Below are 113,176 nucleotides of genomic sequence, written 5' to 3' on the forward strand. Positions count from 1 at the left end.
AAAGTAGAGTCCTGAGCCACTAGACGAAAGGGTCATAAACCCAAAAATGGTGTCCTGCGTTGGATTCGAACCAACGGCCCCCTCATTAAAAGTGAGATGCTCTACCGACTGAGCTAGCAAGACATTTGTTTAAAAAAGAATTGAGATTATACAAAAAACATTATTATATGTCAAGAAAAGATCATTTAAATTTTAAAATAAGTCTTTGATTTGATTTATTCATATTATTTTAAAATAAAAAATAAATTCTAAAAAATTTATTTTATATAGTTGTCTATTTTTTACAAAATTTTGAGTTATAATCCATTTTAGTAACAACAAAGGAGTAAGGATGATCATTATAAATTCACGCCTTCCAACTCAAAATTTAAAAATAGCAAAGTCTCTATCCAAACTCATACAAGGCTATATTTATAGCTATTTGCCAAAGGCTGAACATGACGGATACAAACATAAAGAGAGCGGTAAAAATTTTAAAAGATCAAATTTTGATTTTAGATTAAATGGCTTAAGTTTAGAGATAAGATTTAGCTCATTTGTGCCAGAATTTGAAAAAACGATCGCTTTTGCTGTGCTAAAAGATGGATTAAAGCTTGGCAATATTTATTTGCTTGATACGTCCGTGTCAGTAAAAGAGCATAGAATTTCACAAAATGAGGCTACTTTTCAAGGATGTGTTGCGTGTTCGGTTATTGGGCTTTTGGGATGCAAAGTGCATCTTGAGCCGCAAGACTCCAGGCATCTTGAAATGATGAAAACCAACGCGCTTCAAAGATTTGAAACACTTATGGGGTATAAATATGAGGGCGAGTTTGAGCTAAATTTACTTTGGCAAAATTTACAAAAGCCTTTTTATTTTTACTACGGTAACAACAATATGCCAGTCAGAGCATGGCCTGCAAAATGGCACATCAAAGCAAAGCCAGAGCTTATAAATTTGATCCTTGATACAGGAGTTGGTAGTGGATGTATGAACTGCGGACTTGGATTTTTAGAAGTAGTGGAAGAAAAGCAAGTTGAATAAAATATAAATTTCAAATCCTACAAGGAGACTACCATTTGGCTTGCTTTTCGATTGGATTATTGTACAACAAAATAGACAATAGATCAAAATATCATTGTATAAAATATAATAACTTGACTTTTAAAAATATTTGGAGTAGAGTAACACTTACTTAGTTTAAGGAGCATGTTTTGGCTGATATAGTTAAAATTCTTGCTGACATAGGCGAGGTATATGAAAAAGAAGAGCTTAAGCTCAAAAATGGCGCTCACAAATACGACAAGATCAAAGTCTATCTTTGCGACATAGCGACCAAGCAGATCGAGCCAAATTTAAACATAAGCAAAGACGACCTAATAATATGTAGATTTGGCGTTGGAGCAAATTCTGGCAATCTTTTCCCAAATTCTCAATTTTTATCCAAAGAAATAAATAAAGACGAAGCTAAATTTATAAGAGGCATTTTAAAATCTATTTCAAATTTACTCTCCTTTTTTGAGCCAAGCATTATAGAAAAAGACGCTATTTTATCCATACTATCAAGCATAAACGAAGAGTATTTTGTTGGTATTATAGATGAGATCAAAGGTCTTGATGAGCTAAAAAACGAAAAAGGCAAAAAAGTCGCTACTTTTTTCTCGCTCTCATATAATGGCAAGCCGGTTTCTGCATATTTTAAGCAAATTTTTGAAAATCATATCAGCGTAAAAGAGCAAAAATCATCTTACGGGTACGATATTTTGACAAATGAAAAGGGTATCGGCGGCGATGCAAATTTAGCGTTTTGCTCGGTAAATGAGATGCCTGCTAATATGCAATTTATCAAATCAAAGCTCCTGCCACTGAGCGCCAATAGCGCAAAAAAGGTAGAAAATGGCTTTAAAGCGATAAAAGATAAGCTATCGCATAATTTTTATGGTATGAAAATGGCGATTTTACCGACTATTTTGAGTAGCTCAGTAAATTTAGAAGAGATTGTAAAAATACTTGAAGAGACTTCAAAGAACGACATAAAAAACATTGAAATCGCCGAGGAAGCCATAAAATTTAGCATAGATTATTATCTCGAGGCAACAGCCAAAAAGCAGGAAAATTTGCCTGTTTTAAATACAATTTTATTTTACACGCAAAGCAACGCTGCTATCGATTTAAAGCTTGCGATAGACGATGTTTTACCATCTTTTATCTCTCGCATCTCAAATTTAATGAGCCGTTTTAACATAAAAGCCTTCTATGAAAAAAATAGCGGCACAGATGAGACGATCTATCTGCAAAATTTATTTGAAAGCAGGCTTAGCGTGATGAGCTTTTTGCTATCAAGAAATAAATTTGATTTAGAGATTATGATAGAAAGATATAGCGATCTGATTTATTATGGTAGCGTCAATAAAAGTTACGCAAAAAAGTTGGAATGGAGCAAATACTTTAACGATTTTTACAAAGAAAGAAAGTTTGAAAATATTGCAAAATATCAAAATTTCTTTAATGAGACCAATGTCTTAAACAAAAAACTAGTCTTTCAAAAGGAGTGCGATTTGGAAAATTTAACCGATAAAAAAGAACTGATCAAAGAGCTAATCAAAAATAGCGAGTTTTTAAATCAAAACGATGCGCTCATTAGCGCTTATTTGCTCGGTATGCTAAGCGCAGCCCTGATAAACTGGCAGCTTGGCGTGAACGGCGGCGTATCTTTTAGCAACTGGCTCAACGACTGCGGATCGATAAGTATGGAAAATTTGGAGCGAATTTGGACCAAGTGCGATGAGATGATTAGAAAGCTTAAGGCCGCTTCTGGCAAGCCAAATACTAACATTGAAAACATAAAAGAGTGTTTGATCGAAATTTTACCGCAGGTCTTTTCTAACGAGAAAAAGATAGTAAAAACCTCGCATACTACGCTTGCTTTTGCTATAGGCGGAAGCGACTATCGTAAATTTATAAAAGACAAAACAAAATAAGGAGAATAAAATGCAAAAAAAAGAGATACTTTTTTTATGGGACGGAGAGAACTGGAACCCAAACGGAGATATGCTAAAGGATAACGCTCCTAGGCGAGATGATGAAACTGGCGTAGCTGAGGTAACGGACGTGCGTATAAAAAGAACTATCAGAGATGAGATCATGAAAAAAGATGAGGCGTCGATTTTTATAAAGGAGTATAGGATAGAAGACGCCCTGCTAGACGCTAAAACGGCTATCAGACAGAGCATAAACATAAAGCAAAACAAAAGCGAACTGCAAAAAGAAATTTTGTCTAAATTTATCGATATCCGCGCATTTGGCGGAGTTTTGCCTATTTCAGATAAAGACGAGATGAAACAAGACAAAGAGATAAAAACCGCAGGCGTTCAATTTACTGGACCAGTGCAGTTTAGACTAAGCAAATCCCTAAACAAGGTCGAAGTAGAACATGTTAAAGGAACTGGCGCTTTCGCTAGCGACTACGATCCAAATGATCCAAAAAAACAAAAAGATCAAGCGACTTTTAGAGAAGAGGAATTTATAAAATACGCTATTTTTGCTACTTATGGCATCATAGATAACTATAATGCGGCAAAAACAGGCTTTAACGAAGCCGATGAGGCTAAAATTTTAAAAGCTTTATGGCACGGCACTAAAAACCTAACAACTCGCTCCAAAATCGGTCAAACTCCAAGATTTATGCTAATCATCACATACAAAGACGATACGTTTGCAGGCGATCTAAACAATAACATAAGTCTAAAAAGCGAAAAAGAAGATAGAGTGATAAGAAGCATCAATGAATACACTATCGACTTTACAAATTTAAAAAATAAACTCGCAAGATACGCTGCAAATATAGAAAAGATAGAGTATATGAGCGATTATGATTTTGAAACGATAAACAAAGAAAATTTTGACAGCAGTTGGAAAAAGATAGAGGCATAAAATGAGCATTGTTGCTTTTAGATTATTTGGCGATTACGCTCATTTTTCGCATCCAGCGACGATTTATTCTAGCTTAACCTATCCAGTGCCGCCAAAGACCACTATAATGGGCTTTTTAGGCGCCATTATAGGTGAAGAAGAATATTTTAAGCTATCAAGCATCCAATATAGCGTAAAAATAGATAGGCAAATTTTAAAAAAGAGTTTTGTTTTTAACGGCATAAAATTTGCCCTATCAAGCAATATGCACATAGAGGAAGGCTATCAAAACGCAAAAGAGAAAAAACAGTTTTACAGAGAGCTAATCTGCTCGCCATCTTATGTCGTATTTTTAAATTTAGAAAATTTAGAGCAAAGTTATCAAGACAAGATAATCTCAAATTTAAAAGAGCATAAAACCGCCTTTACGCCCTATCTTGGGATAAATTTTTGTATAGCTGATTTTAGCTGGATCGATATAAAAATTTGCGAAAAAATATCGCAAGCTGAAAGCTTTATAAATACATTTACGCTTATGGATGATTTTGTTTTTGAAGGCATTAATGAAAATGCGAAATTAACTACGGCAAGAATGCCTTGTGGCTGCGAAAATGGACGAATTTTTAAAGATTTTAAAGACTTTGTGATGGAGATAAACGGCAAAGAGCTTATAAAATCTAAAAATCATGGAAATATTTATCAGATAAACGATGAAAGAGTCTATTTTATTTGACGAGTTTTGGTCGCATCCAAATAAACTTTTAGAAAATCATATAAAAAATATGACCTCGCCTGACGACGATGAGCTGGGTAAGCAGGTCAAACTCTACCACGACATCGCAAAACTGAAGAATAATTTTCAAATTTACATCAGAGATACTTCAAACGACAAGCTAGATAAAAACCACTCGCTTTTGTCGGCATATTTTTTCTTGCTAAACTCAAAATTTGATGAGATACCAACCCTGTTTGGCTTTCTTGCCATCGTTTCGCACCATGGCAACGTGGTAAATTTAATGACGCTAGCCAGAGAAGCTAATAAATTTTTCAAAAACCAAAAAGAGCTAGAGCAGTGGGATGAAGTGGCTGGCGCTGCTAAAAACATTAAGATTTATTCGGGATTATCTACAAAAAAAGATGAGTTTTTAGATAGAGCAGAAAAGCTTCGTCAATACTTAATTTTATCGCAATACAGGCACAAATTTACCTATGAGGACTTTATAAATTTCAAAAGCCTATATTCAAATTTGATTTATAGCGATAAATTTGAAGCTATCTTTAGTATGCCAAAGCAGCAAAGCAAAGATATACCGATAGATGTTTTAGAGAGTGATATCAAAAATTTGCCGCCAAATAAAAAGCGAGATGCGTTTAGAAATTTCGTCTTAAACAACTTTGACAAAGAGCGCAAACTTTTTACTTTGACTGCGCCCACTGGCTATGGCAAGACCTTAACGGCATTAAATTTTGCATTGAAATTTAATAAACCTCGCATAATTTATGCACTTCCTTTTACTTCTATAATCGATCAAACCTACGATATAGTCGCGAAAATTTATAAAAATAGCGATATTTTGGTCAGCAAGGCACATCACAAAACGACGATAGGCGAAGAAAATCTAACCAAAGAGGATAGATACTCAAAGATTAAATTTCTAATGGAGTCTTTTAGTGGTGAGATAAACGTAACTACGCTTTATCAGCTGATATTTGCGCTATTTGGCAATAAAAACAAAGATAATGTTAAATTTAATCAACTCAAAAATAGCGTCGTTATCATCGACGAGGCCCAAGCGATCCCATATAACTTTAGAAAAGATTTTATCCTGCTTTGCGAGATCATTTCGCAGAGGCTTGGTACTATTTTTATATTTATGTCGGCGACGATGCCAGTTATCAAAAGCGAGAAATTTAAAGAAATTTCAAATTTAGACTATTTTTCAAAGCAGGATAGATACGTCATAAAATGGCTTGATATAGGCGGCGAAGATGAGCTTTTGGGAAAAATTTGCGAGGCTGCAAGCGATAAAAATACTCTAGTCGTCGTAAATACTATCAAAAAAGCGCAGGAGCTATTTGCTAAACTAAGGGATAAATTTAGCTGCTTTTGCCTAAACGGATATATGTATGATGATCACAAGCGCGCCACTATAGAGGCTGTAAGGTGCGCGGTAAATAAAAACAAAATTGATCCACTCGCAAGCAAAATTTTACTTATCTCCACGCAGTCGATCGAGGCGGGAGTGGATCTTGACTTTGACGTTGGATTTCGCGAAGTCTCGCCTATTAGCTCTATCATACAAACAGCAGGGCGTGTAAATAGGCATTTTGGAGCAACAAGAGGTGAGCTATACGTCTTTCCTGAAATAAGTAAATTTACAAATTTGATTTACGGCGATCTATATAAAGTAAGTGGAACTATTTTGAGCGATCTTAAGCAAAAAGAGGTGCAAGAGAGCGAAATTTTAGAAATTTCAAATTTGTATTTTCAAAAGATAAGCAATCAACTGGAAAATTTGCATATAAAAGGCGAGATAGAAAAGCTGGAATTTGAAAATATAAACCAAAAAATCGAAGATATCATGAACGACAACTACAAACAAACCATAATAATCGAGCCTGAAGAAAATTTCATTAAAGATTTTGAAGCTAAAATTTTTGAGATCAAAAATAGTCCGAATGAGAAATTTACCATAAGAGATCTTTTTAAAAACCACATCAGAAAGTTGTCTAAATTTAGCATAAACGTAGCGTTAAAAGATATGAATAAGCTAATGCCAAATTTAAAACAGATAAACGGACTAAAAGATATGTTTTATCTGCCGTTTGGCTCGTCTTATTTTTATAGTGCCGAGTGTGGCCTTAAAAAAGATACAAATTTAGACATCACAGACGAGGTATTTGACTAATGTTCTCAAAAGATCAGATCACCGGTACGCTTGTGAATTACTACGTCACCTGTAAGCGCGAGGCGTGGCTTTACGCGCATCAGATCCACGCGGACCAAGAGGATGAAAACGTGCTAGTGGGCAGGGCTTTGGCTGATATCAAAGAGCAAGATCTGCAAGAATTTGCCTTTGGCAACCTTAAATTTGACAAACTCTCAAAACAGCACGGTCACTACCTCATTACAGAGTATAAGAAAAGCCTAAAAAACGAGCTTGCAGGCAAGATGCAACTACTTTTTTACATCTATCTTTTAAAAACTGGCTTAAATTTAAAAGAGGTAAAAGGCAAACTAATAAGCGGTAAAAAGGTGATATTGGTGGAGGACACCAGCGAAAATTTCGCTCTAGTAGAGAAAATTTTAAGCGAGATAAGCGTGCTTGCAAATTTAGAAAAGCCGCCCAAATTTACGCAGGGTAAATTTTGCCAAAACTGCGCATATCACGACTATTGCACTGCTTAGGAGACAAGATGTATGTGATACTTTTTTACGACATCGCAGGGCGCGAGCAAAAAGAGCGAAATAACGCAAATCGCATCAGAAAAGCGGTCGAGAAATTTCTGCCTCGCGTGCAGTTTTCGGTCTATGAGGGCGAGATCCGCGAGAGCGACTTTAAAAAGCTAAGCAAGACACTACAAAAAGAGTGCGTAGACGAGCTTGACTCCATCGTGATCTACACATTTAACTCACTAAAATACTCCGAGCGCATCGTCATCGGCGTAGACAAAAATAGCCCAATATTTAGCTAAGGAGCAAATATGCAAAAGAGCGATAGGACGCACTTTATACTTAGTCCAGGCAGACTTTATAGGCAAGATAACAATATCTATTTTGAAAAATTTGACGAGACAGGCGAGCGAGCTTCGTGCAAGATCCTGCCGATAAACGCGATCGATGAAATTTACTTGCTGGCAAAGGTACAGACAGATACATATACTATCGCGTTTTTGGCGGATAATAACGTCCTTTTGCACATCTTTAGTCCGTATCAGAGCTTTCGCGGGAATTTCTACCCAAACACGCCAAATTCTGTAAATAAAAGCGGCTTTGTGTTGCTATGTCAGCTCCGCTCATTTGATGATCCGATCAAACGTGCATATATCACGCGCGAGATAACTAGAGCCCACATCATAAATGACGCTGCAAACTGCAAAAGGCATGGCGTGAAATTTGACGTGCAGCCACACTTAAAGGCACTAGATGCAGCCACCAACGTACCTGCGATAATGGCGGTAGAGGGCGCATTTCAAAAGCTCTACTACGAGAAGTGGAACGAGATCATTGCAGATCAGCGAAGCTTTAAATTCACCGTCCGCTCAAAACGCCCGCCCGCTGATAAGATCAACAGCTTCATAAGCTACGTAAATACGCGCATCTACAACATCTGCCTAAGCGAAATTTACAAGACCGAGCTTGATCCTCGCATCGGCTTTTTACACGAGCCAAACTACCGCGCGCTAAGCCTTCACCTCGATCTAGCGGAGATTTTTAAGCCGATCTTGGGCGATACGCTTATATTTAATATGCTAAATAAAAAGGAGATCACCGCAAAGGACTTCCAAACGGACGCTGGTAGGATAAAATTTAGCAATGACGCCGTGTAAAAGATCGAGCTAAAAATGATCTCACACCTTTGCGAGACGCTCACGGTGGGTGGCAGGGAGCTAACGTGGAGGCAGGTGATCCGCCGCGAAGCGAATAAGCTTAAAAAGTGCATCTGCGAGGACGCGCCTTATGAAGGCTTTAGGTGGGAGTGAAATCGCATTTTAATAAAGCGTTTTTTAAGATTTTAAAAAGCTTGAAATTTAGGGCTTTGCGTATTTACACATGGCTAAATTTTAGTCAAATTTAAGGCGAAAAAATATAGACTTCTTGCACTAGAATGCCTATAAAATAGGCTTTTTGGCGCTATTAGAATTTACTCCGTTGGAGTTTGAAACTATTTTCATTAAATAACGATAGGGCGGATACAACATATTAGAATTTACTCCGTTGGAGTTTGAAACCGTTAAATGGCTGTTTTAGGGGTGCTTTAAATGGCGAATTAGAATTTGCTCCGTTGGAGTTTGAAACTTCCAAAAATAACCACGCAAAGAACCAGCATAAAAATATTAGAATTTACTCCGTTGGAGTTTGAAACCCACTGAAAGCCAGTATAAGATTATTGATAATCTTAATTAGAATTTACTCCGTTGGAGTTTGAAACATGCTGCTATTATGAATTTTATATCTAATGGCGATATTAGAATTTACTCCGTTGGAGTTTGAAACAAAGCTTGTGTGTAGTTCATTTTTCATCTCCTATATCATTAGAATTTACTCCGTTGGAGTTTGAAACAAAGTAGTAAAGCGTAGCCCACTAGAGCTAATAAATTAGAATTTACTCCGTTGGAGTTTGAAACGAAATTTGCTTGATATTTCAATGTCAGCAAACTTTAGCATTAGAATTTACTCCGTTGGAGTTTGAAACAATGTTACTTGTTCTAAGCTTTTATCTATCTTAGATTAGAATTTACTCCGTTGGAGTTTGAAACCGCGTATGAGGGCAATGAGCAGCCGATACAAAAGGGGATTAGAATTTACTCCGTTGGAGTTTGAAACGTTGGCCGCTAAAATTTACGACATAAAGCCCATCGCCATTAGAATTTACTCCGTTGGAGTTTGAAACTCACCGAACATGATTGATGATAACCGCAATCACTCTTTTGATAGTCGTTTTTTCGGGACAGTTCCATATAAATTTTTAGTTGGCAAAGTTAGATGGTAGCTATTTTGACACAATTTAGAAAAACGTCTTGACCAAAGATAAAAATGAAGCAAATTATCAGATCAATGAAATTTTAAGAAAATTATGAAAACTTTTGTCAATTATAATTAAAACAAAAAAATATATGAATTTATAAAACCCACTTGTAAAGATAAGCAGGTTTTAAAATGTTTTATTTCTCTAGTTTTTCTTTAAGTTTTTCTTTTTTAGATTTAGCTTTTGAAGCAGCTTTTTCTTTCTTTTCTTTTATTTTATCAACAACCTTATCTTTTTCATCTTTTGCTTTTTCACTTATGCTAGTTTCATCTTCTTTGTTAGAAGTTAGCTCTTCTTTGGTTTTAGAAGCTTTCTTTTTAAATTTATCTTTTTTATCAGAGATTTTTTCTTTCATCTCATCTTTTGCCTCATCCATTTTCTTCTTACCAGCTTTTGCTTTTTCGCTTACTTCGCTTTTACCAGTCGTAGAAATTTCACCTTTTAGGTTATCAAAAGTTTTATCGCCGATACCATTTACATTTTTGAGATCGTCGATTGAGTTAAATTTATTTGCTTTTCTATACTCGATGATAGCATCTGCTTTTGCACTGCCAATACCATCAAGACTCATAAGTTCCTCTTTTGTAGCTGTGTTTAGATTGATTGCTGCCATAGCCAAAGATGCAATAGCTGCAAGCGAAACCAATATCTTTTTCATTTTCATTCCTTAAAAGTAAATTTGAGGTAAAATTCTAGCAAAGAGTGATTAATGAAGTATAAATATTGAGTAATATAAAAATTATTTTACAATAGTTTAGAGAAGAAAATCCCTGAAAATTTCAGGGAAAAAGTTTTATTTTCTAAGTTCGCGGATCTTAGCTGCTTTACCACGTAGTTCACGTAGGTAAAATAGTTTAGCTCTTCTAACACGACCTTTTCTAAGAACCTTAATCTCTTCAATAGAGTCACTAAAGATTGGGAAAATTCTCTCAACGCCAACGCTGTTAGCACCAATTTTTCTAATGATAAATGTTTCGCCAGTGCCGCTACCACGTCTAGCTATACAAATGCCTTCAAAATTTTGAATTCTTGTTTTGTCGCCTTCGTGAATACGAGTAGCCACACGCAATGTATCTCCTGCACGGAAGTCAGGGATATTCTTACCAGCAATTTGAGCATTTTCAAACGCTTCAATGTATTTATTTCTCATGTTTTTCCTTATTTATGTGGCTTTAGCTTTTGATATAAATCAGGGCGAAAGTACCTTGTTTTGCAGTGAGCCATCTTGTTTTTTAAGTTGTGGATTCTAGCATGATTACCCTTTAAAAACTCTGAAACCACAAAGAGAGACTTAAAATTATCAGGTTTTGTAAAAGCTGGAGCTTCAAGCAGATTATCCTCAAAACTCTCTACTTCAAGGCTCATGTCGTTTCCCAAAACCCCAGGCACGTTTCTTGATATCGCGTCGCTCATACAAAGTGCAGGCAGCTCTCCGCCAGTTAAAATAAAATCACCTACGCAAAAAACTTCGTCCGCCCAAAGCTCAATAACTCTCTCATCAAGCCCTTCGTATCTACTACAAACAAAACAAATATGATCTTTCTTTGAGAGCCTCTTTGCATCATTTTGACTAAATTTTTTACCAGCTGGTGTCAAAAAAATCACATGGGTGTTTTTATCTTTTTCTTTTAGAAATTTGATTGACTCATCCAAAGGCTGTGGAAACATCAAAAGCCCTGCTCCGCCTCCGATCATATAATCATCAACTTTATTGTGCTTATCGTTGGTAAAATTTCTTGGATTTATAAAATCAATTTCTATAAATTTATTACTAATCGCACGTTTTAAAATAGAATCGCAAAAATAAGGCTTAACTAAATTTTCAAAAAGTGTAATAAATGTAAATTTCATGAATTTTCTAAGATGTCTTTAGCGCCTTTTACCAAAATCTCCCCGCTTTCCAAATTTACAGTTTCGATAAAACGCCCCAAATATGGAATGTAGAAATTCTTTGGTTTGCCGGCTACGATAAGCTCTTCGTCTGTTTTTATGTATAAAAGTGAATTTGCAAAATTATCTTGGATATCTTCTACAATGCCCAAAATTTCACTATTTTCTACTACTTTTAATCCAATAATGTCAAACTGAAAAAATTCATCTTTTTTTAACTTGCAGTTTTTTCTAGTGAGCTCTTTTGTAGTGTAGATAGTCCTATTTACAAGTGTTTTGGCAAGGTCTAAGTCATCAAAATTTTCAAACAAAACCAGCTCTTTTTGTCTGTTGTAGTCTTTTATGATGAGCTGATTATCGTTTTTATCAAAAAAGGTTGTGCCTTTTTTAAATTGTTCTGGGAAGTCGCTCTTGTTATGAAGCTTTAAATAGCCCTTTAAACCAACACATCTCCCGATGGTAGCGACTTCAACAATATCACTATTCAATAGCTTTTACCGTTACTCTATAACTTGTATTGTCTTTGGCTTTACAGCCAATAATAACGGTCTTTATAGCATTTATCATTTTGCCGTCTTTACCGATAAGCTTTCCGGTATCAACCTTATCGGCGCTTATGATGATCTCGACAAAATTTTCGCCAAGCTCTTGACGTTCGATAGTTACCTTTTCAGGAAAATCAGCTATCAGCTTGGCGTATTCGTATAAAAAATTTTCAACCATTATTTTGTAATTTGCGCAACTCTGTCGCTAAGTTTAGCACCGACGCTTTTCCAGTAATCCAATCTCTCTTTGTTGAAATTTATAACATTTGGCTCAACCATAGGGTTGTAATAACCAATGCTCTCTATCCAACCGCTATCGCGTCTTTTTCTGCTATCTGTAACAACTATACGATAAAAAGGTCTTTTTTTACGTCCCATTCTTGTTAGTCTTACTACTGTTGCCATATTATATTCTCCTCTTGTTTTTAAATAAAGCTTAAATTTAGATAACAAATATCCAAATTTAAACCCTTTTATCAAACAGGTCTTTTTAAATTTGCTTGAGAAAGCATATTTGCAAGTCCTTTTGCTCCGCCCTTTCCTGAAAATTTCTTAGCAAGCTTTGAGGCATTTTCAAACTGCTTTAAAAAGCGATTTACCTCTATTTGAGATAGTCCAGAGCCAGCTGCTAGACGTCTTTTTCTGCTATTGTTTAAAAGGTCTGGATTTTCACGCTCTTTTTGCGTCATAGAATTTATCATAGCCTTAATATGCAAAATTTCTTTTGAATTATCAATGTCTATATCTTTTATCTGATTTGCAAGTCCTGAAAGTCCAGGTATCATCCCCATCAAAGATTTCATACTACCAAGCTTTTTAACGCTTTCCATTTGATCTAAAAAGTCGTTAAAGTTAAACTGTCCTTTTTTTATCTTTTGATTTAGACGTTTCGCCTCTTTTTCATCGATAATAGTCGATGTTTTCTCGACCAAAGTGGCTAAGTCACCCTCGCCCATTATACGGCTTACGATACGATCTGGTATAAAGCTCTCGATATCAGCTACTTTCTCGCCGGTACCAACAAATCTAAGTGGGATATTTAGCTGTTTTGCGATGCTAATAGCTACGCCGCCCTTTGAATCAGAGTCAAATTTAGAAAGGATAACTCCAGAAATTCCTAAAATTTCATTAAAACTTGTAGCTGTCTTTACGGCGTCCTGACCGCTCATGGCGTCAGCTACGTAGAAAATTTCATGTGGATTTATCGCATTTTTTACATCTTTTATCTCTTGCATCAACTTTTCATCAATCGCAAGACGACCAGCGGTATCCACTAAAAGTACATCATAAAGGCCACTTTTTGCCTTTTCTAATGCCTCTTTTGCTACTTTTATAGGGTTGTTTTCATTTTCTATATAAAAAAGATCTATCTCATTTGCAAGGCAGAGCTGTCTTAGTTGCTCAACCGCCGCTAATCTTTGCAAATCACAAGCCGCAACTAAAACTTTTTTCTTTCTTAATTTTAGATAGTTTGCAAGCTTGATAGTTGTCGTAGTTTTACCACTACCTTGCAAGCCAGCCATCAAAACAATGGTCGGTGCAACTGGTGCATAGACAAAGCCTTGATTGCCAGGAGCTGTTAAGATAGTCGTTAAATTTGACTTGATCGCATCCAGGAAATTCTTTTGTCCAACGCCAGTTTGCTTTAGTTCGCTTTCGATAGACGCGAGTAGATCTTTGGTGACTTTGTGGTGAACATCAGCTTTTAAAAGAGCTTTTTTGAGCACGTCAAGTGCGTTTTTTAGAGCTTTTTCATCATCTACAAAACGTATCTTGTTAACGGCTAATCTAAAAGACTCGCTAATTTGTTCGAACACTAATCACCTTTCTAAGTTGTTATTAAAGGGCGTATATTACTAAATAATTTCTTTATTGCTCTTTAAATTTCAAATTTATTAGATATCTCAAATCCAAGAGAGTTAAATTCTCTTGGAATCGGTGCTTTAAATTTATAGTTTAAAAGCGCGATAGAGTAAGCATGCAAAAACATTCTATTTGCTCTATTTTTGCCGTATTTCTCATCGCCAACTATCGGTAAATTTAAGCTAGCCAAATGCACCCTTATCTGGTGCGTTCTGCCTGTTTTTATGGCAACTTTTACCAGCGTTTTTTTGCCCACAACCATGAGTGGTGAAATTTCACTAATCGCCTCTTTACCATCTTTTGATATCTTTGAAATGGCGCCATTTTTATTTTTTATCGTTAAGATCGGCTCATTTACGACCACTTCTTCACTCATGATACCCCTAACTGCGGCCACGTAAATTTTCTCAACCTTCATCTTTTTAAACTCATTTATGGCAAGGCTCGCAAATTCGTCATTTTTTACAAGAAGTAGCACGCCGCTTGTGTCTTTATCTAGCCTATGAAGGAGTGGAAATTTATACATTTGGCTGATTTTTTCACTAGTTACGGCGGCTGGTTTATTAATGGCTATTAAATTTTCATCTTCAAAGATAACGCTTGGCTTTGGCATCTCTTCGACACTAAATTTGGTATTTTCGCTCATCAAAGCACGAGCTATCATTACCTTTTGCCCCTTGGCATAGACTAGCCCGCTGTCGATTAGCTCCTTTGCCTCGTTGTTTGAGATATTTTTTTGTTTGGCTAAAATTTTATACGCTTTTTCTTCACTCATAAAGTGCTCCTTATATCTTCTATGATCGCATCAGCGCTGGCCTGCACGGCGATCTTGCTCTTTTTGGCGTTACCATCTATTGTGCCACCGATCTCGCTGGCCTTTGCGATGTAGATGTTTTCAACTAGGCCAAATAACGCCTTTTGGTTAAATATAAACTCACCGCTAATTATCACTGGGTTAAATTGTGCGCACTCGATTGGATTATGCCCACCGATATTTGGCACAAAACTGCCTCCAAGCACGACTATATCGCTAATAGCATAGACATTTACAAGCTCGCCTAAAGTATCAAGTAAATTTACCTTAGCATCAAATTTATGTGTTTGGCTAAATTTAGCAAAGCTAAAGTCATGCTTTTTAGTGTAATCGCCTGCAATCTTTTCAACCTCTGCAAATCTCTCAGGGTGGCGTGGTGCGATGATTAATAGATCGTTTTCTTTTAAATTTAAATTATCTAAAATCATCTCTTCTTCGCCCGCATGCGTGCTTGCCAGCACGATCACTCTAACTTTTGGCTTTTCATAAATTTTGCTTACACTTGGCAAAAATGCAGCTTTTATGTTGCCAACGACCTCTATTTCACCTGCTCCAAGCGACTTTAGCCGCTCTTTATCAAGTTCGCTTTGGGCGTAAATTTTATCTATAAATTTAAAAAGATATCTGTAAAAAAAGCCAAATTTCAGGTAGCTTTTATAGCTTCTATCTGAAATTCTACCGTTTATGAGTATCACGCGGCTGCCTTTTAGCTTTGCCATGAAAACTAGCATAAGCCAAAGCTCAGCCTCAAAAATGACTAAAATTTTGCTCTTTTTTAGCCAAAATGGCAAGAAAATTTCAAATGGCAAAAATCTTGTGTTAGAACAAATTTTGCTTGCCGCTTCAAATCCCGTATTTGTCACGACACTTATGGCTTTGCTATCAAATTTTTGCATCAAAGGCTTAAGCGATTGCACCTCGCCAAATGAGCAAGCGTGAAAATGCACATCTGCGTCTTTAAATTTAGGATTATTAAAGAGAAAGAAACGTGCTGGGATTGATCTATGGTATTTTTTTTTGAAACTTAATAAAAGTAGAAAAATAGCCCCAAAAAAGTAGAGTATTGAGGCTAAAAAATAATATATTATTATCACGAAACGTGTTATTGCTCTTGTTTATACAAAATTCTGCCACAATGCGGGCAAGTAACGATATCTTCGCCTTTTACAACCGCAGAGAAAGTTTTATCATTTATCTGCATGAAGCAGCCATAACAAGCTTGTTTTTTAACAGGCACAACGGCTGTGTTGTGAGCCCATTTTCTGATCTTTTCATAAAATGCTAGGATTTTTTGGTTCATCGCAGCGACAAGCTTATCTTTTTTAGCATAAACCTCTTTGCGCTCTTTTTCGATCTTTTCAAGCTCAGATGAAACCTCGCTTTTTATCTTTTCTAAATTTCCTTCAAGCTCTGTTTTTTTAGCATTTAGCTCATCTTTTTGAGCATTTTTATTGTCTATTAGTTTTTCAAGTCTAGCGATCTCTTCGTTTGCTGCTTCAAGCTGCTCTTTTGCGATATCTTCTTCAAGACCTAGAGCTTTTATCTCTTTTTCGCTTTTAGCGCTCGAGCTTTTTTTAGCTACGTCTTTGATCTTGGCGCTAAATTCTGCGATATGGGCGTTTGTGCCTGATTTTTGTGATTTTAGATCATTTACCTCTTCGTCAAGTCTTTCTACATTAACCGCTATAGTTTCACACTCTTCTTCTATGCTTTTATAAGCTTTTTCTACTTCTTGTATGCGCGGTGTGAAGCCGTCTATTTGTTTGTCAAGATCAGATAATTCAACTAATTGTTGCAAATATTTATTCATAATGTTTCCTTTTTTGTTAGCAATATGTAAATGGATTTTTAGAATTGCTTATTATAACTTCAATTTTTAGATTTTGCAAATATTTTGCTAAAAAATCACTAAAATAACGCTCGCTTTCATAGTGGTTTATGTCGATCAAATTTAGTCCATTTTCCTTTGCATAAAGGGCTTGGTGATACTTTAGATCGCCCGTTAAAAAGGCGTCTGCTTTGACATCTTGGATGAGATCTGCGCCGCTTCCAGTGCAGATGCAAATTTTAGAAATTTCATCTTTTGCATGAACTGCTCTTAAATTTTCTAGCCCAAGTTTTTCTTTTACAAATTTACAAAGCTCGCCAAATTTCATCTTCACATCAGCGTAGATCAAAAAGCCCTCTTTGCTTGAAATTTCAAGCCCCAAAACCTGCGTCACAAATTTTTCATTTAAAAATGCAAGATCGGCATTTGTATGAAGTGAGATGAGCGAGATATTTTTTATCACCATCTCTCTTATGAGCGAGCTTGGATAGAGGCTGTAGTCTAGGCACTTTAACCCCTTAAAAATGAGCGGATGATGGGTGATGATGAGCGAGTTTGGCAAGACATTTTGTAAAAGCTCGCTATCAATATCAAGGCTTAGATAAATTCGCTCAAATTCGCTGTCAAATGAGCCAACCTGCAGGCCGCTATTGTCCCAAGACTCTTGGCTTGCAAATGGGCAAATTTCATCTAAGATTTTATAAATTTCAGCTATTTTCATCAAATTTTACTTTTGCTCTAAGCTCTCTTTATATGTTAGCGCGCAATCTTTTGCAAGCTCGCGAATTTTTAAGATGTAGTCTTGTCTTTGCGTCACGCTTATCGCTCCGCGCGCATCAAGGACGTTAAACGTATGAGCTGCAAGCATGCAGTAGTCGTAAGCTGGCAGTGAAATTTTAGCCTCCAAGCAGCGTTTGCACTCGTTAAATGCGTTTTCAAACTGGTTAAAAAGCATATCAACATTTGCTACTTCAAAGTTATATTTGCTCCACTCATACTCGCCTTGTTTATGCACGTCGGCGTAGGTTACGATGCTGCCATTAGAGTCGTCCCAAACGATGTCGTAGACGCTATTTACGTCCTGCAAGTACATCGCTAAGCGCTCAAGGCCGTATGTTATCTCGCCAGATATGAGCTCGCATGCGATGCCGCCAACTTGTTGAAAATAGGTAAACTGCGTCACTTCCATGCCGTCTAGCCAGACCTCCCAGCCAAGCCCCCAAGCACCAAGTGTCGGGCTCTCCCAGTTGTCTTCGACAAAGCGGATGTCGTGATTTTTCAAATTTAGGCCAAGTCTTTCAAGGCTTTTTAGATAAAGCTCTTGGATATTTTCTGGACTTGGTTTTATGAGCACTTGAAACTGATAGTAAGCGCCAAGGCGGTTTGGGTTTTCTCCGTATCTACCATCAGTCGGACGGCGGCTTGGAGCTATGTAGGCAGTCGCCCAAGGCTTTGGTCCGAGGCTTCTTAAAAATGTCGCCTGATGATATGTGCCCGCACCTGCTGGCATGTCGTATGGCTGAAGTATGACGCAGCCTTGCTCTTGCCAATAGTTTTGAAGCGTTAGTATTATTTGTGAAAATGTCATTTTTTGCCTTTTATTTTATTGATATATAAATTTCTATTTTATTTTTTAGGTATTTTTCAAAGTCTGTTTTATAGGTTCTTTCTAGCTCGCTACTTTCAAAATATCTCCAAATTTCATCCCAAAATTTTGCAACATTTTGTGGCTCATTTGCAAAGCTAAAAAGAGCGTACTTTCCGCTTTGTATATTTAAATTTTCACTATCTTTTTGGCGTGATATTGTGCCGATGAAGTTATCGTAATGTCCATTAAAATCACTTTCGTAGTTACAGTAAACACTATAAATTTCACTCTTGCCATCATAGTATTCATTCATAAATTTGGACCATAAAGCTGGAATTTTGCCGTTGCCGTCCATTTCATCTTCATTTTTAGTGCGAGTTTTTACTCCATAAATTTCAAAGCTATTTTCTAAATTTATAATCTTCATAAACTACTTTTGTCCGTTAAAATTTTCAACCGCTTGGTTCCACATGAGCTTGTATTTTCGCTTTAGAAATTCAACTTCATCTTGTGAAATTTTAAGCTGTTTTGTAAGTGTTTCGACCGTTTTTCTATCCTCGTCATAGAGCTCTTGCATCGAAATGAGCGCCTCTTTTAAAAATTTATTCTCATTTCTTAAGGTCTCAAGCGTCTCATCTTTTGCGTCAAGCACCTTTTCGTGCAAATTTAGTATCGTGCCGATCGTCTTTTCAACAAAGCTAAAACCATCTTGGCTTTGCGGCTGCAAGGATAAATTTTGCGAAACACTAGGCACCACGCTCATCGTTCCCTCGCTCGCTTCTATCAAAATTTCTCCATTTTCCTCTTTGGTTTTTAAAACGCCACGATTTATCATATCCTCGATAACTTCGCGCTCCAAGTGCACAAGTTTGCAAAATTCATCAACTCCAAGATAGGTCTGCACCGCTTCTCCTTTTATAGTATCACTTCAACCTTTGAAGAATCATCCTCTAAAGCCTTTATCTTTGCCTCTCTGTCAGCTTTGAGCACATTTGCTAGCCCCTCATCTTCAAGGGCTAAAATTTGCACCGCAAGATAGGCTGCATTTATCGCGCCAGCCTTGCCGATAGCTAAGGTCGCCACTGGCATGCCACTTGGCATTTGCACAGTTGAGTAAAGCGCGTCTACACCGCTTAGAGCTGAGCCGGCCATTGGTATGCCGATCACTGGTTTTGTTGTGTTTGCAGCTATCGCTCCAGCTAGGTGAGCCGCCATACCAGCAGCTGCGATGAAGACTTTTGCGCCCTTTTTCTCGGCATTTGCGACGTATTCGCTAGTTCTTTTTGGGCTTCTGTGGGCTGAGCTGATTATCAGTTCATATTTTACGCCAAATTTCTCCAGAGTCTTTGCCGTCTCACTAACGATCTCATAGTCACTTTTACTTCCCATTATAATAGAAACAAATTTCATATTTTCTCCCTTAAAAAACTAAATTTTGGCAGCTTAACGCCGAGGTTTATCTCATTTTCATTGCCGCTGTGAATTTCGCTCATGATCTTGCCTTTTTTAGTGACAAGCTGCTTAAATTTGATAAATTTCTTGCCATCTTGCGAATAGACCTTTGAAATTTCATTTTCACTATCATCTATGTGTGAGCCAGTTGGCGCCACGATCTCGTAGCTCTTATCTGGGAAAATTTTATATTTGCACTTAAAAAACTCACCGTCTTCACTTATAGCATTTACCTGATGAGTGCCCTCTTCTAGGCTGCTCGTGTGATTTTGCGTATCGGTTCGCTCATAAGGTCTATGCACCAAGTAGCCGTCCGTAAAGCCACGATTTTTCAGCGTATTTATCTCATTTTCATAAATTTGCGCGTCAAATTTATCATCCATAGCGTCATCTATTGCCATTTTATAGGCTCTTGCCGTGCAGGCTGCGTAGTATTCGCTCTTTGTGCGGCCCTCTATCTTGAAGCTATCAATGACACCGCTATCAACGATCTCTTTGATGTGTGAGATAAGGCAAAGATCCTTTGAGTTCATGATGTGAGTGCCATTTTCGTCCTCTTCTAAGCGAAAAAGCACGCCACTCTCTTCGTTTTTGGCGTAGAGTTCATACTTAAACCTGCAGTCATTTGCACAGCTACCGCGGTTTGACATACGTCCGCTTTGCACTGAGCTTACTAAGCACCTGCCAGAGTAGGCAAAGCACATCGAGCCATGGACGAAAATTTCGATATCAAGGGTCGGAATTTCCTCTTTTATCTTTATAACATCTTTTAAATTCATCTCTCTAGCCACAACAATGCGTTTTGCACCCATGTCGTGATAAATTTTAGCGTCCAGTACGTTCATAACGTTTGCCTGAGTTGAGAGGTGTATCTCGATATCTGGAGCGATCTCTTTTGCTAGGCTCATAACGCCTGGAGTTGCGATGATAAAGGCGTCTGGCTTCATCGCTGAGATGGTTTGTAAGTGCCTTTTTAGCGGCTCTATCTGAGAGTTAAAAGGAAAGGCATTTATAGTCGCATAAAATTTCTTTCCCTTTTCGTGTGTGTAGTCTATCGCCTCTTTGAAAGTCTCAAGGTTAAACTCCCTTGCCGATCTAGTCCTTAGTGAAAAGCTAGCCACCGAGCCATAAACAGCGTCGGCTCCGTATTCAAGGGCGATTTTAAGTTTTGTTAAATTTCCAGCTGGAGATAAAAGCTCAGGCCTTTTTAGCACTATTTTTTACCCAGACTTTCTATCAAGGCTTCGATGTCGTCGTTACTGACAAGGTTTTCAGTCGTTGTGTCACCTGCGATATGAACAGCAGATCCCACGCGCTTATCGTCATCGATACGACCTTCAAACAATGTATTCATATATTTGCTAAGTGCCCTCATAACGTTGATAACACGCTCGATCTTTTGTCTGTGGATGTCTTGATACTGCATCATATCCATAGCCATCATGATCTCATCTTGTCCCATTTGTAAATTTGAGATGATATTATCGATCGTGCCAAGAAGCGAGTTGTTTTTCTCCAAAGCCTCGCTAAATGCGGCGATATTTGGAAATTTCTCACTTAGCGTTGTAAATAGCTCAACGTTTGAGTTTATCGCGTCTTTTAGGCTATTTGAGTCGCTCTCAGCATCCATAAAAAAGTTATTTATCGTCTCAAGCTTGTCAAACATCTGAGTAGCTTTCTCTTCGCTATCTCTTGTCACATCGTCAAGCTGATGCACCATTTTATGGTCTTCAGTTGGTGGTGGTGGTGGCCAAACGCCGTCTGCGCTCACTCTGTAGTTTTCGCTCTGTTTTGAGCTACTCTCTGACTTTGCTTGTGGCTCATCTGCTTTAGCACTCATTGCCTCTGCAACTTCTGCTACCTCGTCTGTTTCCTCTTTGACGTCCGCGACCTCTTGGCTGGCATCTTTAGTATCACCTAAATCATCCTCTAGTCCGCCTGCCATAAGCGCGTCAAGTTCCTCTTGGGTCATAAAAGCTCCTAATAAAATTTGCCTTGATTATATAGGATTTAAATAAAAAGAAAGTTTAAAAAGTATGCGTTTATCTTTAAATTTATCAAATTTTAGGTAGCATTTTTGAAAAATAAACGACTTTAAAAGGCTAAAAATGACCGTCGATCTTCACAACCACACACCTCTTTGCAACCACGCAGTTGGCGAACCGCTAGAATTTGTGAGATGCGCCATAAAAGCCGGCACAAGATACTTTGGCTTTAGCGATCACGCACCGATGAACTACGATGAAGCTTATAGGATGAAATTTGAAGAGATGCAAAGCTACGAAGACGAAATTTTACGTTTAAGAGAGGAATTTAGCGGTGAGATAGAAATTTTACTTGGCTACGAGATGGACTTTTTAGATGGTTTTATGGACGAGCGAGTTTTTGCTAGAAAGGTTGATTATCTAATAGGCTCTGTGCATTTTTTTAACGGCTGGGCGTTTGACAACCCTGAATTTATCGGTGGTTACGAGGGCAAAGACTTGGATCAAATTTGGCAAGAGTATTTTGACCACATAGAAAGATCAGCCAAACTTTGTAAATTTGACATCATGGGGCACATCGATCTTTTAAAGCTATTTAAATTTTTACCCAAAAAAGATGTCAGGATCTTAGCCAAAAACGCGATAAAAGCGATAAAAGAGGCAAATTTGGTAGTCGAGATAAACGCAGCTGGCTTTAGAAAACCTATCGGCGAGCAATATCCAAGCGTAAATTTACTTGAGCTAATCGCTGAAAATGACATCACTATCACCTTTGGCTCAGACGCTCATGCCAAAGAAGATATCGGTAAAAACGGCGAAATTTGCGAGCAGATAGCTAGAAATTTGGGATATTCAAAGTGTGCGATATTTAAAAATAGAGATAGAGAATTAGTAAAATTTTAGTTTGGGGTCAAATAAAATATAAAGATAATCTTAAATATAAAATTTTGTGATACAATACGAAAATTAAAAACCAGAAGGAGATAAAAAATGGGAAAATTTGTCCAAAACATCGATCATTTTTTTGATTTTTGCAAAGAAAATGAAGTTAAATTTGTAGATTTTAGATTTACCGATCTAAACGGCGCTTGGCACAGCATAAGCTACAACATAAAAGCTGTTACAAAAGAGAATTTCACAAACGGCATCCCAATGGACGCTAGCTCGATGAACGGCTGGCAGCCAATCGACAAGAGCGATATGATAATGAAGCCAGAAGCGACATCTGCGTTTTTGGACCCATTTACCTCTGACATCACAGTCGTTGTTTTTTGCGATATCTACGACATTTACAAAGGTCAAATTTACGAAAAATGCCCTCGCTCGATCGCAAAAAGAGCGATGCAATATGTAAAAGATAGCGGACTTGGCGACGAGGCATATTTTGGCCCTGAGAATGAATTTTTTGTATTTGACAACGTCAAAATCATCGACAGCCCAAACTGCGCGATGTATCAAGTAGATAGTGAAGAAGGCGAGTGGAACGACGCTGCGGACTTCAAAGATAGCTACAACACAGGTCACCGCCCACGCAGAAAAGGCGGCTACTTGATGACTCAGCCAATCGATAGCATGGTCGATCTAAGAGCTGAAATGATGCAAGTTTTAGAGCAAGTTGGCCTTGAAGTATTTTTAGGACACCACGAAGTCGCTCAAGGTCAGGGCGAGATCGGCGTGAAATTTGGCAACTTAGTCGAGGCTGCTGACAACGTTCAAATCTACAAATATGTCGTTCGCATGGTCGCTCACCTAAACGGCAAGACAGTTACTTTTATGCCAAAACCACTTTATGGCGACAACGGCAGCGGCATGCACGTGCATCAATCAGTCTGGAAAGATGGCAAAAATTTATTCTACAAAGAGGGCAACTACGCAAATTTAAGTGACTTTGCAAGGCACTACATCGGCGGAGTTTTAAAACACGCAAGAAGTGTCGCAGCCTTTACAAACCCTAGCACAAACAGCTACAAACGCCTAATCCCAGGCTTTGAAGCGCCATCTATCCTCACATACTCTAGCCAAAACCGCTCAGCGAGCATCCGCATACCTTACGGCGCTGGCGAGAAGTCAGTTAGAGCTGAGATGAGATTCCCTGATAGCACGGCAAACCCTTATCTAGCCTTCTCAGCGATGCTAATGGCAGGCCTTGACGGCGTTAAACACAAATACGAGCCAGTTGGTCCGATGGATGAAAATTTATTTAAACTTCACCTTGATGAGATCAGAGAACGCGGCATCGAGCAGCTCCCACACACGCTTCGTGGCAGCCTTGAAGCGCTTATCCGCGATAACGAATACCTAAAACCGATAATGAGCGATCTTTTCATCGACACTTATCAACACATGAAATTTGAAACTCAGGTTTGGCCTTACGAAGCGCGCCCAACCGCTTATGAGTTTAAGACTTGCTTCTCTTGCTAAAACGCAATCTCCAAGCTTTTTTGGGCTTGGGGATTTTTTTTAAATATAAAGTCTATATAGTTAAATTTTGATCTAAATTTGGCTTTACGCACAAGAATAAATTTTAAATTTAATAAGCCCAAACTCATGCAAATTTAGAAATTTAAGCTCATATCCAAAAAAGCCATGGCGGATAAATTTAAGACTTCAAGCTTTAAACATAAAAACAAGAACACCTATCAAAATTTTGGCTACTTTTGTTTAGAAATTTTGTCCAAAAGGATAAATTTAAAAATCAACAAGTCATAGCCATTGTAAATTTGTTTTTTAGTTTAGAGATTTTTCCAAGCAAAAATGGTCATAGCAGATAAATTTTGGCTTTAAATTTAAGCATCAAAACAAAACAACAAGCTAAATTTGACTAATTTTATTTAGAAATTTTGCTTTAGAAAGGTTAAATTTAATAAGCCTAAGTTCATGCAAATTTAGAAATTTAAGTTTATATCCAAAAAAACCGCATCGGATAAATTTTAAACTTCAAATTTGAAATATAAAATCCTACGGTGGTTAAAAATAGAATTAAATTTTATTTTGCAGACAGGGAGTAAATTTGCCAAAGCTTTAAACTTATCTGCCTAATTAAAAGGTCAAATTTAACAAGCCCTGGCTCTTTTAAATTTGCAATATAAATTTAGAGCCAATATTGCCACAGCAGATAAATTTATTAAAAAAGCTAAATTTGACCACTTTTGTTTAGAAATTTAGATCAAAAAGTCAAATTTACAAAACAGCCAAACCCCTAGCTATTTTGCACTTCAGGCTGTCCAAAGAGCCTATTTGCCTCTTTTATCACGCCCTCTTCCCTTTGCTTTTTAAGCTCCTCTGGACTTTTGCTCTGACTTAGCGACATCAGCTCTTTTGCAAAGTCATTTTGCGGCTGAGATAGCGTATTTACGCTAGTTTCAGGCGCTACCTCGGGCTTGCTTACTGGCTCATCTTTTTGCTCGTCTTGCTGTCTAGCCTTTATCTTAGCGATCTCCTCGTCAAGGTAGCTATATTTATCCTGTGGCTCTTGTGGCGGAGTTTGCGGCTCAGGCTTTGGGGCTGAAATTTGAGTTTTAGCATTTACGATCTTTATTTTTTTACCAAAAATTGTATGTAAAATTTCATGCATTACGCCCCAGCTTTTTTTGAAAAATGCCAGCTCGTCGCCAGTTGCATTGACGACTAAGCCAAGCTCATTCTCATTTAAAAAGCTAAAACTTATGTGATTTTTAAAAATTTCTCCAAGCTCAAAGCTTCTATCATAAATTTTTGCCACAAACTGCTCGTACGGAGACTTTGGCGCTTCTCTTACGGCTAAAATTTGCTCACTCACGCCAGCTTTTGGCTCTATAGCCACGCTAGGCTCGCTCTTAGCAAGCTTTATGGCTTCATCGATATCTTGTAAATTTAGCGCCTCTATCATCATAAAAAGCATAAGCATCAGCACAAAGCCATTGTCGCTTGATACGCTTAGCATCGACTTTGCCTGCGCCAAAATCCTAAAAAATCTCTCATATATAAGAAGTGAAAATTTTGGGTCATTGTCTAAAAATCTCTGCTTTAAATTTGCCAAAATTTCATCTATGATCATATCTGGCTCATAGGTCTCAAGCTCGGTTACTAGCACCCTAATGGCGTTTTTATCGGCATTTGCAACGTGCTCGATGATCTGCTCGATCCTACTTGGATCAAGAAGTCCGAGCATCGCTGCCACGCTTGATTTTGTGATATTGCCAGCGCCATAAATGATAGCTTGATCAAGCAGCGTTAGCGTATCTCTTAGCGAGCCGCCGCCACTTCTAGCTAGTATCTCAAGCGCCTCCCTCTCGTAGCTCACGCCCTCTTTGCTAAGGATAAATTCAAGGTGTTTTACGATCTCATATCTGCTTATCTGCTTAAATCTAAAATGCTGCGTCCTTGAAAGCACCGTTGTTGGCAGCTTAAGTGGGTCGGTAGTCGCTAAGATAAATTTAACATAGCTTGGCGGCTCTTCAAGCGTTTTAAGAAGGGCATTAAACGCCTCTTTTGTTAGCATATGCACTTCGTCGATGATAAAAATTTTATATCTAGCAGCCGTCGGAGCGTACTTTGTCTGCTCGATAAGCTCCCTTATGTCGTCGATCTTTCTGTGGCTGGCTGCGTCCATCTCGATGATGTCCATGTGGCGCGACTCGTTTGCCATCACGCACTGCGCGCAGACCTCGCAAGGCCTAGAAGTTGGCCCTTTCTCGCAGACCAAAGCCTTTGCAAATATCCTAGCGCTCGATGTCTTGCCACTTCCCCTAAGGCCTGAAAACAAATAAGCATGGCTCACTCTGTTCTCATCAAGTGCGTGGGTTAGGCTCTTGCTTACGGCTTCTTGTCCGATGAGCTCGTCAAAATTTTTTGGTCGATATTTTAGGGCTAGTGCTTGCAACTGCTTTCCTTTTTGCAATTTTAATTTGCTGATTTTATAAAAAAAGGCATAAATTTATGGTTATGATAAAGTTAAATTTTGCTAAATTTAAGCCAAACTTTAGCGGAAAGGATAAATTTGCAAGCATTTATATCTGGATTTTTCACCTCTTTATCACTCATTTTAGCTATAGGCGCGCAAAACGCATTTGTGCTAAAACAGGGCATCAAAAGAGAAAATATCTTTATCATCTGCCTTATTTGCGCTATTAGCGATGCTGCCTTGATCTTTGCAGGAGTTTTTGGACTTGCTAGCCTCGTGCAAAATTTTTCTATCATCAAGCAAATCGCCCTATATGGTGGCTTTTTATTTTTACTATTTTACGCACTAAAGAGCTTTCACACGTGCTTTTTTAAGGACCTTAGCATGGATACCAGCAGCGATTATGCCAGATCAAATTTAAAGAAAAATATCCTTTTAACGCTCGCTTTTACCTGGCTAAATCCTCACGTCTATCTTGACACGATGATACTAATAGGCTCAGTTTCTACTAAATTTAAAGATGAAAATTTGATATTTGGCGTGGGTGCTAGTCTTGCCTCGTTTTGTTTTTTCTTCACACTTGGCTATCTGGCTAGGTTTTTAGCGCCCATTTTTGCAAGGCCCATCTCTTGGAAAATTTTAGAGTTTTTTGTCGGTCTCATAATGCTCTCCCTTGCTTTCATGCTCATTTTTGCTAGCTTCTAGCCTCTTTTTTAGCGCCTCTTTTTTGCGAAGTTCGAGCGCATAAGCTTCATTTAGCGCGTCTTCGCCATCTAAATTTGCTCCGTCTAAAAATTTGCGGTAGTCTTCAAACTGCCTATTTTTTATCCCCCAAAGCACGCCAAAAAGCAAGGCCGCCCCCATCAAAACAGAGACCAAAACAAGCATCGCAAGAGTCGTTGTATCCACTATCTATCCTTAAATTTTCTAACTATAAAAAGCGAGTTTAGTATGACGCTTAGCGAGCTTGCCGACATGAAAAGCGCGGCAAATAGCGGCATGACGTAGCCACAGACAGCAAATGGCAGGCTAAGGGCGTTATAAAGCAGGCAAAAGAGTAAATTTTGCTTTATCGTTTTATAGGTAAATTTTGAAATTTTCACCGCTTTTGCAAGACTTTGCAGGCTATCATCAAGTAGCACCACGTCGCTTTTCTCTAAGCTCACCGCCGCGCCACTTCCCATACAAATAGCCACGTGAGCGAGGCTAAGCGCGGCTGCGTCGTTTATGCCGTCTCCAACCATCAGCACCTTTTTGCCCTGCTGTTTGAGACCAGCTATAAATTTAGCCTTCTCATCAGGCAACATCCCTGCTCTAAACTCGCTCACACCAAGACCATCTGCCACATTTTTTACCTCATTTTGCACGTCGCCACTTAGGATAAAGGTCTCTAATCCAGCTGCTTTTAGCTCATCTATGAGAGCCTTTGCTTCGGGCTTTACGCTATCTTTTAGGTAAAATTTAGCCACCAGCTCGCCCTGCTTGCCAACAAAAAGGCTCACATTTTCTTCGCTCTCATCAAATTCCACCCCATTTTCAGCCAAAAAGCGCTTGCTCCCAGCGACAAAACGCTCACCCGCAATATCAGTGCTAACTCCCTTTGCCACGCTTAAATTTGCATTTTCAAGCTCAACTTTTTTTGCACCCTTTTGTTTTAAAAACTCGGCCACCGCAACGCTTATTTGGTGATTTGAGATGAGGCAAAGCGAGTAAATTTTATCTATATCCACGCCCTCTTTTATAAAAAACTCGCCAACTTCAAATTTAGCCTTTGTGAGCGTCCCAGTCTTGTCAAATACCGCCACATCGCACTTTGCTAAGCTTTCAAAAAATTTAGCCTCCTTAAAAAGCACCTTGTTTTTAAAGGCAACCCCAAGGGCGCAAACGCTGCTAACTGGCGTGGCAAGGGCAAGCGCACAAGGGCAAGCGATCACGATGACGCTCACAGCTGTCACTACCGCTTCTGAAAAGCTAAATTTAAAGTACCAAAACCAAAATGTAAAAAACGCTAAAGTTAGCACACTAAGAGAGAATTTCGAGGCGATTTTATTGACTGCTAGCTCGATATTTGGCTTTTTTAGCTCTGCATTTTGGAGCAAATTTATAAGCTTATTAAGGTATGAGTTTTTAAAAATTTGCCTTGCCTCATAGACGATCTGCCCGTTTAGACAGATGACACCGCTTTTAACCTCGCCACCACAGCTTAGCAAAAGTGACAAACTTTCGCCTGTTAGGCTTGAGCTATCGATACTTGCCTCACCGCCAAGCACCACTCCGTCAATCAGCGCTCTTTCGCCAGCTCTTAGCACGATCTTTTCGCCTAAATTTACATCCTTTGGCTCTTTTAAAATGTCCTTACCATCCTCCAAAACGCACACTTTTGCAAGCAGCATATCGCTTAAGAAATTTGATGTTTCAAGTGCCTTTTTCTTGCCTAAAATTTCTAAAAATTTACCGATAAAAACAAAGGTTATGATCATAGCAACCGAGTCAAAATAGCTCTCGCCGCTTCTCGTAAACATCGCAAAGATCGAGTAGATATATGTTATGCTAGCCCCAGTGATAACGAGCAGGTCCATATTTGGCGAGGCGTTTTTAATGGCTATTTTCGCCCCTTTAAAAAACTCGCTGCCAGTGTAGAAAAGCACTGGCGTTGCCAGCACAAACTGCGCAAAGCTTAGCAGATCCTTCACGTCGCTTCTAATGCCGCTAAAGTAGCCGCCATACTGCGCGATCGCCAGCCACATGATATTCATCGTGGCAAAGACGCCAACAAGCGCTTTTGCGTAGAAATTTCGCCTTTTTTTGACTAGTTCGTCCTCTTTTTGGCTCGCTGCGTAGGCCTTTGGAGTGTAGCCAACGGCGTAAATTTTCTCAATTATCTGTTCCACCAAAAGCTCTTGCTCGTCAAAAACGATGACTGCCTTTTGGCTAAGCGAGTTGATATTTACCTCCAAAATGCCAGGCAGACTAAAAAGCGCCTTTTCAAGCAGCCAGATGCACGCTGAGCAGGTTATGCCGTCAATGAGAAGTGAAATTTTAGAAAACTCGCCCTCTTTTGTCACTAGCTCGCTAAAATTTGCCGCTAAATTTTTGACATTTGCGCCGCTACTTGCAGGATTTAGCGTATTTTTGCCAAGTCGTTCATAAAACTCGCCAAGACCACTTTCATTTAAAATTTCATAGACACCTTTGCAGCCAGCGCAGCAAAACTTAAGCCCGTCACTAGCCTCTATCATCGCGCTTTCATCAAAGCTTTGCTTGCAGTGAGCGCACCTACACTTCACGGGCGCTTCTTTTTAAGCTGGTCTAAATAGCCGTATATCGTGATCTTTGAGACGTTTAGCTTGGCTGCCACGACCTCGATAGCGCCCTTTATGTTAAAAATGCCCTTTTCGTTCATAAAGCCCACTAGCTCTAGCTTTTGCTCCTTTTTGAGCTTTTTGCCCTCGTTTTTGGCGATGATCTTGTCGATCAAATTTAAGACGATCTGCATCACATCGTCGTTTTGCTCGCTCTTTGGCTCATTTTCACTCGTTTTTAAGAAATTCCCAGCCATTTCAAAAAGGCTCTTTGCCACGCTTGCATCGACATTTACGCATATCGCTCCGATGATCTCGCCGAGCTCGTCTCTTATGAAGGCGGTTGAGGACTTTACCAGTTTTTCATCCTTTGTAAAAAAGTAGTTTGCCACGTAGTCGTCTTTGAAATTTTTGCTGTTTAAGACCTCGCTTACAAGGTGGTCAAAGCTTTGTCCGACCTTTCTGCCAGTGACGTCGCCAGCCACGTAAACGACTGAGCGCTGTGGGTTTGAGAGATCGTGCAGGACGACTTCGCAGGCAAATGGCGAGCTTTTTTGTATGAGATTTGCCGTTGGGATAAATGCCTTTAATATAGGATGCATAAGGCGCCTTTTGTTTTTGTTTAAGTTTAGCCAAAATATTTTTAAATTTTCGATAAGAAAAATATAATTTTTTATGAAAATTTGTGAAATTTAAGTGGTAATAATAATTTTTTATCTATAATTTTTTAAATTTTTAAGGAGAAAATATGAAAATTTACGAGACTGAAATTTCAAAAAAGAAAAAGGCTCACTACTCTTTAGCAACCGAGCACAACGGCATCCTCTACATCTCAGGACAGCTTAGCATGGACCCAGAGACCAGGCAAATTCCAGAAGGACTAAAGGCTCAAACAAGGCAGGCTTTAAAAAACCTTGATAACGTGCTAAAGCTGGCAAATGCGACAAGAAACGACATCTTGATGTGCCGCGTCTATACGCCAGATATCGACTTTTGGGACGAGATAGACGACGAGTATGCGCTATTTTTTGGAGATCACAAGCCAGCTCGCGTCGTAGTACCTACAAACAAACTTCACTTTGGCTGCCTGCTAGAGATCGAAGCCACAGCGATACTCGATAGAAAAATTTAAAAGGAGCAAAAATGCCTAAATTTATCTGCTCAAAGTGCGGCAAGAGCGCAGATTTTGAGACGCCTATATTTGCGTGCGAGTGCGGTGGGCTTTATGATCTAGAGTTTAAAGCAGCCAAATTTGATCTAAATTTGATCGATCAGCGCGAGTTTAGCTTATTTAGATACAAAGAGTTTTTCCCTATCAAAAACGAGCTTTGGCGTGACATCAGCCTTGGCGAAGGGCTAACAAAAAGCGTGAAATTTGATGACGCACTCTATCTTAAAATGGACTATGCGATGCCAACGCTCTCTTTTAAGGATAGAGGTGCTGTGATGCTTATTTGGTTTTGCAAAACTCATGGCATCAAAAAGATCTTGCAAGATAGCAGCGGAAACGCTGGAAATTCGGTCGCCGCATACGCTGCTAGAGCTGGCATAGAGTGTGAAATTTACGTCCCAAAAGGCACGAGCAAAAAAAAGATAAAGATGCTTGAGTACTACGGCGCAAAGGCGGTTGTCTTTAACGGCACGCGCGACGAGACGGCAGATGCTTGCAGAAAAAGGGCAAAAGATGAGGGCATATTTTACGCAAACCACGTATTTAACCCGCTTTTTTACCAAGGCACCAAAACATATATATATGAAATTTACGAGCAGCTTGGCTTTGTCCCTGAAAATCTCTTTTTGCCAGTTGGCAACGGCACCTTGCTAATAGGCTGCGAGATCGCTTTAAAAGAACTTTTTGAGGCTGGAGTGATCAAAAAGCTACCTAAAATTTTTATAGTCCAAAGTGAAAAATGTGCGCCGTTTCTAGGGGCAACAAGCGAGCCTATCAAGATCAAGTCAGAGCCGACTTTGGCTGAGGGCATAGCGATAGCTAAACCTGCTCGTGGCGCTGAGATATTAGCTAGCCACTATGCAGGAGAGCGCGAGGTGATCACGATAAAAGAAGAGGATATTGAGCCAGCTAGAAATTTCCTAGCAAGCCGTGGCTTTTACGTCGAGCACACCACAGCAGCCATCTACGCCGCCTATGCAAGCTACGCAAAATCGCACAAGATAGAGGGCAAAAGCATCATCTCGATGTGTGGCGCTGGTCTAAAAAGCGAGCACTGATTTAAATTTGCAGGTCATTTTGCCTGCAAATTTGCCTATTTTAGCGACTTTGGTTGTGGCGTTTCTTGACAACAAAGTTTTATTTTTATAAAATGCCAAAACTTTCAAAAAACTTTTGAAGCCCAGAATTCTACAATCTTATCCCCGCATTTAAAGAGGAAAAATGGAAAACAACAACCAAACCGAGCAAAGTGCTGCTCAAAGCGCAAAAACTACAAAAAAACATCAAGCATCAAGAACCCACGTACCAGTCGACGGACACAAGATCGAAGAGCTAAGAACACTTAGCTTAGATGAGTTAGTGCAGATCGCAAATGGCGTTGGCGTCGAAAATCCACGTGAATTTCGTAGACAGGATTTGATATTTGAGATACTAAAAACCCAGACAAAACAAGGCGGCTTTATACTATTTACTGGAATTTTAGAGATCACAAACGAGGGCTACGGCTTTTTAAGGGCTGTTGATGCAAATTTAAGCGACAGCTCAAACGACGCTTATGTTTCAAACTCTCAGATCCGCAAATTTGCACTTCGTGTGGGCGACATCATCACCGGCCAAGTAAGAGAGCCAAAAGATCAAGAAAAATACTACGCCCTTTTAAAGATCGAAGCGGTAAACTACATGCCTTTAGCAGACGCAAAGGAGAGGCCATTATTTGACAACCTAACCCCACTTTTCCCAACTGAAAAGCTAAATTTAGAGTATGATCCGATGAAGCTAACGGGCCGTGTGCTTGACCTTTTCACGCCTATTGGCAAGGGTCAGCGTGGCCTCATCGTCGCACCTCCAAGAAGTGGTAAAACTGAGCTTATGAAAGAGCTAGCTCACGGCATCGCTAAAAACCACCCAGAAGCCCAGCTCATGGTGCTTCTAGTAGATGAGAGACCAGAAGAAGTTACAGACATGCAGCGCTGCGTAAAAGGCGAGGTATTTAGCTCGACATTTGACCTACCAGCGCTTAACCACGTCCGCGTAGCAGAGCTAGTCATCGAAAAGGCAAAACGTCTAGTTGAGATGGGCAAAGACGTCATCATCTTGCTTGATAGCATAACCCGTCTAGCACGCGCCTACAACACAGTGACCCCGCCAAGCGGTAAGGTGCTAACAGGCGGCGTGGACGCAAACGCACTTCATAAGCCAAAACGCTTCTTTGGTGCAGCTAGAAACATAGAGCACGGCGGCTCTCTAACCATCATCGCAACAGCACTTATCGACACTGGCTCACGCATGGATGAAGTGATATTTGAAGAGTTTAAAGGCACTGGAAACAGCGAGATCGTGCTTGACCGCAACATCTCAGACCGCAGAATTTACCCAGCTATCAACGTACTAAAATCAGGCACCAGAAAAGAAGAGCTACTTCAAAAACCTGATGAGCTTCAAAAAATTTGGGCTATCCGCTCTGCGATCGCGACAATGGACGACGTCGAAGCGCTTAAATTCTTATACGCAAAGATGCTAAAAACAAAAGACAACAAAGAGCTTCTCTCTATCCTAAACGAGTAAATTTAACTGAGCTTGAAGCGCTTGCTTTGAGCTCAATTTTCCACTTAAAATATAAACTCTAGCTTTTCTAGCCAAAAATATCTTAGAAATTTTAAATTTTCAAGCACTTGCAACTATAAAAGAGATTACGATTTTTAAACGATTATTTACTAAATTTTTCTATATCTTGATTGATTAAATTTTCATATTCGCAAAGCTCGTTGCAAGTTTTCTTGCTCTGCTCGATAAGCTCATCAAATTTAAATCCAAGCATCACGATACGATAAAGGTTGGGCTTGTGTTTTCGCCAGTTGTAAAGCGTTGCGACATCAACGTCCAAATGATAAGCCATATCACGTTTTGTCATCTTAGCCACTTTACACTCCTTCTTTTTGAGTGATTTTATAAATTTTATTCTGATAAGAAAACAATTGAATTATTTTATATTTTTTATTAATTTAATTGAATATTTAAACTTTATTTAATATAAGAAAATTTAAAATAGCCACGTAACATTTTTTAAATAAGGAGTAAAAATGAAAAATGTAGTTTTAAAAGTTGCTTTGGGTTTAAGCCTAGCTAGTGCCGTTGCTTTAGCGCAAGGAGCCTTTGTTGGAGTTGAAGGAGACTATTCTTTTAATTCAAATTTAACAGCAAAAAGCGACAATGGCAAATCAAAAGCTAAAAAAGCACAACCAGGTCTTGGCATAAAAGCTGGTTATGACTTTGAGGTAGCTAGAGTTTATGGAGCTTATATTTACGACTTTCAAGCCAAAAAGTCACTTGGCAATGAAGATGGCACAATAGTAAAATGGAATACACATAAATTTATAGTTGGAGCCGACTATACTCCGAGCGTAGCAAAAGATCTTAAACTAATTCTTGGTGGCTACACTGGTTTTTCAAAACTTAAATTGGATGTGTTTGACATATATGATGGTTCTGAAAAAGGCAACGCAACTGGCTGGATACTAGGTGCAAAAGTCGGTGCAGAATACTCTATCAATGAAAATAATGCGGTTGAGTTTGGTTTAAAAGCTGATAGAACCGACTATGGTAAGATCAATAAATTTAATTTAGTCGATATTAAAGAGACAAACCTCGGTCTTTATATGGGATATACATATAAATTTTAATAATTTGCAAGCTCAAATTTCAAAGCAAATTTGAGCTTTTACTAGAAACTATAAATTTACCAGTTTTTCTAAATTTTCGCCGTCTAAGCGGTAGGTTCTCCACTCAAGAGATTGATTTTTAGCGCCCATGCTTTCATAAAATTTGATACTTGACTCATTCCAGTTTAGGCAGCACCACTCAAGCCTTTTTAAATTTTCATCCTTGCAAATTTGAGCTAGAAATTTAAAAAATGCCTTGCCGATGCCTTGATTTCTAAACTCTTTTTTGACATAGATGTCCTCAAGATAGATCCCGCCAAGCCCTAAAAATGTAGAAAACGTGTAAAAATAGATAGCGTAACCAATAGCCCTGCCCTCACTCTCGCAGACTAGGGCTTTTGCGTGATTTTTATTAAAGATGGAGTCTGCGAAAATTTCATTTGTAAAAGTGACTTGATCGCTCATCTTTTCATAGCTCGCAAGCTCTCTTACAAGCTCACAGATCGCGTCTATATCGCCTCTAGTCGCTTTTCTTATTTGAAATTTCATTAGTTATCACCAAAAAGAGCTTTTAGATCTTTAACCATTTCGCCATTTTCGCCGCTACTGCTAGTTTTTGAGCCAAGCTCATTTAGCTCGATCTCATAGCCAGTTAGCATGCTTGCAAGGCGGATATTTATGCCATTTTTGCCGATCGCCTTACTCTTTTGCTCGCTCGCAAGTGTCACGATCGCCTTGTTTTCTTCGATCTTTACAGATGTGATGATCGCAGGTGCCATAGCGCGAGCTACCAAGATCGCTGGCTCGGTGGTGTATTCGATCGCATCGATGCTCTCGCCGTGAAGCTCTTTGCTTACGGCATTTATCCTAACGCCCTTTGTGCCGACAGTTGCGCCGACTGGATCGATATTTGGAGTAGTTGAGATGAGCGCTACTTTAGCTCTTTCACCAGGTATCCTTGCACTTCCTTGAATGATGATGCCACCATCTTTTATCTCTGGCACTTCTGAAGTTAGCAGCGCCTCAAGAAATTTAGGTGAAGTCCTTGAAAGCTCGACCTTTATGCCTAAATTTTTATCTGTAAAAACTTTTCTAATGACCGCTTTTACCACATCGCCTACTTTAAATTTCTCACCTTTTATGCGGTTTTTACGTGGCAAGATGGCACGAAGCTCATCTATCTCGATAAAGGTGTTTTCGTCGTTATCAACCCTAACAACCGGACCAAATACCATGTGGCCGCTCATCTCATTATATTTTTGTAAAATTTTCTCTTCAACTAGGCGCTGGATGTGATACTCAAGCTCCTTGTGAAGCGTTTGAGCGGCTGTTCTACCAAGGTTATCAAGGCTTAGCTCGTAAGTGAGCTCATCTCCGATCTCTACGCCACTATCTATCTTTTTAGCCTCTTTTAAGCTTAAAAAGTGCTCATTGTCTTCAGCAAGCCTCTCATCGTCGTTTGCTACGATTGAAATTTTTTGATAAAGCTTTAAATTTTTATTTGCATCTATGCTCACGTCATATTCATAATTTTCGCCATAAACCCTTTTTGCAGTGTTTATCAAGGCTCTTATGACGCGCTCTTTTACATCTTCTATCTCTAAATTTTTCTCATTTGCAATTGACTCGATGATATCTGAAATTCTTTCCATTTTTTCTCCATTGTGACGATAAATTTCGGGGATTTTTCGTGAAGTTTTGAAATTATACATAAGCCATACTTTTAATAACTTTAAGCTTGTTATTAACTTTTATTTAATCCTTTTTTTATGATGATTTGGGTATATTGACCGATTAAAATTTAAGATTTTGAAAGGATTAAAAATGGAGCTAAAACTTGCAAGAGCCGAATTAGACGCAAAACCAAAAACGATTTCACTAGAAAAGATAGAGGCAGCTGTCGAAAAAGAAGGTCAGAAAATTTTCTATTTTGATAAAGAAAACACGCACAAACAACTAATCGCCTTAGTCGAGCACTTTGAAGAAAAAGGGCTAAGCGTTTATCACAGAACCGTAAAATACGGCCTTGATGATAGCGATTATATGTATGAAGTGCATATACTTTAATGAGTAAAAAACTCTTTATCCAAACTCTAGGTTGTGCTATGAATGTTCGTGACAGCGAGCATATCATAGCCGAGCTCTCACAAAAAGAAGACTACTCCTTAACACAAAACATCGAAGAAGCTGATTTAATCCTTATAAATACCTGCTCAGTTCGTGAAAAGCCGGTTCATAAGCTCTTTAGCGAGGTCGGAGCCTTTGAAAAAGCCAAAAAAAGAGGTGCAAAGATAGGCGTTTGCGGCTGCACTGCAAGCCATTTGGGTAGTGAAATTTTTAAGCGCGCACCTTATGTTGATTTTGTCCTTGGCGCAAGAAATGTTAGCAAGATCACAAAGGCGGTAAATACGCCTAAATTTATCTCAACCGACATCAACCACGACGAGAGCGAATATGCATTTGGCGAATTTAGAGGCTCGCCATATAAAAGCCACATCAACATCTCGATCGGCTGCGATAAAAAATGCACCTACTGCATCGTCCCACACACCAGAGGCGATGAAATTTCTATCCCTTCAAGCCTCATCCTAAAAGAGGTAGAAAAGGCCGCAAAAAGCGGTGCAAAAGAGATATTTTTACTAGGGCAAAATGTCAATAATTACGGCAAAAGATTTTCAGGCGTGCAAGAAAATATCGATTTTAGCGACCTGCTAGTGAAGATAAGCGAGATAGATGGCGTTGAGAGGATAAGATTTACAAGCCCACACCCACTTCACATGGATGATAAATTTCTTGAAATTTTCACTAATAACCCAAAAATTTGCAAGTCTATGCACATGCCACTTCAAAGCGGAAACACCAAAGTTTTGCGTGAAATGAAACGTGGATATACAAAAGAGTGGTTTTTAGACCGCGCGCTAAGACTTAGAAAGATGTGCCCGGACGTGAGCATCTCAACTGATATCATCGTCGCATTTCCGGGCGAGAGCGATAGCGAATTTGAAGATACGATGGACGTGCTTGAGCAAGTTAGGTTTGAGCAAATTTTTAGCTTTAAGTATTCGCCTCGTCCGCTTACAAAGGCAGCTACTTTTACAAATCAAATAGATGATAAAACCGCTTCAGCAAGGCTAACGCGCCTGCAAAATCGCCATAGCGAAATTTTAGACGAGATCGTGGCGGCGCAAAAAGATAAAATTTTTGATGTGTATTTTGAAGAGCTAAGGGCAAATGGCGGAGTTGCTGGACGAAGTTTTAACAACTTTTTAGTTCAAGTTGATGGCAGCGAAGAGCTTCTTGGCACTACGCAAAAAGTAAAGATCACAAACCCAAAACGAATGGTTTTGTATGGCGAGCTGCAAATTTAAAAGCGCCCTTGAAAAGCTCGCTATGAGCGTTGGCGTCTTTTTCATCTACATTTTGATGTGGCTCATTTTTCTAACCTGCAAAAAGAGCTACACTCCAAATTTCTTGCCACAAAATGGCTGCGTCGTCGTCTTTTGGCACGGCAGACTTAGCTTTATGAGCTTTGCTTACAGACGCTGGTGGAGCAGTCAAAACAGAAAACAAGGCAAGGTGATAATAAGCGACCACAAAGATGGCGAGCTAATCACCAGAATAATCAAATTTTTTGGCATCGGCACCATTAGAGGTAGCAGCTCAAAAGGCGGTGCAAGGGCGCTCATAGAAGCCCTAAGAGAGATAAAACAAGGCCACGACGTCATCATCACACCAGATGGCCCACGCGGTCCAAGACACAGCGTAGCAGACGGAGCTGCGGTGATCGCACAAAAGTCATCTTGCGAAATTTATGCTCTAAATTTCGAAGCAAACTCGTTTTGGGAGTTTAAAAGCTGGGATAAGATGATACTTCCAAAGCCATTTTCAACTATAAATTTTAGCCTATCAGCTCCTTTTAGCGTGGCAAATTTAGAACAAAAAGAGGCAAAAGAGAAGATACAAAACGAGCTTTGGCAAGCCTCGCAAAATGACGGCGGCAAGAGCGTGCTACAAAACAAAGAGGACTTTAGGTCAAATTTAAAAATTTGGTGGAAAAAATATGCTCACAAAAATCCGCAAATAAGCGATGAGATAAGAGAAATTTTGGACGAAATTTATGAAAAATAAAATTTCTATCTTTATAGCCATTTTTATAATAGCTTTCTTTGGACTCTTTTTTTACAGCGACAACTCCTACAAGCTCGCTCTTGAAGCGAAATTTTACTACGAGAGTAAAGAGTATGAAAAGGCTATAAATTTAAGCCAAAAAGCCCTTGATCTTGATGCCTACAACAAAATGGCCGCCACCACGCTTAATCAAAGCAAGGCAGCTATGAAATTTAGCTCATACATAAAAAACGGCAAAGAGTATCTTGAGCGCATCAAAAAAATGAGCCAAAGTGGCGTCAGTAAGGCCGATAAAGAGCGCATCAAAATGATGTGTGACGTTATGATAGATGATTTTGAAAGCTTAAGAAATTCTGCGCTGCTTGATGAGGAACTAAAAAGCGAAGCTCTGAAGATGAAAGAGGCGTTTGCAAAACTAAAAAACGAGCTGTTTTAAACTTATTTAATCCCTTTTTAGCTAACATACCAAAAATAATGCACTAAATTTAGGAGAGTTATGTCTTTTAGCATCAAAAAGCTTTTTTCAAACCTTTTCTTAAGCGCCGTGATCGAGGGCAATGAGTGCGTTTTTTACGGTCAGGTTTTTAGAAATGGCAAGCTTATAAAAACCATAAATGCTAAATTTACAGACATAAGCATCGATAGTGTCGATGAAAAAGTTTTAAAATACATAGAAGAGCAAGAAAAGACCTATTTTGGCGTCTATGTTTCGCTCTTTTTTAACGACGACTCACAAGGTGCGCTGCCTACTGCTAACTTTGACGAATACAAGAAATTTAACATCAACACGCAAAATTTAACCAGCCTTGTGATGCAAGATAGCTGGAGCATATATGCAAATTTAAACGCTATAAGAAGATATAAAAACATCTTTGGACAAGGTAGTGTCGATCTTATCTACTCGCCTATCGCCCTGCTCTTTCACGAGCTTTTAAAGCGTGGAATTTCACCAAAAACCACGCTATATCTCTACATCCACTCGCACTCTTTTGCACTTGCGATATTTAAAGACAAGCAGATGAAGCTCTCTACATTTTTAAATATGAGCGACGCTGAAGAGGGCAACGAAGAGATCGAAAGCCTAAAAGAAGAGGATATAACAGACATCGACAATCTCATCGTCAAAGAAGAAGATGGCGCAACGGCGCTTGATGATTTTAAGAGTTTGGATGATTTCTTAAGCGACGATAAGCCAAAAGAATTTGAAGATCTAAACTATGAGTTAAATATGCCAGCTTCGACAAATGTCGAGAAATCAGTAGCGATCTTTGGGCGCGATATGAAGATGTTTGACTACATTGCAAAGGCTATGAAAGAATTTTATGAAAATCCAATCTATGGCGGTGATTTTATCGAGCAGGTCATCGTTTTTGAAAACACAAAGACAAGCGCGACCTTTTTACAATACCTGCAATCAGAGCTATTTGTGGAGACATCAAGCTATCCGATCAACACAAATCACATCATGAATGAGATCATGCAAGAAGAGATAACACTATGAAATTTAGCTTCATCACTCCAGAACCAAGACCGCTTCTATCTATCTTTAGTAAGCTCTGGCTAACGCTCATAGGCTTTGTATTTGTGGTGCTTTTGGTGGCAAATTTCTTCATCGTTTATAAAAACTACTCAACTAAGAAAAATATAGAATTTCTAACAAACGAGCAAAAAGAGCTTAGTCAAAAGATAGTCACCACGGATGAAATTTCAGCCAAACTTGCCGTGCAGATAGACTCAGCAAACGATATCTTTACGTCAAATTCTATCCTAAAGCAAAGCTTGCACAACCTTTTTGACCTTGTGCCTGATAGCATCACGCTTGAAGAGGTTTTTATGGATAAAAACTCGCTCATCATCCGTGGCATAACACCAACAAAGGATGTCTTTAACCAGCTCTTAGCCTCGCCGCTAAGGTCGATTTTTACCACGTCAAACACTAGCTTTTATCAGAGCAAAAACGGCTGGTACGGCTTTATAAGCACAAATAAGATTGATAATTCTGAGGGATATAATGAGTAAAAAAGATACGAGCTTAGAAAAAATCGACCCAGTAAAGCTTTTACTTTTTATATTTGCTTTTATCATAGTTTGCTTCATTATGATATTTGGCTTTATCGTGCCAAATATAAAAGAATTTAAAAGCCTCTCAAGACAAAACTACTCGCAAACCTCATCATACACGAAGGTAAAAAATGAATTTGAAGCTAAATTTAAAGCACTTGAAGCGACAAGACAAAAAGATGGCGCTATCATCTTGGCTTATGATACAGCTTTTGATAAGGATAAATTTATAAATTTCGCATCGCAATTTTTTAGCGAAGTGAGCCTTAGCAAGATAGAAGAAAGCGAGAATAACGCAACTGAAAAGTTCTTTAGATACCGCCTAAATGTCACTAGCTCGCTTAAAACCCCACAAAAATTTTATGACTTTTTAGATGCGCTTAGTAGCTACAATAGCATCATAAAAGCCGAATTTCCTATCGTTATGAAAGGCGAAAACGACAAGATCCACACAACCTTTAACATAAAAGTTTTTGGGTTGAAGTAAGAACTTAAAGTTTACCAGTAAGATAAAGTTTGACCAAAAACTCGCTATATCTTTTTCTGCCAAGATAGTTTAAATGCTCCCAATCAGATATCTCATCATCATCAAATTTCATATTTGTTAGATCAATGACTTTGGCATTTTTGATGGCTGATGTTATTTCGTTTATGTTATATTGAAGTCTTGTTCCATCAAATATTGGCTCAAATAAAACAACTACTTTCACACCATTTTTAGCCAATGGATCTATTATATAATTTTGCATGTATTTTAATGTGTTTAAATTTAGCTCTTTTAAATAAAGTACTTTTCCGTAATTCACTCTCGGTAATGTGTTTGCAAAAAGTATATTGTCACCATTGCTGCATTTTGCAACAATAATTTTTTTGCTTTTTGTAAAATTTGAATTTGCTTCACTTGTGTTAATTAGTTCGCAATCGCTATTTGCTTCAACATTAAAAGAATTTTCTACACTAAAATCATTTGCATTAGTCGCGGTCTTTGGTGTAAATTTATCATAAGCAGCAACTACTCTATTGTAGATAGCTTCGGAGTATCTTAAAAACAAATGCAAGCTTGCTAAATAATCTGGCAGTGTCTTTAAAAACACCATCTTATTTGTGCCAAAATTTGCCATCAGCTCATCAGTAGTATAAATTTTGATACCTCTCTCAATATAATCCTCAAAAAGATCGCTAACTCTTAGACTAACAACAACTTCTTTTGCGCCAACTTTTTTAATAGCATTTACAATAAAAGGATAGTCGCCTATAAAATTTCCAGAAACGCCAAAATTATAAACACTAATATTATTTTCCTTAAAAATATTTGTTGAAATATGATTAAACGTTCTACTGCTTCCAACAAAAACTATATCATTTTTATCAACACTATTTAATTCAAAATGCTTAACCTTTGAAGTTTTTATATCAATAAATTTTGTTTTACTTGTGTTAATATCAGCAAAAACAAAAAGCACAACATCAAGCCCAACCATAGCAAAAGCCACTAAAAACAGGCATAGAAATATTTTTTTCTTAAAATCTAAAGTATAAAAATTCGCTCGCATTGTTAAGCCTAATTGCTAAAATTGATATAAATAAAAAGAAAGATGTTGCAAAAATTTGCCAGATAGTAAATTTAAATTTCTTATCAAATGCCATTTGCATAGAGTTTTTAAAAAGCAAAACAACCAAAAAAGTCAAAACGATAAAAAACATCTCAAGATAATTAACGTCTATTTTAAACTCACCAAAAAACATCCCTCGGATCACTTTCATGGCATCTTCAAAGCTTTTTGCCCTAAAAAATATCCATGTAAAATTTACAAAGTTAAAGGTGATGATCCAAGCAATGATTTTATTTAATTTAAAATTTAACTTTTGCCAATATCTGTGAATAACAATAGCAACACCATGTAAAGCACCCCAAACAACAAATGTCCAAGCAGCCCCATGCCAAAGACCGCCTATCAAAAATACTAAAAACAAATTTAGATAGGTACGGCTCTGCCCCCCCTATTTCCTCCAAGTGGGATATATATGTAGTCTCTTAAAAAACGTGATAGTGTAATGTGCCACCTATGCCAAAAATCCTGAATATTTAAAGCCTTATACGGGGAGTTAAAATTTATAGGAAGTCTTATGTTAAAAAGCAGTGCAAGACCTATTGCCATATCACAATAACCACTAAAATCAAAATAAAGCTGAAAGGTATACGAAAGTGACGTCGCCCATGCTTGCAAAAAAGTCAAATTTCTCTCCACATCAAATCCAGCATTTGCAAAAATAGAAAAAGTATCTGCAACCACACTCTTCTTAAATAGCCCCATGCTAAAAACAAAAAGCCCAAGGGCTATAAATTTATAGTTTTTTATAAGATTAAATTTATTTGCAAACTGTGGCATCATCTCTTTGTGATGCACTATCGGACCAGCTATAAGCTGTGGAAAAAATGTTATAAAAAGGCAGTAGTTTAAAAAGCTATTTTCTTTTGTCTGTTTATTGTAGCTATCGACTAGATATGCTATTTGTTGAAATGTGACAAAACTAAGCGCAAGCGGCAAAGCGATATGAAGTAGACCCAAATTTGTATTTGCTATAGCGTTTAAATTTGAAATTAAAAAATCAGCATATTTAAAATATCCAAGTAAAGCGAGGTTGCAAACTATACTAAAAACCAAGATAGCTTTACTTTGATGTTTTGCAAGAAATTTTGAAATAAAAAAGTTAAAAACAATACTTCCTAACAAAATCGGCAGATAATAAACACTCCAATAAGCATAAAAAAATAAACTAGCACTCACCAAAAAAGCTTTTGCAAGAGTGCTTAGTCTCTTTTTGTTTAGAAAAAAATATACAAAAAATACAAGCGGCAAAAATGCAAATATAAAGGCATATGAGTTAAAAAGCAAGCCTATTCCTTACTTTTTATCCACGCATTTGCCAAGTTGGCAGGCTCTTTTGTAAAGTGCGTCTGCCTTTGCTTCATCGCCGCTTAGCTTTGCAAGCAAGAAGCATGACTGAGCATACTCAAGCTCGCAGCTCTTTGCCAAAAGCCTTAGCACCCTTGCCTCAGCCTTGTTTCTATCTATCTTATGAGTTTTTAAATTTTCGCTTTCGATGTATGACTTTAGTCCCATTGCCTCATTGTAGCAGCCAACGCCGTCGCCACTATCGCAAGCTAGTTTATAAAGCTTTAGAGCCTTTTCGATATCTTTTTGCTCATCAACTAGCCCTTGCTCATAAATTTGACCCAAATTTGAGCAAGCAGTCGCAAGCCCAGCGTTGCAAGCCTTTTCGTAGTAGCCTTTTGCCTTTACGAAGTCCTTTTCGTTACTAAAATTTACAGCTAGATTGTTGCAGTCGATGCTATTTCCGCTCTCGCAGTTTTGCACCATCTTCTCTTTTTCAAGCTCAAGACGCTCCGCCCTAGCCTCCTCATCACTTTGCCAAAAGCCAAAGCTCACCATCTTTTGCCACGACCAGCAGCCACTTAGCATAAAGCTAGCAGCTACGATAATCCAAAAATTTAAAAATTTTTTCACTTATTTTCCTACTTACATGCCAAGCTTTGCGCCTAGTCTTTTCATCTGTGGGCACGCCTTGTTTAGACCGCGAAAGCAAGCGACTTTGTAAATTCCATAAGCTCTCTTTTCATCCTTGTTCATGCCAAGCCCTAGCTCATACATCGCACCGATATTTGCGCAGCTTGGCAGATCTCCGGCGTTGCAAGCGTTTGTGTAGGCCTCCATCGCTAGGTAGTAGTCTTGTTTGACGATCTCGCCCTTGCGGTAGGCATTGCCTAGATGATAGCAAGCTTGCACACCGCCACTGTTGCAGCTATCTTTGTAAATTTCGACCGCTTTTTTTGGATCTTTTTTTACGCCAAGACCGTTTTCATAGAGCGTACCAAGGTTTGAGCAAGCAAGCTGCACCTTCGCATCGCAAGCCTTTTTGTAGTTTGCATAAGCGTTGTCATACTCTTTCATAAGCTCAAAATTTACGCCCAAGTCGTTGCACGCTTCAGCATCGCCGCTCTCGCACTTTGGTGTTAAAAGATCGATAGCATTTTTTGAAATTTGCTCTTTGTTTTGCACCACCTTTTCGTCCTTTGGCTGCTGCCATGAGTCATCTTGTTTTGGCGTATCCCCGATGCCGATGACATTTAAGCAGCCTGTGAAAAATAGAGCAGTTAAAAGTAGTAGATATTTTTTCATTTTTGTCCTTTTAGTATTGTCCAAACAAGTCATTTAGGGCTTCGCTGATGCTTGGGTGAGTGAAAATTTGGTTTTTAAAGAAATTTGCATTTGCTTTTAAATTCATAGCGATCGCGATCTCATTTATGATCTCATTTGCGTAGATACAGTGAAAGCTCGCCCCCAAAATCTCGCCGCTACTTGCTTCAACGATCGCTTTTAGCATGCCCACATCGTGATTTAGCACCTTTGCTCCTGGCACTGCCGCCATGCTAAGCTTTAGCTCCTTGAAATTTAGCCCAAGCTTACTAGCTTCTTTTGCATTTACGCCAACTCTTGCTAACGGAGTGTCGGTAAATAGCACATTTGCGTGGATGCTTCTGTTTTGTGTGGTGCGTTTTTTATCGCCAAAAATTTGTGAAAAAACTATCCTAAAATCATCCAAACTAGTGTAAGTAAAAAGCTCTCCGCCACGCACGTCGCCCACTGCGTAGATGTTTGATACATTTGTTTGAAGGCGCTCATTTGTCTTTATGAAGCCTTTTTCGTTTAGCTCAACACCAGCTTCTTTTAAATTTAGATCATCTAAATTTGCCACCCTGCCAAGCGCCACCAAGAACGCATCTGCCTTGATGATCCTGTCTTCACCGTCTTGTTTGAAATTTAGCGCATTGTCTTTTAAGCTCTCTATCTCGCAGCCCTCTAAAATTTCTATGCCTTGCACTTTTAGAGCCTCTTTTACGCTGCTAGCTATATCATCGTCCTCGTTTTTAAGAAGCGCTGAGCGGCCTACTATGCTTACTTTTGAGCCAAAGTTAGCAAACATCGAGGCAAACTCTATGCCGATAAATCCGCTACCAACGATGACTATATGCTTTGGTAAATTTTTTAGATCAAGCAATGTTGTGCTTGAAAAAACGTTTGAATTTGCTATTTCAAACGGAGCTTTTGCCTCTTTTGAGCCAGTGTTTATAATGATAAACTCGCCCTCTAGCAGCTTTTTCTCGCCACTTGATGTTGTAACTAGGACGCTATTTTTATCTTTAAACGAGCCAACACCATCGATCACATCGATGTTTTCTTTATCATTTAGCATCGCGTAGTTTTTAGAATTTAAAGCTGAGATTAGCTTATTTTTGTTTTCGATGCTAAGCGTGTAATACTCGTTTTCAACGCTATTGTCTGCATATATCGCCTCTTTTGAAGCTGTGATTAGACGCTTTGTCGGTATGCAGCCCACGTTTATGCAAGTGCCTCCATACATCTTTGGCGATCTCTCGATTAGCGCGACCTTTTTGCCAAGTGCAGCAGCCTTTACAGCTAGCGTTTTGCCAGCCTTACCAAATCCAATAATAACAATGTCATATTTCATTTAATTTTTCCTATTATGTAGTATGTAGTTTCGTTTATCTTTTTGATATCCATTTTGTATTTATTTGCCCAGCTTTTGATGATCTCATCAACCCGCTCTTTTATCTCTTTGACGGTCGCAACGTTTTTTATCTTTAACCTATCCTCGCTCCCGCTCATCGCTACAAAGCAAAGGTGTGGCTTTAAATGATCGTTTAGCTCGATCACACTCTTTGGCAAAAGGCCGTCAGTGTTATTTAAAATTCTACGCATATGCTCAGTGGTCGTTTCATCTATGTTGTAGCCAAGCTGTGTCAAAAGTGCGTTATGATCCATATCGTTCCTTTTTGCTTAAAATTTGCGATCATTATAAGATAAAATTCGATAAAATCGCCTAAATTTTCAAGGACAAATATGAAAAAATTTATCATTTTTCTATTTAGCATTTTACTATTTTGGGGCTGTTCGGTAGAGCAAATTTCGCAAAATTTAGGTCTTAGCGAGCCACCACTTGATCCTGAAGTAGAGCAGATAGCAGACGCCATCTATCTATACAATGAAGGCAACTACTCAAAGGCTTGCAAGAGATTTTACGACTACGCAAAAGATGGCAATGTCCTAGCCATGCAGCAAACTGGCGTTTGTTTTCGTGATGGCAAAGGCTTTAGCAAAGATATCTTAAGGGCACTTTTTTGGTTTGAGACAGCTGGCAGATACGGCAATATAGACGGGCTAAGAAGTGCTGGATACATCTACGAGTACGGCCTTGGTGTCAATCAAAATTTAGAAAAAGCGATATATTTTTACGAAAAAGCCACAAGCCTTGGCTCAAGCGAGGCCAGTTACGATCTAGGGCTTATATATCTTGGCAAAAACGACTATAAAAAAGCGAAAATTTATCTTGATGAGGCTTGCTATCACGGCAAAGAAGAGGCTTGCACGAAGCTAAAAGAGATGAAATTTTAGCTCTTAAACTTCTATTTTAAAAACTATTGTTATTTATATTATTCGTTTAAAATAATTTGTTTTTGAGCTTTATATTCATCTTCATCAATCAAACCATCATTGAAAAGCTCTTTTAGTTCAAGAAGTCTTGATTTTTTATCTATTTTTTTAGAATTATTTTCAACAATATGGTTTTCAATATTATTAGTATGCAATAAATTTTGAAGTTCGGTTATAAATCTTTTATAGCTATCCATGGATATATTATTCATAAATGGCTCATCATCCAATCCATTTTCGTAAATATCAATGGTATTAGGTACATATTTGTCCTTTTTATATTGAAATTCTGCAACATCTTTTAATTTAAACTCAGAGCTATCTTCTTTATCTAAATTTACGTACAATACTTTATTTTCTACAAGCACCAATGCTTTTTTATCACAAACAGTATTTTTGACAACAGAGCTAACAGCATCTTTTATAGTTCCAAAGAAATTTCCCAATAAATTTGACGCAGTCTTTGAAGCAAATTCACCAAAATTATTTCCTATATTTTCAATCGCATCAGCATCTGAGACCACAACACTATAAATATTCTCTTCGCTAATCAATTTTTTATCTCTGCAAAGCAAAAACAATTCTGGATTAAGCAAAAAATCATTAATATTTTTAAATATAAATCCAAACACCTTATTATTTTTGCCAAGCATACCGCTTTGTCTTACATCTTCTTCAAATTTCTCAATATCATTAAAATAATTAGAAATACATACTATTAATTCATTGGTTGCAACTATATAGCAGCTGTTATCAATATTTGTTTTTAAAAAAGTTATTTCATTAAAGTCAATTTTCTCTAATTCATCATTGCTATTTACAGTAAATATACATCCTTCTTTCATATTATCTCTATCATAATATGCGAAAACAGGATACAACTCTTCATCATCTGATTCAAATTCTCCAAGTATTTTTAAAGAAGCGCTACACCACTCATTACACACACTCTCATCTTCTTTTGGATCTATTTTTAAAAATGCCTTACAAAAGGACAATAAACACTCTAGTTCAGCTATGTCTTTAGAAAAACTAAAATCAATTCTATTAAATATTATTGGCAATTGTTTTTTAAGAATAAATTTTGAAGCTTTTAAAGAAGAGCGCAATACTTCATCAATGTCATCTATTAGCCAAATCAAACTCTTACATATTTCTATAGTAAAAGAAGTTTTTACTTCCAATATATTCAAAATTTCATCACATTCTTGTTTTGGACTTTTACTACAAAAATTATGAAAAATTTTATTGTCTACTTTTTTAAAATATTTACTATCCTTAAAAGATTCATATTTTATAAAACTACGACCTTCATCTTCACAGTATTTTATATAAATTTTGTCTTCTAAAAAATCTATATTAATTCCTTTGTCACAATACCATCCAGCCAAAACTTCTGTATCGTTCATCAAGTCATCTTTTTTAACCAATTTTTTTAGAAATTTTAAGATACTCATATTTTATATTCCTTTTTTAATGATTCAAAAAATAGATAATTCCAATAATTATTGCTATAGCCAAATAAAGTGGTTTATTATCTGTACCGCCATATTTTTCACAAGCTCGTTTTCCACAGTTATAGGCAAATGCTAATAATATTTGTTCGTCACTTAAACTTTTATCCTTAAGTCTTTCTTTAACTTCTTCAAAAGATGTTTGCTTCATGCCTTTTGAAATACCTTTTGCAATCGTTAAGCAAAAACCATTTAATACCGCAAAATACCCAAAGGCTCCAGAAAAAATAAAACTAGGAAAAAAATAAAAAAACATAGCAAGCATAGAATAAACCATCATTTCATATTGCTTTCTATACCAAAAAAATAAAAATCCACTTAAAAAAGAGCCCCAGTGCCACGATATTCCAAAAGCTTTTTCATCTGGATCAAAATGCCCTTTTTCCCTTAAATTTTCATATGCTTCATAATAGCGATTTATAGTATTTTCACTTTTTGTGTCGAGATATATTGAAAGAAGTGTCTTGCAAGCATTTTCATCCTCAAGCAAAGCATTTACTATATCTATAATATCTCTTGATTGATAGGAATTTAGTCGCATAAGTTATCCCTTCTCATGTGATTTTTAGTAGTTTTAATATCATTACTAGATTTAACCATTATTACACTCCTTGTAATATTCAAATAAAATAGTAGTATTTAAAATATTAAATTAAAATAAAATATAAAATAAATTTAATTGTAGTTTTTTTTAAAAAATCACTTAATAAAAATTGAAAAAAGTTTTAAAAACTACATATAAAACAATCAAATCTTAAAACTTAGGCTTTTACTACGCCTCAGCCTTTTGAGCGATCAAGACGCCCTCTATCATCTTTTTGATATCCCCATCAAGTATCGCGTCAGTTTGTGAGTATGCCTCGCCGCTACGGTTGTCTTTTACCTGCTGATATGGAAAAAGCACGTATGATCTTATCTGGTGTCCCCAGCCGATCTCGCTCTTTTCTACGCTGTTGCTCGCCTCTTGTTGCTTCATCAGCTCAAGTTCGTAAAGGCGTGACTTTAGCATCTTCATCGCTGTGGCTCTGTTTTTGTGCTGACTGCGGTCATTTTGACACTGCACGACGATGCCAGTTGGTATGTGCGTGATACGGATGGCTGATTCAGTCTTATTTACGTGCTGGCCGCCAGCGCCACTGGCTCTATAAGTGTCTATCTTTAGATCTTTTTCTTCGATCTCGATCTCGATATCATCATCTATCTCAGGGCTTACCATAACGCTAGAAAAGCTTGTGTGGCGGCGTCCTGCGCTATCAAATGGGCTTGTGCGAACGAGCCTGTGGATGCCATTTTCTGCTTTGAAATATCCATAAGCGTTTTCACCCTTTACGATAAAACTCACATCCTTTAGCCCTGCCTCTTCGCCCTCTTGAAAGTCCAAAGTCTCAACCTTAAAGCCCTCACGCTCGCAAAATCTAAGATACATCCTATAAAGCATGCTCGCCCAGTCGTTGCTCTCAGTGCCGCCAGCTCCTGGGTGGATCGATACGATCGCGTTTTTGCCGTCATCCTCGCCACTTAAAAGCATAGAAATTTCTAAATTTACTATCTTTTCATCTAAATTTTTAGCATCTTCAAATAAAGAATTTATAGTCTCCTCATCATTTTCAGAATTTGCTAGCTCAAAGAGCTCCTTTGCGTCGCTAACTGCTTGGTGAGCGTCGCTAAATTTAGCAAGCATATTTGAAATTTTTGTCTTTTCTTTATTTAATGCCCCAGCTCTTGCGATATCTTGCCAAAAGCTAGGGTCTTGCTCTATGGCCTCGATCTCTTTTAGCCTAGCCTTTATCTCGTCAGGCTTTACGATAGAGCCTATGTTTTCAACTTTTGTTTGTAGCTTCTTTAAAAGCTCGTTGTATTCGTAACTATCCAAGTTTTTCTCCATAAATTTTTGCCGATTTTAGCCAAAAGTTGCTTACATTTTTAAATTTACGCCCTTTTAATCCTTTTTTGTTACAATGCCAAGTTAAAATTTAGATAAAAAGAGTTAAAAATGCAGATCATAAGAACTATAAAAGAACTTGAGGAATTTGTCTCAAACGCAAGCGGTAAGATCGGTTTTGTCCCAACAATGGGCGCACTTCATGACGGACACGTTAGCCTTATAAAAAAATGTGTGAGCGAAAATGAGATAAGCATCGTCTCAACTTTTGTAAATCCAACTCAATTTCTACCAGGCGAAGACCTAGAAAAATACCCAAGAAAAGAGCAAAGCGACATCCAAATTTGCGAGCAAAACGGCGTTAGCGCTATCTTCATCCCAAACGAAAAAGAGCTTTACTTTGAAGATGAGCCTCTCATCGTCGCTCCAAAGAAGCTTTCGACCATTTTAGAGGGCAAAACTAGGCCAGGACACTTTGACGGCGTCTTAAGAGTGCTAAATAAGCTATTTCGTCTAACTCGTGCAAATAGCGTCTATATGGGCAAAAAAGACACCCAGCAGCTCATCATCGTGCAAAACATGATAAAGACATTTTTCCTAAACATCGAGCTAGTTGCCTGCGATATCGTTAGAGAGCCAGACGGCCTAGCACTTTCAAGCAGAAACGTCTATATCTGCGACGAAGATAAATGCAACGCGCTAAGACTTTCAAGATCACTAAATAAAGCACAAAATTTGATCCAAAACGGCGAAGAGGACGCGAGCGAGGTCAAGGCAAAGATGCTTGAGGTGCTTGAGCCACTAAAGGTTGATTACGTCGCGGTTACGGATAGAAATTTAAATGAAATTTCAAAGGTAGAAAAAGGCAACACCATCATCTTAGTAGCCGCCTATGTTGGCAAAACTAGGCTAATAGACAACATCTGGATCTAAAAATGCCAAAACTTCATCTTATCTCGCTTGGTTGTAATAAAAATTTAGTTGATTCTGAGATCATGCTAGGACGCTTGCAAAACTACGATATCACGGACGATATCAGCGACGCCGACGTCATCATCGTAAATACCTGCGGCTTTATCAAATCCGCCAAAGAAGAGAGCATCCAAACCATACTTGAGATGCACGAAGCTCGTAAAAATGGCTCTTTGCTGGTAGTTACTGGCTGTCTTATGCAGCGCTACAAAGATGAGCTTATAAAAGAGCTACCTGAAGTCGATCTCTTTACCGGCGTGGCGGATTATGACAAGATCGACGAGATCATCTTGAAAAAGCAAAATTTATTTAGTCCAGAAACCTACTTGCAGGCAAACGAAGAGCGCGTGATAACTGGCTCAAACTACCACGCCTACATCAAAATTTCAGAGGGCTGTAACCAAAAATGCAGCTTTTGCGCGATACCGACATTTAAGGGCAAGCTAAAATCACGCTCGCTTGAAAACATCGTAAATGAGGTCAAAAATCTAGTCAAAAAAGGCTACTACGACTTTAGCTTTTTGTCCCAAGACTCAAGCTCATATATGCGCGATCATGGCGTTAGCGACGGGCTAATAAATTTAATAGACGAGATAGAAAAGATAGAGGGCGTAAGAAGCGCTAGGATACTTTACCTCTACCCAAGCACGACCAGCAAGGAACTCATTTCGCGCATCATCGCTTCGCCTATCTTTCACAACTACTTTGACATGCCTATCCAGCACATTAGCGAAAATATGCTAAAGATAATGAAGCGTGGAAGTGGCGCTAAAAAGATAAAAGAGCTTTTAAATTTGATGAGAAATGCCGAAAATTCATTCTTACGAACTGGCGTCATCGTGGGACATCCGGGCGAGAGCGAGGAGGATTTTGAGGAGCTTTGCGAGTTTTTAGAAGAGTTTAAATTTGATAGAATTTCAGCCTTTGCCTACTCAAAAGAAGAAGACACAGCCTCTTTTGAAATGGAGCAAATCCCAGCTAAAATCATCTCAAAAAGGCTAAGCAAGATAGAAAAGATCACTAAAAAAGCGATAAATGAGAGCTTACAAAAAGAGCTTGGCAGGCAAATTTATGCTTCTCTTGAGGGTGAAAGCAGCGAGGGCGAGATGTTTTACGCAGCCAAAAAAGATATCTGGGACAAAGATATAGACGGCGAAATTTTGATCAATGAAAGCGACGTAAAAGAGCTTGAGATCGGCTCGCTCTATCTTTGCGAGGTCAGCGATGTGGTTGATCAAAAACTAGTCGCCACCATCATTAAAAAAACAAAATGATAAGCCAAAATGTGCTTGATAGGCTAAGCTTGGGCGCAAACCTGCTTGCCTTCTCGCACGGCATCGATAGCACTGCACTTTTTTACATTTTACAAGAGACTGGGGTTAAATTTGATCTAGCCATAGTCGATCACAACGCCAGAGAGCAGAGCAAATTTGAAGTTGAAAGCGCCAAAGAGCTTGCCAGTAAATTTGGCAAAGAAATCTACATAAAAAGCGTAAATTTGGGTAAGTCAAATTTTGAAAAAAACGCGCGCGAGGCAAGGTATGAGTTTTTTGGTGAAATTTGCCAAAAATATGGCTATGAAAATTTGATCTTGGCACATCAATTTGACGATAAATTTGAGTGGTTTTTGATGCAGCTTGGCAAGGGCGCCGGACTAAAAGAGCTCTTTGGCATGAGCGAGCTTGAGAAGAGAGAGCACTTTTGGCTGGTTAGACCGCTTTTAAATTTACGCAAAAAAGAGCTTCAAAACTACCTTGACGAGCGAGGTTTGCGCTACTTTGTCGATGAGACAAATTTAGAAGGCAAGCTTAAAAGAAGCTTTGTGAGGCTAAATTTTAGTGAGCCATTTTTGGACGAGTACTTTAGCGGCGTGAAGAAAAGCTTTGAGTTTTTGGAGGCTGATAGACAAATTTTGCTGCCAAATATCACAAAGATAGATGATGAAATTTTCATTATAAAAAATGATAGCAACGTGGTGCGAGGCGTCGATATGGCGGCAAAAGAGCTAAATGTGCTTTTAAGCAAGTCTCAAAAAGATGAGCTAAGCACAAATTTAGCAAAGCAAACAAGCGTAGTGCTAAGCGGCAAGATCGCCGTTGGCTACGCTGATGAATTTGTTTTGGTGACGCCATTTTGCAAAGCCGTAATGCCAAAAGAATTCAAAGAAAGAGCTAGAATTTTAAAGCTCCCAGCGATAAATAGAGGCTACTTATTTACAAGCGGCGTTCAAATTGAAAACCTTTCTAAATTTTTTTAGCAAATAGAGTTTTTTAGTCTGTAAATTTTGATCTACCAAAGGCTAATTTAAAACTAAATTTTGCTCCAACTCTTAAGCAAGCACTCAAGAACAAATAGAGCAAAACTACAAATTTGGTTTTAGCTATTTTTGCTTTGTCATAGCTGCTTTTGAAGTTAAATTTGAAGTGGCAAAAACTAGAAATTTAAAGTCAAATTTATAGCTCTATCTTAGCAAAATGCGGCACTAAAGCTGTAAATTTGATCTATCAAAAGCCAAATCTAAATCATAAACGAATAAAATTTAATTTTATTTAAGCCACAGCCAAAGAGTCATCTGTGGTATAAATTTCCAAACAATAAAACTCTAAATTTTATCTACAAATCTTTATTGCTAACCAACTAAAATTTAAAATTTATAACGATCTTACGGCGTTAAATCTTAAATTAAATTTGATCACATTGCCTACAAGCCATTAAACAAAATTATAAAAGTTTAAATTTGATATACGAAACTAAATTTTATAAACGAGATAGTGATTTTTTGCAGCTTATTAAATTTAGCTAGTCTGCGGTGCTAAATTTAAGAAACGTGCAAAAGTATAATTTATCAAAGCTTACAGCAAAAAAGCTAGCCCATAAAACAAATTTAAACAAGCTATCAGCTTAAATTTACCTCATCAAAGCCATTTGCATAAAATAATGCGTAAAATTTTATTACGCACTAGGCGAGGATTTTTTCTATCAGCTCTCTTTTTAGCACAAAGTCATAGCCAAAAGCATCCACCACGACGCCAGCGTAACTACTCTCTTTTAGCATCGCAAGATACTCTTTTAGCCCTATTTCGATGCTCTCTTGCTCGCTGTCGTTTCGCCAAAGCTTCATCGCCTCTTTGCTAGTAAATGCCGGAAAATAGCTAATCTTCTCGCCCTCATCTTCAAGGAGGATAAATTTGATATTTGAGCCCTCTTCTTCATAAACTACGCCACCATCAGGCTTTGCAAGCGCTTGGTTTAAAAGCACCGGAGCAAAAAATGTGGCCTTTTTCAAAGCCGATATTAAATTTATCTCATTTTTCTGGCAAGGATCATTTAAAAATTTATCCATCGCTTCTTGCATTTTAGCCCCTAAAAGCCTCATCTACGGCCTGACAGATCGTGTGTATAAAAAAGATGTGCGACTCTTGAATTCTTGCTGTATCGCTTGAGCTAACGACTAAATTTAGATCACATCCTTCATTCATAGCACCACCGCCTTTGCCGCTAAGTCCAAGCACCAATGCGCCCATTTTCTTGGCACTTTTTATCGCCTCAAGGACATTTTTGCTGTTGCCGCTTGTTGAGATAGCAACGAGCAAGTCGCCCTCCTGCGCTAAAGCCTCAAACTGGCGTGAAAAAACATAGTCAAAACCGTAGTCGTTGCCAATGGCCGTAAGAGCCGAAGTATCGGTGGTTAGCGCAATACCTGGTAGTGGCTGGCGCTCGCTTTTATATCTGCCAGTTAGCTCGGCTGCAAAGTGCTGTGCGTCCGCCGCAGAGCCGCCGTTGCCACATATCAGCACCTTTTTGCCATTTTTTAGCGTATCGGCCACCATCTGACAAGCGCGCTCCAAGCTACCCAGCAAATTTACATGCTCGCTAAAGGTCTTTTGGTGAGCCTCAAGCTCATTTTTTATCATCATTTTTAGCATCTTTTATCCTTTTTATTATCCCTGTTGTGCTTTTGCCCTCGACAAAGTCGATCAGCCTGACCTCTTTTACGATATCGCTGCCAACGACCTCTTTGCCCTTATAATCAGCCCCCTTTACAAGCACGTCTGGCTTTATTTTGGTGATCAAATTTAAAGGCGTATCCTCATCAAATATCACGACATAATCGACAAATCCAAGCCCGCTTAGCACGCAGGCTCTATCATCTTGCGAATTTATAGGACGCTCATCGCCTTTTAGTCTCTTAACTGAAGCGTCAGAATTTAGCCCGACAACCAAAAGATCGCCAAGCTCCCTTGCGCGCGCTAGGTATTTTACGTGTCCAGCGTGCAAGATATCAAAGCAGCCATTTGTGAAAACGACCTTTTTCTTGCCCTTTTGGCTCAAAATTTCTTCTAACTCCTCGACGCTTTTTAGCTTGTGCTCGAAATTTGCCCCAAATGAGCTATTTAGAAGCTGCTCGATCTCGCTAAAGCTAGCCGTTGCGCTACCGATCTTTGCCACGACGACGGCTGCTGCGAGATTTGCTATCTTTATCGCCTCTTTTATATCAGCTCCGTTTGCTAGCATGTAGCCAAGTGTAGCAAGCACCGTATCTCCAGCGCCAGTGACGTCAAAGACCTCTTTTGCCTTAGCAGCAAAGATGTGTAGCCTGTCATCATATAGCGCGATGCCCTCTTCTGAGATCGTGATGATCGAATAGGTCAAATTTAGCTCGTCTTTTAGCTGTTTTATCGCCTTTTCAAGCTCGGCCTTGTCTTTTATCTTTAAATTTGTAGCCTCGCTCGCCTCTTTTTTATTTGGTGTTAGAAGGGTTGCGTTTTTGTATTTTGAGTAGTCGCTGCCTTTTGGATCTATGAGCACTGGGATATTTAGCCTCACGCACTCATTTATGATCTCTTGGCAGACCTTTTCGCTAAGCACGCCTTTGCCATAGTCACTTAGCAAGACGGCCTTAAAATTTGCAAGGTTTTCTTTGATCTTTAAGACAAGCTCATCTTCTAAATTTATCTTGACAACGCTCTCTTTATCGATCCTGACAACTTGCTGATGAGATGCCATGATACGGCTTTTTATCGAGCTTTCACGCCCTTTTTCAGTAAGGATCAGCTCATCTTTTACATTTAGCTCAGCAAGCTTCTCTTTTATCTTTTTGCCAGCCTCATCATCTCCTAAGACGCTAGCCACGCTCACATTTGCGCCAAGAGAGAGTAAATTTCTCACCACATTGCCAGCGCCACCAAGCGTGTAGGTTTCGTTATTTATCTTTACGACTTGCACTGGCGCTTCAGGCGAGATGCGATCACAACTACCCCAGATGTAGTGGTCCAGCATGAGGTCGCCGACGACTAAAATTTTAACTCTCTTAGCCATTTAGCTCTTCCTTGTAAATTCTCTTTATCTCTGGCAAGTAGTCTTTTATCGCCTCTTCCAAGCTCCAAGTAGCGCTAAAGCCAAATGCCTCGCGAGCTGGGGCCACGTCAGCCTCTGTGTGAAACTGATATGAGCCGATAAATGGGTTTTTGATATATTCGTTACCTAAATTTACGCCGATCTCGCGTTGTAAGATATCAGCGATATCTTGAAAGCTTCTTGCCTTGCCAGTAGCTGCGTTATAGACGCCACTTGGTGCGTCAAGTGCTTTTATGTTTGCCTCAATAATATCTTTTATATAGACAAAGTCACGCTTGATCTGGTCGCTACCCTCAAAGAGCCTTGGGGTCTTGCCAGCTAAAATTTGCAGTCCAAACTGCAGCACCATCGAGGCGGTCTTGTTTTTGAAAAACTCGCCTTTGCCAAAGACGTTAAAATACCTAAGTCCAACCACGCTCACACCGCGCTTTGCGTAAATTTTATTGATATTATCCATGCTTAGCTTGCTAAAGCCATAGACATTATTTGGTGCTTCGCACTCGCCAACTGTTTGTGGGCTCTTTGCGTTGCCATAAGTCGCACCTGAGCTAGCGTAGATCATCTTTGCGCCCAAACTCTCGCAGATATCAAGCAAATTTACAAAGGCATTTACATTTATTTTTATAAGCTCGTCTTGCTCTTTTACGGTCGTGTCTGAGATCGCTGCCTCGTGATAGATGACGTCTGGGCGAAAGCTTTTTATCTTTTCAAGCGTGCTGCGATCGTTGATGTCGCCAGCGTAAATTTCACCCTTAAAGCCAAGTAAATTTTTAAAATGTCCAAAGCTTTTTAGGTTGCCGTTGCTAAATGTCTCGTCGTTTCTAAATTTATCCACGACAAGCACGTGAGCGTCTTTATAGTTTTCATCAAAATAATGCGCCAAAGCTGAGCCGATAAAGCCAGCGCCGCCAGTTATAACTATCTTTTTTCCGTTTAAATTCATAGTGATTTTTCCTTTTTTAGCTTATTTAAAACATCTCTTACATCTTTAAAATTTATCCCATCAAGCAAGAAATTTTTGCCCACACCTGCTCTTTTGCCAGCCTCAACGTCGCTTGGCTTATCGCCTATCATGATCGAGTTTTCAAGGTCTATATCAAACTCTTTGCAAGCATCAAGTATCATTTTTGGATTTGGCTTTCTGCAGGTGCATTTTTGCTCTGGAGCGTGCGGACAAAAATAGACTTTTGTGATAAAAATTTGCTCTTTTTTAAAGCTTTCTAGCATAAATTTGTTTAGAGCGTCAAACTGCTCCTGCGTGTAGTAGCCCCTGCCGATGCCTGATTGATTTGTCACGACAAAGAGCTTGTAGCCAGCCTCAGCAAATTCCCTCAACGCATCAAAAATGCCATCAATAAATTTAAAGTCTTTGATCTCGCAAACGTATCCAGCGTCCTCATTTATGACGCCATCTCGGTCTAAAAAAAGTGCTTTGTTGGCTGTTTCTTTTATCATTTGGTGATTATAGCCAAAATATTTTAACCCACCCCTTGCAAATTTACATTTTTGTATTATAATGCCAGCACGTTTTTTAAAAAAGGATGACAAATGAAAAAACTACTAATCGTTTCAAGTGTTGCAGCACTACTTTCAACTGCTGCTTTCGCTGCAGATGGCGCTACTATCTATAAAAAATGCGTTGCCTGTCATGGCGCTAAAGCTGAAAAAGTTTTCAATAACAAAGTTCCAGCTTTAACATCACTTGATGCAGCAGCTATCGAAGCAGCTCTAAAAGGCTACAAAACAGGAGCAAATAAATTTGGTCTTGGTGCTATGATGAAACCTATCGCTACTCCAATGAGCGATGAAGATGCAAAAGCAGTAGCTGAATACATCCAAACTTTAAAATAATCACAGGGGCGCTCGCCCCTTTTTCTATAAATTTAAACTCACACAAAATTTAAAAAGCTCTTTTGGCAGATAGTCATCGATGTTGTTGATTGTATTGTTGTCTATTTCTATTAAATTTAGATTGTATTTTTTATAAAGCTCTATCTTTTGCTCTTTTCTTTTTATATACGCTTCGTCATCTTCCAAGCCCCAAAACTCAACATAGACCTTACCTTTTGGTATGTAAAAATCACAATATATGTCCTCTTTTATCGGCACTCTTTTTTCATAAGCGTAGGCTATACCCTCAGCAAAAAGCCAGTTTGCGATGACTAGCTCTGCCCTGCTTCTTACGTAGTGGCCGTCGTTAGTTCGGTATTCAGCCTTAAATTTCTCTCTAAAATCTTCTTTTTGCTCTTCTTTGGCCGTTTTTGCGGTATTTTTCATTATCTCATCTACGAAATTTTCGTTATAAACTATCCTCTCATTCCACCTAACGCTAGCCCTACCCATGTAGTAGTTTTGCATGCCACCATAGTATTTGCCAACATCTGTCACGTTGTAGCCGTTGTCACATTTTTTTATAAAGCCCAAATTTATCAAAGCCAAATTTACATCTTTTGCCTTTTTGTCAAATTTCTTCGCTATCTCTTTTGCGCTAAATGTATCAGCTATATTTCTTTGATTAAATTTCACATAAGTTTTTTGGCGCAGTTTTCGTCTTATAAATTTTGTTATCAAATTTACTAAAATGACAAATATTATAATAGGTAACGCAAAGCTAAAAAATGCTGGCAGCATAGTGGATAGTAAATTTGCCGTATCAAAAATTTGCATTTTTATGGTGTGGCAAGAGTAAATTTAAATTTTAAATGATAAATTCTGGCTCAAATTTTGTCCCATTTACCCTGACAACCCTTGCTGGTATGCCAACGACGGTTGCGTTTGCTGGGACGTTTTTTAGCACGACTGAGTTTGCGCCGATCTTGGCATTTTCGCCGATCGTTATAGCCCCAAGTATCTTTGAGCCAGCAGCGATAGTCACGCCATTTTTAACGGTTGGATGGCGCTTGCCACACTCTTTTCCAGTGCCACCAAGTGTCACTTGATGATACATCATCACATCATCACCGACCTCAGCCGTCTCGCCGATAACCACACCCATGCCGTGATCTATGAAAAATCTCCTACCGATCTTGGCCCCTGGGTGGATCTCGATGCCTGTTAGAAATCTTGCTATTTGCGAGATGAGTCTAGCTAGAAAAAACCACTTTTTCTCATATAAAAAATGTGAAATTTTATGAAACAAAACCGCATGAATGCCTGGCGTGTTTATAAGTATCGCCAAAAAGCAACAACTATGCACCGATGGGTCTTTTTCACGGACGGTTTGAACTAGCTCTTTTAGACTCTCCCACATATTTTTACGCTCCGTAAAGCTCTGTACTTAGGTATCTCTCGCCGTTATCTGGAGCTATGAAAAGCACTTTTTTGCCAGCGCCAAGTCTTTTAGCCACTCTTTTTGCAGCCACGTAAGAAGCGCCGCCGCTTATGCCTATCATCAAACCATCGCTCTTTGCGATCGCTCTAGCTGCGTTTAGTGCGTCATCGTTGCTTACTTTTTCTACTTCGCTCACTAGGCTCATATCCATTGTATTTGGTAAAAATCCAGCTCCGATACCTTGAATTTTATGTGGTCCTGGGTTGCCGCCACTTAAAACCGGTGATGCCTCAGGCTCTACTGCGATGATCTTAGTGTCATAGCCTTTTTCTTTTAGAACCTTTGCCACGCCGCTTATCGTGCCACCTGTGCCAACGCCTGCTACAAAGGCATCAAGCTTGTTAAAATCAGCCACAATCTCAGCAGCTGTTGTTAGCTCGTGAGCTTGTGGGTTGTACTTGTTTTCAAACTGGCTTAGCATTACGTGATTTGGCTGAGAAGCTAGCTCAGTAGCTTTTGCGATCGCTGCTTTCATACCGCCAGCTGCAGGAGTTAGCTCAAGATGAGCGCCATAAGCTGCAACGATCTTGCGTCTTTCGATACTCATGCTCTCAGGCATACAAAGGATCACTTTAAAGCCAAGTGCAGCACCGCACATAGCTACCCCGATACCTGTATTGCCGCTTGTTGGCTCAACGATAGTATCGCCATGTTTTAGCGTGCCATCAGCTAGCATTTTAGTGATCATATTAAACGCGATCCTATCTTTTACAGAGCCGCCTGGGTTAAAAAACTCTAATTTTACGTAAATTTCAGCCTCGTTGGCACCTGTTTTAACCTTTACGATAGGTGTATTACCGATCGTTTTTACGATGTTATCGTAGATCATCACTTCTCCTAAAATAAATTTCTTGTAAATTTAGCATAGAATTTAAAATAAAACATAAAAAGTCCTAATTTGCGCTAAATTTAAAATAAAAATTTAGTTTTTAATGCTATCAAGCACCTCTTGTCCGTTTTGGCTTAAAATTTTGCCTTTGAAATTCTCTTTGCAAAACTCTAAAATAAGTGCATGATAGAGTTTTAAAACCTCACTCTCGTCAAATCTCTCGCTATCAAGAAATTTGTAAATTTCATCATAATCAAGCGAGCTAAACCACTCAGCCGCCTCGTCGTAACTCTCAAAAATGTAGTCAAAATATGCCATTATCCTAAGTGCATAAGCATCAACAACCATGTAAGGCTTACCGCAAGCATAAGCAAGTATCGCGTCGCAAGTCTCTGCACCAACGCCCTTTACACTTATAAGCCACTCGCGGCTTGCGTTTTCTTTGAAATTTTCAAAGCTCTCAAATTCATTTTTTATAGCTAGGCAAAGCGTTTTTAGCCGTTTTGCCTTTGTGTTGTAAAAACCACTTGGCTTTATGAGCGTAGCAAGCTCGCTGTTTTCAAGCGCGCAAATGCCTTGCAGGCTATCTTTGCTCGCTTTTTTTAGATTAGTTAGTGCTTTTTCTACGTTTTTCCAGTTGGTATTTTGCACCAAAATAGCTCCTAAAATAACCTCAAAAGTGCCCTCACCCGGCCATTTTAGCTCATCTAAATTTCTACTTTTGTGATTTAGCAGAGCTAAAAATAGATCAGTTGATCTCATTTTAAATTTTCTTTAAATGTTAGATAAAACTGCTTTGCTGTCCTGCCACTTCTGCTGGCTCTTAGGGTGGCGAAATTTTTAGCAAGCGTGTGAAGCTCATCTTTGTCGCCAGTGTAGTCTTTAAAGTAAAAATCAACCATTTTTAGATACTCGTCGTAGTTGCCTTGATAAAAGCTGATCCAAAGACCAAAGCGGTCTGAGAGAGAAATTTTCTCCTGAGCTGCGTCACTGTAGTGAATTTCTCCGTCTATTAGCTCTGAGTTTTCATTTTCACTCTTAAACTCGCTTATTAGGTGGCGGCGGTTTGATGTGGCGTATAAAAGGACGTTTTTAGGCGGCTTTTGGATAGAGCCGTCCATGATAGGCTTTAGAAATTTATACTCATTGCTACCATTTTCAAAGCTTAGATCGTCGCAGAAAATGATAAATTTAAACTCGCTCTTTCTGATCTCATCGATGATGTCGCCAAGGTATTTTAGATCCTCGCAGCCGATCTCAATGATGCGAAGTCCCTCTTTATAAAATTTAGTAAAAACAGCCCTTACAAGGCTTGACTTGCCACATCCTCTCTCGCCCCAAAGAAGTACGTGATTTGCCTCGTCGCCAGCTATAAAATTTCTAGTATTTTTTAGCAAAATTTCTTTTTGTTTCTCTAGTCCATAAAGTGAGTCAATATCGACAAAATCGATATCCTCAACCGGCTTTAGCATCCCTTTTGTGCTCTTATAAATCGCTGCGTACTTCATACCCCAATCTATCATTTCTTATCCTTTCTTAGATAGACCAAAATTTCAGCCAAAACATCGTCGTCGTCCTTGTTATGTGACTTTAGCCTGATCTTCTCGTCATCATTTTTTGTTATTAGTATATTTTGCTCGCTGTTTGAGATAGTCTTTATACCAGCTTTTAGGGCCAAAATTTTGATGATGATAAGGTCTAAAAACTGCTTTGTAAATGTATCTATCTTGCCAAATCTATCCTCAAGCTCGCTTTGTATCTCATAGACTTCACTCACCTCTTTGCACTTGCTAAGGCGTCTATAAATTTCAAGCCTGAGCCTATCTTCTCTTATAAATTCTTGATTTAAAAAGGCACTCACACTAAGTTTTAGATCGATCTTATCAAGCTTTGCGGAGTCTTGATTAAGAAGCTTGTTTATCTCATCTTCTAGCATTTTTAGATATAGTGAGTAGCCGATAGCCTCGATGTGACCGCTTTGCGCCTCGCCGATGATGTTACCCCCACCCCTTATCTCAAGGTCGTGATAGGCTAGCACCGAGCCAGCGCCCAAAAATGAGTTGCCCTCAAGGGCGACAAGGCGTTTTAGCGCGTCCTTGCTAATGGCGTTTTTATCCTCCACCAAAAAGTAACAGTAGGCCTGCTTGTCGCTTCTGCCCACGCGTCCGCGGAGCTGATGCAGGTCAGCCATGCCAAATTTATTGGCATTTTCTACGATTATGGTGTTTGCATTTGGCAAATGGATGCCGCTTTCAACGATGCTGGTGCAAAGTAGCAAGTCATACTCGCCCCGCTCAAATTTCATCATCTCATCTTCAGTGACTTTCGCATTTATCTTTGAGTGAAGTATCAAAATTCTAAGCTTTGGCAAAATTTTTCTTAGATCATTTGCTGTCTGCTCGATGTCTGCGATGTGATTGTGGATGTAAAAGGTCTGACCGCCGCGTCTTAGCTCACGCATGATAGCCTCTTTGACAACCTTTTCGTCCCACTCTCTCACGCTTGTTCTCACATCCAGCCTCGAGCTTGGCGGAGTGGCTAAAATGCTATATGTTTTTATCTTGCTAAGCGCCATATTTAGGCTTCTTGGTATCGGCGTGGCGCTCATGCTTAAGATGTGTGAATGCTGAGAAATTTCTTTTAATTGCTCTTTTTGTTTAACGCCAAATTTATGCTCTTCATCAACCACTATAAGCCCTAAATTTTCAGCCTTTACACCAAGAAGCGCATGCGTACCCACGCAAACTATGGGCTCATTTTCTTTTAGCGCTTTTTGTAAGCTTGCCTTTTCTTTAGCACTTGAGAAGCGATCCAGCCTAAAGACCTTTATGCCAAATTTGCTAAATCTTTGGCTTAGCGTCTTGTAGTGCTGCGAGCTAAGTAGTGTTGTTGGCACGAAGAAAAATGCACTAAAGTCTGATTTTATGCAGGTAAATATGGCATTCATCGCAACTTCGGTCTTACCAAAGCCAACATCCCCGCTAAGCAGCCTATCCATCACCTTGCCGCTTTTTAGCTCATCTTTTATATCATTTACCGCTTTTTGCTGATCACTCGTGTATGAAAAACCAGCGTCCTGGACGAAATTTAGATAAGAGATATCCTCTTTTTGTAAAATTTTGCCTGCGATTAGCTCCCTTTTTGCTGCCATCGCCACGATCTTTGAGGCGATCGCAAAGAGTTTTTCTCTAACCTTCTCTTTTATCTTGGCAAAATTTGCCTTGCCTAAGCGGTCCAGCACCGCCATAGAGCCATTTTGTGCGATGTAGCGATCGATTAGATTTAGATGCTCTACTGGCAAAAGAAGCTTGTCGTCATTTTGATAAGCAATGACCACAAATTCTTTCGTCGCACCCAAAACTTTGATCTTTTCAAGCCCCAAAAAACGGCCTATGCCATACTCTTCATGCACGACATAGTCATTTACTTTTAGCTCATCCACCACGAGGCTTGAGCGTTTAACTCGCCTTTTTTTCTCAAATTTATTTAGTGAAACGACTATCTTGTCGCTTGAAGTTATATTTACTACAAGGGGCGAAATTTCAAGCTTTACGTTGGCAAAGCCATCAAGCTCATAGCCCTTAAAAAGTCCCTCATTTCTTGAAAGAACGGTTATGCTTTTGCTCTTATTTAGCTCAAAAAAGTCAAAATTTAAAGTAACTTCTAGGTCCTTATAAACCTTTGGCTCAGGCAAAATTTCAATGCCCTTAAATTTCTCCTCAGCCGCATCATAAATTTCAAAATCGATCTTCTTAACCAGCTTTGAGTCAAATTCTTTTAAGTAGTCGCTAAAGCTATCTATCGCCCAAAATCCAAGAGAATTTAGATCGCTCACCAAGGCGTCGCTTTGCATATCCTCGATCTTTTGGCTAACTTTTTCAAACTCATCTTTGCTAAGATTTGCGATAAATGGCACGATCTCGGCTTCGCTTAGCTCATTTTTGTTGCTAATTTGCGTGGCGGTGTTGTAGTTTCTAATGCTCTCCACCTCATCGCCAAAGAGCAAAATCCTAACAGGATCATCCATATTTACGCCGTAAATGTCAATCACTTCGCCACGTATGCTAAACTCGCCAACGCTCTCAACGATATCGACGCACTCGTAGCCAAAGCGTATGAGCAAGTCGGCAAATTCGTTTAAATTTAGATTATCTTTTAGCTTGATCGTTGAGCTTTCTAGGTTTTTTTGCGTTGGGAGTGGGTTTAAAAGCGTGCTAAATGGGCTTATGATGATCTTTTTGCCATCAAATTTATAGTATTTGCTAAGGACTGATGAAATTTCAAAAAGCTCTTCGTTAAAGCTTCTTAGATCATCGCCCTTTTTAGCTCTAAAATCAGGTAGTTTAAAGGCGCTAAAGCCGGCAAAACTGGCCGCATCAGCGCAGAGCGCCGCCTCTTTATCATCTTCGCAGATGAGAATTTGTGGGGCGTGCGTTAAAAGATACTCATAGACCTTTGCTTGCATAGTACTCTTTTAAAAAGGCTTCGGCTAGGTGAAACGAGCCAAATGCTAGGTAAATTTTGCCGTTTTTTGCCTCTTTTATATCGTTCATATCGCTTGGCTCAAACTCTCTATGCGAAATTTCAAGCTCATTTAGTGCTTTGTTTATGAGCTCTCCGCCAAGCTCCCTGCCCTCGCAGTGGTAGTGATAAAGCAGCACGCCATCAATGACTGGCTTTAGAGCTGCCAAAACTGCCTTGAAATCTTTATCTAAAAATGAGTTATAAATTAGCGTTAGTTTTTTGCCGCTAAACTCTTCTTGGCTAAATTTCTTAGCCACAGCCTTTGCGCCAAGCTCGTTGTGACCGACATCAACGTATAAATTTAAATCGATCTTTTCACATCTACCACGAAGCGATAAAGCGCCAAGCTTTTTGATATCTATGCTGCTATCTAAAATTTTAGCCGCGGCGTAGGCTAGAGTTAAATTTGAGCGCAAAAACTCTGGTAGGTTAAATTTATCTGCATAGTTTGCGATCTCGTTTAAATTTTCTTTGGTTAAAATTTCTCTTGGAAAACTTAAAGTAGCACCTTTTTCGCTTGCGATCTCTTTTGCGATAGCGATACTTGCCTCGTTCATATCGTTACTCAAAACCGCTCTTGCGCCCATGGCTTCAAATTTGGTGCGTGAAATTTCTTCTATGCTATTTCCCAGTATCGCCGTGTGATCAAAGCCGATCGGAGTAAAGATGCTTAGCTCTTTTTCAAAGACATTTGTAGCATCCAGTACACCGCCCATGCCAGCCTCGCAGACAAAGTAGTCGCAACCCTCAAAAAGCACCGCAGAAAGCAGCGTCATATACTCAAAATAGCTCGTTTTTATCTTGTATTCGTCGCTTAAAAGAGCTTGTAAGCGCTCGTGAGCCACCTCTAAAATTTCATCGCTAGCGACCTCGCTATTTAGCCAAAATCGCTCGTTAAATTTAAATATATGTGGGCTTGTGTAGTGCCCTACTTTTGCCCCTTTTTGGCTTAAAATTTGTGCTAAAAAGCGGCCCGTGCTACCTTTGCCATTTGTGCCGATGATGTGGATTATCTTAAAAGGTTTTAGATGACCTTTGATCGTATCATAAGCCCTTATGATCCTGCCATAGTCGATCTCTTTGTAGTAAAGTGGCTTGCCGTCAAGAAATTTCGCTAGGCTCATTTTTCCTCGATTATCTTTGGCATGACTTGGTTTCTGCCGCCCTCTTTTGAGAGATAGAGCATCTTATCAGCGCCCTCAAGTGTCATCGTGTCACTTAAATTTGCACTTCTTGTCGCCACACCAGAGCTAATGGTAACTTTGATGCGCTCATTTTTATAGATAAATTTAAAATTTTCTATCATACTTCTTAGCTTCTCGCCAAATCTAACTCCATCTTTTAGGCTCGTGCTTGGCAGTAAAATAACAAATTCCTCGCCGCCATATCTACCGACAAAATCAACCTTTCTAGCATTTTTCTTAAGCACTTGAGCCACGGCTGAAAGGATCACATCGCCAGCTTCGTGGCCGTAGGTGTCATTTATCTTTTTAAAGAAGTCGATATCAACAAAGCAGATCGAATAGTCCGTGCCGTAGCGCTTATAGGCTTCTTCGATACGCTGAATTTCACTCATCAAAGCTCTTTTTGTGGCCACTTTTGTTAAAAAGTCCTCTTTGCTCTCAAGCTTAGCAGCTTCAAGCTCTTTTTCTAGGCTTGTGACCCTGTTTTGAAGCTCAGAAATAGTCGCTTGCTTGCTGTTCATCTCAAGGCCAAGCTCCTTACTCTCGATCTCCAAAGCACTAGCGATCTCAATGAGCATGTTTTTTACATGATCTATGCTATTTTCATTTAAATTTACCTTTTTAAGGTCGTTTTTGATGCTTTGCGCCTTAGCCGAGCTACTTTTTGAGCTAGCTGCGATGTCAGAAATTCTATCGCCTATGTTTTGCAAGATGTTATTTATCGAGCCCACTTTTTCGATGATCTCGCTTCTATCCTCTTCGATCCTGCGATCGACAAAGGTTTTTATCTTCTCTTGAAATTCTTTACTATTTAGACTTTGTGGATTTTGTTTTAAAACGCTTCTAATGATGCTAAGCTCTTCGCCAAGCTCTTTTGTGATAGAAGGCTCAAGGGCAAAATTTAAAAGCTCAACTAAAGCGTTTTCTTCGCCGCTCTCATTTTTTTGAGAGAGAAATTTCTCAAGCTCAGCGCTCATAGTCTTTAGATCGTCAAAGTCTCTCACACCATAATATTTCAAAAAGTCCAAAAATTCAGTGTCGTAAGAGCTTACAAAGTCAAACCATTTAAGGCACATCTCTTCAAGATTTTTCTCATCATATCTTCTAGCAAGTAGCTGCATGCCCTGTTCCGCTAGAGCTTTTGCGTCTTTGTTATGAAGCATAGAGATGGCTTGAAGGATTCTTCTTGCAAAGGCGTTTAGTGACTTTAACTTTTTATCATCGACCACTTGGGTTGCGCCATTTTTAGCACCATGAGAGAGCCTAGCGGTCATAAAAGCTACAAACTCATCAACCGTTTTTATATGAAGACTTATAGCTTGCGCCTTGTAGTCATCAGCGAGCCTTGAGATATATTTTTCTATCTTTTTGCTCTCTTCGGTTGTAAAGCCATATTTTTTAGAAATTTCATTATAAACTTCGGTGTAATTTTCTGGCGTTAGCATCAAATGGCGATCTTTTATCTCGCTTAAGGCTTCCTTGACTATTTGACTAACGGTTACTGCTGCCATTTTTATATCCTTTTACAGCTAAATTTGCGATGTACTCATCAAACGCCTCTTTTGAGGCCTCTTTTATAGCTTCATACTTTTGAGTATCACTAATAACACTATCTGCATATCTTACGCTCTTTTGACGTCTTGCCACACTAAAATCATACTCGCCAGTAGCAGGTATATCTATGACACGACCGTCTTTAAATTTGGTTTTATAATTTAGAGTTAAAAGAGCTTTATAAGATGTGATATAGCCATATTCATCATAGATTATCGCTTCATAGGTTAAATTTTGCACTGAGACAATTATCGAAGTATCAGCGCTATCTTTGCTTGATAGTGATTTATGCAGCCTTGCGACCATGCCCTCTTTTACTGCATCTTTTATCCAGACACTATTTTTTGGCTCTTCTTTGCTGATGATAACATCAACATAAACTCTATCTCCAACCAAATCCTGCGAGATCTTTGAAACTGGTTTATAGCCACATCCGCAGATAAATATAGCAATAAAAAACGCTAAAAAATATCTCAAAATTTATCCTTTAATGACAAAATTTACTAATTTGCCTTTTATATAAATCTCTTTTAAAATTTCTTTTCCTTCAAGCCACTTAGCTACGTTTTGCTTAGCTTGTTTTAAAATTTCACTCTCACTTTCGCTCGCTGCCACTTCAAACTCAGCCCTTTTTTTGCCATTAACTGTAACTGCAAGAGCGATGCTATCTTTTACAAAGACCTCTTCTTTTACAGCTATCTTTGTGAAATTTTTTCTGCCAAAAAGCTCTTCGCTAAGCTCATTTGCTATATGCGGCACGATAGGCTCTAGTAAATTTAAGATGATGAAAAAGCCCTCAGCATTTACGTCGTCATTATCCTGCGCATTTATAGCGTTTAGTGCCTCCATACAAGCAGCGATTAAAGTGTTAAAAGCAAATGTATCGCCAAAAACCTCAGTTGATTTTTTAAGCGCTTCATAAATTTTAAGCCTTGCAAATTTTTCATCTTTATTTAAGCTTTCGTGATCTATCTCAGGCAGCTTGTCTATCTTTTTGATAGTTTGTGCCTTCTCCCAAAGCCTATTTAAAAACCTAAATGCGCCCTCAACTGCGCTGTCGTTCCACTCAAGCTCTTTTTGAGGAGGAGCAGCAAAAAGGATAAAAAGCCTTGCCGTATCGGCGCCGTATCTATTTATGATATCATCAGGATCTACGACATTGCCCTTGCTTTTACTCATCTTTTTGCCATCTTTTAAGACCATGCCTTGAGTTAGTAAATTTTCAAACGGCTCATCATCTCTTAGATAGCCAAGGTCTCTTAAGACCTTTTGGAAAAATCTAGCGTATAAAAGGTGTAATATCGCATGCTCGATACCGCCGATGTACTGATCTACATTCATCCAATAATTCACGCTCTTTTCATCAAGTGCTTTTTGCTCCCACGTCTTCTCATCGCTTGCAAATCTAGCAAAATACCAGCTGCTCTCCACAAATGTATCCATCGTATCAGTCTCTCTGATCGCGTCTTTGCCGCATTTTGGACACTTTGTAAATTTCCAAGTTGGATGTTTATCAAGTGGGTTGCCCTCGCCTGTGATCTCGACATCTTCAGGCAGTGCGATAGGTAAATTTTCGTCTTTTTCAGGCACTACGCCGCAGCATTTGCAGTGCACGACAGGTATTGGCGCACCCCAGTATCTTTGGCGAGAGATTCCCCAGTCTCTTAGTTTGTAGTTTGTGATCCTTTTGCCAAGGCCATCTTTTTCAAATTTCTCTATTATAAAGCTTTTGGCATCCTCTGAGCTAAGGCCGTTTATAAGCTCAGAATTTATAGAAATACCATACTCCGAATATGCCTTAGAGTCGTCACTCTCACCCTCAAGCGGCTTTACGACTGGTTTTATAGGTAGATTAAATTTGCTTGCAAACTCGAAGTCTCTTTGGTCATGTGCAGGAACAGCCATGATGGCGCCACTGCCATAGTCAGCTAGGATGAAATTTGCAACCCAAACTGGGATCTTTTCATTTGTGAGTGGATGAACGACGTAAATTCCTAAAAATTCTCCGTCTTTATCGCTTGCCTGACGCTCTCTTGGGCTTTGATTAAGTATTGCTTTTATCTTTGCCTTCTTGCTTTCATCAAATTTATCACTTTCAAGAAGCGTTTTTACGATAGGATGCTCTGGCGCAAGAGCTGTGTAGCTAACGCCATAAATCGTATCAGGTCTTGTCGTAAATACCTCAAAGCCATCAAATTTACCGCCCAAAGTCTCTTTTGAAGCCTCATCAAGGCTAAATTTAAACTCCAAGCCATAGCTTCTACCGATCCAGTTTTCTTGCATTGTGATGACTTGATTTGGCCATTTGCCCTCAAGAAGCTTTAGATCTTCAAGTAGCTCGCTAGCGTATTTTGTGATGTTGAAGTAGTATCCTGGAAGCTCTTTTTGCACAACATCATTACCGCATCTCCAGCATTTACCGTCTTCAACCTGCTCGTTTGCAAGCACAGTTTGATCGTATTCACACCAGTTTACGATGGCATTTTTTCTATAAACAAGCCCTTTTTCAAACATCTTTATAAAAAAGCTTTGCTCCCACTTTGTGTAAAGCGGGTCAGATGTGGCTAAAATTCTCTTTTTAGAGAATGAAAAGCCAAGGCTTGCAAGCTCCTTTTTCATATAGTCGATATTTTCATAAGTCCAAATTTTAGGGTGAATTTTATGTTTTATGGCTGCGTTTTCAGCTGGCATACCAAAGCTATCAAATCCGATAGGATGAAGCACGTTAAAACCACTTTTTCTATATGATCTAGCCAGAGCATCGCCGATAGAGTAGTTTCTCACATGCCCCATGTGTATGCGTCCGCTTGGATATGGAAACATACTTAGGATATATTTTTTTGGCAAGCTTAGATCGTCTTTTGGCTCAAATTCCTCATTTTTATCCCAAATTTCTTGCCACTTTTTTTCTATCTTTAAAGGCTCATATTTTCTCTTTTCAGCCATTTTTTCTCCTAAAATTCTTCTTGTGATTTGCTTGATTCTATTAGTACCAAGGCTAGTGAAAATATATTTGCAATGACTGCGCCAATAGCTAATGAATAGCTAAGCGTTGCATTTTCAGATACTTGCAAAATAACAAAAGCTGGTATAAGGTGCAAATCAGCAACCAGCGAGCTAGCAAAAAGCTCAGCTGAAAGTAAATTTTTAACACCGATCTTAAGTAAAGTTGAAACCAAATTTATACTAGCTGCCACAAAAAGGGCGATCTCATTTTTATCATATAAAAACTCCGCCGTAGTCGTAAGACTCATCAGCGCAAAAAATATGTAGATAACTTTTCCCCAGTTCATTATCCCTCCTTACACAACGCCTTTTTCAAACATAGCACGCTCTTTATCACGCTCTTTTTTGATCCTTTGCTTCTCAGCCTCTCTAGCTCTAAAATGCTCGATGCTAAATTTAAACCAGATAAGAAATGGTGATGAGATGTAGATCGAGCTGATCGTTCCTATAACGATACCAACGATAAGGATAAATGAAAATCCATGTATCATATCTCCACCAAATAAAAATAACACAACAACAGTCATCATCGTAGTGGCTGAAGTTAGGATAGTTCTTGAAAGTGTGGCTGAGACTGACTCATTGATAACGCCCTCGATATCAGTTCTCTTGCTCTCTTTGATGCCTTCTCTGATCCTGTCAAAAATGATAATCGTATCGTTTAGCGAGTAGCCAAGCACCGTTAAAACAGCAGCTAGTGTGTCTAAATTTACATCAATATCAAATAGCGAAATAGCGCCAACAGTTATGACTATATCGTGAATTTCAGTTGCGATCGCAGCTAGCGCAAATCTCCACTCAAATCTAAATGTGATATAAAGAAGCACGCCAATTAGTGAAATTCCAAGAGCCATCAAGCCCTTTTGCCTAAGCTCGTCACCAACCTTTGGACCAACGATATCAACACGTCTTACTTCAAAATTTCCAGTATCTTTTAAAATTTGCTTTATCTCAGTGCCGATGTCACCAGTTAAATTTGAGCTTGATCCAGAAAATCTAATAACAGCCTCATCTTCGCTTCCAAACTCAGTAACAGAGGCGTTTTTAAGCACTTCATTTGTGCCAAAAGCGTCGCGGATTTTATCAAGTGGCGCTTTGGTGTCGTATTTTAGCTGTATAAGCGTGCCACCAGAGAAGTCGATGCCGTAGTTTAGACCCTTTGTTGCTAGCAAAAAGATCGAACCAACAAATAAAAATATAGAAAGTGCTAATGAAGCAAATCTAAACCGCATAAAATCATAAACTTTTGCCTTAGTAAAAATTTGCATCCCTAGCTCCTTTTATAACCAAACCAAAGTCTGGTATTTCCGCTTTTTTCTATCTTGTCCATGACTGCATCAAACATGCCATGTGTGCCTAAAATAGCTGTTAGCATCGAAGCCATGATTCCTATCGCCATAGTTACTGCAAAGCCCTTAACCGGACCCGTACCATAAGCATAAAGCACAGCAACCGTGATGATAGTAGTTAAGTTTGAGTCGATGATCGCACTCATAGCGTGCTCGTAGCCCTTTTGAACGGCTGTTCTTATCGCCACGCCTTCACGTAAAAGCTCACGGATACGTTCGTTTATGATGACGTTTGCATCGACAGCCATACCGATAGTTAGCACGATACCAGCCATACCTGGAAGCGTTAGTGTCGCTCCAAAAAGCGCCATGACAGCAACCAATATAACGACGTCTGCAACTAGTGCGATATTTGCAAAAATTCCAGAAATTCCATAATAAACTAGCATAAATAGCACGACTAAAATAGATCCAGCAGCAAGAGCAACCATGCTTTGATTGATGCTTTCTTGGCCTAAAGATGGCCCAACGCTTCTTTTTTCTAGCATCTTCACAGGTGCTAAAAGTGCGCCACTTCTAAGTGCGATCGCTACGTCGTGAGCTTCATCAAGGGTAAAACCACCGCTGATCTGGCCGCTACCGCCACCTATTCTTTCGTTTATAACTGGAGCTGAATAGACCTTGCCGTCAAGCACGATAGCAAGCCTTTTACCCACATTTGCGCCAGTAAAATCACCAAAAATTCTAGCGCCTTCTGAATTTAGTGTAAAATTTATGATCGGTAGGTTATTTTGCTGAGAAAATGCAACCTTTGCATCAGTTAGCATCGAGCCATCAAGCACTGGGATATTTTTAACGACGTATTTTACGCGGTCATTTTTAGCATCTTTAAAGATCACATCACCATAGCTTTCAGCCTCAGCCTCGCTCATCGTATTTGCCTGATCTTGTCTTTTGTCATCAACTGCCATAAGCTGCAAGTGAGCAGCCTTTGCGATAAGATCTCTCGCTCTTTGCTCATCCTCTTCAGTCTTTATGCCAGGAAGTTCGACTAGGATATTGTCTTTACCTTGTCTAGCGACTGTTGGCTCAGCTAGACCAAACTGATCAAGTCTGTTTCTAATGGTCTCAACAGCTTGAGAGATCGCATACTCGATCGTATCAAGCCTCTCTTGCTCTGTTAGAGTGATGTGATAGTTTAGACCATCTTTTTTGATATCAAGCCCTTTTATCTCAGCAAGTGCCTTATCAACTTTTGGAGCCTCGTCACTATCAAGCAGCGCAAAATCAACACTATCTTCTTTTATCTTAAATTTATCAATAAGCACATCTTCTTTTTTAGCATAATAATTTATGCTTCCAGCGATTGACTTGATCTTAGAGTGGATGGCTTCGTTAGTTTCAACACCAAGAAGCATATGAAGACCGCCTTGAAGGTCGAGTCCTAATGAAATTTTAGCTCCACTTTGAGTCTGAAAAAAAGATGGCACCGAAAAGCCAAAACCAAAAATCAAGGCTAATATTAAGATAATCAGCCTATATGTAACTCTTGCGTTACGCATTATTTATCTTCGATCTTTTTAGCTACAAACTCGCGTGCTATACGAACGATTACATCATCGTTAAGTTTAACTTTGATAAAATCATTTTCGGCTTTAATCACTTCGCATATAAGTCCGCCATTAGTTACTATCTTATCGCCTTTGTCAAGAGCTGCAAGCATTGCTGCGTGGGCTTTTTGTTGTTTTTGTTGAGGTCTGATAACCAAAAAGTAAAATATGGCGAAAAGCACAACAAGAGGTAGTAATGATGTTAAAAAATCAGCGTTTTGCATGGATTTCCTTATTTGTAAGATTTTTAAACGGACATTTTAGCACTAAAATTATAATAAAAGCCTTTGTCGGTGCTTTTTTGCTTTCTAATTTCATTTTTTTAGCTATGGCTGAAAATCAAATTTTAAATTTCATCTCACCTTTTCTTACGCTAGCTGGAATTTTCATCATCATAAATTTAAGCAGAGCTGGCTTTTTTGCAGCTGGCTTTTTCACTGGAATTTTGTGGTTTTACTGGATTGGCTTTAGTTTTATCTACTACGAACTAGTCTGGCTTATACCATTTGTCATCCTCTTTGTAGCCCTTGTTTATGGACTTTTATTTTGGATAGCCTCTTTTCCAAGCTTTGTGGCGCTAAGAGCCGTTTTGCTATTTTTAATAAGCTACGTGCACCCATTTGGCTTTAACTGGTTTAACCTTGAAGCAACGCTTGTTTTAGGCGCTTTTGAGCCAAATACTAGAGGGCTTATATTTATATTTTTAGCAGCCATTTCTTTGAGTTTAAAAGGTAAAATTTTAAAATTTATCCTATCTTTTATCTGCCTGATCGCCGCCTTGCAGTTCAAAAGTAGCGATGCAAGGACTCTGCCATTTGACGTGGAGCTAGTAAATACTAATGTCGCTCAAAGGGTGCGCTGGGATAAAAGCTTGCGCATGAAATTTACAAATGAAAATTTAGACCTGATAAGCAGCGCCATAGCCGAGCAAAAACGCCTTATCGTGCTGCCTGAGAGCGCATTTCCATTATTTATGACAAATGAGCCACTGCTTGTTGATGAGTTAAAAGAGCTTTCAAAAAAGATAACCATCGTAGCTGGCGCACTTGCTTATGAAAATAAGCAAATTTATAACTCTGCATTTTTGTTTCAAGGTGGCACTCTTAGACGAATGGATAAGAAATTTTTAGTGCCATTTGGAGAAGAAATTCCTTTGCCAAATTTTATGCAAGATGCGGTAAATAAGCTTTTTTTTGGCGGAGCTAGTGACTTTAAAAAGGCTGAAAATTTTAGTGACTATGAGATAGACGGGGTTAAAATCAGAAATGCTATCTGCTACGAGGCAACAAGAGAGGAGCTTTATAAGGGTGAATTTGACGTGGTCGTGGCTATCACAAACAACGGCTGGTTTGTACCAAGTAGCGAACCTGTGCTTCAAAGAGTGCTTATAAAACACCTTGCTACAAAGTATAATAAAGCGGTCTATCACAGCGTAAATGGTTCAAAAAGTGAGATCATAAAGCCTAAAAAAGCGTTTTGGGATGAGTTTTAAAAGAAATTTTAAAGTGGCTTTTAGATAAAGCCACTTTTTTGATTATTTTTTTAGTAAAGCCTTGAAAGTATCAACCGCATCAAGCTTTTCCCAAGGGTATTTTGCATTTCCCACTTGACCTTTTGCAGCTACTTTTGCATATAAAAATGTCTCTTTACTTGGTTTATCAAGACCAAATTTATTTGTTATCCAGCGAGGTGTTAGAGAAAAATGCTCGCTTACAAAATTTGAAAGCATATCGTCATTTACGCCGTTTGCGTGAGTTCCCATAGTATCAACGCTAACTGAAGTTGGCTTTGCAACGCCTATTGCATAGCTTATCTGAACGATACATTTTTTAGCAAGGCCAGCAGCGACTATGTTTTTAGCTATCCAGCGCGCTGCGTAAAGTCCGCTACGATCAACCTTTGTGTAGTCCTTACTTGACTGGGCACCACCGCCTATCGGGCTATATCCACCAAAGCTATCAACGATTAGTTTTCTGCCTGTTAGGCCGCTATCGTGAAGTGAGCTGTGATTTACATATCTACCTGTTGGGTTTATATAAATGATCGTTTTTTCTTTATTATATAGCTCTTTTGGAAGGCCAGTTTCGTCTATTAAATTTTGAATTAGTGCGCGAAGCTCTTCTATCTTCATGCTCTCTACGCAAGGTGCAGAGACGACGATAGTGTGGATGCTTTGAGGTTTGCAGTTTTCAAAGTTATCTTTGCTGCCGTAATCAATCGTAACTTGTGTTTTTATATCAACACCAAGCTTATCAGGGTTTGCTTTGGCAAATTTATAGACTTTTTCACAAAGCATTCTTGCATAAGTTATAGCTGCTGGCATAAATTCTTTCGCTTCGCAGCTCGCAAAGCCAAACATGATGCCTTGATCACCTGCTCCGATCTCGCCATCACTTTGATCAACGCCTTGATTTATATCTGGACTTTGTTGATTTAAGCAGACTTTGACCTCGATATCATCTGGGTGCAAGCACTGCTCTTTTGTAAAGTTGCTCTTTCCGTCATATCCAATATGTGCAAGAGCATCTTTTACGATCTTTTCGTAGTCTTTATAAGAGAGTTTTACCTTTGAGTTTATCTCTCCGCCTATTACTATGTTTTTTCCAGCGACAAAAACTTCGCTTGCAACGCGTCCATTTGGATCTTGCGTTAAGATAGTATCAACAATGCTATCAGCGATAATATCAGCGCATTTATCTGGATGACCTGGACTTACAACTTCAGAAGTAAATAGATACATTTTAGTCCTTTTCCTTGGTTAAATTTTCGTGCAATTGTAACAAATCTATATAAAAAGCCAATTAATCTTTTTAAATTTCTTTATATTTAAAAATCATTTAGCTAGAATCAACAAAAAACTAATTTATTAAGGTGTCAAATGAATATGTTTAAAAACATTGCAAGAAGATACGCCGACGGAAATTTGATCGTTCAAATTTTAGTTGGTATCGTCCTAGGTGCCCTAGTTGGCTTTTACACACACTATCAGGCAGCCCCTTACAACCAAATCTCAGCTAAAATTCAAACCATTCAAAAAGAGAGTGGCTTAAGCGTAGATGAAGTTATAAAAACTCGTCTTAGCCAAGATGAAGCAAAACAGCTTGATGAAGCCAAAGAAAAGGCTAGTTCGGCTGATTCTATCGCTGCTTCGGCTTCAGTTTTAGGAGATTTGTTTAAAGGCGCTCTAAAAGCGATCGCGCCTATTCTTGTATTTGTTTTAGTTGCAACCTCTATCATTTTAAAGGATTTTGGTCATACAAAAGGTATGCAAAAAATCATCACACTCTACCTTGTTGGCACCTTTTTAGCAGCTGTTGTAGCAGTCATTGCTAGCTTTTTATTTCCTATCGAGATACCACTAAAAGGTCTGCAAAGCGCTGATATGTCTGCCCCACAAGGCATCACAAACGTGCTAAAAGACCTTATCTATAAAATGGTCGAAAATCCGATAACCGCCCTAGCAAACGGCAACTATATAGGCATCATCACTTGGGCGATAGGTGGTGGTATCGCTATGAGATATGCTACACCTGAGACCAAAAAGGTATTTAAAGATATAAGCGACGGCGTAACTCATATCGTTAAATTTATCATTAGACTAGCTCCATTTGGCATATTTGGCATGGTTGCTATTAGCATTCATGACACTGGATTTGAGGCACTGGCAGGATATCTCAAACTAATCTTAGTTCTTGTTGGTGCTATGCTTGTAGTAGCATTTATCGTCTATCCAGCGATGGTTTTTGCACTAACTAGGAAAAATCCTTATCCACTTGTGATGATCTGCCTAAAAGAGAGCGCGATCTCAGCGTTTTTTACAAGAAGCTCGGCTGCAAACATCCCTGTAAATATGGCGCTTTGCAAAAAGCTTGGACTAAAAGAGGAGCTCTACTCGATCTCTATCCCACTTGGAGCTACTATAAACATGGGTGGTGCAGCAGTTACCATTAGCATCCTAGCGCTTACTGCGGTAAATTCTATCCCATCTATCACGGTTACATTTGGCGATGCACTACTTCTATGCTTCATCTCAGCCCTTGGCGCATGCGGCGCTTCAGGCGTGGCTGGCGGCTCACTACTTCTAGTGCCATTAGCGTGCGGACTTTTTGGCATCGGCAATGACATCGCTATGCAGTTTGTCACAGTTGGCTTTACGATAGGCGTCATCCAAGACTCAGTTGAAACTGCGCTAAATAGCTCATCAGACGTGCTTTTTACAGCCGTGGCATCAGAGACTTCAAACTAACCTTCATAAAATTTCAGCTAAATTTTGGCTGAAATTTTACTTTTATCCATTTTTTTGTAAAATGTCCCAAAAATTTAAAGGATAAATATGCAAATTTGGGATCTAAAAGCACTTTTTGCAAACGAAAAAGAGTGCGAGCAAAACGCACTAAATTTACAAAAAGAGTGCGAAAAATTTAAAGATAAATACCTTGAAAATTATGAAAATTTAAAAACAGACCAGTTTTTAAAGGCATTTGGCGAATATGAAAGTTTGATAGCTAAAATTTCAAAAGTAATGACCTATGCTTTTTTAAATTTTGCCAAAGATACAAGCAGGGGCGCATTTTACGCGAAAATCGATGATATAGCGACAAAAGCAAATGAAAATTTGATATTTTTTGAGATTAAATTTAATGAGTTTAGCCCTAAAAAACAAGAAGAGATCATAAAAAGCTCTAAAAAATACGGCTATTATCTAAGCAATCTCGCCAAAGCAAAACCGCACCAACTTAGCGTTGCCGAAGAGAGAGTACTACTTCGCACGGCAAGCACCGGAGCAGAGGGCTTTTCAAGGCTTTTTGATGAGAGCATGAGCAAGATGAGGTTTAAATTTAAAGGCGAGCTTTTAAATGAAGAAGAGATTTTAGCCAAGCTTCATGAGAGCGACCAAAGCGTGCGAAAACTAGCCGCCAAAAGCCTTTCAAGCGAGCTTAGCAAGCACCAGCACCTTCTTGGCTACATATATAATATGATAAAAACTGATCTAAAAACGAGCTGCGAGCTGCGAAATTTCAAGCTTCCTGAAGAGCCAAGACACCTTGAAAATCAAATCACTAAAAAAAGCGTTGATTCGCTAATTGCCGTAACGGAGAAAAATTTTGATTTAGTTGCTAAATTTTACGAGCGAAAAAGAGAAATTTTAGGCCTTAAAAAGCTTTATGACTACGATAGATACGCGCCTCTTAGCAGTGAGGGCGAGTATAAATTTGATGAGTGCAAAAAGATAGTTTTAAAGGCGTTTGGGACATTTTCACCTAAATTTGGCGATATAGCCAAAAGCGCCTTTAATGACGGCTGGATCGACGTTTATCCAGCGCCAAACAAGCGAGGTGGCGCATTTTCTCACTCAGGATCAAGCGACACGCACCCTTATGTTTTGCTAAATCACACAAATCAGCGAAGAGACCTTTTCACGCTTGCTCACGAGCTTGGTCACGCTGTGCATCAAAAGCTCTCATATAGCGTAAGTTACCTAAACTCAGACACTCCGCTAACCACGGCTGAGACGGCTTCAGTCTTTTGCGAGATGCTAGTTTTTGACCACGTAAAAGAAAACCTTAGCAAAAAAGAGAAAATTTCACTGCTTGCTGGCAAGATCGAGGATATATTTGCCACGCTTTACCGCCAGATAAATTTCACCACCTTTGAAAGGGCTGTGCATGCACACGAGGGCGAGATCAGCCTAGATGAGCTAAATAAAATTTGGCTAAAAGAGAGCAAAAAGATGTTTAGCAAAAGCGTCACGCTAAATGACTACTATAAAATTTGGTGGAGCTACATCCCGCACTTCATCCACACGCCATTTTACTGCTATGCCTACTCTTACGCGCAGCTTCTTGTGCTTGCACTTTTTGGGCTTTACAAAAGCGGTAAATGCAAAAATTTTGTGCAAATTTACACCGAGTTTTTGAGCCTTGGTGGGAGCCTTAGCCCAAGGGAGCTTGTGGGTAAATTTGGCTTTGATATAGATGATAAAAATTTCTGGCAGATCGGCATAAACGAGGTTAAAAAGCTAGTAGATGAGTTTTTAGAAATTTCAAAGGATTAAGATGTTAGACGAAATTTTAGACGATGAGAAATTTGCACTTTTGATGAAGATGCACGTCTATGAGTGCATTGATTTTTTGCTTGAAAAGGGGGTAAATTTCTCAGTTATGGCAAATTTACCGCTGGTTAGCTTTGAGCCTAGCTTGCCAGATGAGATAAGTAGGAGCTTTAGTATGCCAGTCATTATGTTCTCACTTGGTGGCTACACGCTTGAGAGTACCATGCTAACGCAAGATGAGCTTAGCTTTGAGGCTGGCTTTGGTAGTGAAAATTTCGCCTCAGTGGTCTCTTTTCCACTTGGAGCGGTGGTTCAAATTTTGGTTGAAAATAGCCCGATCCTTGTAAATTTCTCTATCTACAAGCCAAAAGAGAAGCAAGTCGATCACGCTAAAAAATCAGCCTCAGTCTTTTTGCAAAACCCAAAAAATAAAGATATATTTAAGAAAAAATAGTAATTTTAAGCATTTTTGGCTAAAATCAAAAGAAAATTTAAAAAGCGAAAAATGGAAAATTTACTATCAAATTTAAACGAAGCCCAGCGCGAAGCAGCCACTCACATAGACGGTGCGATGCTCATACTTGCAGGCGCTGGCAGCGGCAAGACAAAGACGATCACGACTAGACTTGCCTATCTCATCGGCGAGGTCGGCATAGACGCGGCAAACACGCTAACTCTTACTTTTACAAACAAAGCCGCCAACGAGATGCGCAGCAGAGCCATGGCGATGCTGAGTCAAAGCGGCAAAAACTACTCGCCGCTACTTTGCACATTTCACAAATTTGGACTTTTATTTTTAAAGCTCTACATAGAAAAACTTGGCAGAAAAAACAACTTCGTCATCATCGACACAGACGATAAAAAGCGCATCATCAAAAGCTTTGAAAGTCCGGTCGCCACGGCGATACTCTCAAGTGAAATTTCAAACTATAAAAACTCGCTTTTAAGCGTAGAAGAGGTCTATAAAAACGCAAATTTCTCCTCTTTTGACAAGAGCAAAGACAACTTTTACAAGCAAGCAGCGCAAATTTATGAAAAATACGAGGACTATTTAAAGGCAAACAACCTCGTTGATTTTGATGACTTGCTAGGTCTTACATATAAAATTTTAGACGAAAACGAAGAGCTAGCCAAAGATATCTCAAACCGCTACAAATACATAATGGTCGATGAGTATCAAGACACGAACGATCTTCAGTATAAACTGCTAAAAAAACTCTGTCTATGCCACGAAAACATCTGCGTGGTGGGCGATGATGACCAGAGTATTTATGGCTGGCGCGGTGCGAAGATCGATAATATCTTAAATTTCAAAGACCAGTTTAGCAACGTAAAGATTATCAGACTTGAACATAACTACCGCTCGAGTGAAGCGATACTAAAGGCTGCAAACGAACTGATAGATCATAACCGCAACCGCCTTGGCAAGAAGCTTGTAGGCACAAAGGGCGAAGGCGAGGCTGTAAATTTGATAGAGAGTTTTGATGAAAATTTAGAGGCTGGCAAGATAGCAAAAAATATAAAAGAGCTTTTAAGCAAAGGCGTGCAAGCCAAAGATATCGCTATCTTATACCGCATAAACGCACTTTCTCGCTCGCTTGAAGATGGACTAAACAAAGAGCAGATCGCCTATAAAATGGTTGGTGGCGTAAAATTTTATGAAAGAGCCGAGATCAAAGATATCATAAGCTACCTAAGGCTGATAAACAATCCAAACGATGACTTTTCAATAAGACGTATCATTAATCGCCCAAAGCGAGGGCTAGGCAAAGTAAGCCTTGATAAGCTCGAAAAAATAGCCTTTGAGGGTAAAATTTCCATTTTTGAAGCAATCTCAAACATATCTGATAACGACGAAGCCTTTAGTAAAAAGGTAAAATCAGCCCTTCTTGAGTTTGCAAACAACCTAAAAGAGCTTCAAGAAAGCAGCTCGGTTTTTGACCTCATAGATAAATTTGAAGCTAAATTTGGCGTGAAAAAATACTACGAGAGCTTGCCAGATGGTGCTGAGAGAGCAGCGAACATCGACGAGTTTTACGCTGTTTTAAAAGATCAGATCAAGCAAAATCCAAGCTTTGATCTGGAGGAGTTTTTAAACGAGATCACGCTAACAAGCGAGCAAGACGGCATCAGCGACGAGGCTATTAGTATCATGAGCGTGCATGCGAGCAAGGGGCTTGAGTTTGAGCACCTTTTTGTGATCGGCCTTGAAGAGGGATTTTTCCCGCTCATTGGCGATGGTAGCGACATCGAAGAGGAGCGCAGGCTCGCTTATGTAGCGATAACAAGAGCCAAAAGGACACTTAGTCTAAGCTTTGCAAATTCGCGCTTTTACAAAGGTCAGCGTACAAGGTTAAATAAGAGTAGATTTTTAAGCGAGAGCGGTATCACGCATGGCTCACTAGTTATAGAACAGAGCAATGAATTTAAAAAAGGCGACCTTGTTAAACATAAAATTTTTGGTATCGGCAGGGTGAGCGCGGTTAGCAAGATCAAAAAAGAGTTTAAACTGACTATAAATTTTGGTGGCAATGTAAGAGAGATCATGTCAAGCTTCGTGGAAAAGGCCGTATGAACGCCATTTTCGTGGCAAACAAGCCTGCTGGCATGAGCTCAAACCACTTTTTAGGACGACTAAAGAGAAAATATGGCGTTAAAAAAGCTGGATTTTCAGGTACGCTTGATCCATTTGCGAGTGGCTGTCTGATAGTCGCTTTTGGCTCGTATACGAAATTTTTTAGATTTTTAGACAAAAGCCCAAAGGTCTATGAGGCGACGATCTGGCTTGGAGCTAGCAGTCCTAGCATGGATAATGAAAATATCACTGAAATTTCAAATGTAAAAGAGCTAAATTTAGAAAAACTTGAAGCCATAAGAGGCGAGCTAATGGGCAAGATAAGCTATATCCCGCCAAAATTTAGCGCCAAACATATAAATGGCACAAGAGCTTACAAACTAGCAAGAAGCGGCGAAGAATTTGAGCTAAAGCCAGAGACAATGGAAATTTACGAGAGTGAAATTTTGAATTATTCACACCCTTTTTTGACACTTCGTTTAAGTGTAAGTGAGGGGAGTTACATCCGCTCTTATGCAGAAATTTTTGGGCAAAAAGTTGGTTATAATGTAACTTTAAGCTCATTAAAGAGGGTAAGCGAGGGTAAATTTCGCTATGAAAATGAAAAATTTTTAAATATTTGCAATTTTTTAAATATTGAGCAAAACACGTATTTTGGGGATATTAATAACATACTTGATGGCAAGAAATTAAAAATTAACGATTTTGAAACACAAACACAAGGAATTTATTTGCTAAATTATGATAAATTTATGAGCGTAATCCAAATCATGGATGATACTATAAATTACACTTTAAACAAGGTAGAAAAATGTTAATCTTAGCAAGAAAAGAAAACGAAGAAATTTTACTAGGTAACGACATAAAAGTCGTCGTAGTAAGTATCTCAAAAAGCACCGTTAAGCTTGGTATCGAGGCCCCGCGTAACACAATGATACTAAGAAGCGAGCTGGCAAACGATATCAAAAACGAAAATATCCACGCCACTAAAAAAGCAAGTGAAGCCGATATCCACGAGCTTGCGAAAAAAATCGAGAAATGAAAAGCTTTGCAAAGATCAACGTATTTTTAAAGGTAGTTGGCACCAGAGGCAACTACCACGAAATTTTGTCACGTTTTGTTCTTTGCGAGCAGCTTTTTGATGAAATTTATTTTGAGAGGTCAAATTCTTTTGCTATCGAATGCGACAACAAAGAGATAAAAGATAACATCATACAAAAAGCGATAAATGAGCTAAAAAGAGCTGGCTTTTCAAATGAGCTAGATGAGTTTTTTAGCTCTCACAAAATCATCATCAACAAACAAATCCCAATAGGTGCTGGTCTAGGAGGAGGCAGTTCAAACGCCGCCACCTTTTTACTAATGGTAAATGACGAGCTAAATTTACATATAAAACGCGAAAATTTGATGCAAATAGCCTCCAAAATCGGCGCAGACGTAGCCTTTTTTGTAAGTGGCTACAAGGCAGCAAATGTAAGCGGCATAGGCGAGATCATAGAAGAATTTGACGATGAAGTGCCAAATTTAAATATTTTCACGCCAAATGTTTTTTGCTCCACACCGATGGTTTATCAAGAATTTAGAAGCAATTTCTTACAATACATAGACGTTAATACTGCAAAAAAGATGCAAAATTTAAAGAGCAAAGAGCTACTTGAAATTTATAAAAACGAGGAGCTAAACGATCTTTTTGCCCCATGCTTTAAGCTCTATCCACAGATGAACGAGTTTAGGGATAAATTTCTAAGCGGCAGCGGCAGTAGCGTATTTAGCGTAAAATAAAAGGTAAAATTTTGATAAAAGATCTAGCAAAAAACAAAAAAGCTTTGCATGACTTTAGCATACTTGAGACCTTTGAAGCTGGTATCGTTTTAAAAGGCAGCGAGGTCAAGGCTCTAAGGGCTGGCAGAGCAAATTTAAAAGACAGCTTTGTGCGCGTCATAAAGGGTGAGCTTTTCTTACTAAACGCTCATATCAGCTATCTTGAAACCACACACAGCGCATTTCGTCCAAATGAGCGAGCAGCCAGAAAACTTTTGATGCATAGAAAGCAGATCGATAAAATTTTCGGTCAAGTCTCACAAGATGGGCTTACTTTGGTTGTTTTGGCACTTTATCTAAGCGATAAAAACATCGTAAAAGCAAGGCTAGCCCTTGCAAAAGGTAAAAATTTACACGACAAGCGCGAGACTTTAAAAAGACGCGAGGCAGACAAAGAGGCAAGAGCTGCCATAAAAAGATATGTTTAAGGGATAAGATGAAAAATTTACTTGTTTTAATAATCGCTTTATTTGCTTTTTTTGGTTGTGGCGAAGATGAGAGCAGCAGTGCAAATTTTAAAGAATTTAGCCCAAATGAAGAGGTTAAGCTTGTAGATGTGAGCGGCAAGGAGCTTACTTTGGTTCGAAAAGATCACGGCTTTGCTATCAAAAATGATGATAATAAGGTTTTAATGATCGACATTTTTGGCACATTTTGCCCACCTTGTCAAAAAGAGGCAGCCGAGCTTACAAAATATCAGCTTGAAAACAAAGATAAATTTACACTAATTGGACTAACTCACTTTGAAAATGTCACAAATGAGTATGTTTTGCATGAATTTATGCAAAAATTTAATGCCTACTACTTCATAACAAACGATCAAAAGATAAATGACAAGCTTGCCGAGCAGATCGTAAGAGATATCGAATACAAACATGAGATCGCACTACCTTTTAAAGTGGTGATAAAAAACGGCGAGTATCAAATTTTAACAGACGTAGATAGCGGACAATACGGAGTTAAATACTATCTTGGCGGCATAAAAGTCACAAAAATGAAAGAAGATTTGGCAAAAATCTATGAAACAAAATAAATTTGCCTTATATTTGGAACATCATTTGCTTATAAATGTGTGAAATTTTAGAAGGACTTTAAATGTTTGTTTTAGATAGATCAAAATCTAGCCCATTAGTCGAATCAGCCCTTGCAGGAAGAGAGCTACGCCAAAAACTTATCTCTGGAAACCTTGCAAATGTTGATACGCCATTTTACAAGGCTAGAGATGTAAGATTTGAAGATGTTTTAAGAGAAAAAGCAAATGAAATTTACAATGTTTCAGAGAGCAAAAAACTAAATTTAGCTAAAACAAACGAAGCGCACATGGCTGCGGTTGATTTTCCAAAAAGCGACACAGCTCAAATTTTCTTGCGCGATGGTCACATGGCTAGAAACGACGCAAACACAGTCGATCTTGATGTTGAGACAACAGAAATGGGCAAAAATACAGTTATGATAAACGCCCTTGATAGCGCTTACAAGGCTCAGGGCAATATCTTTAAAAGCGTAATAGACGCAAGTGCTAAGAACTAGGAGAGATGATGTCATACTTAAATGATTTTGATATTAGCGGATACGGACTAAGCGCGCAACGCTTCAGGATGAACGTCATCAGCTCAAACATAGCAAACGCTCAAACCACAAGAACGGCTGAGGGCGGCCCTTACAGAAGACAAGAGGTCATTTTTAAAGAGATGAACTTTGATAAAATTTTAAACGATCAGCTTAAAAACTCACAAAGTCTGCTTGAGTATGAAAATCCACTCGATGATCCAAGCTCACCTAAAAACGCTCATCCTGCCCTAACTAGCGTGATCGTAGATAAAGTAGTGCGCGATGACAAGGACTTTCAGCTAAAATACGACCCAAGCCACCCAGACGCAAATGCAAATGGCTACGTCGCATTTCCAAATATAAACCCAGTCATCGAAATGGCTGACTTGCTCGAGGCGACAAGGGCCTATCAAGCAAATGTAGCGTCATTTCAAAACGCAAAAACAATAGCACAAAGTGCGATATCACTCATTTCAGGACAAGCATAATGATCAATAGCATAAATTTAGATAAGTTAAACAAAAGCGAAAATTCAAACAAAATAGCAAAAGCAGGCGAAGAAGGCGGCTTTGAAAACGCATTAAATGACTCTTTAAAAGAGCTAAACAAGGTTCAAATAAACGCCGATAAAGCCATAGCTGATCTCGCAACTGGCGAGGTAAAAGACTTGCACCAAGCAGCTATCGCCATAGGCAAAGCAGAGACTAGCATGAAGCTTATGCTAGAGATTCGCAACAAAGCGCTAAGCGCATACAAAGAAATTTCAAGAACGCAAATTTAAGCCATTGAATGAATTCCAGAAAATCAAAAATAACCATACTTTTTTTATTAATTACTTTTGGAATTTCAATCTTTGTGCTTGTTATTTTTTATAGAGCGAGCATCGAGCGAAAGCTTCCTAAACTTCAAACAAGCGACGTAAATACCGCGATCCGCGGCAACATCGTCACGAAAGACGGCTTTAGCATCTCATCAAGCCAAAAACTCTACAAAGTGATGCTTGACACCAGAAATATCGATCCAAATAAAAAAGAGATGTTTATCAAGCTCTACTCGCTTTACAGCGGTGACGATCCAAACAAAGTAAGAAAGATCATAAACGGCACAAAAGGCCTTGTCACGCTCTCTTACAGCATCGACGCAAAGGGCGCTACCTATCTTCAAGAGCTTTCCAGAAAGCTAAACCGCAAAGGCATTTTGATCTCATACCTTGACCCAAAAACAGGCCTTGCTTCTTTTCAAGGTATGCGCGTGATGGAGAGCGGTCAAAACCGCAAATTTATGTCAAAAGACGCTCTTACACCAGCTATTGGTTACGTGAGCAAAACAGAGAGCGACGCACTTACCAAAAGCAAAGGTGTAAAAGGGCTTGAGAGATACTACGAGGACTACCTAGCTCCGATACAAAACGCCAAAATCCTTGGTCCGCGCGATATTGGCAACAACATAATTTTAACCAGTGATTCAAATTTAGCAACAAGAGTCGATGGCTATAACGCAGTGCTTTCTATACCGCTTAAATTTCAGACCAAACTAGAGCAAATCTTAGATGAAAAGCGCGAATTTCTAGACGCAAAAGAGCTAATCATCTGCATAATGAATAGCAAAAATGGCGAAATTCTAGCACTAGCTTCTAGTTCAAGATACGACCCCTCAAATATAAGAAAGCAAGATTACAGCGCGCTAAATTCGAGCGCAAGCGAGTATGCATACGAGGTTGGATCAGTTTTTAAGCCATTTATCTTCTCCATACTACTTCAAGAAAAAAAGGTAAATCCTTTTGAGCTAGTAAATACCTACAACGGACGCTATCAGCTAGGCAAAAGGATCATCAAGGACACCCACCCAGAGCCTTTTATGAGTGCTGAAGACATCATCGTGCACAGCTCAAACATCGGTATGATCCAGCTAGTAGATAGACTAAATGGCCCACAAATTTATCAAGGGCTTTTAAATTTTGGCTTTTCAAGAAAGACAGGCATCGACCTGCCATACGAGCAAGTGGGTATGATGCCAACGGTTACAAAGCTAAATTCATCGACCTATAAAGCGACAGTTAGCTACGGATATGGCCTTCAAGCGACATTTATGCAGCTTTTAAAAGCTTATAACACCTTTAACAACAAAGGCATCGAGGTGACGCCGCACATGGTGGCATATCTTGAGCGAAACGGCAAGCGCTACGATCTGCCAAAAGCAGAGCCAGCTCAGGTCATTTCGCAAGAGACCGCAAAGATAATGAAGAGAATTTTGATAAAAACAGTTGAAAAAGGTACTGGCTTAAAGGCATTTACGCCAGGTCTTGAGATAGGCGGAAAAACTGGCACCGCACACATCGCTTCTGGCAAAGGCGGATATAGCAACACCTATAATGGCTCGTTTTTTGGCTTCGTAAATGACACAAGAGGCAACAGCTACACCATAGGCGTTTTAGCAAGAGATCCTAAAAAGCCTTACTACTACTTTGGTGCGCAAAGTGCGTTGCCGACATTTAAAAAGGCCGTTGATCTAATGGTTGAAGATGGTTATTTGTTTCCAGATCCTAATGTCATAGCTGAGTTTGAAGCTAAAAAAGATAAGCTTAAAAATGATAAAGCAAAGCAAAAACCAGCGTTAGACTAAATTTAACTTCTAAGGTATAAATATTAAATTTCAAATTTAGGGTTTAAAGTAGAAATTTGGATCTAGGCAAGCGGCCTAAATCCAGAATTTATGCAAGTCCAAGTTCATTTAAGACAGAGCTTAAATTTACAGAATTATTTGTATTTTTGCCAAGGCTATTTTGCTTCTCAAGCAGCGTTTGGCTAGTAAGTGCCATGTTTAGCTCTTTGCGGTAGTCACTTAAAATTTTATCCATTATTTTAAGTAGCTCATTTTTTTGATCCTGCGTTTTGGTCGGATCATTTATGCTTAAAAGCTCAGTTAGCTCCTCTTTTTTCTGAGCTATTTTCTCTTCTATCTTGTTTGAATTTAGCTCATTTATAAAGCCAGCAGCGCCAATTTCTGTAAGCCTTTTCTTAAACCGCTCAAGCTTGTCTGAAACCTTTGCCTCGCTTGTGATCTTATCAAGCGTTAGACTTAAAATTTCATCAAAACTATTTTTTTTATCTTTAGCTTTGCTTGAGCCTGACTGCAACAAATAATCGATAATATCGTTATTTTGAACCTTCATACATCTCCTTTTAAATTTGAGATGCTTTTTATAAGCAAGATTTATTCCTAAAGGCTAAATTCTCTAGCATTTTTTGACTTTTGCATGATAAAACTAGCAAATTCGTCACTAAAATTTGGACACTGAACGACTTTGTAAAAGCTGAAATTTAGCTCTTTTGCAAGCTTAGCATACTCGATAACTAGCTCAAAAATGGTCTCAGAGTTATCTATACAAAAAGATAGCGGATAGATAAGCGCTTTTTTATTTTTGCACTTTGCCAAAGCCTCATTTAGAGATGGCTCTAGCCATTTAACTGGGCCAAGACGCGACTGATAAGCAAGGCTCACATCTTTAAAATTTAGCTCCTGCTCTTTTAGCATTTTACCTAAAATTTGCACATGTTCGTTTATATGTTTTTCGTAGATATCGCCATTTTCTATGATCTTGCGAGGCAAAGAGTGAGCTGAAAAGATAAGGCTAACATCGCTTATATCGGTATCTTTTACCGCTCCCTGGATATGAGAGATAATGATCTTATTGTAAGCGTCATTATCATAAAATGGCTCGCAAAGTGAAATTTTAGCTTTTAAATTAAGCTCCTCCTTTGCCTTTTTAAAATCAGCTAAGCTCGAAGTTATCGTAGTTTGTGAGTGATGAGGGTAGAGTGGCAAAAGCACTATCTCATCAAATTTTTCATACTTTTTAAGCACATCTTTTACAAATGGCGAAGTGTAGTTCATCGCAAAATCAACCGCGTCAAATTCGCTTTTAAGGCTTGAAATTTTCTCACAAAGCTTAGCAGTAAGCTCGCAAAGTGGCGACTTTCCGCCTATTTGCTCGTAGTTGTGCTTCGCAGTTTTTAGCCTGCCTTTTGTAATCATGAAAGCTACAAATTTTCTTAAAAATTTATTTTTTATACCCAAAATATACGGGTCATTAAACATATTTGTTAAAAAAATTTCGACATCATCTAGGCTGTTTGCACCGCCCATATTTAAAAGCAAAAGAGCTTTTTTCATCAAAATAGTTCTCTTATCTTTATCGCATCATCAATGTTTGAAAGCTCGCTGCTTTCGCCACTTTGGCAAAGATCGTAAAAGGCTTCGTATTGCGCTTTTAGTTCGCTATTATTTGTATCTATCTTCAAATTCATCTGTCCATTTTCGCTCACTTGATGAAGCTTATGATCGATGAGATCGCCAAAATAGACGCCATTTTTCGCATTTACCTCTATCTTAAAGCGCTCCAGTGAGCCACAAAATGAGTCAGTGATATGCACTAGAATTTGATTTTTACTCTTAAAGCTGATCGCCACATTATCGGCACTTTTGGCATTTGTTTTGTTTGTTTGAGTGTAGTAAAAGTCGCTAACTTCTGAATTTATGAGATTTTTAGCGAGGTCGATGTCAGAAACTGAGAGTTCATTTATGATATTTCCATCGCAAAGTGGCTTAAAATGAGCGATAGAAATGCTATAAATTTCCTCTTCTTTTAAAAGTGCTTTTTTCAGCGACAAGATAGTTGGATTAAAACGCTCAGAAATTCCCGTGCAAACCCTAGTTTTGTTCGTTTTGGCGGCATATTTTATCTCTTTAAGATCTGCGATACTTTTAAAAACTGGACGTGAGATGAGGATGTTTTGGCAGTATTTTGCGCACTGGCAAAACGCCTCCACCATCTCCTCTCTTGGTGAGCAAAGCACGACTGCTTGAGGCTGGGCAACCTCTATAAATTCTTTAAAATCAGTATAAAAATCAGCTCTGCAAAACTCATCAACATTGTCTTTGTCAAAAATGCCACAAATTTCAAACTCGTTTGAGCGTCTAAGCTCTAAATAATGTTTTTTACCTGTGCTGCAATAGCCGATAATGCCGATTTTTAGCTTCACATTCACCCTTTAAAACTTTAGAAATTTTTAATTATTTTATTTACAAATCGCTTTTAAATAGATAAAACAAGAGATAGTTTTCAAAATATCACTATTTTTTCTCTTTTTAGAATTTCGCAAACGAATTTTGGCTAAAATCAAGCAAAATTTTAAAACTAACGAGGATAAAAATGCAAAATTTAGATATAAGAAAGGCATATCTTGATTTTTTTAAATCAAAAGGTCACGAAGTCGTAGCTTCTGCGCCACTCGTGCCAAACGATGCAACACTACTTTTTACAAACGCTGGCATGGTGCCATTTAAGAGCATCTTCACAGGCGAAGTGCCACGCCCAACACCACCTATTCGCACTAGCTGTCAGACCTGCATAAGAGCTGGCGGTAAGCACAATGACCTTGATAACGTCGGCTACACAGCGCGTCACCACACATTTTTTGAGATGCTTGGCAACTTTAGCTTTGGCGAATACTTCAAAAAAGAGGCGATTTCTTACGCTTGGGAATTTGTCACAGAGGTGCTAAAACTACCAAAAGATAAGCTTTATGTAACTGTTCATGAAAGCGACGATGAGGCGTTTGAAATTTGGAGCACTCACATCGCAAAAGAGAGGATTTACCGCTTTGGCGACCACGATAACTTCTGGCAGATGGGCGATACTGGACCATGCGGCCCTTGCAGTGAAATTTTTTACGATCAAGGGGCTGAACACTTTAACACACCTGAAGACTACATGGGCGGCGATGGCGATAGATTTTTAGAGATCTGGAACCTTGTTTTCATGCAGTATGAAAGAAGTGCGGATGGCAAGTTAAGCCCACTACCAAAGCCAAGCATCGATACAGGTATGGGACTTGAGCGCGTTACTGCTATCTTGCAAGGCAAATTTAGCAACTACGACAGCACACTTTTTATGCCGCTAATTAGCGAAGTAGCAAAGCTTTGTGGCAAGCCATACGTCTATGAAAGTGGCGCTAGCTACCGCGTCATAAGCGATCACATCCGCTCGGTCACATTTTTGCTAGCTCAAGGCACGACATTTGATAAAGAAGGCCGTGGCTACGTGCTTCGTCGCATCTTACGCCGTGCGATCCGCCATGGATATTTACTAGGCATAAAAGAGCCATTTATGTATAAGCTTGTCGATAAAGTTTGCGAGCTTATGGGCGGACACTACACCTATCTAAACGATAAAAAAGCGGCTGTAAAAGAGCAGATCAAGCTTGAAGAAGAGAGATTTTTAGCAACTATCGCTAGTGGTTTGGAGCTATTTGAGAGCGAGCTTAAAAATACAAAAGAAATTTTTAGCGGAGAGGCTGCGTTTAAGCTCTATGATACATTTGGCTTCCCGCTTGATCTAACAGCTGATATGCTTAGAGAAAAGGGCTTAAAAGTCGATGAAGCAAGGTTTGATGAGCTTATGAGCGAGCAAAAAGCACGTGCAAAAGCTGCTTGGAAAGGCAGTGGCGACAAGAGCGCGAAGGGCGATTTTAAAGAGCTACTTGAGAAATTTGGTGAGAATAAATTTATAGGCTACGAAGAGCTTAAGAGTAAAAGTAAAATTCTAGCCCTACTTGATGAAGAATTTAAAAACGTTGATAGCTTAGACGCTGGCAAAGAGGGCTGGGTGATGTTTGATGTCACTCCATTTTACGCTCAAAGCGGCGGTCAATGCGGCGATAGCGGTAAGATAGTAGGCAAAGCAAATGTGCTTGATACTGAGAAATTTCATGGGCTAAATTTATCTTTAGTAAAAACTAGCGCAGTGATAAAAGTTGGCGACGAAGTTGAACTTGAAGTGGGTAGTGATAGAGCCCAGACTGCGCGACATCACAGCGCCACACACTTGCTTCATGCAGCCCTTAGAAGCGTGCTTGGCACACACATCGCTCAAGCTGGCTCAAATGTCGAGGCAGATAGGCTAAGATTTGACTTCTCTCATCCAAAGGCGCTTACTAGCGAAGAAATTTCAAAGGTCGAAAACCTTGTAAATGAGTGGATCTTAAACGGCGCACATGCAAAAACGCAGGTTATGGAGCTTGAAGAGGCTAAAAAAAGCGGAGCGATCGCACTATTTAACGAAAAATATGCCGACAAAGTAAGAGTTGTGAGCTTTGGCGATGTCAGCAAAGAGCTTTGCGGTGGCACACACGTAAAAAATATAGATGAGATCGGATCGTTTTTCATCACAAAAGAGAGCGGTGTAAGTGCTGGTGTTAGGCGTATAGAGGCTGTTTGCTCAAGGGCTGCACTAAATTTAGCAAAGTCGTTTAGAGCTGAGCTTGAAGAGCTAAAAGATGAGCTAAAAAGCGCCGAGCCACTAAATGCCGTTAAGAAACTAAAAGGCGAGATAAAGGGCTTAAAAGATAAGTTAAAAAACGCTAAAAGCTCTGAGGAGCTAGCCTTTATAAATGTAAATGATACCAAGCTTTGTGTGGCACACATCGATGGTGGCGACATAAAAACTTTGATAGATGAGTTTAAAAATGGGCATGAAAAGGCTGCTATTTTGCTGATCCAAACAGATGAAGAGGATAAAATTTCTCTTGCAGCTGGCGTGAAAAATGCTCCATTAAAAGCTGGTGCTTGGGTTAAATTTGCAGCGCAAATTCTAGGCGGCAATGGCGGCGGCAAAGACGACTTTGCAACAGCTGGTGGCAAAAATGCTCTAGCTATCGAAGACGCCATAAAAAGCTCACTTGAGTATGCAAGGCAAGCTTTAGAAAAATGATTCATCAAGAGATCGCTTTTTTTAAATTTGATCAACTAATCATCTTCTTGCACATTAGCTTCGTAGCTCTTTTTATAGGGCTACAAGCTGGTTTGGTGCTTACTGGAAGCTATTTTATAAAAAATAAATTTGAAGATAAAGAGCGCTATCACATCTTGCTTCACATTATAAGACGCTTTGGACTAGCCATCTTTGCGCTAGTTCTTGGCATCGCGCTAACTAGCCTGATAATAATCTTTTACTTTGATGATGGCAAAATGCAAAATCCGATGGCAAGTGCGATAATAGCGACCAAATGGGCGATAGAGCTATTTTTACTCTTGAATTTAAGCTACATCTTTTATCGATACAAAAAGGCTTTAAAAACTCTAAGATCGCACGAGATGATCGAGCTAAACGAGAGCCTAATCGTCATCATCTACTACTTCACGCCACTAAATTTACTAGCTTCGCTCGCGGCTGTCTATCTTGGCGTGAGCTATAGGGGATTTTGATGATCACTCTTGCTTCTAGCTCGCCAACAAGGGCAAATTTACTAAAAGATGCTGGGATAGAATTTAAACAAATTTCTTGCAGTTTTGATGAGAGCATGATAGCAAAGAGCCTAAAACCAGAAATTTACGTCCAAAACGTCGTAAAAGCTAAAAAAGAGCAGTTTTTAAAGACAAATGGCAAGCTTTTAAATTTACTCTTTGCAGATAGCTGCGTGGCTTGTATGGATAAAATTTTAGGCAAGGCAAAGGATGCAAACGAGGCACTTGCTATGCTAAATTTACAAAGTGGCAATGAGTGTAGCGTCTATACGGCGATGATATTTTTAGGCGAATTTGAGCTTATAAATGTGAGCAAGACCACATATAAATTTGCTAAATTTAGCGAGCAAGATCTAAAAAGCTACCTAGAAAGTGACGAGTGGCGAGGCAAAGCTGGAGCCATGACGATAGAAAATTTTAATAAAAAATACATCACCTCCCAGCACGGCGAGACAAGCACGGCAATGGGGCTAAATTTAAAAATATTAAAGGCATTTTTATGAAATATATCTTGGCATTTATCTTTGTAGTTGCCATCGCACTTGGCGGAGCATTTTTATACTTTTATTCGCAGGTGAGATTTGACGCTTATACCATCATCGACTACAAGCCAAAGCTTGCGACACAAATTTTTGATAGAAACAACGAGCTTATCGCAAATATCTTTGAAGAAAACAGAATTTACGTAAAGTATAACGACATCCCGCCACGTGTCATCGAAGCGCTCGTAGCTATCGAGGATACGAGCTACTTTGAGCACGGCGGTATCAACGTAGAAGCCATGGCAAGAGCAGCGATAAAGGATATCAAAGCTAGAAAACTAGTCGAGGGCGCATCTACGCTAACTCAGCAGCTCATAAAAAACCTAGCCCTAAGCCGCGAGAAGAAATTTACAAGAAAGATAAAAGAGGTTGTGCTTGCCATGAAGCTTGAAAACGAGCTTAGCAAAGAGGACATCATCGAAAGATACCTAAATCACGTATATTTCGGGCATGGCTACTACGGCATCAAAACGGCTGCAGAGGGGTACTTTAGAAAAGAGCTAAACGAGCTAAGCATAAAAGAGATAGCGATGCTAGTTGGCATGCCAAAAGCGCCAAGCACCTATGATCCTACAAAGCACCTTGATCTCTCGCTTAGCCGCGCAAACAGGGTTCTTGAGAGGATGTATAGCATCGGCTGGATAAACGAGGACGAGTACCGCAAGGGCGTGCTTGAAGAGCCAGCAGTCTTTGACGATACGCTCACAAGAAATAAAGCCCCTTATGTGGTCGATGAGATCATAAAAGAGGCTTCAAAGAAATTTGACGATATAAAAACTGGCGGCTATAAGATACAAAGCACAGTTGATCTAAACGTGCAAAAGATCGCTCAGGACGCTCTAGTCTATGGCTACAATGAAATTTTAAAAAGAGATAAAAAGGCAAATCCAGAGATGCTAAATGGCGCTATCGTCGTCACTCATCCACAAAGCGGTCAAATTTTAGCTCTGATTGGCGGCATCGACTACGCAAAAAGTAGCTACAACCGCGCCAGCCAGAGCAAGCGCCAGCCAGGATCAAGCATTAAGCCATTTATCTATCAAATAGCCCTTGATAGCGGTTACTCTGTCGTCTCTCAAGTAGCTGATATCGCTAGGACGTTTGACATGGGCAATGGCAAAGAATGGACGCCGAAGAACTATAGCGGCGGCTTTCAAGGCTACATCACGATAAAATCAGCCTTAACCCAGTCTCGCAACCTCGCAACCATAAATTTACTAAACGATCTTGGTCTTAGCTCGGTTCGCAAACAGCTTACAGATATGGGCTTTAACGACATCCCTGAAAATTTATCAATCGCACTTGGTAGCTTTGGAATTTCGCCACTTGACTTTGCAAAATTTTACTCGATGTTTCCAAACGATGGCGAAGTGGTTGAGCCTACGCTCATTAAGCATATAGAAAATAGCTTTGGCGCGTCGATGGACTATGAGCCTCAAAAGAAGCAGGTACTAAAACCTGAGCAGGCATTTTTGATGACTACCTTGCTTCAAAACGTCGTAAACAACGGCACCGGACGCAACGCAAAGGTAAATGGCATCCAAATCGCTGGTAAAACTGGCACGTCAAATAACAGCATCGATGCTTGGTTTTGCGGCTACTCGCCTGATATAGAGGCCATCATCTGGTACGGAAACGACGATAACAGCCCTATGAAAAAGGTCGAGGGCGGCGGCAGGACAGCTGCACCTGTCTTTAAGAAATTTATGGAGGGCTACATCAAGCTCTACCCTACCCTAAGACGTGCGTTTGAGCAGCCTGATGGTGTCTATAAAGGATACTACAACGGCGCTGATGAGTACTACACGAACGACTCACCGTTGCCGCAAAATACGCCAACAAATGACATCATTCAAGATCAAGAAAACGATGGATTATTATTTTAGGAGATAAGATGAAAAGATTAAAAATTTTACTTTGTCTAGCGCTTGCAAGCCTTGCGTATGGCGCTGATCTAAATACAGCTAGCAAGAGCGAGCTAATGAGCCTTGGGCTAAACAAAAGCCAGGCACTAAACGTCATAAAGTATAGAAAAGCTCATAAATTTACAAGTGTCGAGGAGCTTGAGAAGGTTCAAGGCATCGGCTTTAACGACATGCAAAAGGTCAAAGAAAAGCTTAGTGTAAAAGATAGCCAAAAGGCGAAAAAGGCTGAGCCTGAAAAGAAGTCAAAAAACAAAAAGCTAAAAAGCAAGAAAAAGAAAAAATAATTCTTCTTTTATAAATTTCTAGCCATTTACATTTTAGCTCTATCATTACGCCCCTGAAAGAAGGTGGCTAGAAATGCTAAACATCGACAAAATAAGACATATAAGCTTTGTTAAATTTTTAATTTTATTTGTAGCTTATATGTTTTTCATAAACTACATATTTTTATTCAAGGGCGTGTTTTTAGGATTTTTATCGGGCGACACTTTGTCTTTTTCTATACTGCTTTTTGCTCTACTTGGCATATTTTTTCTTTTGCTCTTTGCTGGAGTTTTTTTGCATTTTGCTTGTACCATTTTTGCTAAAACCTCTTGCTATCTTTCTCATCATGATTAGCAGCATATCTGCTTACTTTATGCAAGCTTACGGCGTCATTATAGATAAAGGCATGCTATTAAACGTCTTGCATATATGTAGCGCTTGTAAAGACTAGCTATGGAGGTTTTAAAAGTGCTCTCAGATCAAGGGCAAAAATCATCTTTTGTTCTATAGTGGCAATAGCTATTATTTTTTCACTAACTTCAAAAATTTTCATACCATTTTTTAGAGAACACATTTACTTAAAAACAGTCTTGCTCCCGTCTTATCCAGTATATTCTGCCATAAAGCTGGCTCAAATTTTGTTTCAAAAACCACTGCCTTTTACCTACGTGGCAGATGACGCAACGCTTACTAACGATAAAAAGAAAATTTTAGTTTTGATAGTTGGCGAGACACAAAGGAGCAAAAACTACTCACTAAATGGCTATGCTAAAAACGATACAAACAAATTTACCAAGCAAAAAGATGTGGTAAGTTTTACAAATTTCTACTCATGCGGGACTGCCACAGAGACTAGCGTACCTTGCCTATTTTCAGACTTAAAGCGAGAAAATTTTAGTAACCGCGAGGCTAAGGCTCGTGAAAATTTAGTTGATATCATCAATAAACTTGGCACAAAAACATACTTTTTTGGCAACAATAGTGGCGGCTGCAAAGGCGTTTGCGATAATCTTGATCAAAACCACACTTCAGAACACAGAGCAGTTGTCTTTGATGAAGTGATATTTGATGAGGTAAAAAAGGTCATAAAAGATGCAAACTCCACTACATTTATCGTGCTGCATTTGCAAGGCTCACACGGCCCTATCTACTACAAAGGCTATCCAAGTAAATTTAAAGAATTCACCCAACCTGCGACACTGCCGAGCTAAACAAATGCACGCCAGATAAGATAGCAAACACCTACGACAACACCATTTTATATGAGGACTATCTGCAAAGTGAGCTGATAAACGCCCTTGAAGCAAAAAAAGATAAATTTGAAGTTGCCGTGTTCTTTTTTTCAGATCATGGAGAGAGCCTGGGCGAAAATGGCATATATTTACACGGACTGCCTTACTCCATCGCTCCAGACGAGCAAAAACACATACCAGCCATCATCTTTTCAAGCGATAGCGAGCTTTTAAAAAGGCTAAAATCTAGAAAAGATGAGAGCCTTTCGCATGATTTTATCTTTAGCTCAGTTCTTGGATATTTTGGGGTAAAAACTAAGGCTTATGAGCCAAAATTTGATATTTTTAGGGAGTAAATTTAAAGCCAGCCTAGGCAAAGTCCGAAGCTGGCGCAAATTTAAAAGCTGATCTCTTTTATATCAGCTACTTTTAATATCTCGCTATAAATTTGACCGATGATCGCGACGCGGTTATTTCGCACTTTCTCGTTTTCAACGTTTATCATGACTTTGTCAAAAAACTCATCTATCTGCGGCTTTAGAGCAAATAGCGCTTTTAGCCTTGGCTCGTAGGCTAGGCTCTTATCGACCGCTTTAAACGCCTCATTTAAGACCTTTTCAGCATCTATCTCAAAGAGGCTCTCGTTCACCTTGCTAAATTTATCATCTTTTATGATATTTGCAAGGCGCTTAAATGTCGAGAAATTCTCTCTAAAATTTGGCTCACTTGAAATTTTAGCAAGTGCATCTATCATCTTAGTTAGCTCCAAGATGTCCTTTTCGCCGCTTTTTATGCACGCTTTTACGATAGAAGCGTTTGCGTCAAAGAAGGTGTAGAGCCTATCAAGGATGAAATTTATAAGCACCTCAACGTCAAATTTCTTATACTCTTTTGCGATATCTTCTAAAATTTCTTTTACGTTAAATTTCAGATTGTGCGCCAAAACGATCTTTATCACGCCATTTGCCGCGCGCCTTAGAGCGTATGGATCTTTCGTGCCGCTTGGGATTTTGCCGATGCTAAAAAGTCCCATTAACGTATCAAGCTTATTTGAAAGTGCCACAACCGAGCTAAAGACCTTGCTTGGACACTGTGCCTCTTCGCCGTCTGGCAAATACTGCTCTTTTATGGCTAAAACGACGTTTTCGTCCTCATTTTTAGCCTTTGCGTAGTAAGCACCCATGACGCCTTGAAGCTCGGTAAATTCATAAACCATCTGTGTTGTAAGATCAGCCTTGCTTAGCATCACAGCTCGCTCAAGTTTCGCCTCATACTCGCCAGCCTCTTTTTTAAGTAGCTCGCCATAGTTGCTAGCAAGTTTTTTAGCCACCTTTAGCTCTCTAAGCTCTTTTTCATAGATGCTTCCAAGCTCTTTTAGGTAGGTTATATTTTTTAGTTTTTCTGGGCTAAATTCGGCCTTAAGGTCGCTTTGCCAAAAGAACATCGCGTCGCTTAGTCTTGCTCTTAGCACCTTTTCGTTGCCTTTGATGATAAGCGAATAGTCCTTTGTGATGGCGTTACTAACGACAACAAAGCCATTTGCAAGCTTGCCATCTTTAAAGACTGGGAAGTAGCGCTGATTTTCTTTCATAGAAGTGATGATGACCTCGCTTGGCACCTCCAAAAACTCCTCTTCAAACGAGCCAAGAAGCGCTGTTGGATACTCAGTGATCGCCACGACTTCAGCTAGCAAGTCTTTATCTATCTCGATCTTTAGCCCGCTTTTTTGGCTGATCTTTTCAAACTCATCAAGGATTATTTTCTCTCTCTCGTCTGCTTCAAGCGCGACGCCACGGCTCTTTGAGCCTTCAAAATACTCTTTTATATTTGAAATTTTTATCTTGTCGTAGCTAATGCTTCTGTGAGGATAGGTAGAGTTACTGCTCTCTACGCCAAATTTGTTAAATTTAATGACCTCATCACCAAGCAAGCACAAAAACGATCTTATCGGGCGGATAAACTCAAACTCGCCGTTGCCCCAGCGCATAGACTTGCCAAAGCTAAGGCTCTTTAAAAACTCCTCGACCATGTCACCCATTATCTTAGCAACTGGCTCGCCCTTCACCTCTTTTTCGTGATAAAGCACCTCTTTGCCGTCTATCTCTTTAAATTTAAGCTCACTCTCGCTTATGCCACATTTATTTGCAAAGCTAAGCGCTGCCTTTGTAAAAGCTCCGTCCTTTAGTGCTACTTGCTTTGGCGCACCAACGAAGCTAGCCACGCTATCTGGCTGAGCCTGCGGAAATTTCTCATGGAAAAAGACCAAACGGCGCGGCGTGTAGTAAAATTTAAACTCGCTTTTGATGTTGTATTTTTCAAGCACAGCCTGCCATTTAGCGTTGATGTTTGGTAGCTCCCTTAAAAATGGTATCGCTGGGAGCTCCTCGACTCCGATCTCTAGTAACAACTCTTTCATATCTCACTCTTTTTATTAAAATTTTCTCTTTTTTCTCTTATCATCTCTCTTGCTCTCTCCTTCTCTTGCGCCTGCAAAATGACGCCTCTTATCATAAATATCACAAACAAAACAAACGCTGCGATCATAAAAATATCTAAAATTTGCACCATCTACTCCACAACGATTTGGTTTTCTCTCTTGTAAATTTTAACTCTCGCATTTTCAAAACTATACTCACCATCTTTTAGCTTTTTCTTGCTATAAACCCTGATCTTACCGTATGGTGTATGCAGGTAGCCCCTCTCTAGTCTGCCCGAAATTTTAGCAAAGACATCGCCACTTCTAGCTTCGCTTAATTGCGATGCATCTAGTAAATTTTCGTTAATATCTTTCGTGCCATGCTCATTTATGATCTCATAAGAGCTGACTTCAAGCGCCTCTTTGTAAAATTTCACTCGCCTAATCAAAATGTCAAGCTCATCACCCACGCCGACACTATTTTTAGGATCAAAAACGTAAATTCCACGGCGATTTTTCGAGATGATAAAGCCATGTTTATCTTTTAAGATGACAACGGCTCTTTCAACTAGCACTGGCACATCCTCAGGATGCTCAAAAAGCGTGTCAATGTCAGCTTTTTTATAGTTTTGATCCCCTACTTTTTTAGCTTCTTTTTTCAAATTTTCATTCGCAAGCATACCACTTTTAGCAGGACTTGGTTTGGTTGAGATTTTAAATTTAAGCGCAAAGTGATCTGAGTAAAGATCGCTCTTTGCAAAGCCATGCTCATCAACCACAAAGCTTGGCTTAAAGACCTCAAAACTACCATCAACGTAACTTAGATCGCCATTTGCCATAAAGCTAGGCGAGAGCAAAACGTGATCAATGGCACGCTTTTTGCCATGGACTGCATGAGAGTATCTATCTTTTGGGGCGAGAAAGCTATAAAGATCGTAAAATCCACGAGTTGCAATGATATCGTTTAAGATAGATTTTTGCCCATAAGGTGAGTTAAAATCACCTAAAACAATGGCATTTTGCTCATTACCAAGAGCTGCCCTTAGCGTTCTTTCGGCCTTTTTTTGCATATTTATGCCGTTTTTATAAGCTGGGAAGTGATTAACAAAAACGCTAAATTTCTTGCCCTCCACCTCAAAAACGACCTTTAAAATGTTTCTAGTTTTTACATTTGGTACTTCAAAAATTTCACTGCCATTTGGCTTTATTTTTGACACAAGAGCCAGCCCAACTGGAGAGTTTTTTGCCTTGCTAAAGGCTATAAATTTATACTCACTGCCATCAACCAAAGCCCTTAAAACCTGCTCATTTTCAATCTCTTCAAGTGCGATGATGTCGGTATTTATAGAGTCTATAACCTGTTTTGTTCTTTTTAGTTTTGAGCTGGCCGCCTCGCAGTCCCACTTTGAAGTGCTAGATTTAAAGTCAGGATATTCGCTGCCATCATCCTTGCAGTCAAATAAATTTTGCACATTATAAGTTGCGATGCTTATATCGCTTGCAAACGCCATCAAAACGGCAAAAACTAATGCAAAAAGCGCTCTCAAGCCTCGCTCCTAAAGTCAAATTTAGAGATGTTTTGCCTGATCGCCTCATACGCGATGATGCCAGCACTCATGGCTAAATTTAAGCTCCTACCCTCTTTTCCCATCGGGATCGTTATGGCATTTTTAAAATTTATATCCATAAATTCTCTTGGCAGTCCCGTGCTCTCTCCACCAAAAAATATAAAATCTCCTGGCTCAAATTTAGCGTCATAGTAAAGCCTATTTGTCTTAGTCGTAGCAAAGAAAAATCGCTCTTTGTGGCTTAAATTTGCCTGCAAAAACTCATCTAGGCTCTCCCAAATTTTTGGATCTAAAATTTTCCAATAATCAAGCCCAGCACGTCTAACAGCCTTTTCGCTCAGGTCAAACACGGTTGGCTTAACGATATGAAGCTTTAAATTTGCATTTACACACATTCTACCGATAGCTCCGGTGTTTTGCGGTATCTGAGGATGGACTAGGACTATGTTAAACATAAATTTATTTTTGCCTTAAAAAGTGTTATAAACTGCCTTATTTTAGCCAAAATGGGCTTTTAAGAGTTTTAAAAATTTAAATTTTATTTATCTATAAATTTAGCGTTTTGCAAGAGTTTCAAGGTGCTTTGTGATGGCAAGCAACTGCCTTCGTTTTATCTCAGCAGCGATCGTCTCATTTTTAAAGCCAGCCGCCAAGATCTCGCTCACATCAACCTTTGCGTCAAATTTAGCTTCATAAACTCCAAGCTCTTTTGCACGCTCTATGCGCTCTTTGCTATAAGCTCCCAGCCATGATTTTAGTGGCGTATTTAGAGCAATTTGCAGTAGCTCGCTATCACTTGGCATAGCTTTAAAAAATGGCTCTTTTAAGATAGAAAAATAGCTCTTTGGCAGGCGCATTTTCTCTAAAATTTCCTTTGCGTCAAGCTCAAATTTACCAAAAAGCATATACAAAAACAGCCTCTCGTCATCTACAAATTTCCTAGCACTTTTAAGTTCGCTCAAAAACTCATCATTCTTGCGAATTTGCACGCCAAAAATTTGCTCAAAAAGAGAGAGCTTAAAAAGATAAAACGCCCCTTTTTCAAGCTCCTTTGCCCTAAAAAATTTAATCAGTTCGGTATTTATCCTATCCTTACTAAGATGCGCTAGATCAAGCGTTTTCATAAGCTCTAGCGTATCATCATCTATGCTGAAACCAAGCCTAGCGCTAAACTGCACTCCACGCAGCACCCTTAGTGGATCTTCTTTAAATTTCTCACTATCGATATGCCTTAGCGTCTTGCCCTCAAGGTCCTTTTTACCACCATGAAAGTCTAAAATTTCGCCGTTAAAGATATTCATCATCATGGCATTTACCGTAAAATCACGCCTTAGACTTGCAAGGCTAGGATCGTTTATATAGCTTACAGCAAAGTCTTTGTGCGAATTTCCAGTCTTGCTCTCGCTTCGTGGCAAGCCAAGATCGTAGTTTTTGTATTTGTAGATAAAGTAGCTTTTGCCAACGCCACTAGCCTTTATGCTAGCCATCAGCTCGTCAAATTTAGCAGGCTTTATATCATAAACTTCGATGTCATAATCATAAATTTCTCGCCCCAAAAGCGCGTCTCTTACGCAGCCGCCGACTAGATATACACGCTTGCTAAATGGGGCAAATAGCGATCTAAAAAAGTCTAGTTCGCTATTTTTGTAAATTTCTGTCCCAGTTTTTACCTCAAATTTATTATTTTGAGAGATTTTGGAGTCTATTTTCGATGTTTGCAAGGGTAAATTCTAAAAATTTAGTCGTTAGATCGAGCCTTTGACTAAGGTCTTGCTCGCTAGTTTGCTTAAGCCCTTCAAAAAGCACCTCTATGCGCTCAGCAAGGTTTGCTAAGAAAATTTCCTCCTCGCTTATCTCCCTGCTCTTTGGCGAAATTTGCGCCACTTTTGGCTCTGGCTCGCTTTGCGCGCTTGGCACGCTTGCCTCTACTTTTGGCTCTTCAAGTACATGCTCTTCTTCAGATTCTATTGCTAAAAGCTCTTTTTTTAGATTCTCCCTTTCAAGCTCTTCTTGCTTTTTGCTTTGCAGTGCCTCTATCTTCTCAAGCTCGGCGCTAACCTCACTAATAGCCATCCTAGCGATATCATCAAGCTTCATAATCTTATCAACCACCTTTTAAATTCATTTATCTCTTCGTCACTTTTCATCCTGATAAAAAACTCTTTCATCTGCTCATTTTTTATCGCGCGTTCCTTGCGAAGTCCGCTCAGGCGGTTTATCGCGCTAAGGGCGTCCTTGTTTGATGGGTCTTGTTTTAAGATGTTCTTGTAAATTTCAAGCGCATCGTCTTTTAGCCCTTGAGCCTCGTAGATCAGTGCTTCAGTGATTGTGTTTTTCATTTTTTGATAAATCCTGCTATCACGTCGCCTATCTCGCTTGTTGAGCAAACCTCAACTGCGTTAAAAGCGGCGATATCTTTTGTTCTATATCCCTTTGCAAGTGCTGTTTTTACGGCACTTTCTATCGCGTCTGCCGCCTCACTCTCGCCAAATGCGTATCTTAGCATCATCGCTGCACTTAAAATGGTCGCGATCGGATTTGCTATGCCCTGCCCTGCGATGTCTGGAGCTGAGCCGTGGATAGGCTCATAAATTCCCACTTTACCGCCCATACTAGCACTTGGTAGTAAGCCTATCGAGCCACAAACCATACTTGCCTCGTCGCTTAAGATGTCGCCAAATAAATTTTCAGTAAGTATGACGTCAAAATTTGCAGGCGCTCTTACTAGCTGCATCGCTGCGTTATCGACATACATAAAACTAAGCTCTACTTCAGGATAGCCCTTTGCCACTTCGCTAGTCACCTCACGCCAAAGCTGGCTAGTCTCTAGCACATTTGCCTTATCGACCATGCAGACCTTTTTCTTGCGAAGCATAGCCGTCTCAAAGGCGATCTTTGCGATGCGCTCGATCTCAAATTTAGCATAAACCATCGTATTAAACGCTCTATCTTCGCCTTTTTCACGTGGCTGTCCAAAATAAAGCCCACCAGTTAGCTCGCGAACCACGACAAAATCAACGCCCTTTAAAACCTCTGGCTTTAGCGTGCTAGCATCCACTAGCTCGTCAAAGATGATGGCTGGGCGTAAATTTGCATAAGCTTCTAACTCTTTTCTGATCTTTAAAAGCCCGCTTTCTGGCCTTAGGCGTCTTGGCAGGCTGTCCCATTTCTCGCCGCCGATCGCTCCAAAAAGCACAGCATCACTACTAAGCGCTGAGCTTAGCGTCTCATCTGGCAGTGGCTCGCCAAAAACGTCGTAAGCTGCACCGCCCATAAGCTTGTAGTCATACTCAAATTTGATACCAAACTCAGCACTCACTACGTCTAAAACCTTTATCGCCTCGTCAATGATCTCAGGGCCGATGCCATCGCCTTTTATAACGCAAATTTTATAGTTTTTCATCGCCGCTCCTTAGTTCATCTTCGCTTTTGCGTACTCGATAAGGCCGCCAGCATTTAAAAGCTCTTGCATAAATGGCGGGATAGCGTTAAATTTATACTCTTTTTTTGTGCTTTCATCTACGATGACGCCGTTATCTACGTCGATCTTTAGCGTGTCGCCCTCGTTTATCTCGTCGATTTCTTTGATCTCAAGTATCAAAAGCCCTGTGTTAAAGCTGTTTCTGTAAAAAATCCTCGCAAAGCTTTTAGCCACAACAGCTGCTATGCCAGCCTCTTTTAGCGCTAGTGGGGCGTGCTCTCTTGAGCTACCGCAACCAAAATTTTCGCCAGCTACGATGATGTCGCCTTTTGCTATTTTTGAGCTAAATTTAGGATCGGCGTCTTCCATGATGTGTTTTGCTAGCTCTTTTTCGTCTGAAGTGTTTAAATATCTTGCGGCGATGATGATGTCGGTGTCGATATTATCGCCAAATTTCCAAACTTTGCCTTGTTTCATTTTTAACCTTTAGTTTTGTAAATTTGGGCTGATTTTAACCAAAAGAAGCTAAATAAATAATCAAAAAGCCAAATTTAGCGCTCCAAAAGCCCTAAATTTAGCCTAGACAAAACAATCTACTTGCCATAAATGATTTAAATTTAACCAAATCAAGCAGCATTTTATGAGCGGCGATGCGAGCGTCAAATTACGTAAATTTTGCCTTAACTAGGCGTTTTTATTCGTAGTATTCGTAACTAATTTCTAGCTTTTTATATAGGCCAATTTCCGTTATGTCGCCGTTTTCGTAGTATTTGTCCGCGGGCTTAAATTTGACCGAGGTTTTATGCGTCAAATTTCCACGCTCGTCCCTCGTTATGTCTTTAAACTGCAAAATTTGCCAGATTTTTGCCTCGGAGCCGAAGTAATTTACCGACGTATACTCCATCTCGTCGCCGTTTGCGGCGTAGTAATAAACCCATTTTGAGTTCGGGGCTTGCGTGATTTTTTCGTATTCGCCGTTTAACTTGCGTTCAAAGCTTATCTCTATGCCGTGCCGCGGCTCCATATTATTTTCTATCCGCGTTAAAACGCCATTTTCGTCGTAGACGTAGCTATCGTCTATCACTAGTTCCCTGCCCGAATACACAGCCCGAGCGATCATTTTGCCGTCCTTGCCGTAAGTAGTTTTCTCCGTGCGCGGGTAAAATCTATCCTCCACGTGCTGCTCTTTGGCCGTCGCGACTAAATTTTCGCCGTCAAATTCGTATTCGTAGAGATAAACGGCGCTATCTTGGTATTTTTTGCGGATTAGCCCGTCTTTGCCGTACTCAAACAAAACCGAGCTGTTTGGCACGCCGTTTATGTGCTCGGTTTCTTGCACTATATAGCCGTTTTCGTCAAACTCCGTCCGCTTTACGCGAGTATTTTCTAGCGCGCCGGAGCCGTCTATAGAGTATTCGTACTCCGTAGCCGTCATACTTTTGACCTCGCCTTTTAGATCTTTTTTGCTCCAGTCGCTTTGCGGTAAAACGGCCGAGTTTAGATAGCAAACCGCCGATGCCGCCGCTAAAATAGCCTTTAAAATTTTCATTTTTATCCTTTTTAAACCATGCGTATTATACTCAAAAAGCGGTATAGTCAGTAAAATTCTAGCTTTTATGAGCTTAAAAATGCGCTTAAACTGGCTTAAATTTTAAGCAAGTCTGAGGTGAATTTACATTTTTTTTGGGGTTTAATAAATTTAAGCCTTTGCCCTTTGTAAAATCTCTCTCATCTCATCCTCACTAAGTGGCTCAACAAGCACGTTTGCAGCGTCGATGAAGCGGTATTTTTCTTTTGGTAAATTTGCCATGAAAGCTCCATATTCGCACTCATCAAGCACGTGAGCGTCACTATCATCCACACCCACAACTAGCGTAAGCACCCAGCGCGAGACCTTGCGATCCCCAAGAGCTTCTTGCGCCTGCCACGACGGAGATGGAGCATAAGGCAAGATGGTCGGTAAATTTTCACTAAGAGTATATGCGCCAAAGATTTCGTTGCCGTCTTTGTCTTGATAGAGGTGCTCTTTTGCGCTGTATGCGTCAAGATACTGCACCCGTCTCATCATCTCATCAAATTTAGCCGCAGGGCTGGCACTAGCAAAAATTTCATCTACCATAACCGCGTCAAACGCCACGTCTCGCTCCACGCCAGAGATGTAAAGCGTTTGATTTTTCTCTTTTATATCTTTTAACGCTTCAAGCCCCCACATGATGTCAGCCTCGTAGTCAAATTTTAAAATTTGCTCACTATCATAAATTTTTTCGTTGTCGCACTCTATTTTTGAGCCAGTTTGAGCCGAGAGCTTTGAGAGTAGCTCAAGTGCGATCTGCCAGTCGCCGACGCCACTTGGAGTATAAACACGCACGATATAGCAGCCATCTTCGTAGTTTAGCTCAAAGCCACGAACACTCTTTTGCCACACACCTGCTATCATCACGTCAGCGCCAAGCTCATTTGCACTTGGCTCCTCTTGCTCGCTGTTAAAAAAGAAAAGCCCCTCAACAAGAGCTGAAATTTCACGCTCGCTTAGCGCCTTTGCGTATCCGCCAAGTAGTTTCTTTTTATTTTTTACACTAAATGTTAAACTCATAAATTCTCCTTTTTTTGCTCTAAAATGTCATCACCTGATCGCACTCTCTCACCCACTCGGACAAGATATCCATGCTACCTTTCACCTCAGCCTCAAAATAAGGCTCTCCCACATGCAAACCGCATCTTATTTGGCAGCTGCCACAAACTTTTAGCATCGCGCACCAGCGTAAAGCTCTTCTAGCATCGCCACAAGACCCGCGTCGTAGTTTTCTGGCTTTTTGGTGCTATTTCGCGCAAGATCGACTGCGCGTTTGGTAGTGCAAACTGGGCAAATTTTAGCCAAGCTAGGTAAAAAGGGGATAAATTTATCTAAAAAGCAAGAGCACGCCGATCGTGCAGACTATGATGGCGGTACAAATTTCAAGTAGTCTTAGGTGCGTTTGTAAAAATTTCTTTAGCATAGCTCCGCCAAGTGCGTAGATATTTAGCGATAAAAACTCGATGAAAACGAGCGTTACGGTGATAACGCACATGCGAGTAAGGCTAAATGGGTCATCTTTATCCAAAAATGTAGGCAGCAAGGCTGATAAAAATATCCACGCCTTTGGATTTGAGACGCTAACGATGAAGCCATTTATAAACATCTGCTTTTTGCTTGGCAAATTTGAGACATTTGTGATGCTAAGCTCGCCCTTGCCAAAAAAGAGCATGACGCCAAGATAGAGCATATAAAGGCCTGCGATGATATTTAGCGCCTTAAATGCGTACTCAAAATGATGTAGCACCGCACCCACGCCCAGCATACAGCTAAATGAGACAAAAGCGATCGCCAAAAGCTGCCCAGCCATCACGAAAAACGAGTGTTTGTAGCCAAGGCTCATGCCAACGCTCATCGCATAGGTCATGTTGATGCCTGGCATCATGGAGATCGGGAAAATCGTGACAAAAAAGAGCAAGAAATTCATGAAGCGCCTTAAAAATTTAGTGAAATGCTAAATCAAAATCTATAAATTTATGATAAAAGAGCGCTTTATTAGCAAATTTAACCTGCTTTTGGACGTGAGGAATTTGGCTTTTGGTGCTAGACATATAAATTTAATAAATTTAGCGCAAAAACAAGGGCGATTTTGTGTGTATTTCACAGCCTAGATGGCAAATTTAGCTTTTGATATAAAGGCGCTCTATAAATTTATTTGCCACAAAAGCTAGCTAAATTTAGAGCAAAATGGCTCATTTTTCATTTATAAATTTAAAAATTTAGGCTATTACTGTTATCACGCCAAGCCCTTTACTGGCGGCATTTTGATAAAATTTTAAAAGCCCAGCAAAGCGCTGTTTTAAACTCGCCTTTATATTTTCAAATTCGCTCTCGCACCCAAAAATATCAGGATATGTCTTTGAGCTAGCAAATTCTTTTAAATTTATCTTTGCTAAAAGTGCGTTGATATCAACATTTTTCAACGTCTCAGCCACCTCTTTTACATCCGAAGCGTTAGCATAAGAGATCATCTCGCTTAGCTCTTCGTTTAAGGCACTACGCCCAAAAATAGCCCAACTAAAAGGCTCTTTTGAGCTAAAAATATCGCCAGCCTTAAGCCTCTCCTGAAAATTTGTGCCAGTTAGCATTTTACAAATCGCGTCCCAAAAATTGCCCATGTCGTATTCGTCCAAAAGTTCGCCGTCGCCGCCATTTTTGATCTTTTCTATATCATCTTGCAAGTAGGCATAGCAGTGCGCACTAATCCCCATTTTAGAGCCTTAAATTTAATGTGAATTTAAAAAAAGAGAGGGCGGAGCTATAAATTTAATAGTTCCGCCAAGAGAATTTAAGCTTAGTGAGTTAAGAAAAACTCTTGAATTTTAGCTTTGTCACTTGTTTTTGTAAGTGCAAGCATCAAAAGCACTCTAGCTTTTTGAGCGTTTAGGTTGTCGCTTGTTAAAAAGCCGTATTTTGCGTCATCAACTTCGCCATTCATAGTTGTCTCGCCACTTCCCACACGTGAGTCACGAACTACCACTACGCCAGCTTTTGAAGCCTCACCAAGAGCCTCTAACACGCTAAAGTAAGGGTTACCGTTGCCTAGACCAGCGCTAACGATGCCTTTTGCGCCGTTTTTAACAGCTACATTTACAAAGTCAGGGTTGTCATTTGCGTGAGAGTAGATGATATCAACTCTTGGAAGCTCTTTTACGCCAGTTAGGTCAAAAGCCGAGCTTGCTGTGTGTTTTCTGAGTGGGTTCATATAGTATTTTACGTTGCCATAAAAGACTGTGCCGATCTTGCCGCTATTTGGTGATTTAAATGTATCAACGCCTGTTGTGTTAGTTTTTGTCACCTCTCTAGCTGCTTGAATTTCGTCATTCATAGTAACCACAACGCCCTTGCCTACGCTATCTTTGCTGATGGCTACATTTACAGCGTTAAATAAATTTAGTGGGCCGTCTGCGCTTAGTGAGCCACTATTTCTCATCGCTCCTACAAGTACAACTGGCTTGTCGCTTTTAACAACTAAATTTAAGAAGTAAGCTGTCTCTTCCATAGTGTCTGTGCCGTGAGTAACGACGATACCATCAGCTTTGCCACTGTTTAGAAGTTCATTTATTCTATTTGCAAGCTTAAGCCAAACTTCGTTGTTCATATCTTGTGAGCCGATATTTGAAATTTGCTCGCCTTTTATGGTAGCGATCTTGTTGATATCCGGCACGGCTGCTATTAGTTTATCGACCGTAACAGTTCCAGAAGTATAGCTTGAATCAAGCGAACCTGAGCCGCTTCCTGCTATCGTTCCACCAGTAGCTAGAATGTAGATGGTTGGCTTTGCAACCGCTAAAGTAGCACCTAAAATCATGAGTAACACCGCCTTAAAGATTAAACGCATTTTAACTCCTTTGCATTAAAATTTGCTAGAGCATTATAACGTCATAAATTTAAAAAAATTATTAATTTTTAAAATTTATATTTATTTAAAAAATTCTTATCAAAAGCATATAAATTCCGGTTGAGACAACTATGCTAAGAAGGGCATTTTTGAATTTCAAATGCACCAAAATAGCCGTAAAAACCGCCACTATCTCGCTTAAGCCATATGGAAACTCGCTAAATTTCGTATCCTTTAGCCCATAGCAGACCAAAACGACCATTATCATCATGCCCATATGCTTTTCTATGGCGTCTAGATAAGGATTTGGCTTATAGTTTCTTAACGCATAAAATGGCGTCGCTCTCGTTATAAAAGTAGCCAAGGCACTTAAAAGCACCGCCACAAAAAGCACCATCTCGCTTGAGCTTACACTTATCAAATTTTATCCTTAAACAAAAGCAAAAATATAAAACAAAGCGCCATCGAGCCAACAAGCACAAATTTAGCTGGAAACAGGCTCACTCCAAGCACGCCAAAAAAGACCGCCGCAAAGAGCACGCGGTAGTTTTTATCATTTTTAAACATCTCGATGACGACCACTATAAAAAGCGAGGTCAAACTAAACTCAAGCCCCTTTGTATCGGCCTTTATAAGATCGCCAATTATCGCTCCAAGCAGCGTGCCAGCCGCCCAGTAAGACCAAGCAAGTAAATTTAGCCAGGTAAAGGCAAAACTTCGATCACTTGCATCTTTTAGCCCTAAATTTTTAAATATCGCAAAGGTCTCATCTGTTAGTAGCGCGATGTTTAAAAGCCTAAATTTGATCCCGCTATACTCTTTTAAAAGTGAAATTCCATAAAAAGTGTGGCGCAAATTTACAAGGTAGCTCATGATAAAGACCTCAACATAGCTCGTGCCGACGCTAAAGAGCGAGAGCATCATAAACTGCGCTGCGCCGCCGTATGCTAGCGTGCTAAGTGCCACAGCGATAAATGCGCTCACTCCCATGCTCTTTGCCAGCACACCAAAAGCGACACCAAGCGGGAAATAGCCCATAAAGATAGGAATGGATAGTTTAAAAACGTAGTTAAATGTCAAATTTTTACCTTAATAAAAGCCAAAATGTTAGCAAAAATTTGAAAATTTAGGATAAAGGCTAGAAATTCTAGCCTTGTAGGGTAAAATTTGAGATTAAAATTTGATGATTTCACCGTCATTTGGGATAGTGATCTTGCTCTCTATACCTTCTTTTTTAACAAATTCACGAAGATCCTTACGGCTTACACTTGTGTGATTTACGGCGTCCATATGCACTGCAATGATAGTCGCGCCATTAAGCACTTTTGCAGCGTGAGCTACGTCGGCTTTGCCCATTATGATACCGTTGTCAGGAAATGCTAGCACGCGAGCGTCGCCCGTATTCATCACGACCACGCTAGGATTAAATTTGTTTAGAGCCTTATTTACGTCCGCAGTCCAAAGTGTATCGCCCATGACGTAAAGCGTTTTGTGCCCCTTTGCCTCAAACACGACGCCCATCGCATCGCCCGAAATAGCAGCAAACTGCTTATTTTCATACATCTCTGCTGTGCCGTGAGCGCCGCCTGTTTTATGTAGTTTCACTCCTTTAAATTCAGCCGATTCGTCTAGCACTCTTACGTCTTTAAAACCTTGCTTTTTGATTAGCGCCGCATCATCGTTATGCTGAGC

General features: G+C 39.3%; 120 protein-coding genes, 1 tRNA gene, 3 pseudogenes and 1 CRISPR repeat array (1 of these 125 cut by a window edge). Of the genes and pseudogenes, 48 read left to right on the top strand and 76 right to left on the bottom strand.

All coding sequences use genetic code 11. The features are described from left to right. Nucleotides 1–47: 47 nt before the first annotated feature. Nucleotides 48–123, bottom strand: a tRNA-Lys gene (locus tag F3G88_RS06710). Between the two features lie 208 nt (nt 124–331). Between F3G88_RS06710 and F3G88_RS06715 the strand changes: the two genes are divergently transcribed. The 9 genes and pseudogenes from F3G88_RS06715 to F3G88_RS10490 all read left to right on the top strand — a co-directional run bounded on the left by F3G88_RS06715 (nt 332) and on the right by F3G88_RS10490 (nt 9,606). Beyond that, nucleotides 332–1,024: a CRISPR-associated endoribonuclease Cas6 gene (locus tag F3G88_RS06715; protein ID WP_149715705.1), complete on the top strand. Its 693-nt coding sequence runs from the start codon at nt 332–334 to the stop codon at nt 1,022–1,024. 170 nt (nt 1,025–1,194) lie between these two features. Beyond that, entirely contained in the window at nt 1,195–2,961 is a 1,767-nt protein-coding gene (locus F3G88_RS06720; RefSeq protein ID WP_149715706.1) for a TM1802 family CRISPR-associated protein, read from the top strand. A 10-nt stretch (nt 2,962–2,971) separates the two neighbouring features. Beyond that, nucleotides 2,972–3,913, top strand: coding sequence for a type I-B CRISPR-associated protein Cas7/Csh2 (gene cas7b, locus F3G88_RS06725; protein ID WP_149715707.1), 942 nt, complete (start codon nt 2,972–2,974; stop codon nt 3,911–3,913). Nucleotide 3,914: 1 nt separating this feature from the next. Next, the gene (gene cas5 / locus F3G88_RS06730; protein ID WP_149715708.1) at nt 3,915–4,625 is read left to right on the top strand and encodes a CRISPR-associated protein Cas5; all 711 of its coding nucleotides are present in this window, start codon (nt 3,915–3,917) and stop codon (nt 4,623–4,625) included. Continuing rightward, nucleotides 4,603–6,801, top strand: coding sequence for a CRISPR-associated helicase Cas3' (gene cas3, locus F3G88_RS06735; RefSeq protein WP_149715709.1), 2,199 nt, complete (start codon nt 4,603–4,605; stop codon nt 6,799–6,801). The genes cas5 and cas3 overlap by 23 nt, the downstream gene beginning before the upstream one ends. Continuing rightward, the gene (locus tag F3G88_RS06740; protein ID WP_149715710.1) at nt 6,801–7,301 is read left to right on the top strand and encodes a CRISPR-associated protein Cas4; all 501 of its coding nucleotides are present in this window, start codon (nt 6,801–6,803) and stop codon (nt 7,299–7,301) included. The genes cas3 and F3G88_RS06740 overlap by 1 nt, the downstream gene beginning before the upstream one ends. Before the next feature lie 8 nt (nt 7,302–7,309). After that, nucleotides 7,310–7,588, top strand: a complete 279-nt coding sequence (gene cas2 / locus F3G88_RS06745; protein ID WP_107715125.1) for a CRISPR-associated endonuclease Cas2 — start codon at nt 7,310–7,312, stop codon at nt 7,586–7,588. A gap of 9 nt (nt 7,589–7,597) precedes the next feature. After that, nucleotides 7,598–8,596, top strand: a pseudogene (gene cas1, locus F3G88_RS06750) (CRISPR-associated endonuclease Cas1). Between the two features lie 153 nt (nt 8,597–8,749). Beyond that, nucleotides 8,750–9,507: direct repeats of the CRISPR family, unit length 30 nt; unit sequence ATTAGAATTTACTCCGTTGGAGTTTGAAAC. Nucleotides 9,508–9,516: 9 nt separating this feature from the next. Beyond that, nucleotides 9,517–9,606 carry a S26 family signal peptidase gene (locus F3G88_RS10490; protein WP_219809575.1) on the top strand — a complete coding sequence of 30 codons (90 nt, stop codon included), beginning with the start codon at nt 9,517–9,519 and terminating at the stop codon, nt 9,604–9,606. Between the two features lie 172 nt (nt 9,607–9,778). Here F3G88_RS10490 and F3G88_RS10770 read toward each other — a convergent pair whose 3' ends face one another. The 17 genes from F3G88_RS10770 to F3G88_RS06835 all read right to left on the bottom strand — a co-directional run bounded on the left by F3G88_RS10770 (nt 9,779) and on the right by F3G88_RS06835 (nt 21,594). Continuing rightward, nucleotides 9,779–10,300, bottom strand: coding sequence for a ComEA family DNA-binding protein (locus F3G88_RS10770; RefSeq protein ID WP_103573642.1), 522 nt, complete (start codon nt 10,298–10,300; stop codon nt 9,779–9,781). Nucleotides 10,301–10,435: 135 nt separating this feature from the next. Beyond that, on the bottom strand, nt 10,436–10,792 hold the full coding sequence (gene rplS / locus F3G88_RS06760) for a 50S ribosomal protein L19 (protein ID WP_002941851.1): 357 nt from the start codon (nt 10,790–10,792) through the stop codon (nt 10,436–10,438). An 8-nt stretch (nt 10,793–10,800) separates the two neighbouring features. Continuing rightward, on the bottom strand, nt 10,801–11,493 hold the full coding sequence (gene trmD / locus F3G88_RS06765; RefSeq protein ID WP_149715711.1) for a tRNA (guanosine(37)-N1)-methyltransferase TrmD: 693 nt from the start codon (nt 11,491–11,493) through the stop codon (nt 10,801–10,803). Continuing rightward, entirely contained in the window at nt 11,490–12,020 is a 531-nt protein-coding gene (rimM, locus tag F3G88_RS06770) for a ribosome maturation factor RimM (RefSeq protein ID WP_107830387.1), read from the bottom strand. The genes trmD and rimM overlap by 4 nt, the downstream gene beginning before the upstream one ends. Then, nucleotides 12,013–12,255 (bottom strand): KH domain-containing protein, encoded by a 243-nt coding sequence (locus F3G88_RS06775; RefSeq protein WP_009293991.1) that lies wholly within the window; start codon nt 12,253–12,255, stop codon nt 12,013–12,015. The genes rimM and F3G88_RS06775 overlap by 8 nt, the downstream gene beginning before the upstream one ends. Continuing rightward, the gene (gene rpsP, locus F3G88_RS06780; protein ID WP_009293992.1) at nt 12,255–12,482 is read right to left on the bottom strand and encodes a 30S ribosomal protein S16; all 228 of its coding nucleotides are present in this window, start codon (nt 12,480–12,482) and stop codon (nt 12,255–12,257) included. Before rpsP ends, F3G88_RS06775 begins: the two co-directional genes overlap by 1 nt. Before the next feature lie 71 nt (nt 12,483–12,553). Then, a complete protein-coding gene (gene ffh, locus F3G88_RS06785) occupies nt 12,554–13,894 on the bottom strand; it encodes a signal recognition particle protein (RefSeq protein ID WP_149715712.1) in 1,341 nt (446 codons plus the stop codon). A 62-nt stretch (nt 13,895–13,956) separates the two neighbouring features. Then, nucleotides 13,957–14,715 (bottom strand): RluA family pseudouridine synthase, encoded by a 759-nt coding sequence (locus tag F3G88_RS06790; protein ID WP_107830391.1) that lies wholly within the window; start codon nt 14,713–14,715, stop codon nt 13,957–13,959. Beyond that, nucleotides 14,712–15,848, bottom strand: a complete 1,137-nt coding sequence (gene waaA, locus F3G88_RS06795; protein WP_149715713.1) for a lipid IV(A) 3-deoxy-D-manno-octulosonic acid transferase — start codon at nt 15,846–15,848, stop codon at nt 14,712–14,714. Before waaA ends, F3G88_RS06790 begins: the two co-directional genes overlap by 4 nt. 8 nt (nt 15,849–15,856) lie before the next feature. Then, nucleotides 15,857–16,564 (bottom strand): zinc ribbon domain-containing protein, encoded by a 708-nt coding sequence (locus tag F3G88_RS06800; protein WP_002941798.1) that lies wholly within the window; start codon nt 16,562–16,564, stop codon nt 15,857–15,859. Between the two features lie 16 nt (nt 16,565–16,580). Next, nucleotides 16,581–17,303, bottom strand: coding sequence for a Nif3-like dinuclear metal center hexameric protein (locus tag F3G88_RS06805; protein ID WP_149715714.1), 723 nt, complete (start codon nt 17,301–17,303; stop codon nt 16,581–16,583). 6 nt (nt 17,304–17,309) lie between these two features. After that, nucleotides 17,310–18,170: a glycine--tRNA ligase subunit alpha gene (gene glyQ / locus F3G88_RS06810; protein ID WP_103573266.1), complete on the bottom strand. Its 861-nt coding sequence runs from the start codon at nt 18,168–18,170 to the stop codon at nt 17,310–17,312. Nucleotides 18,171–18,180: 10 nt separating this feature from the next. Further along, nucleotides 18,181–18,597: a GyrI-like domain-containing protein gene (locus F3G88_RS06815; protein ID WP_149715715.1), complete on the bottom strand. Its 417-nt coding sequence runs from the start codon at nt 18,595–18,597 to the stop codon at nt 18,181–18,183. Nucleotides 18,598–18,600: 3 nt separating this feature from the next. Beyond that, the gene (locus tag F3G88_RS06820) at nt 18,601–19,074 is read right to left on the bottom strand and encodes a DUF3972 domain-containing protein (protein ID WP_002942132.1); all 474 of its coding nucleotides are present in this window, start codon (nt 19,072–19,074) and stop codon (nt 18,601–18,603) included. Between the two features lie 11 nt (nt 19,075–19,085). Further along, nucleotides 19,086–19,580 (bottom strand): 5-(carboxyamino)imidazole ribonucleotide mutase, encoded by a 495-nt coding sequence (purE, locus tag F3G88_RS06825; protein WP_149715716.1) that lies wholly within the window; start codon nt 19,578–19,580, stop codon nt 19,086–19,088. Next, a complete protein-coding gene (locus F3G88_RS06830) occupies nt 19,577–20,836 on the bottom strand; it encodes a peptidase U32 family protein (protein WP_149715717.1) in 1,260 nt (419 codons plus the stop codon). The genes purE and F3G88_RS06830 overlap by 4 nt, the downstream gene beginning before the upstream one ends. Next, on the bottom strand, nt 20,836–21,594 hold the full coding sequence (locus F3G88_RS06835; RefSeq protein WP_103567337.1) for a chemotaxis protein: 759 nt from the start codon (nt 21,592–21,594) through the stop codon (nt 20,836–20,838). The genes F3G88_RS06830 and F3G88_RS06835 overlap by 1 nt, the downstream gene beginning before the upstream one ends. A 136-nt stretch (nt 21,595–21,730) precedes the next feature. On the opposite strand from F3G88_RS06835, the gene F3G88_RS06840 reads away from it, so the two are divergent. Together F3G88_RS06840 and glnA are read left to right on the top strand one after the other, a co-directional pair. Continuing rightward, the gene (locus F3G88_RS06840) at nt 21,731–22,510 is read left to right on the top strand and encodes a histidinol-phosphatase (protein WP_149715718.1); all 780 of its coding nucleotides are present in this window, start codon (nt 21,731–21,733) and stop codon (nt 22,508–22,510) included. An 87-nt stretch (nt 22,511–22,597) separates the two neighbouring features. Further along, the gene (gene glnA / locus F3G88_RS06845) at nt 22,598–24,028 is read left to right on the top strand and encodes a type I glutamate--ammonia ligase (protein ID WP_103575036.1); all 1,431 of its coding nucleotides are present in this window, start codon (nt 22,598–22,600) and stop codon (nt 24,026–24,028) included. A gap of 778 nt (nt 24,029–24,806) precedes the next feature. On the opposite strand, the gene F3G88_RS06850 is transcribed toward glnA, so the two are convergent. Next, nucleotides 24,807–26,468, bottom strand: coding sequence for a DNA polymerase III subunit gamma/tau (locus F3G88_RS06850; RefSeq protein WP_149715719.1), 1,662 nt, complete (start codon nt 26,466–26,468; stop codon nt 24,807–24,809). Between the two features lie 117 nt (nt 26,469–26,585). On the opposite strand from F3G88_RS06850, the gene F3G88_RS06855 reads away from it, so the two are divergent. Then, complete coding sequence (locus tag F3G88_RS06855; RefSeq protein ID WP_223228742.1) at nt 26,586–27,194, top strand: LysE/ArgO family amino acid transporter; 609 nt, start codon at nt 26,586–26,588, stop codon at nt 27,192–27,194. Here the strand turns inward: F3G88_RS06855 and ccoS are convergent. The 3 genes from ccoS to F3G88_RS06870 are packed head-to-tail and all read right to left on the bottom strand — an operon-like array spanning nt 27,129 to nt 30,393. After that, nucleotides 27,129–27,398 (bottom strand): cbb3-type cytochrome oxidase assembly protein CcoS, encoded by a 270-nt coding sequence (ccoS, locus tag F3G88_RS06860; RefSeq protein ID WP_149715721.1) that lies wholly within the window; start codon nt 27,396–27,398, stop codon nt 27,129–27,131. The two genes, F3G88_RS06855 and ccoS, sit on opposite strands and share 66 nt — an antisense overlap. After that, nucleotides 27,398–29,776 carry a heavy metal translocating P-type ATPase gene (locus F3G88_RS06865; RefSeq protein ID WP_149715722.1) on the bottom strand — a complete coding sequence of 793 codons (2,379 nt, stop codon included), beginning with the start codon at nt 29,774–29,776 and terminating at the stop codon, nt 27,398–27,400. Before F3G88_RS06865 ends, ccoS begins: the two co-directional genes overlap by 1 nt. After that, a complete protein-coding gene (locus F3G88_RS06870; protein ID WP_149715723.1) occupies nt 29,773–30,393 on the bottom strand; it encodes a helix-turn-helix transcriptional regulator in 621 nt (206 codons plus the stop codon). Before F3G88_RS06870 ends, F3G88_RS06865 begins: the two co-directional genes overlap by 4 nt. Nucleotides 30,394–30,539: 146 nt before the next feature. Here F3G88_RS06870 and F3G88_RS06875 point away from each other — a divergent pair, with 146 nt between their 5' ends. The 3 genes from F3G88_RS06875 to rho all read left to right on the top strand — a co-directional run bounded on the left by F3G88_RS06875 (nt 30,540) and on the right by rho (nt 33,527). Beyond that, nucleotides 30,540–30,923: a RidA family protein gene (locus F3G88_RS06875; RefSeq protein ID WP_107797235.1), complete on the top strand. Its 384-nt coding sequence runs from the start codon at nt 30,540–30,542 to the stop codon at nt 30,921–30,923. A gap of 11 nt (nt 30,924–30,934) precedes the next feature. Continuing rightward, the gene (locus F3G88_RS06880; RefSeq protein ID WP_149715724.1) at nt 30,935–32,020 is read left to right on the top strand and encodes a pyridoxal-phosphate dependent enzyme; all 1,086 of its coding nucleotides are present in this window, start codon (nt 30,935–30,937) and stop codon (nt 32,018–32,020) included. Nucleotides 32,021–32,183: 163 nt separating this feature from the next. Then, nucleotides 32,184–33,527, top strand: coding sequence for a transcription termination factor Rho (gene rho, locus F3G88_RS06885; RefSeq protein ID WP_009294026.1), 1,344 nt, complete (start codon nt 32,184–32,186; stop codon nt 33,525–33,527). A gap of 142 nt (nt 33,528–33,669) precedes the next feature. Here the strand turns inward: rho and F3G88_RS06890 are convergent, their stop codons facing one another. Beyond that, nucleotides 33,670–33,882, bottom strand: coding sequence for a transcriptional regulator (locus F3G88_RS06890; RefSeq protein ID WP_002941953.1), 213 nt, complete (start codon nt 33,880–33,882; stop codon nt 33,670–33,672). Nucleotides 33,883–34,042: 160 nt separating this feature from the next. Here F3G88_RS06890 and F3G88_RS06895 point away from each other — a divergent pair, with 160 nt between their 5' ends. Continuing rightward, complete coding sequence (locus F3G88_RS06895; RefSeq protein WP_149715725.1) at nt 34,043–34,642, top strand: outer membrane beta-barrel protein; 600 nt, start codon at nt 34,043–34,045, stop codon at nt 34,640–34,642. A gap of 48 nt (nt 34,643–34,690) precedes the next feature. On the opposite strand, the gene F3G88_RS06900 is transcribed toward F3G88_RS06895, so the two are convergent. Both F3G88_RS06900 and nusA read right to left on the bottom strand, forming a co-directional pair. Continuing rightward, nucleotides 34,691–35,170, bottom strand: coding sequence for a GNAT family N-acetyltransferase (locus F3G88_RS06900; protein ID WP_149715726.1), 480 nt, complete (start codon nt 35,168–35,170; stop codon nt 34,691–34,693). Next, a complete protein-coding gene (gene nusA, locus F3G88_RS06905; protein WP_012139939.1) occupies nt 35,170–36,273 on the bottom strand; it encodes a transcription termination factor NusA in 1,104 nt (367 codons plus the stop codon). Before nusA ends, F3G88_RS06900 begins: the two co-directional genes overlap by 1 nt. A gap of 172 nt (nt 36,274–36,445) precedes the next feature. Here nusA and F3G88_RS06910 point away from each other — a divergent pair, with 172 nt between their 5' ends. The 7 genes from F3G88_RS06910 to F3G88_RS06940 are packed head-to-tail and all read left to right on the top strand — an operon-like array spanning nt 36,446 to nt 41,297. After that, complete coding sequence (locus F3G88_RS06910) at nt 36,446–36,688, top strand: HP0268 family nuclease (protein ID WP_002941786.1); 243 nt, start codon at nt 36,446–36,448, stop codon at nt 36,686–36,688. After that, nucleotides 36,688–37,989 carry a tRNA (N6-isopentenyl adenosine(37)-C2)-methylthiotransferase MiaB gene (gene miaB, locus F3G88_RS06915; RefSeq protein ID WP_149715727.1) on the top strand — a complete coding sequence of 434 codons (1,302 nt, stop codon included), beginning with the start codon at nt 36,688–36,690 and terminating at the stop codon, nt 37,987–37,989. Before F3G88_RS06910 ends, miaB begins: the two co-directional genes overlap by 1 nt. Beyond that, the gene (locus F3G88_RS06920; RefSeq protein WP_149715728.1) at nt 37,970–38,749 is read left to right on the top strand and encodes a lysophospholipid acyltransferase family protein; all 780 of its coding nucleotides are present in this window, start codon (nt 37,970–37,972) and stop codon (nt 38,747–38,749) included. Before miaB ends, F3G88_RS06920 begins: the two co-directional genes overlap by 20 nt. Further along, the gene (locus tag F3G88_RS06925) at nt 38,739–39,185 is read left to right on the top strand and encodes a hypothetical protein (protein WP_149715729.1); all 447 of its coding nucleotides are present in this window, start codon (nt 38,739–38,741) and stop codon (nt 39,183–39,185) included. The genes F3G88_RS06920 and F3G88_RS06925 overlap by 11 nt, the downstream gene beginning before the upstream one ends. A gap of 60 nt (nt 39,186–39,245) precedes the next feature. Then, nucleotides 39,246–40,250 (top strand): DUF8341 domain-containing protein, encoded by a 1,005-nt coding sequence (locus tag F3G88_RS06930; RefSeq protein ID WP_149715730.1) that lies wholly within the window; start codon nt 39,246–39,248, stop codon nt 40,248–40,250. Further along, nucleotides 40,247–40,768 (top strand): PilN family protein, encoded by a 522-nt coding sequence (locus F3G88_RS06935; protein ID WP_103573631.1) that lies wholly within the window; start codon nt 40,247–40,249, stop codon nt 40,766–40,768. Before F3G88_RS06930 ends, F3G88_RS06935 begins: the two co-directional genes overlap by 4 nt. Beyond that, nucleotides 40,761–41,297 carry a hypothetical protein gene (locus F3G88_RS06940; protein ID WP_149715731.1) on the top strand — a complete coding sequence of 179 codons (537 nt, stop codon included), beginning with the start codon at nt 40,761–40,763 and terminating at the stop codon, nt 41,295–41,297. Before F3G88_RS06935 ends, F3G88_RS06940 begins: the two co-directional genes overlap by 8 nt. A 4-nt stretch (nt 41,298–41,301) precedes the next feature. On the opposite strand, the gene F3G88_RS06945 is transcribed toward F3G88_RS06940, so the two are convergent. From F3G88_RS06945 to F3G88_RS06970, 6 genes and pseudogenes are all read right to left on the bottom strand, one after another. Continuing rightward, nucleotides 41,302–42,363 carry a hypothetical protein gene (locus F3G88_RS06945; RefSeq protein ID WP_149715732.1) on the bottom strand — a complete coding sequence of 354 codons (1,062 nt, stop codon included), beginning with the start codon at nt 42,361–42,363 and terminating at the stop codon, nt 41,302–41,304. Further along, a pseudogene (locus F3G88_RS06950) lies at nt 42,332–43,707 on the bottom strand (MBOAT family O-acyltransferase). The gene F3G88_RS06945 and the pseudogene F3G88_RS06950 overlap by 32 nt, the downstream one beginning before the upstream one ends. A 9-nt stretch (nt 43,708–43,716) precedes the next feature. Then, entirely contained in the window at nt 43,717–44,340 is a 624-nt protein-coding gene (locus F3G88_RS06955) for a tetratricopeptide repeat protein (protein WP_149715733.1), read from the bottom strand. Between the two features lie 12 nt (nt 44,341–44,352). Then, on the bottom strand, nt 44,353–45,012 hold the full coding sequence (locus F3G88_RS06960) for a tetratricopeptide repeat protein (RefSeq protein WP_087582363.1): 660 nt from the start codon (nt 45,010–45,012) through the stop codon (nt 44,353–44,355). 10 nt (nt 45,013–45,022) lie between these two features. Then, nucleotides 45,023–46,363: a dihydrolipoyl dehydrogenase family protein gene (locus F3G88_RS06965; RefSeq protein WP_103636958.1), complete on the bottom strand. Its 1,341-nt coding sequence runs from the start codon at nt 46,361–46,363 to the stop codon at nt 45,023–45,025. Beyond that, a complete protein-coding gene (locus tag F3G88_RS06970) occupies nt 46,360–46,677 on the bottom strand; it encodes a hypothetical protein (RefSeq protein ID WP_012139947.1) in 318 nt (105 codons plus the stop codon). Before F3G88_RS06970 ends, F3G88_RS06965 begins: the two co-directional genes overlap by 4 nt. A 78-nt stretch (nt 46,678–46,755) precedes the next feature. Between F3G88_RS06970 and F3G88_RS06975 the strand changes: the two genes are divergently transcribed. Further along, entirely contained in the window at nt 46,756–47,307 is a 552-nt protein-coding gene (locus F3G88_RS06975) for a tetratricopeptide repeat protein (RefSeq protein WP_103636959.1), read from the top strand. A gap of 38 nt (nt 47,308–47,345) precedes the next feature. On the opposite strand, the gene F3G88_RS06980 is transcribed toward F3G88_RS06975, so the two are convergent. The 3 genes from F3G88_RS06980 to prfB form a co-directional block, all read right to left on the bottom strand. Next, nucleotides 47,346–48,803 carry an SHOCT domain-containing protein gene (locus tag F3G88_RS06980; protein ID WP_103636960.1) on the bottom strand — a complete coding sequence of 486 codons (1,458 nt, stop codon included), beginning with the start codon at nt 48,801–48,803 and terminating at the stop codon, nt 47,346–47,348. Between the two features lie 16 nt (nt 48,804–48,819). Then, nucleotides 48,820–49,401, bottom strand: a complete 582-nt coding sequence (locus tag F3G88_RS06985; RefSeq protein ID WP_103636961.1) for a hypothetical protein — start codon at nt 49,399–49,401, stop codon at nt 48,820–48,822. Between the two features lie 231 nt (nt 49,402–49,632). Further along, nucleotides 49,633–50,733: a peptide chain release factor 2 gene (gene prfB / locus F3G88_RS06990; RefSeq protein ID WP_103630274.1), complete on the bottom strand. Its 1,101-nt coding sequence runs from the start codon at nt 50,731–50,733 to the stop codon at nt 49,633–49,635. A 120-nt stretch (nt 50,734–50,853) separates the two neighbouring features. Here prfB and panC point away from each other — a divergent pair, with 120 nt between their 5' ends. The 3 genes from panC to tilS are packed head-to-tail and all read left to right on the top strand — an operon-like array spanning nt 50,854 to nt 53,971. Continuing rightward, nucleotides 50,854–51,675 carry a pantoate--beta-alanine ligase gene (panC, locus tag F3G88_RS06995; RefSeq protein WP_103636962.1) on the top strand — a complete coding sequence of 274 codons (822 nt, stop codon included), beginning with the start codon at nt 50,854–50,856 and terminating at the stop codon, nt 51,673–51,675. A gap of 2 nt (nt 51,676–51,677) precedes the next feature. Beyond that, entirely contained in the window at nt 51,678–52,988 is a 1,311-nt protein-coding gene (gene rimO, locus F3G88_RS07000) for a 30S ribosomal protein S12 methylthiotransferase RimO (RefSeq protein WP_149715734.1), read from the top strand. Further along, nucleotides 52,985–53,971, top strand: a complete 987-nt coding sequence (gene tilS, locus F3G88_RS07005) for a tRNA lysidine(34) synthetase TilS (RefSeq protein ID WP_149715735.1) — start codon at nt 52,985–52,987, stop codon at nt 53,969–53,971. The genes rimO and tilS overlap by 4 nt, the downstream gene beginning before the upstream one ends. Nucleotides 53,972–54,673: 702 nt before the next feature. On the opposite strand, the gene F3G88_RS07010 is transcribed toward tilS, so the two are convergent. The 5 genes from F3G88_RS07010 to gmhB are packed head-to-tail and all read right to left on the bottom strand — an operon-like array spanning nt 54,674 to nt 58,527. After that, a complete protein-coding gene (locus tag F3G88_RS07010; protein WP_149715943.1) occupies nt 54,674–55,069 on the bottom strand; it encodes an SseB family protein in 396 nt (131 codons plus the stop codon). A gap of 1 nt (nt 55,070) precedes the next feature. Next, entirely contained in the window at nt 55,071–55,640 is a 570-nt protein-coding gene (gmhA, locus tag F3G88_RS07015; protein WP_149715736.1) for a D-sedoheptulose 7-phosphate isomerase, read from the bottom strand. After that, on the bottom strand, nt 55,615–57,033 hold the full coding sequence (gene rfaE1, locus F3G88_RS07020) for a D-glycero-beta-D-manno-heptose-7-phosphate kinase (protein ID WP_149715737.1): 1,419 nt from the start codon (nt 57,031–57,033) through the stop codon (nt 55,615–55,617). Before rfaE1 ends, gmhA begins: the two co-directional genes overlap by 26 nt. Continuing rightward, nucleotides 57,026–58,015, bottom strand: a complete 990-nt coding sequence (rfaD, locus tag F3G88_RS07025; RefSeq protein ID WP_149715738.1) for an ADP-glyceromanno-heptose 6-epimerase — start codon at nt 58,013–58,015, stop codon at nt 57,026–57,028. Before rfaD ends, rfaE1 begins: the two co-directional genes overlap by 8 nt. After that, nucleotides 58,012–58,527 carry a D-glycero-beta-D-manno-heptose 1,7-bisphosphate 7-phosphatase gene (gene gmhB / locus F3G88_RS07030; protein ID WP_149715739.1) on the bottom strand — a complete coding sequence of 172 codons (516 nt, stop codon included), beginning with the start codon at nt 58,525–58,527 and terminating at the stop codon, nt 58,012–58,014. Before gmhB ends, rfaD begins: the two co-directional genes overlap by 4 nt. 93 nt (nt 58,528–58,620) lie before the next feature. On the opposite strand from gmhB, the gene F3G88_RS07035 reads away from it, so the two are divergent. Continuing rightward, entirely contained in the window at nt 58,621–58,923 is a 303-nt protein-coding gene (locus F3G88_RS07035; protein ID WP_009294052.1) for a c-type cytochrome, read from the top strand. A 24-nt stretch (nt 58,924–58,947) separates the two neighbouring features. Here the strand turns inward: F3G88_RS07035 and F3G88_RS07040 are convergent, their stop codons facing one another. The 14 genes from F3G88_RS07040 to yajC all read right to left on the bottom strand — a co-directional run bounded on the left by F3G88_RS07040 (nt 58,948) and on the right by yajC (nt 74,623). Further along, nucleotides 58,948–59,739 carry a hypothetical protein gene (locus F3G88_RS07040; protein WP_223228743.1) on the bottom strand — a complete coding sequence of 264 codons (792 nt, stop codon included), beginning with the start codon at nt 59,737–59,739 and terminating at the stop codon, nt 58,948–58,950. Nucleotides 59,740–59,770: 31 nt separating this feature from the next. Continuing rightward, a complete protein-coding gene (gene epsC, locus F3G88_RS07045) occupies nt 59,771–60,322 on the bottom strand; it encodes a serine O-acetyltransferase EpsC (protein WP_002941946.1) in 552 nt (183 codons plus the stop codon). Between the two features lie 4 nt (nt 60,323–60,326). Next, nucleotides 60,327–61,232 carry a cysteine synthase A gene (cysK, locus tag F3G88_RS07050; RefSeq protein ID WP_149715740.1) on the bottom strand — a complete coding sequence of 302 codons (906 nt, stop codon included), beginning with the start codon at nt 61,230–61,232 and terminating at the stop codon, nt 60,327–60,329. 93 nt (nt 61,233–61,325) lie between these two features. Continuing rightward, the gene (locus tag F3G88_RS07055) at nt 61,326–61,994 is read right to left on the bottom strand and encodes an endonuclease III domain-containing protein (protein ID WP_149715741.1); all 669 of its coding nucleotides are present in this window, start codon (nt 61,992–61,994) and stop codon (nt 61,326–61,328) included. After that, complete coding sequence (locus F3G88_RS07060) at nt 61,991–62,755, bottom strand: ATP-binding protein (protein WP_021089571.1); 765 nt, start codon at nt 62,753–62,755, stop codon at nt 61,991–61,993. Before F3G88_RS07060 ends, F3G88_RS07055 begins: the two co-directional genes overlap by 4 nt. Further along, nucleotides 62,752–65,697, bottom strand: coding sequence for a transcription-repair coupling factor (mfd, locus tag F3G88_RS07065; protein ID WP_149715742.1), 2,946 nt, complete (start codon nt 65,695–65,697; stop codon nt 62,752–62,754). Before mfd ends, F3G88_RS07060 begins: the two co-directional genes overlap by 4 nt. Continuing rightward, entirely contained in the window at nt 65,678–66,880 is a 1,203-nt protein-coding gene (locus tag F3G88_RS07070; RefSeq protein ID WP_149715743.1) for a Mur ligase family protein, read from the bottom strand. Before F3G88_RS07070 ends, mfd begins: the two co-directional genes overlap by 20 nt. Beyond that, nucleotides 66,877–68,451: a GGDEF domain-containing protein gene (locus F3G88_RS07075; protein ID WP_149715744.1), complete on the bottom strand. Its 1,575-nt coding sequence runs from the start codon at nt 68,449–68,451 to the stop codon at nt 66,877–66,879. The genes F3G88_RS07070 and F3G88_RS07075 overlap by 4 nt, the downstream gene beginning before the upstream one ends. Continuing rightward, nucleotides 68,432–68,971, bottom strand: a complete 540-nt coding sequence (gene lptE, locus F3G88_RS07080) for an LPS assembly lipoprotein LptE (RefSeq protein ID WP_107856264.1) — start codon at nt 68,969–68,971, stop codon at nt 68,432–68,434. Before lptE ends, F3G88_RS07075 begins: the two co-directional genes overlap by 20 nt. A gap of 3 nt (nt 68,972–68,974) precedes the next feature. Further along, nucleotides 68,975–71,440 (bottom strand): leucine--tRNA ligase, encoded by a 2,466-nt coding sequence (gene leuS, locus F3G88_RS07085; RefSeq protein ID WP_148823732.1) that lies wholly within the window; start codon nt 71,438–71,440, stop codon nt 68,975–68,977. An 8-nt stretch (nt 71,441–71,448) separates the two neighbouring features. Beyond that, nucleotides 71,449–71,787 carry a DUF6394 family protein gene (locus F3G88_RS07090; RefSeq protein ID WP_002942000.1) on the bottom strand — a complete coding sequence of 113 codons (339 nt, stop codon included), beginning with the start codon at nt 71,785–71,787 and terminating at the stop codon, nt 71,449–71,451. 9 nt (nt 71,788–71,796) lie between these two features. After that, nucleotides 71,797–72,768 (bottom strand): protein translocase subunit SecF, encoded by a 972-nt coding sequence (secF, locus tag F3G88_RS07095; RefSeq protein WP_021092267.1) that lies wholly within the window; start codon nt 72,766–72,768, stop codon nt 71,797–71,799. A 2-nt stretch (nt 72,769–72,770) separates the two neighbouring features. After that, nucleotides 72,771–74,351, bottom strand: coding sequence for a protein translocase subunit SecD (gene secD, locus F3G88_RS07100; RefSeq protein WP_103647639.1), 1,581 nt, complete (start codon nt 74,349–74,351; stop codon nt 72,771–72,773). Then, on the bottom strand, nt 74,351–74,623 hold the full coding sequence (gene yajC, locus F3G88_RS07105; protein WP_002941849.1) for a preprotein translocase subunit YajC: 273 nt from the start codon (nt 74,621–74,623) through the stop codon (nt 74,351–74,353). The genes secD and yajC overlap by 1 nt, the downstream gene beginning before the upstream one ends. On the opposite strand from yajC, the gene F3G88_RS07110 reads away from it, so the two are divergent. Then, the gene (locus tag F3G88_RS07110; protein ID WP_188117465.1) at nt 74,599–75,891 is read left to right on the top strand and encodes an apolipoprotein N-acyltransferase; all 1,293 of its coding nucleotides are present in this window, start codon (nt 74,599–74,601) and stop codon (nt 75,889–75,891) included. The genes yajC and F3G88_RS07110 overlap by 25 nt on opposite strands. A 42-nt stretch (nt 75,892–75,933) precedes the next feature. On the opposite strand, the gene metK is transcribed toward F3G88_RS07110, so the two are convergent. After that, entirely contained in the window at nt 75,934–77,139 is a 1,206-nt protein-coding gene (gene metK, locus F3G88_RS07115) for a methionine adenosyltransferase (RefSeq protein ID WP_021084435.1), read from the bottom strand. Nucleotides 77,140–77,277: 138 nt separating this feature from the next. Here metK and sstT point away from each other — a divergent pair, with 138 nt between their 5' ends. From sstT to F3G88_RS07180, 13 genes are all read left to right on the top strand, one after another. After that, nucleotides 77,278–78,645, top strand: a complete 1,368-nt coding sequence (gene sstT / locus F3G88_RS07120; protein WP_411160866.1) for a serine/threonine transporter SstT — start codon at nt 77,278–77,280, stop codon at nt 78,643–78,645. Between the two features lie 87 nt (nt 78,646–78,732). Continuing rightward, nucleotides 78,733–80,454, top strand: a complete 1,722-nt coding sequence (locus F3G88_RS07125) for a M3 family oligoendopeptidase (RefSeq protein ID WP_107856260.1) — start codon at nt 78,733–78,735, stop codon at nt 80,452–80,454. A gap of 1 nt (nt 80,455) precedes the next feature. Then, complete coding sequence (locus F3G88_RS07130; RefSeq protein WP_107856259.1) at nt 80,456–80,905, top strand: hypothetical protein; 450 nt, start codon at nt 80,456–80,458, stop codon at nt 80,903–80,905. Nucleotides 80,906–80,956: 51 nt separating this feature from the next. Then, the gene (locus F3G88_RS07135; protein ID WP_149715746.1) at nt 80,957–83,026 is read left to right on the top strand and encodes an ATP-dependent helicase; all 2,070 of its coding nucleotides are present in this window, start codon (nt 80,957–80,959) and stop codon (nt 83,024–83,026) included. After that, on the top strand, nt 83,023–83,844 hold the full coding sequence (gene truB / locus F3G88_RS07140) for a tRNA pseudouridine(55) synthase TruB (protein WP_149715747.1): 822 nt from the start codon (nt 83,023–83,025) through the stop codon (nt 83,842–83,844). Before F3G88_RS07135 ends, truB begins: the two co-directional genes overlap by 4 nt. Continuing rightward, nucleotides 83,838–84,068, top strand: coding sequence for a carbon storage regulator CsrA (gene csrA, locus F3G88_RS07145; protein ID WP_002941828.1), 231 nt, complete (start codon nt 83,838–83,840; stop codon nt 84,066–84,068). The genes truB and csrA overlap by 7 nt, the downstream gene beginning before the upstream one ends. Next, nucleotides 84,065–84,808 (top strand): 4-(cytidine 5'-diphospho)-2-C-methyl-D-erythritol kinase, encoded by a 744-nt coding sequence (locus F3G88_RS07150; protein WP_149715748.1) that lies wholly within the window; start codon nt 84,065–84,067, stop codon nt 84,806–84,808. The genes csrA and F3G88_RS07150 overlap by 4 nt, the downstream gene beginning before the upstream one ends. Before the next feature lie 14 nt (nt 84,809–84,822). Further along, a complete protein-coding gene (gene smpB / locus F3G88_RS07155; RefSeq protein WP_035142320.1) occupies nt 84,823–85,275 on the top strand; it encodes an SsrA-binding protein SmpB in 453 nt (150 codons plus the stop codon). An 8-nt stretch (nt 85,276–85,283) separates the two neighbouring features. Further along, a complete protein-coding gene (locus tag F3G88_RS07160) occupies nt 85,284–85,880 on the top strand; it encodes a thioredoxin domain-containing protein (protein ID WP_149715749.1) in 597 nt (198 codons plus the stop codon). 62 nt (nt 85,881–85,942) lie between these two features. Then, entirely contained in the window at nt 85,943–86,377 is a 435-nt protein-coding gene (gene flgB / locus F3G88_RS07165) for a flagellar basal body rod protein FlgB (protein ID WP_009294075.1), read from the top strand. Between the two features lie 8 nt (nt 86,378–86,385). Then, nucleotides 86,386–86,886: a flagellar basal body rod protein FlgC gene (gene flgC / locus F3G88_RS07170; RefSeq protein ID WP_009294076.1), complete on the top strand. Its 501-nt coding sequence runs from the start codon at nt 86,386–86,388 to the stop codon at nt 86,884–86,886. Beyond that, a complete protein-coding gene (gene fliE, locus F3G88_RS07175) occupies nt 86,886–87,179 on the top strand; it encodes a flagellar hook-basal body complex protein FliE (RefSeq protein ID WP_009294077.1) in 294 nt (97 codons plus the stop codon). The genes flgC and fliE overlap by 1 nt, the downstream gene beginning before the upstream one ends. 8 nt (nt 87,180–87,187) lie before the next feature. Beyond that, a complete protein-coding gene (locus tag F3G88_RS07180; protein WP_012139982.1) occupies nt 87,188–89,020 on the top strand; it encodes a peptidoglycan D,D-transpeptidase FtsI family protein in 1,833 nt (610 codons plus the stop codon). 88 nt (nt 89,021–89,108) lie between these two features. Here F3G88_RS07180 and F3G88_RS07185 read toward each other — a convergent pair whose 3' ends face one another. The 3 genes from F3G88_RS07185 to F3G88_RS07195 are packed head-to-tail and all read right to left on the bottom strand — an operon-like array spanning nt 89,109 to nt 91,440. Next, nucleotides 89,109–89,570 (bottom strand): response regulator, encoded by a 462-nt coding sequence (locus F3G88_RS07185; RefSeq protein WP_149715750.1) that lies wholly within the window; start codon nt 89,568–89,570, stop codon nt 89,109–89,111. Between the two features lie 47 nt (nt 89,571–89,617). Continuing rightward, entirely contained in the window at nt 89,618–90,571 is a 954-nt protein-coding gene (gene hemH / locus F3G88_RS07190) for a ferrochelatase (protein WP_103573024.1), read from the bottom strand. After that, the gene (locus F3G88_RS07195) at nt 90,571–91,440 is read right to left on the bottom strand and encodes a Gfo/Idh/MocA family protein (protein ID WP_002941921.1); all 870 of its coding nucleotides are present in this window, start codon (nt 91,438–91,440) and stop codon (nt 90,571–90,573) included. Before F3G88_RS07195 ends, hemH begins: the two co-directional genes overlap by 1 nt. 170 nt (nt 91,441–91,610) lie before the next feature. On the opposite strand from F3G88_RS07195, the gene alaS reads away from it, so the two are divergent. From alaS to F3G88_RS10775, 6 genes and pseudogenes are all read left to right on the top strand, one after another. Continuing rightward, nucleotides 91,611–94,169 (top strand): alanine--tRNA ligase, encoded by a 2,559-nt coding sequence (alaS, locus tag F3G88_RS07200; RefSeq protein WP_149715751.1) that lies wholly within the window; start codon nt 91,611–91,613, stop codon nt 94,167–94,169. After that, nucleotides 94,166–94,663: a 3-isopropylmalate dehydratase gene (locus F3G88_RS07205; RefSeq protein ID WP_149715752.1), complete on the top strand. Its 498-nt coding sequence runs from the start codon at nt 94,166–94,168 to the stop codon at nt 94,661–94,663. The genes alaS and F3G88_RS07205 overlap by 4 nt, the downstream gene beginning before the upstream one ends. After that, the gene (gene maf, locus F3G88_RS07210) at nt 94,663–95,205 is read left to right on the top strand and encodes a septum formation inhibitor Maf (protein WP_149715753.1); all 543 of its coding nucleotides are present in this window, start codon (nt 94,663–94,665) and stop codon (nt 95,203–95,205) included. Before F3G88_RS07205 ends, maf begins: the two co-directional genes overlap by 1 nt. Further along, nucleotides 95,202–97,130, top strand: a complete 1,929-nt coding sequence (locus F3G88_RS07215; RefSeq protein WP_149715754.1) for a transglycosylase domain-containing protein — start codon at nt 95,202–95,204, stop codon at nt 97,128–97,130. Before maf ends, F3G88_RS07215 begins: the two co-directional genes overlap by 4 nt. An 8-nt stretch (nt 97,131–97,138) precedes the next feature. Continuing rightward, the gene (locus tag F3G88_RS07220; protein ID WP_149700578.1) at nt 97,139–97,453 is read left to right on the top strand and encodes a helix-hairpin-helix domain-containing protein; all 315 of its coding nucleotides are present in this window, start codon (nt 97,139–97,141) and stop codon (nt 97,451–97,453) included. 296 nt (nt 97,454–97,749) lie between these two features. Beyond that, nucleotides 97,750–99,021 (top strand): annotated as a pseudogene (locus tag F3G88_RS10775) (phosphoethanolamine transferase). Nucleotides 99,022–99,062: 41 nt separating this feature from the next. Here the strand turns inward: F3G88_RS10775 and glyS are convergent. The 19 genes from glyS to F3G88_RS07310 form a co-directional block, all read right to left on the bottom strand. After that, nucleotides 99,063–101,081 (bottom strand): glycine--tRNA ligase subunit beta, encoded by a 2,019-nt coding sequence (gene glyS, locus F3G88_RS07230; RefSeq protein ID WP_149715755.1) that lies wholly within the window; start codon nt 101,079–101,081, stop codon nt 99,063–99,065. Then, nucleotides 101,078–101,230, bottom strand: coding sequence for a hypothetical protein (locus tag F3G88_RS10270; RefSeq protein ID WP_162141601.1), 153 nt, complete (start codon nt 101,228–101,230; stop codon nt 101,078–101,080). The genes glyS and F3G88_RS10270 overlap by 4 nt, the downstream gene beginning before the upstream one ends. 3 nt (nt 101,231–101,233) lie before the next feature. Beyond that, a complete protein-coding gene (locus F3G88_RS07235; protein WP_149715756.1) occupies nt 101,234–102,628 on the bottom strand; it encodes an endonuclease/exonuclease/phosphatase family protein in 1,395 nt (464 codons plus the stop codon). After that, nucleotides 102,625–103,104, bottom strand: a complete 480-nt coding sequence (locus F3G88_RS07240; protein ID WP_149715757.1) for a tRNA (cytidine(34)-2'-O)-methyltransferase — start codon at nt 103,102–103,104, stop codon at nt 102,625–102,627. Before F3G88_RS07240 ends, F3G88_RS07235 begins: the two co-directional genes overlap by 4 nt. A gap of 99 nt (nt 103,105–103,203) precedes the next feature. Further along, complete coding sequence (locus tag F3G88_RS07245; protein ID WP_149715758.1) at nt 103,204–104,370, bottom strand: tRNA nucleotidyltransferase/poly(A) polymerase-related protein; 1,167 nt, start codon at nt 104,368–104,370, stop codon at nt 103,204–103,206. Further along, a complete protein-coding gene (locus tag F3G88_RS07250; RefSeq protein WP_223228744.1) occupies nt 104,330–104,761 on the bottom strand; it encodes a CiaD-like domain-containing protein in 432 nt (143 codons plus the stop codon). Before F3G88_RS07250 ends, F3G88_RS07245 begins: the two co-directional genes overlap by 41 nt. Beyond that, entirely contained in the window at nt 104,743–104,988 is a 246-nt protein-coding gene (locus F3G88_RS07255) for a hypothetical protein (RefSeq protein WP_021089560.1), read from the bottom strand. The genes F3G88_RS07250 and F3G88_RS07255 overlap by 19 nt, the downstream gene beginning before the upstream one ends. Next, nucleotides 104,985–106,052 (bottom strand): 3-isopropylmalate dehydrogenase, encoded by a 1,068-nt coding sequence (leuB, locus tag F3G88_RS07260; RefSeq protein WP_149715760.1) that lies wholly within the window; start codon nt 106,050–106,052, stop codon nt 104,985–104,987. Before leuB ends, F3G88_RS07255 begins: the two co-directional genes overlap by 4 nt. 9 nt (nt 106,053–106,061) lie before the next feature. Continuing rightward, a complete protein-coding gene (locus F3G88_RS07265) occupies nt 106,062–106,547 on the bottom strand; it encodes a 3-isopropylmalate dehydratase small subunit (protein ID WP_107935832.1) in 486 nt (161 codons plus the stop codon). A gap of 217 nt (nt 106,548–106,764) precedes the next feature. Continuing rightward, a complete protein-coding gene (locus tag F3G88_RS07270) occupies nt 106,765–107,619 on the bottom strand; it encodes a hypothetical protein (RefSeq protein WP_149715761.1) in 855 nt (284 codons plus the stop codon). A gap of 150 nt (nt 107,620–107,769) precedes the next feature. Beyond that, nucleotides 107,770–108,663 (bottom strand): DUF4299 family protein, encoded by an 894-nt coding sequence (locus tag F3G88_RS07275; RefSeq protein ID WP_149715762.1) that lies wholly within the window; start codon nt 108,661–108,663, stop codon nt 107,770–107,772. A 19-nt stretch (nt 108,664–108,682) separates the two neighbouring features. Beyond that, complete coding sequence (locus tag F3G88_RS10495) at nt 108,683–108,820, bottom strand: hypothetical protein (RefSeq protein WP_223227482.1); 138 nt, start codon at nt 108,818–108,820, stop codon at nt 108,683–108,685. Beyond that, a complete protein-coding gene (locus F3G88_RS10625) occupies nt 108,814–108,948 on the bottom strand; it encodes a hypothetical protein (protein ID WP_262974779.1) in 135 nt (44 codons plus the stop codon). The genes F3G88_RS10495 and F3G88_RS10625 overlap by 7 nt, the downstream gene beginning before the upstream one ends. A 22-nt stretch (nt 108,949–108,970) precedes the next feature. Then, a complete protein-coding gene (locus F3G88_RS07285) occupies nt 108,971–109,570 on the bottom strand; it encodes a LysE family translocator (protein WP_149715763.1) in 600 nt (199 codons plus the stop codon). 292 nt (nt 109,571–109,862) lie between these two features. Beyond that, nucleotides 109,863–110,354: a DUF1877 family protein gene (locus F3G88_RS07290; protein ID WP_149715764.1), complete on the bottom strand. Its 492-nt coding sequence runs from the start codon at nt 110,352–110,354 to the stop codon at nt 109,863–109,865. A gap of 83 nt (nt 110,355–110,437) precedes the next feature. Next, the gene (locus tag F3G88_RS07295) at nt 110,438–111,484 is read right to left on the bottom strand and encodes a type II asparaginase (protein ID WP_149715765.1); all 1,047 of its coding nucleotides are present in this window, start codon (nt 111,482–111,484) and stop codon (nt 110,438–110,440) included. Between the two features lie 85 nt (nt 111,485–111,569). Continuing rightward, nucleotides 111,570–111,905, bottom strand: a complete 336-nt coding sequence (locus F3G88_RS07300) for a branched-chain amino acid transporter permease (protein ID WP_103571250.1) — start codon at nt 111,903–111,905, stop codon at nt 111,570–111,572. Next, complete coding sequence (locus F3G88_RS07305) at nt 111,902–112,522, bottom strand: AzlC family ABC transporter permease (RefSeq protein WP_223228745.1); 621 nt, start codon at nt 112,520–112,522, stop codon at nt 111,902–111,904. Before F3G88_RS07305 ends, F3G88_RS07300 begins: the two co-directional genes overlap by 4 nt. Nucleotides 112,523–112,657: 135 nt before the next feature. Further along, nucleotides 112,658–113,176, bottom strand: the 3' portion of a protein-coding gene (locus F3G88_RS07310) for an MBL fold metallo-hydrolase (protein ID WP_149715767.1). The gene runs 333 nt beyond the window's last position; only the last 519 of its 852 coding nucleotides appear in the window; its start codon lies off the right edge, out of view; its stop codon occupies nt 112,658–112,660.

The organism is Campylobacter concisus, from assembly GCF_902460675.1.
Classification (GTDB): domain Bacteria; phylum Campylobacterota; class Campylobacteria; order Campylobacterales; family Campylobacteraceae; genus Campylobacter_A; species Campylobacter_A concisus_AJ.

What these genes read in the sequence shown, in the direction of transcription:
- F3G88_RS06715 (WP_149715705.1), top strand. Translation starts at nt 332, where the DNA reads ATGATCATTATAAATTCACGCCTTCCAACTCAAAATTTAAAAATAGCA.
- cas7b (WP_149715707.1), top strand. Translation starts at nt 2,972, where the DNA reads ATGCAAAAAAAAGAGATACTTTTTTTATGGGACGGAGAGAACTGGAAC.
- cas5 (WP_149715708.1), top strand. Translation starts at nt 3,915, where the DNA reads ATGAGCATTGTTGCTTTTAGATTATTTGGCGATTACGCTCATTTTTCG.
- cas3 (WP_149715709.1), top strand. Translation starts at nt 4,603, where the DNA reads ATGAAAGAGTCTATTTTATTTGACGAGTTTTGGTCGCATCCAAATAAA.
- F3G88_RS06740 (WP_149715710.1), top strand. Translation starts at nt 6,801, where the DNA reads ATGTTCTCAAAAGATCAGATCACCGGTACGCTTGTGAATTACTACGTC.
- cas2 (WP_107715125.1), top strand. Translation starts at nt 7,310, where the DNA reads ATGTATGTGATACTTTTTTACGACATCGCAGGGCGCGAGCAAAAAGAG.
- F3G88_RS10490 (WP_219809575.1), top strand. Translation starts at nt 9,517, where the DNA reads ATGATTGATGATAACCGCAATCACTCTTTTGATAGTCGTTTTTTCGGG.
- F3G88_RS10770 (WP_103573642.1), bottom strand. Translation starts at nt 10,300, where the DNA reads ATGAAAAAGATATTGGTTTCGCTTGCAGCTATTGCATCTTTGGCTATG.
- rplS (WP_002941851.1), bottom strand. Translation starts at nt 10,792, where the DNA reads ATGAGAAATAAATACATTGAAGCGTTTGAAAATGCTCAAATTGCTGGT.
- trmD (WP_149715711.1), bottom strand. Translation starts at nt 11,493, where the DNA reads ATGAAATTTACATTTATTACACTTTTTGAAAATTTAGTTAAGCCTTAT.
- F3G88_RS06775 (WP_009293991.1), bottom strand. Translation starts at nt 12,255, where the DNA reads ATGGTTGAAAATTTTTTATACGAATACGCCAAGCTGATAGCTGATTTT.
- rpsP (WP_009293992.1), bottom strand. Translation starts at nt 12,482, where the DNA reads ATGGCAACAGTAGTAAGACTAACAAGAATGGGACGTAAAAAAAGACCT.
- F3G88_RS06790 (WP_107830391.1), bottom strand. Translation starts at nt 14,715, where the DNA reads ATGAGTGAAGAAAAAGCGTATAAAATTTTAGCCAAACAAAAAAATATC.
- F3G88_RS06800 (WP_002941798.1), bottom strand. Translation starts at nt 16,564, where the DNA reads ATGAATAAATATTTGCAACAATTAGTTGAATTATCTGATCTTGACAAA.
- F3G88_RS06805 (WP_149715714.1), bottom strand. Translation starts at nt 17,303, where the DNA reads ATGAAAATAGCTGAAATTTATAAAATCTTAGATGAAATTTGCCCATTT.
- glyQ (WP_103573266.1), bottom strand. Translation starts at nt 18,170, where the DNA reads ATGACATTTTCACAAATAATACTAACGCTTCAAAACTATTGGCAAGAG.
- F3G88_RS06815 (WP_149715715.1), bottom strand. Translation starts at nt 18,597, where the DNA reads ATGAAGATTATAAATTTAGAAAATAGCTTTGAAATTTATGGAGTAAAA.
- purE (WP_149715716.1), bottom strand. Translation starts at nt 19,580, where the DNA reads ATGAAATTTGTTTCTATTATAATGGGAAGTAAAAGTGACTATGAGATC.
- F3G88_RS06835 (WP_103567337.1), bottom strand. Translation starts at nt 21,594, where the DNA reads ATGACCCAAGAGGAACTTGACGCGCTTATGGCAGGCGGACTAGAGGAT.
- F3G88_RS06840 (WP_149715718.1), top strand. Translation starts at nt 21,731, where the DNA reads ATGACCGTCGATCTTCACAACCACACACCTCTTTGCAACCACGCAGTT.
- glnA (WP_103575036.1), top strand. Translation starts at nt 22,598, where the DNA reads ATGGGAAAATTTGTCCAAAACATCGATCATTTTTTTGATTTTTGCAAA.
- F3G88_RS06870 (WP_149715723.1), bottom strand. Translation starts at nt 30,393, where the DNA reads ATGCATCCTATATTAAAGGCATTTATCCCAACGGCAAATCTCATACAA.
- F3G88_RS06875 (WP_107797235.1), top strand. Translation starts at nt 30,540, where the DNA reads ATGAAAATTTACGAGACTGAAATTTCAAAAAAGAAAAAGGCTCACTAC.
- F3G88_RS06880 (WP_149715724.1), top strand. Translation starts at nt 30,935, where the DNA reads ATGCCTAAATTTATCTGCTCAAAGTGCGGCAAGAGCGCAGATTTTGAG.
- rho (WP_009294026.1), top strand. Translation starts at nt 32,184, where the DNA reads ATGGAAAACAACAACCAAACCGAGCAAAGTGCTGCTCAAAGCGCAAAA.
- F3G88_RS06895 (WP_149715725.1), top strand. Translation starts at nt 34,043, where the DNA reads ATGAAAAATGTAGTTTTAAAAGTTGCTTTGGGTTTAAGCCTAGCTAGT.
- F3G88_RS06900 (WP_149715726.1), bottom strand. Translation starts at nt 35,170, where the DNA reads ATGAAATTTCAAATAAGAAAAGCGACTAGAGGCGATATAGACGCGATC.
- nusA (WP_012139939.1), bottom strand. Translation starts at nt 36,273, where the DNA reads ATGGAAAGAATTTCAGATATCATCGAGTCAATTGCAAATGAGAAAAAT.
- F3G88_RS06910 (WP_002941786.1), top strand. Translation starts at nt 36,446, where the DNA reads ATGGAGCTAAAACTTGCAAGAGCCGAATTAGACGCAAAACCAAAAACG.
- miaB (WP_149715727.1), top strand. Translation starts at nt 36,688, where the DNA reads ATGAGTAAAAAACTCTTTATCCAAACTCTAGGTTGTGCTATGAATGTT.
- F3G88_RS06920 (WP_149715728.1), top strand. Translation starts at nt 37,970, where the DNA reads ATGGCGAGCTGCAAATTTAAAAGCGCCCTTGAAAAGCTCGCTATGAGC.
- F3G88_RS06925 (WP_149715729.1), top strand. Translation starts at nt 38,739, where the DNA reads ATGAAAAATAAAATTTCTATCTTTATAGCCATTTTTATAATAGCTTTC.
- F3G88_RS06930 (WP_149715730.1), top strand. Translation starts at nt 39,246, where the DNA reads ATGTCTTTTAGCATCAAAAAGCTTTTTTCAAACCTTTTCTTAAGCGCC.
- F3G88_RS06935 (WP_103573631.1), top strand. Translation starts at nt 40,247, where the DNA reads ATGAAATTTAGCTTCATCACTCCAGAACCAAGACCGCTTCTATCTATC.
- F3G88_RS06940 (WP_149715731.1), top strand. Translation starts at nt 40,761, where the DNA reads ATGAGTAAAAAAGATACGAGCTTAGAAAAAATCGACCCAGTAAAGCTT.
- F3G88_RS06945 (WP_149715732.1), bottom strand. Translation starts at nt 42,363, where the DNA reads ATGCGAGCGAATTTTTATACTTTAGATTTTAAGAAAAAAATATTTCTA.
- F3G88_RS06960 (WP_087582363.1), bottom strand. Translation starts at nt 45,012, where the DNA reads ATGAAAAAATATCTACTACTTTTAACTGCTCTATTTTTCACAGGCTGC.
- F3G88_RS06965 (WP_103636958.1), bottom strand. Translation starts at nt 46,363, where the DNA reads ATGAAATATGACATTGTTATTATTGGATTTGGTAAGGCTGGCAAAACG.
- F3G88_RS06970 (WP_012139947.1), bottom strand. Translation starts at nt 46,677, where the DNA reads ATGGATCATAACGCACTTTTGACACAGCTTGGCTACAACATAGATGAA.
- F3G88_RS06975 (WP_103636959.1), top strand. Translation starts at nt 46,756, where the DNA reads ATGAAAAAATTTATCATTTTTCTATTTAGCATTTTACTATTTTGGGGC.
- F3G88_RS06980 (WP_103636960.1), bottom strand. Translation starts at nt 48,803, where the DNA reads ATGAGTATCTTAAAATTTCTAAAAAAATTGGTTAAAAAAGATGACTTG.
- F3G88_RS06985 (WP_103636961.1), bottom strand. Translation starts at nt 49,401, where the DNA reads ATGCGACTAAATTCCTATCAATCAAGAGATATTATAGATATAGTAAAT.
- panC (WP_103636962.1), top strand. Translation starts at nt 50,854, where the DNA reads ATGCAGATCATAAGAACTATAAAAGAACTTGAGGAATTTGTCTCAAAC.
- rimO (WP_149715734.1), top strand. Translation starts at nt 51,678, where the DNA reads ATGCCAAAACTTCATCTTATCTCGCTTGGTTGTAATAAAAATTTAGTT.
- tilS (WP_149715735.1), top strand. Translation starts at nt 52,985, where the DNA reads ATGATAAGCCAAAATGTGCTTGATAGGCTAAGCTTGGGCGCAAACCTG.
- F3G88_RS07010 (WP_149715943.1), bottom strand. Translation starts at nt 55,069, where the DNA reads ATGCAAGAAGCGATGGATAAATTTTTAAATGATCCTTGCCAGAAAAAT.
- gmhA (WP_149715736.1), bottom strand. Translation starts at nt 55,640, where the DNA reads ATGCTAAAAATGATGATAAAAAATGAGCTTGAGGCTCACCAAAAGACC.
- rfaE1 (WP_149715737.1), bottom strand. Translation starts at nt 57,033, where the DNA reads ATGGCTAAGAGAGTTAAAATTTTAGTCGTCGGCGACCTCATGCTGGAC.
- rfaD (WP_149715738.1), bottom strand. Translation starts at nt 58,015, where the DNA reads ATGAATTTAAACGGAAAAAAGATAGTTATAACTGGCGGCGCTGGCTTT.
- gmhB (WP_149715739.1), bottom strand. Translation starts at nt 58,527, where the DNA reads ATGATAAAAGAAACAGCCAACAAAGCACTTTTTTTAGACCGAGATGGC.
- F3G88_RS07035 (WP_009294052.1), top strand. Translation starts at nt 58,621, where the DNA reads ATGAAAAAACTACTAATCGTTTCAAGTGTTGCAGCACTACTTTCAACT.
- F3G88_RS07040 (WP_223228743.1), bottom strand. Translation starts at nt 59,739, where the DNA reads ATGCAAATTTTTGATACGGCAAATTTACTATCCACTATGCTGCCAGCA.
- epsC (WP_002941946.1), bottom strand. Translation starts at nt 60,322, where the DNA reads ATGTGGGAGAGTCTAAAAGAGCTAGTTCAAACCGTCCGTGAAAAAGAC.
- cysK (WP_149715740.1), bottom strand. Translation starts at nt 61,232, where the DNA reads ATGATCTACGATAACATCGTAAAAACGATCGGTAATACACCTATCGTA.
- F3G88_RS07055 (WP_149715741.1), bottom strand. Translation starts at nt 61,994, where the DNA reads ATGAGATCAACTGATCTATTTTTAGCTCTGCTAAATCACAAAAGTAGA.
- F3G88_RS07060 (WP_021089571.1), bottom strand. Translation starts at nt 62,755, where the DNA reads ATGATAGATTGGGGTATGAAGTACGCAGCGATTTATAAGAGCACAAAA.
- mfd (WP_149715742.1), bottom strand. Translation starts at nt 65,697, where the DNA reads ATGCAAGCAAAGGTCTATGAGTATCTTTTAACGCACGCCCCACAAATT.
- F3G88_RS07070 (WP_149715743.1), bottom strand. Translation starts at nt 66,880, where the DNA reads ATGAGCCTAGCGAAATTTCTTGACGGCAAGCCACTTTACTACAAAGAG.
- F3G88_RS07075 (WP_149715744.1), bottom strand. Translation starts at nt 68,451, where the DNA reads ATGGCAGCAGTAACCGTTAGTCAAATAGTCAAGGAAGCCTTAAGCGAG.
- leuS (WP_148823732.1), bottom strand. Translation starts at nt 71,440, where the DNA reads ATGGCTGAAAAGAGAAAATATGAGCCTTTAAAGATAGAAAAAAAGTGG.
- F3G88_RS07090 (WP_002942000.1), bottom strand. Translation starts at nt 71,787, where the DNA reads ATGAACTGGGGAAAAGTTATCTACATATTTTTTGCGCTGATGAGTCTT.
- secF (WP_021092267.1), bottom strand. Translation starts at nt 72,768, where the DNA reads ATGCAAATTTTTACTAAGGCAAAAGTTTATGATTTTATGCGGTTTAGA.
- secD (WP_103647639.1), bottom strand. Translation starts at nt 74,351, where the DNA reads ATGCGTAACGCAAGAGTTACATATAGGCTGATTATCTTAATATTAGCC.
- F3G88_RS07110 (WP_188117465.1), top strand. Translation starts at nt 74,599, where the DNA reads ATGTTAAAAAATCAGCGTTTTGCATGGATTTCCTTATTTGTAAGATTT.
- yajC (WP_002941849.1), bottom strand. Translation starts at nt 74,623, where the DNA reads ATGCAAAACGCTGATTTTTTAACATCATTACTACCTCTTGTTGTGCTT.
- metK (WP_021084435.1), bottom strand. Translation starts at nt 77,139, where the DNA reads ATGTATCTATTTACTTCTGAAGTTGTAAGTCCAGGTCATCCAGATAAA.
- sstT (WP_411160866.1), top strand. Translation starts at nt 77,278, where the DNA reads ATGAATATGTTTAAAAACATTGCAAGAAGATACGCCGACGGAAATTTG.
- F3G88_RS07125 (WP_107856260.1), top strand. Translation starts at nt 78,733, where the DNA reads ATGCAAATTTGGGATCTAAAAGCACTTTTTGCAAACGAAAAAGAGTGC.
- F3G88_RS07130 (WP_107856259.1), top strand. Translation starts at nt 80,456, where the DNA reads ATGTTAGACGAAATTTTAGACGATGAGAAATTTGCACTTTTGATGAAG.
- F3G88_RS07135 (WP_149715746.1), top strand. Translation starts at nt 80,957, where the DNA reads ATGGAAAATTTACTATCAAATTTAAACGAAGCCCAGCGCGAAGCAGCC.
- truB (WP_149715747.1), top strand. Translation starts at nt 83,023, where the DNA reads ATGAACGCCATTTTCGTGGCAAACAAGCCTGCTGGCATGAGCTCAAAC.
- csrA (WP_002941828.1), top strand. Translation starts at nt 83,838, where the DNA reads ATGTTAATCTTAGCAAGAAAAGAAAACGAAGAAATTTTACTAGGTAAC.
- F3G88_RS07150 (WP_149715748.1), top strand. Translation starts at nt 84,065, where the DNA reads ATGAAAAGCTTTGCAAAGATCAACGTATTTTTAAAGGTAGTTGGCACC.
- F3G88_RS07160 (WP_149715749.1), top strand. Translation starts at nt 85,284, where the DNA reads ATGAAAAATTTACTTGTTTTAATAATCGCTTTATTTGCTTTTTTTGGT.
- flgB (WP_009294075.1), top strand. Translation starts at nt 85,943, where the DNA reads ATGTTTGTTTTAGATAGATCAAAATCTAGCCCATTAGTCGAATCAGCC.
- flgC (WP_009294076.1), top strand. Translation starts at nt 86,386, where the DNA reads ATGTCATACTTAAATGATTTTGATATTAGCGGATACGGACTAAGCGCG.
- fliE (WP_009294077.1), top strand. Translation starts at nt 86,886, where the DNA reads ATGATCAATAGCATAAATTTAGATAAGTTAAACAAAAGCGAAAATTCA.
- F3G88_RS07180 (WP_012139982.1), top strand. Translation starts at nt 87,188, where the DNA reads ATGAATTCCAGAAAATCAAAAATAACCATACTTTTTTTATTAATTACT.
- F3G88_RS07185 (WP_149715750.1), bottom strand. Translation starts at nt 89,570, where the DNA reads ATGAAGGTTCAAAATAACGATATTATCGATTATTTGTTGCAGTCAGGC.
- hemH (WP_103573024.1), bottom strand. Translation starts at nt 90,571, where the DNA reads ATGAAAAAAGCTCTTTTGCTTTTAAATATGGGCGGTGCAAACAGCCTA.
- alaS (WP_149715751.1), top strand. Translation starts at nt 91,611, where the DNA reads ATGCAAAATTTAGATATAAGAAAGGCATATCTTGATTTTTTTAAATCA.
- F3G88_RS07205 (WP_149715752.1), top strand. Translation starts at nt 94,166, where the DNA reads ATGATTCATCAAGAGATCGCTTTTTTTAAATTTGATCAACTAATCATC.
- maf (WP_149715753.1), top strand. Translation starts at nt 94,663, where the DNA reads ATGATCACTCTTGCTTCTAGCTCGCCAACAAGGGCAAATTTACTAAAA.
- F3G88_RS07215 (WP_149715754.1), top strand. Translation starts at nt 95,202, where the DNA reads ATGAAATATATCTTGGCATTTATCTTTGTAGTTGCCATCGCACTTGGC.
- F3G88_RS07220 (WP_149700578.1), top strand. Translation starts at nt 97,139, where the DNA reads ATGAAAAGATTAAAAATTTTACTTTGTCTAGCGCTTGCAAGCCTTGCG.
- glyS (WP_149715755.1), bottom strand. Translation starts at nt 101,081, where the DNA reads ATGAAAGAGTTGTTACTAGAGATCGGAGTCGAGGAGCTCCCAGCGATA.
- F3G88_RS07240 (WP_149715757.1), bottom strand. Translation starts at nt 103,104, where the DNA reads ATGTTTAACATAGTCCTAGTCCATCCTCAGATACCGCAAAACACCGGA.
- F3G88_RS07255 (WP_021089560.1), bottom strand. Translation starts at nt 104,988, where the DNA reads ATGAAAAACACAATCACTGAAGCACTGATCTACGAGGCTCAAGGGCTA.
- leuB (WP_149715760.1), bottom strand. Translation starts at nt 106,052, where the DNA reads ATGAAAAACTATAAAATTTGCGTTATAAAAGGCGATGGCATCGGCCCT.
- F3G88_RS07265 (WP_107935832.1), bottom strand. Translation starts at nt 106,547, where the DNA reads ATGAAACAAGGCAAAGTTTGGAAATTTGGCGATAATATCGACACCGAC.
- F3G88_RS07270 (WP_149715761.1), bottom strand. Translation starts at nt 107,619, where the DNA reads ATGAAAATTTTAAAGGCTATTTTAGCGGCGGCATCGGCGGTTTGCTAT.
- F3G88_RS07275 (WP_149715762.1), bottom strand. Translation starts at nt 108,663, where the DNA reads ATGAGTTTAACATTTAGTGTAAAAAATAAAAAGAAACTACTTGGCGGA.
- F3G88_RS10495 (WP_223227482.1), bottom strand. Translation starts at nt 108,820, where the DNA reads ATGCTAAAAGTTTGTGGCAGCTGCCAAATAAGATGCGGTTTGCATGTG.
- F3G88_RS07285 (WP_149715763.1), bottom strand. Translation starts at nt 109,570, where the DNA reads ATGAATTTCTTGCTCTTTTTTGTCACGATTTTCCCGATCTCCATGATG.
- F3G88_RS07290 (WP_149715764.1), bottom strand. Translation starts at nt 110,354, where the DNA reads ATGGGGATTAGTGCGCACTGCTATGCCTACTTGCAAGATGATATAGAA.
- F3G88_RS07295 (WP_149715765.1), bottom strand. Translation starts at nt 111,484, where the DNA reads ATGCGTTTAATCTTTAAGGCGGTGTTACTCATGATTTTAGGTGCTACT.
- F3G88_RS07305 (WP_223228745.1), bottom strand. Translation starts at nt 112,522, where the DNA reads ATGGGCTATTTCCCGCTTGGTGTCGCTTTTGGTGTGCTGGCAAAGAGC.